Origin of the sequence: Halomonas salipaludis (assembly GCF_002286975.1) — a bacterium.
GTDB lineage: Bacteria > Pseudomonadota > Gammaproteobacteria > Pseudomonadales > Halomonadaceae > Franzmannia > Franzmannia salipaludis.
In genome coordinates this window covers 281,038-394,862 of sequence record NZ_NSKB01000003.1, presented here as the reverse complement: position 1 = coordinate 394,862, position 113,825 = coordinate 281,038, and the positions used below count along the sequence as shown (strand labels likewise).

Annotated in this window: 110 protein-coding genes and 1 other RNA gene (1 of these 111 running past the window's edge); 47 read left to right on the top strand and 64 right to left on the bottom strand. The window is 63.7% G+C overall.

Annotated features, from left to right (window positions below; genetic code table 11):
* The 3 genes from CK498_RS09440 to CK498_RS09430 all read right to left on the bottom strand — a co-directional run.
* Window positions 1-793, bottom strand: partial view of a tripartite tricarboxylate transporter permease gene (locus tag CK498_RS09440; protein WP_095620607.1) — the 5' portion only. 713 nt of this gene lie to the left of the window's left edge; 793 of the gene's 1,506 nt are visible here — the first part of the coding sequence; the start codon lies at window positions 791-793; its stop codon lies off the left edge, out of view.
* A gap of 12 nt (window positions 794-805) precedes the next feature.
* Entirely contained in the window at window positions 806-1,309 is a 504-nt protein-coding gene (locus CK498_RS09435) for a tripartite tricarboxylate transporter TctB family protein (RefSeq protein ID WP_095620606.1), read from the bottom strand.
* Window positions 1,310-1,386: 77 nt separating this feature from the next.
* On the bottom strand, window positions 1,387-2,418 hold the full coding sequence (locus CK498_RS09430; protein ID WP_095620605.1) for a Bug family tripartite tricarboxylate transporter substrate binding protein: 1,032 nt from the start codon (window positions 2,416-2,418) through the stop codon (window positions 1,387-1,389).
* A 229-nt stretch (window positions 2,419-2,647) separates the two neighbouring features.
* Between CK498_RS09430 and CK498_RS09425 the strand changes: the two genes are divergently transcribed.
* The 4 genes from CK498_RS09425 to tatC all read left to right on the top strand — a co-directional run bounded on the left by CK498_RS09425 (window position 2,648) and on the right by tatC (window position 5,612).
* Window positions 2,648-3,994 carry an amidase gene (locus tag CK498_RS09425; protein ID WP_176475757.1) on the top strand — a complete coding sequence of 449 codons (1,347 nt, stop codon included), beginning with the start codon at window positions 2,648-2,650 and terminating at the stop codon, window positions 3,992-3,994.
* Window positions 3,995-4,104: 110 nt separating this feature from the next.
* On the top strand, window positions 4,105-4,353 hold the full coding sequence (gene tatA, locus CK498_RS09420) for a twin-arginine translocase TatA/TatE family subunit (RefSeq protein ID WP_095620603.1): 249 nt from the start codon (window positions 4,105-4,107) through the stop codon (window positions 4,351-4,353).
* 6 nt (window positions 4,354-4,359) lie between these two features.
* Complete coding sequence (gene tatB / locus CK498_RS09415; protein ID WP_095620602.1) at window positions 4,360-4,803, top strand: Sec-independent protein translocase protein TatB; 444 nt, start codon at window positions 4,360-4,362, stop codon at window positions 4,801-4,803.
* Entirely contained in the window at window positions 4,800-5,612 is an 813-nt protein-coding gene (gene tatC / locus CK498_RS09410) for a twin-arginine translocase subunit TatC (RefSeq protein WP_095620601.1), read from the top strand. Before tatB ends, tatC begins: the two co-directional genes overlap by 4 nt.
* Window positions 5,613-5,694: 82 nt before the next feature.
* Here tatC and CK498_RS09405 read toward each other — a convergent pair whose 3' ends face one another.
* The 8 genes from CK498_RS09405 to CK498_RS09370 all read right to left on the bottom strand — a co-directional run bounded on the left by CK498_RS09405 (window position 5,695) and on the right by CK498_RS09370 (window position 15,635).
* Window positions 5,695-6,903: an amino acid deaminase gene (locus CK498_RS09405; protein ID WP_095620600.1), complete on the bottom strand. Its 1,209-nt coding sequence runs from the start codon at window positions 6,901-6,903 to the stop codon at window positions 5,695-5,697.
* 59 nt (window positions 6,904-6,962) lie between these two features.
* Window positions 6,963-8,417 carry a pyruvate kinase gene (pyk, locus tag CK498_RS09400; RefSeq protein WP_095620599.1) on the bottom strand — a complete coding sequence of 485 codons (1,455 nt, stop codon included), beginning with the start codon at window positions 8,415-8,417 and terminating at the stop codon, window positions 6,963-6,965.
* Window positions 8,414-9,736, bottom strand: a complete 1,323-nt coding sequence (locus tag CK498_RS09395; RefSeq protein ID WP_095620598.1) for a glycerate kinase type-2 family protein — start codon at window positions 9,734-9,736, stop codon at window positions 8,414-8,416. The genes pyk and CK498_RS09395 overlap by 4 nt, the downstream gene beginning before the upstream one ends.
* Window positions 9,737-9,958: 222 nt before the next feature.
* Window positions 9,959-10,846 carry a 2-hydroxy-3-oxopropionate reductase gene (locus CK498_RS09390; protein ID WP_095620597.1) on the bottom strand — a complete coding sequence of 296 codons (888 nt, stop codon included), beginning with the start codon at window positions 10,844-10,846 and terminating at the stop codon, window positions 9,959-9,961.
* Window positions 10,847-11,044: 198 nt separating this feature from the next.
* Window positions 11,045-11,824: a hydroxypyruvate isomerase gene (gene hyi / locus CK498_RS09385; protein ID WP_095620596.1), complete on the bottom strand. Its 780-nt coding sequence runs from the start codon at window positions 11,822-11,824 to the stop codon at window positions 11,045-11,047.
* 242 nt (window positions 11,825-12,066) lie between these two features.
* The gene (gene gcl, locus CK498_RS09380; protein WP_095620595.1) at window positions 12,067-13,842 is read right to left on the bottom strand and encodes a glyoxylate carboligase; all 1,776 of its coding nucleotides are present in this window, start codon (window positions 13,840-13,842) and stop codon (window positions 12,067-12,069) included.
* Between the two features lie 272 nt (window positions 13,843-14,114).
* On the bottom strand, window positions 14,115-14,603 hold the full coding sequence (locus tag CK498_RS09375; RefSeq protein WP_095620594.1) for an ureidoglycolate lyase: 489 nt from the start codon (window positions 14,601-14,603) through the stop codon (window positions 14,115-14,117).
* 198 nt (window positions 14,604-14,801) lie between these two features.
* Window positions 14,802-15,635, bottom strand: coding sequence for a bifunctional allantoicase/(S)-ureidoglycine aminohydrolase (locus CK498_RS09370; RefSeq protein ID WP_095620593.1), 834 nt, complete (start codon window positions 15,633-15,635; stop codon window positions 14,802-14,804).
* Between the two features lie 178 nt (window positions 15,636-15,813).
* Between CK498_RS09370 and CK498_RS09365 the strand changes: the two genes are divergently transcribed.
* Complete coding sequence (locus CK498_RS09365) at window positions 15,814-17,250, top strand: YfcC family protein (protein ID WP_095620592.1); 1,437 nt, start codon at window positions 15,814-15,816, stop codon at window positions 17,248-17,250.
* A gap of 93 nt (window positions 17,251-17,343) precedes the next feature.
* Here CK498_RS09365 and puuE read toward each other — a convergent pair whose 3' ends face one another.
* Complete coding sequence (gene puuE, locus CK498_RS09360; protein WP_095620591.1) at window positions 17,344-18,270, bottom strand: allantoinase PuuE; 927 nt, start codon at window positions 18,268-18,270, stop codon at window positions 17,344-17,346.
* A gap of 95 nt (window positions 18,271-18,365) precedes the next feature.
* Entirely contained in the window at window positions 18,366-19,046 is a 681-nt protein-coding gene (locus CK498_RS09355) for an aspartate/glutamate racemase family protein (protein WP_141246932.1), read from the bottom strand.
* A 319-nt stretch (window positions 19,047-19,365) separates the two neighbouring features.
* Here CK498_RS09355 and CK498_RS09350 point away from each other — a divergent pair, with 319 nt between their 5' ends.
* Window positions 19,366-20,736, top strand: a complete 1,371-nt coding sequence (locus CK498_RS09350) for an NCS1 family transporter (protein WP_095620589.1) — start codon at window positions 19,366-19,368, stop codon at window positions 20,734-20,736.
* A 94-nt stretch (window positions 20,737-20,830) separates the two neighbouring features.
* Here the strand turns inward: CK498_RS09350 and CK498_RS09345 are convergent, their stop codons facing one another.
* The 9 genes from CK498_RS09345 to uraH form a co-directional block, all read right to left on the bottom strand.
* Window positions 20,831-21,553 carry a GntR family transcriptional regulator gene (locus tag CK498_RS09345; RefSeq protein WP_095620588.1) on the bottom strand — a complete coding sequence of 241 codons (723 nt, stop codon included), beginning with the start codon at window positions 21,551-21,553 and terminating at the stop codon, window positions 20,831-20,833.
* Window positions 21,553-22,560 (bottom strand): ABC transporter ATP-binding protein, encoded by a 1,008-nt coding sequence (locus tag CK498_RS09340; RefSeq protein WP_095620587.1) that lies wholly within the window; start codon window positions 22,558-22,560, stop codon window positions 21,553-21,555. The genes CK498_RS09345 and CK498_RS09340 overlap by 1 nt, the downstream gene beginning before the upstream one ends.
* Entirely contained in the window at window positions 22,557-23,630 is a 1,074-nt protein-coding gene (locus CK498_RS09335; protein ID WP_095620586.1) for an ABC transporter ATP-binding protein, read from the bottom strand. Before CK498_RS09335 ends, CK498_RS09340 begins: the two co-directional genes overlap by 4 nt.
* Entirely contained in the window at window positions 23,627-24,517 is an 891-nt protein-coding gene (locus CK498_RS09330; RefSeq protein WP_095620585.1) for an ABC transporter permease, read from the bottom strand. Before CK498_RS09330 ends, CK498_RS09335 begins: the two co-directional genes overlap by 4 nt.
* Window positions 24,518-24,535: 18 nt before the next feature.
* A complete protein-coding gene (locus CK498_RS09325) occupies window positions 24,536-25,489 on the bottom strand; it encodes an ABC transporter permease (protein WP_095620584.1) in 954 nt (317 codons plus the stop codon).
* Between the two features lie 60 nt (window positions 25,490-25,549).
* Entirely contained in the window at window positions 25,550-27,181 is a 1,632-nt protein-coding gene (locus CK498_RS09320; protein ID WP_095620583.1) for an ABC transporter substrate-binding protein, read from the bottom strand.
* Window positions 27,182-27,507: 326 nt separating this feature from the next.
* Window positions 27,508-28,254 (bottom strand): GntR family transcriptional regulator, encoded by a 747-nt coding sequence (locus CK498_RS09315; protein WP_095620820.1) that lies wholly within the window; start codon window positions 28,252-28,254, stop codon window positions 27,508-27,510.
* A gap of 151 nt (window positions 28,255-28,405) precedes the next feature.
* Window positions 28,406-29,608, bottom strand: a complete 1,203-nt coding sequence (locus CK498_RS09310; protein ID WP_095620582.1) for a urate hydroxylase PuuD — start codon at window positions 29,606-29,608, stop codon at window positions 28,406-28,408.
* A 53-nt stretch (window positions 29,609-29,661) separates the two neighbouring features.
* Complete coding sequence (gene uraH, locus CK498_RS09305) at window positions 29,662-30,015, bottom strand: hydroxyisourate hydrolase (protein ID WP_095620581.1); 354 nt, start codon at window positions 30,013-30,015, stop codon at window positions 29,662-29,664.
* A gap of 151 nt (window positions 30,016-30,166) precedes the next feature.
* On the opposite strand from uraH, the gene uraD reads away from it, so the two are divergent.
* The 4 genes from uraD (at window position 30,167) to CK498_RS09285 (ending at window position 33,485) form a co-directional block, all read left to right on the top strand.
* A complete protein-coding gene (gene uraD, locus CK498_RS09300) occupies window positions 30,167-30,691 on the top strand; it encodes a 2-oxo-4-hydroxy-4-carboxy-5-ureidoimidazoline decarboxylase (RefSeq protein WP_095620580.1) in 525 nt (174 codons plus the stop codon).
* Window positions 30,692-30,795: 104 nt separating this feature from the next.
* Window positions 30,796-31,629 carry an IclR family transcriptional regulator gene (locus tag CK498_RS09295; RefSeq protein WP_095620579.1) on the top strand — a complete coding sequence of 278 codons (834 nt, stop codon included), beginning with the start codon at window positions 30,796-30,798 and terminating at the stop codon, window positions 31,627-31,629.
* Window positions 31,630-31,706: 77 nt separating this feature from the next.
* Window positions 31,707-32,735, top strand: coding sequence for an aspartate carbamoyltransferase (pyrB, locus tag CK498_RS09290; RefSeq protein ID WP_095620578.1), 1,029 nt, complete (start codon window positions 31,707-31,709; stop codon window positions 32,733-32,735).
* A gap of 108 nt (window positions 32,736-32,843) precedes the next feature.
* The gene (locus CK498_RS09285; protein ID WP_095620577.1) at window positions 32,844-33,485 is read left to right on the top strand and encodes a hypothetical protein; all 642 of its coding nucleotides are present in this window, start codon (window positions 32,844-32,846) and stop codon (window positions 33,483-33,485) included.
* Here the strand turns inward: CK498_RS09285 and ruvX are convergent.
* From ruvX to CK498_RS09245, 8 genes are all read right to left on the bottom strand, one after another.
* On the bottom strand, window positions 33,482-33,922 hold the full coding sequence (gene ruvX, locus CK498_RS09280) for a Holliday junction resolvase RuvX (RefSeq protein ID WP_095620576.1): 441 nt from the start codon (window positions 33,920-33,922) through the stop codon (window positions 33,482-33,484). The genes CK498_RS09285 and ruvX overlap by 4 nt on opposite strands.
* Before the next feature lie 16 nt (window positions 33,923-33,938).
* Window positions 33,939-34,496, bottom strand: a complete 558-nt coding sequence (locus CK498_RS09275; RefSeq protein WP_095620575.1) for a YqgE/AlgH family protein — start codon at window positions 34,494-34,496, stop codon at window positions 33,939-33,941.
* 30 nt (window positions 34,497-34,526) lie between these two features.
* Window positions 34,527-35,414: an energy transducer TonB gene (locus CK498_RS09270; protein WP_095620574.1), complete on the bottom strand. Its 888-nt coding sequence runs from the start codon at window positions 35,412-35,414 to the stop codon at window positions 34,527-34,529.
* A gap of 10 nt (window positions 35,415-35,424) precedes the next feature.
* Complete coding sequence (gene gshB, locus CK498_RS09265) at window positions 35,425-36,381, bottom strand: glutathione synthase (protein WP_095620819.1); 957 nt, start codon at window positions 36,379-36,381, stop codon at window positions 35,425-35,427.
* An 83-nt stretch (window positions 36,382-36,464) separates the two neighbouring features.
* Complete coding sequence (locus CK498_RS09260) at window positions 36,465-37,148, bottom strand: CvfB family protein (RefSeq protein ID WP_095620573.1); 684 nt, start codon at window positions 37,146-37,148, stop codon at window positions 36,465-36,467.
* Window positions 37,138-37,887 carry a 16S rRNA (uracil(1498)-N(3))-methyltransferase gene (locus tag CK498_RS09255; RefSeq protein WP_095620572.1) on the bottom strand — a complete coding sequence of 250 codons (750 nt, stop codon included), beginning with the start codon at window positions 37,885-37,887 and terminating at the stop codon, window positions 37,138-37,140. Before CK498_RS09255 ends, CK498_RS09260 begins: the two co-directional genes overlap by 11 nt.
* Before the next feature lie 37 nt (window positions 37,888-37,924).
* On the bottom strand, window positions 37,925-38,440 hold the full coding sequence (secB, locus tag CK498_RS09250; protein ID WP_095620571.1) for a protein-export chaperone SecB: 516 nt from the start codon (window positions 38,438-38,440) through the stop codon (window positions 37,925-37,927).
* 48 nt (window positions 38,441-38,488) lie between these two features.
* Window positions 38,489-38,911 carry a rhodanese-like domain-containing protein gene (locus CK498_RS09245; protein WP_089658057.1) on the bottom strand — a complete coding sequence of 141 codons (423 nt, stop codon included), beginning with the start codon at window positions 38,909-38,911 and terminating at the stop codon, window positions 38,489-38,491.
* 396 nt (window positions 38,912-39,307) lie between these two features.
* Between CK498_RS09245 and gpmI the strand changes: the two genes are divergently transcribed.
* The 3 genes from gpmI to CK498_RS09230 all read left to right on the top strand — a co-directional run bounded on the left by gpmI (window position 39,308) and on the right by CK498_RS09230 (window position 43,433).
* A complete protein-coding gene (gpmI, locus tag CK498_RS09240; RefSeq protein WP_095620570.1) occupies window positions 39,308-40,873 on the top strand; it encodes a 2,3-bisphosphoglycerate-independent phosphoglycerate mutase in 1,566 nt (521 codons plus the stop codon).
* Window positions 40,870-42,036, top strand: coding sequence for a murein hydrolase activator EnvC family protein (locus CK498_RS09235; RefSeq protein WP_095620569.1), 1,167 nt, complete (start codon window positions 40,870-40,872; stop codon window positions 42,034-42,036). Before gpmI ends, CK498_RS09235 begins: the two co-directional genes overlap by 4 nt.
* Window positions 42,037-42,146: 110 nt before the next feature.
* Entirely contained in the window at window positions 42,147-43,433 is a 1,287-nt protein-coding gene (locus CK498_RS09230) for a S41 family peptidase (protein WP_095620568.1), read from the top strand.
* Between the two features lie 83 nt (window positions 43,434-43,516).
* Here the strand turns inward: CK498_RS09230 and CK498_RS09225 are convergent, their stop codons facing one another.
* From CK498_RS09225 to CK498_RS09210, 4 genes are all read right to left on the bottom strand, one after another.
* Complete coding sequence (locus CK498_RS09225) at window positions 43,517-44,254, bottom strand: MBL fold metallo-hydrolase (protein WP_095620567.1); 738 nt, start codon at window positions 44,252-44,254, stop codon at window positions 43,517-43,519.
* On the bottom strand, window positions 44,251-44,448 hold the full coding sequence (locus CK498_RS09220) for a TOBE domain-containing protein (RefSeq protein ID WP_095620566.1): 198 nt from the start codon (window positions 44,446-44,448) through the stop codon (window positions 44,251-44,253). Before CK498_RS09220 ends, CK498_RS09225 begins: the two co-directional genes overlap by 4 nt.
* Window positions 44,423-44,581, bottom strand: a complete 159-nt coding sequence (locus tag CK498_RS09215; RefSeq protein ID WP_217987738.1) for a hypothetical protein — start codon at window positions 44,579-44,581, stop codon at window positions 44,423-44,425. The genes CK498_RS09220 and CK498_RS09215 overlap by 26 nt, the downstream gene beginning before the upstream one ends.
* Window positions 44,582-44,743: 162 nt before the next feature.
* Window positions 44,744-45,958: a UbiH/UbiF/VisC/COQ6 family ubiquinone biosynthesis hydroxylase gene (locus CK498_RS09210; RefSeq protein WP_095620565.1), complete on the bottom strand. Its 1,215-nt coding sequence runs from the start codon at window positions 45,956-45,958 to the stop codon at window positions 44,744-44,746.
* A gap of 199 nt (window positions 45,959-46,157) precedes the next feature.
* Here CK498_RS09210 and CK498_RS09205 point away from each other — a divergent pair, with 199 nt between their 5' ends.
* On the top strand, window positions 46,158-47,537 hold the full coding sequence (locus CK498_RS09205; protein ID WP_095620564.1) for a uracil-xanthine permease family protein: 1,380 nt from the start codon (window positions 46,158-46,160) through the stop codon (window positions 47,535-47,537).
* Between the two features lie 72 nt (window positions 47,538-47,609).
* Here the strand turns inward: CK498_RS09205 and ubiH are convergent, their stop codons facing one another.
* The 3 genes from ubiH to CK498_RS09190 form a co-directional block, all read right to left on the bottom strand.
* Window positions 47,610-48,824 carry a 2-octaprenyl-6-methoxyphenyl hydroxylase gene (gene ubiH / locus CK498_RS09200; protein ID WP_095620563.1) on the bottom strand — a complete coding sequence of 405 codons (1,215 nt, stop codon included), beginning with the start codon at window positions 48,822-48,824 and terminating at the stop codon, window positions 47,610-47,612.
* 67 nt (window positions 48,825-48,891) lie between these two features.
* Window positions 48,892-50,247: a Xaa-Pro aminopeptidase gene (gene pepP, locus CK498_RS09195; RefSeq protein ID WP_229359022.1), complete on the bottom strand. Its 1,356-nt coding sequence runs from the start codon at window positions 50,245-50,247 to the stop codon at window positions 48,892-48,894.
* Window positions 50,248-50,820 (bottom strand): UPF0149 family protein, encoded by a 573-nt coding sequence (locus CK498_RS09190; protein WP_095620562.1) that lies wholly within the window; start codon window positions 50,818-50,820, stop codon window positions 50,248-50,250. It lies immediately after the preceding gene.
* 142 nt (window positions 50,821-50,962) lie between these two features.
* Here CK498_RS09190 and CK498_RS09185 point away from each other — a divergent pair, with 142 nt between their 5' ends.
* From CK498_RS09185 to CK498_RS09175, 3 genes are all read left to right on the top strand, one after another.
* Window positions 50,963-51,262, top strand: a complete 300-nt coding sequence (locus CK498_RS09185; RefSeq protein ID WP_076745904.1) for a cell division protein ZapA — start codon at window positions 50,963-50,965, stop codon at window positions 51,260-51,262.
* 62 nt (window positions 51,263-51,324) lie between these two features.
* Window positions 51,325-51,509: non-coding RNA, 6S RNA (ssrS, locus tag CK498_RS09180), on the top strand.
* 26 nt (window positions 51,510-51,535) lie between these two features.
* Complete coding sequence (locus tag CK498_RS09175; protein ID WP_095620561.1) at window positions 51,536-52,162, top strand: 5-formyltetrahydrofolate cyclo-ligase; 627 nt, start codon at window positions 51,536-51,538, stop codon at window positions 52,160-52,162.
* A gap of 362 nt (window positions 52,163-52,524) precedes the next feature.
* On the opposite strand, the gene ilvA is transcribed toward CK498_RS09175, so the two are convergent.
* Window positions 52,525-54,066, bottom strand: a complete 1,542-nt coding sequence (gene ilvA, locus CK498_RS09170; RefSeq protein ID WP_267873748.1) for a threonine ammonia-lyase, biosynthetic — start codon at window positions 54,064-54,066, stop codon at window positions 52,525-52,527.
* 142 nt (window positions 54,067-54,208) lie between these two features.
* On the opposite strand from ilvA, the gene rpiA reads away from it, so the two are divergent.
* Complete coding sequence (rpiA, locus tag CK498_RS09165) at window positions 54,209-54,886, top strand: ribose-5-phosphate isomerase RpiA (protein ID WP_095620559.1); 678 nt, start codon at window positions 54,209-54,211, stop codon at window positions 54,884-54,886.
* An 8-nt stretch (window positions 54,887-54,894) separates the two neighbouring features.
* Here rpiA and waaA read toward each other — a convergent pair whose 3' ends face one another.
* Genes waaA through CK498_RS09150 form a run of 3 tightly spaced genes read right to left on the bottom strand, consistent with a single transcriptional unit; the run spans window position 54,895 to window position 58,680 of the window.
* Entirely contained in the window at window positions 54,895-56,184 is a 1,290-nt protein-coding gene (gene waaA / locus CK498_RS09160) for a lipid IV(A) 3-deoxy-D-manno-octulosonic acid transferase (protein WP_095620558.1), read from the bottom strand.
* Window positions 56,184-57,614 (bottom strand): bifunctional D-glycero-beta-D-manno-heptose-7-phosphate kinase/D-glycero-beta-D-manno-heptose 1-phosphate adenylyltransferase HldE, encoded by a 1,431-nt coding sequence (hldE, locus tag CK498_RS09155; RefSeq protein WP_095620557.1) that lies wholly within the window; start codon window positions 57,612-57,614, stop codon window positions 56,184-56,186. The genes waaA and hldE overlap by 1 nt, the downstream gene beginning before the upstream one ends.
* Window positions 57,604-58,680 carry a glycosyltransferase family 9 protein gene (locus CK498_RS09150; RefSeq protein WP_095620556.1) on the bottom strand — a complete coding sequence of 359 codons (1,077 nt, stop codon included), beginning with the start codon at window positions 58,678-58,680 and terminating at the stop codon, window positions 57,604-57,606. The genes hldE and CK498_RS09150 overlap by 11 nt, the downstream gene beginning before the upstream one ends.
* Between CK498_RS09150 and CK498_RS09145 the strand changes: the two genes are divergently transcribed.
* Window positions 58,679-59,398 carry a 3-deoxy-D-manno-octulosonic acid kinase gene (locus CK498_RS09145; protein WP_095620555.1) on the top strand — a complete coding sequence of 240 codons (720 nt, stop codon included), beginning with the start codon at window positions 58,679-58,681 and terminating at the stop codon, window positions 59,396-59,398. The two genes, CK498_RS09150 and CK498_RS09145, sit on opposite strands and share 2 nt — an antisense overlap.
* Here the strand turns inward: CK498_RS09145 and CK498_RS09140 are convergent.
* Together CK498_RS09140 and CK498_RS09135 are read right to left on the bottom strand one after the other, a co-directional pair.
* Window positions 59,368-60,396 carry a glycosyltransferase family 9 protein gene (locus tag CK498_RS09140; RefSeq protein WP_095620554.1) on the bottom strand — a complete coding sequence of 343 codons (1,029 nt, stop codon included), beginning with the start codon at window positions 60,394-60,396 and terminating at the stop codon, window positions 59,368-59,370. The two genes, CK498_RS09145 and CK498_RS09140, sit on opposite strands and share 31 nt — an antisense overlap.
* Window positions 60,393-61,529, bottom strand: a complete 1,137-nt coding sequence (locus tag CK498_RS09135; RefSeq protein ID WP_229359021.1) for a glycosyltransferase family 4 protein — start codon at window positions 61,527-61,529, stop codon at window positions 60,393-60,395. Before CK498_RS09135 ends, CK498_RS09140 begins: the two co-directional genes overlap by 4 nt.
* A gap of 12 nt (window positions 61,530-61,541) precedes the next feature.
* On the opposite strand from CK498_RS09135, the gene CK498_RS09130 reads away from it, so the two are divergent.
* A complete protein-coding gene (locus tag CK498_RS09130; protein ID WP_095620553.1) occupies window positions 61,542-62,615 on the top strand; it encodes a glycosyltransferase family 9 protein in 1,074 nt (357 codons plus the stop codon).
* Here CK498_RS09130 and CK498_RS09125 read toward each other — a convergent pair.
* The gene (locus CK498_RS09125; RefSeq protein ID WP_095620552.1) at window positions 62,572-63,357 is read right to left on the bottom strand and encodes a glycosyltransferase family 2 protein; all 786 of its coding nucleotides are present in this window, start codon (window positions 63,355-63,357) and stop codon (window positions 62,572-62,574) included. The genes CK498_RS09130 and CK498_RS09125 overlap by 44 nt on opposite strands.
* A gap of 136 nt (window positions 63,358-63,493) precedes the next feature.
* Between CK498_RS09125 and CK498_RS09120 the strand changes: the two genes are divergently transcribed.
* Window positions 63,494-65,140: a sulfatase-like hydrolase/transferase gene (locus CK498_RS09120; protein WP_095620551.1), complete on the top strand. Its 1,647-nt coding sequence runs from the start codon at window positions 63,494-63,496 to the stop codon at window positions 65,138-65,140.
* On the opposite strand, the gene waaF is transcribed toward CK498_RS09120, so the two are convergent.
* Both waaF and rfaD read right to left on the bottom strand, forming a co-directional pair.
* Window positions 65,137-66,171, bottom strand: coding sequence for a lipopolysaccharide heptosyltransferase II (waaF, locus tag CK498_RS09115; protein ID WP_095620550.1), 1,035 nt, complete (start codon window positions 66,169-66,171; stop codon window positions 65,137-65,139). The two genes, CK498_RS09120 and waaF, sit on opposite strands and share 4 nt — an antisense overlap.
* Window positions 66,164-67,120, bottom strand: coding sequence for an ADP-glyceromanno-heptose 6-epimerase (rfaD, locus tag CK498_RS09110; RefSeq protein WP_095620549.1), 957 nt, complete (start codon window positions 67,118-67,120; stop codon window positions 66,164-66,166). The genes waaF and rfaD overlap by 8 nt, the downstream gene beginning before the upstream one ends.
* A gap of 147 nt (window positions 67,121-67,267) precedes the next feature.
* On the opposite strand from rfaD, the gene glyQ reads away from it, so the two are divergent.
* From glyQ to gmhB, 3 genes are all read left to right on the top strand, one after another.
* Window positions 67,268-68,227, top strand: a complete 960-nt coding sequence (glyQ, locus tag CK498_RS09105; RefSeq protein ID WP_095620548.1) for a glycine--tRNA ligase subunit alpha — start codon at window positions 67,268-67,270, stop codon at window positions 68,225-68,227.
* Between the two features lie 2 nt (window positions 68,228-68,229).
* A complete protein-coding gene (gene glyS / locus CK498_RS09100) occupies window positions 68,230-70,296 on the top strand; it encodes a glycine--tRNA ligase subunit beta (RefSeq protein ID WP_095620547.1) in 2,067 nt (688 codons plus the stop codon).
* A 230-nt stretch (window positions 70,297-70,526) separates the two neighbouring features.
* Window positions 70,527-71,102, top strand: coding sequence for a D-glycero-beta-D-manno-heptose 1,7-bisphosphate 7-phosphatase (gene gmhB, locus CK498_RS09095; protein WP_095620816.1), 576 nt, complete (start codon window positions 70,527-70,529; stop codon window positions 71,100-71,102).
* A 100-nt stretch (window positions 71,103-71,202) separates the two neighbouring features.
* On the opposite strand, the gene gyrB is transcribed toward gmhB, so the two are convergent.
* From gyrB to dnaA, 4 genes are read right to left on the bottom strand one after another with little or no spacing between them, the layout of a single operon-like run.
* Window positions 71,203-73,623, bottom strand: a complete 2,421-nt coding sequence (gene gyrB, locus CK498_RS09090; RefSeq protein ID WP_095620546.1) for a DNA topoisomerase (ATP-hydrolyzing) subunit B — start codon at window positions 73,621-73,623, stop codon at window positions 71,203-71,205.
* A gap of 3 nt (window positions 73,624-73,626) precedes the next feature.
* Window positions 73,627-74,757: a DNA replication/repair protein RecF gene (gene recF / locus CK498_RS09085; protein WP_095620545.1), complete on the bottom strand. Its 1,131-nt coding sequence runs from the start codon at window positions 74,755-74,757 to the stop codon at window positions 73,627-73,629.
* 22 nt (window positions 74,758-74,779) lie between these two features.
* Window positions 74,780-75,883, bottom strand: a complete 1,104-nt coding sequence (gene dnaN, locus CK498_RS09080) for a DNA polymerase III subunit beta (RefSeq protein ID WP_095620544.1) — start codon at window positions 75,881-75,883, stop codon at window positions 74,780-74,782.
* A 48-nt stretch (window positions 75,884-75,931) separates the two neighbouring features.
* Complete coding sequence (gene dnaA, locus CK498_RS09075; RefSeq protein ID WP_095620543.1) at window positions 75,932-77,419, bottom strand: chromosomal replication initiator protein DnaA; 1,488 nt, start codon at window positions 77,417-77,419, stop codon at window positions 75,932-75,934.
* 501 nt (window positions 77,420-77,920) lie between these two features.
* On the opposite strand from dnaA, the gene rpmH reads away from it, so the two are divergent.
* The 4 genes from rpmH to mnmE all read left to right on the top strand — a co-directional run bounded on the left by rpmH (window position 77,921) and on the right by mnmE (window position 81,735).
* Entirely contained in the window at window positions 77,921-78,055 is a 135-nt protein-coding gene (rpmH, locus tag CK498_RS09070) for a 50S ribosomal protein L34 (protein ID WP_010626003.1), read from the top strand.
* A 13-nt stretch (window positions 78,056-78,068) separates the two neighbouring features.
* The gene (gene rnpA / locus CK498_RS09065; RefSeq protein WP_095620815.1) at window positions 78,069-78,476 is read left to right on the top strand and encodes a ribonuclease P protein component; all 408 of its coding nucleotides are present in this window, start codon (window positions 78,069-78,071) and stop codon (window positions 78,474-78,476) included.
* A gap of 97 nt (window positions 78,477-78,573) precedes the next feature.
* Window positions 78,574-80,262 (top strand): membrane protein insertase YidC, encoded by a 1,689-nt coding sequence (gene yidC, locus CK498_RS09060; protein ID WP_095620542.1) that lies wholly within the window; start codon window positions 78,574-78,576, stop codon window positions 80,260-80,262.
* A 102-nt stretch (window positions 80,263-80,364) separates the two neighbouring features.
* A complete protein-coding gene (gene mnmE, locus CK498_RS09055; RefSeq protein ID WP_095620541.1) occupies window positions 80,365-81,735 on the top strand; it encodes a tRNA uridine-5-carboxymethylaminomethyl(34) synthesis GTPase MnmE in 1,371 nt (456 codons plus the stop codon).
* 16 nt (window positions 81,736-81,751) lie between these two features.
* Here the strand turns inward: mnmE and CK498_RS09050 are convergent, their stop codons facing one another.
* From CK498_RS09050 to CK498_RS09035, 4 genes are read right to left on the bottom strand one after another with little or no spacing between them, the layout of a single operon-like run.
* Window positions 81,752-82,603 (bottom strand): 23S rRNA (adenine(2030)-N(6))-methyltransferase RlmJ, encoded by an 852-nt coding sequence (locus tag CK498_RS09050; RefSeq protein WP_095620540.1) that lies wholly within the window; start codon window positions 82,601-82,603, stop codon window positions 81,752-81,754.
* 58 nt (window positions 82,604-82,661) lie between these two features.
* Entirely contained in the window at window positions 82,662-83,336 is a 675-nt protein-coding gene (locus tag CK498_RS09045) for an OmpA family protein (RefSeq protein WP_095620539.1), read from the bottom strand.
* Window positions 83,337-83,376: 40 nt separating this feature from the next.
* On the bottom strand, window positions 83,377-84,540 hold the full coding sequence (hemW, locus tag CK498_RS09040; RefSeq protein ID WP_095620538.1) for a radical SAM family heme chaperone HemW: 1,164 nt from the start codon (window positions 84,538-84,540) through the stop codon (window positions 83,377-83,379).
* Window positions 84,540-85,142: an XTP/dITP diphosphatase gene (locus CK498_RS09035; protein WP_095620537.1), complete on the bottom strand. Its 603-nt coding sequence runs from the start codon at window positions 85,140-85,142 to the stop codon at window positions 84,540-84,542. The genes hemW and CK498_RS09035 overlap by 1 nt, the downstream gene beginning before the upstream one ends.
* Before the next feature lie 370 nt (window positions 85,143-85,512).
* On the opposite strand from CK498_RS09035, the gene CK498_RS09030 reads away from it, so the two are divergent.
* The 4 genes from CK498_RS09030 (at window position 85,513) to CK498_RS09015 (ending at window position 90,367) form a co-directional block, all read left to right on the top strand.
* Window positions 85,513-86,208, top strand: a complete 696-nt coding sequence (locus CK498_RS09030) for a LuxR C-terminal-related transcriptional regulator (RefSeq protein ID WP_095620536.1) — start codon at window positions 85,513-85,515, stop codon at window positions 86,206-86,208.
* A gap of 29 nt (window positions 86,209-86,237) precedes the next feature.
* Window positions 86,238-87,611 carry a sigma-54 interaction domain-containing protein gene (locus CK498_RS09025; protein ID WP_176475756.1) on the top strand — a complete coding sequence of 458 codons (1,374 nt, stop codon included), beginning with the start codon at window positions 86,238-86,240 and terminating at the stop codon, window positions 87,609-87,611.
* Window positions 87,612-87,907: 296 nt separating this feature from the next.
* A complete protein-coding gene (locus CK498_RS09020) occupies window positions 87,908-89,230 on the top strand; it encodes a sigma-54 interaction domain-containing protein (RefSeq protein WP_217987737.1) in 1,323 nt (440 codons plus the stop codon).
* A gap of 63 nt (window positions 89,231-89,293) precedes the next feature.
* Window positions 89,294-90,367, top strand: coding sequence for a transporter (locus tag CK498_RS09015; RefSeq protein ID WP_229359020.1), 1,074 nt, complete (start codon window positions 89,294-89,296; stop codon window positions 90,365-90,367).
* 54 nt (window positions 90,368-90,421) lie between these two features.
* Here CK498_RS09015 and CK498_RS09010 read toward each other — a convergent pair whose 3' ends face one another.
* The 10 genes from CK498_RS09010 to CK498_RS08965 all read right to left on the bottom strand — a co-directional run bounded on the left by CK498_RS09010 (window position 90,422) and on the right by CK498_RS08965 (window position 100,550).
* On the bottom strand, window positions 90,422-91,108 hold the full coding sequence (locus tag CK498_RS09010; protein WP_095620533.1) for a hypothetical protein: 687 nt from the start codon (window positions 91,106-91,108) through the stop codon (window positions 90,422-90,424).
* Window positions 91,105-91,806: a C39 family peptidase gene (locus CK498_RS09005; RefSeq protein ID WP_229359019.1), complete on the bottom strand. Its 702-nt coding sequence runs from the start codon at window positions 91,804-91,806 to the stop codon at window positions 91,105-91,107. Before CK498_RS09005 ends, CK498_RS09010 begins: the two co-directional genes overlap by 4 nt.
* 22 nt (window positions 91,807-91,828) lie before the next feature.
* A complete protein-coding gene (locus tag CK498_RS09000; RefSeq protein ID WP_095620532.1) occupies window positions 91,829-92,215 on the bottom strand; it encodes a hypothetical protein in 387 nt (128 codons plus the stop codon).
* Between the two features lie 68 nt (window positions 92,216-92,283).
* Window positions 92,284-93,450 carry a hypothetical protein gene (locus CK498_RS26155; RefSeq protein WP_176475755.1) on the bottom strand — a complete coding sequence of 389 codons (1,167 nt, stop codon included), beginning with the start codon at window positions 93,448-93,450 and terminating at the stop codon, window positions 92,284-92,286.
* A gap of 388 nt (window positions 93,451-93,838) precedes the next feature.
* Entirely contained in the window at window positions 93,839-95,410 is a 1,572-nt protein-coding gene (locus CK498_RS08990) for a bifunctional aminoglycoside phosphotransferase/ATP-binding protein (protein ID WP_095620531.1), read from the bottom strand.
* A 31-nt stretch (window positions 95,411-95,441) separates the two neighbouring features.
* On the bottom strand, window positions 95,442-96,734 hold the full coding sequence (gene hemL, locus CK498_RS08985; protein WP_095620530.1) for a glutamate-1-semialdehyde 2,1-aminomutase: 1,293 nt from the start codon (window positions 96,732-96,734) through the stop codon (window positions 95,442-95,444).
* 84 nt (window positions 96,735-96,818) lie between these two features.
* Window positions 96,819-97,481 (bottom strand): thiamine phosphate synthase, encoded by a 663-nt coding sequence (thiE, locus tag CK498_RS08980; RefSeq protein ID WP_229359018.1) that lies wholly within the window; start codon window positions 97,479-97,481, stop codon window positions 96,819-96,821.
* Window positions 97,471-98,331, bottom strand: a complete 861-nt coding sequence (gene thiD / locus CK498_RS08975) for a bifunctional hydroxymethylpyrimidine kinase/phosphomethylpyrimidine kinase (RefSeq protein WP_095620529.1) — start codon at window positions 98,329-98,331, stop codon at window positions 97,471-97,473. Before thiD ends, thiE begins: the two co-directional genes overlap by 11 nt.
* A complete protein-coding gene (hemJ, locus tag CK498_RS08970; RefSeq protein WP_095620528.1) occupies window positions 98,331-98,762 on the bottom strand; it encodes a protoporphyrinogen oxidase HemJ in 432 nt (143 codons plus the stop codon). The genes thiD and hemJ overlap by 1 nt, the downstream gene beginning before the upstream one ends.
* Before the next feature lie 36 nt (window positions 98,763-98,798).
* The gene (locus tag CK498_RS08965; RefSeq protein ID WP_229359017.1) at window positions 98,799-100,550 is read right to left on the bottom strand and encodes a chloride channel protein; all 1,752 of its coding nucleotides are present in this window, start codon (window positions 100,548-100,550) and stop codon (window positions 98,799-98,801) included.
* 270 nt (window positions 100,551-100,820) lie between these two features.
* Here CK498_RS08965 and erpA point away from each other — a divergent pair, with 270 nt between their 5' ends.
* The 15 genes from erpA (at window position 100,821) to atpG (ending at window position 113,813) form a co-directional block, all read left to right on the top strand.
* Window positions 100,821-101,174 (top strand): iron-sulfur cluster insertion protein ErpA, encoded by a 354-nt coding sequence (gene erpA, locus CK498_RS08960; RefSeq protein WP_095620526.1) that lies wholly within the window; start codon window positions 100,821-100,823, stop codon window positions 101,172-101,174.
* Between the two features lie 103 nt (window positions 101,175-101,277).
* Window positions 101,278-102,063 (top strand): transporter substrate-binding domain-containing protein, encoded by a 786-nt coding sequence (locus CK498_RS08955; RefSeq protein WP_095620525.1) that lies wholly within the window; start codon window positions 101,278-101,280, stop codon window positions 102,061-102,063.
* 80 nt (window positions 102,064-102,143) lie between these two features.
* Window positions 102,144-102,815, top strand: coding sequence for an amino acid ABC transporter permease (locus CK498_RS08950; protein ID WP_076749901.1), 672 nt, complete (start codon window positions 102,144-102,146; stop codon window positions 102,813-102,815).
* Window positions 102,816-102,825: 10 nt separating this feature from the next.
* Window positions 102,826-103,593 carry an amino acid ABC transporter ATP-binding protein gene (locus CK498_RS08945; RefSeq protein WP_095620524.1) on the top strand — a complete coding sequence of 256 codons (768 nt, stop codon included), beginning with the start codon at window positions 102,826-102,828 and terminating at the stop codon, window positions 103,591-103,593.
* A gap of 544 nt (window positions 103,594-104,137) precedes the next feature.
* On the top strand, window positions 104,138-106,042 hold the full coding sequence (gene mnmG, locus CK498_RS08940) for a tRNA uridine-5-carboxymethylaminomethyl(34) synthesis enzyme MnmG (protein WP_095620523.1): 1,905 nt from the start codon (window positions 104,138-104,140) through the stop codon (window positions 106,040-106,042).
* A complete protein-coding gene (gene rsmG / locus CK498_RS08935; protein WP_095620522.1) occupies window positions 106,039-106,677 on the top strand; it encodes a 16S rRNA (guanine(527)-N(7))-methyltransferase RsmG in 639 nt (212 codons plus the stop codon). The genes mnmG and rsmG overlap by 4 nt, the downstream gene beginning before the upstream one ends.
* A gap of 40 nt (window positions 106,678-106,717) precedes the next feature.
* Window positions 106,718-107,488: a ParA family protein gene (locus CK498_RS08930; RefSeq protein ID WP_095620521.1), complete on the top strand. Its 771-nt coding sequence runs from the start codon at window positions 106,718-106,720 to the stop codon at window positions 107,486-107,488.
* Between the two features lie 33 nt (window positions 107,489-107,521).
* Window positions 107,522-108,436 carry a ParB/RepB/Spo0J family partition protein gene (locus CK498_RS08925; RefSeq protein WP_095620520.1) on the top strand — a complete coding sequence of 305 codons (915 nt, stop codon included), beginning with the start codon at window positions 107,522-107,524 and terminating at the stop codon, window positions 108,434-108,436.
* Between the two features lie 225 nt (window positions 108,437-108,661).
* Window positions 108,662-109,054, top strand: coding sequence for an ATP synthase subunit I (locus CK498_RS08920; RefSeq protein WP_095620519.1), 393 nt, complete (start codon window positions 108,662-108,664; stop codon window positions 109,052-109,054).
* Window positions 109,055-109,071: 17 nt separating this feature from the next.
* Entirely contained in the window at window positions 109,072-109,899 is an 828-nt protein-coding gene (atpB, locus tag CK498_RS08915) for a F0F1 ATP synthase subunit A (protein WP_095620518.1), read from the top strand.
* 75 nt (window positions 109,900-109,974) lie between these two features.
* On the top strand, window positions 109,975-110,202 hold the full coding sequence (atpE, locus tag CK498_RS08910) for a F0F1 ATP synthase subunit C (RefSeq protein WP_010625958.1): 228 nt from the start codon (window positions 109,975-109,977) through the stop codon (window positions 110,200-110,202).
* Window positions 110,203-110,280: 78 nt separating this feature from the next.
* Window positions 110,281-110,751, top strand: a complete 471-nt coding sequence (locus tag CK498_RS08905) for a F0F1 ATP synthase subunit B (RefSeq protein ID WP_095620517.1) — start codon at window positions 110,281-110,283, stop codon at window positions 110,749-110,751.
* A gap of 11 nt (window positions 110,752-110,762) precedes the next feature.
* Window positions 110,763-111,299, top strand: a complete 537-nt coding sequence (locus CK498_RS08900) for a F0F1 ATP synthase subunit delta (protein WP_095620516.1) — start codon at window positions 110,763-110,765, stop codon at window positions 111,297-111,299.
* Window positions 111,300-111,315: 16 nt separating this feature from the next.
* Complete coding sequence (gene atpA, locus CK498_RS08895; protein WP_095620515.1) at window positions 111,316-112,860, top strand: F0F1 ATP synthase subunit alpha; 1,545 nt, start codon at window positions 111,316-111,318, stop codon at window positions 112,858-112,860.
* Between the two features lie 68 nt (window positions 112,861-112,928).
* Window positions 112,929-113,813, top strand: coding sequence for a F0F1 ATP synthase subunit gamma (gene atpG, locus CK498_RS08890; RefSeq protein WP_095620514.1), 885 nt, complete (start codon window positions 112,929-112,931; stop codon window positions 113,811-113,813).
* Window positions 113,814-113,825: the final 12 nt, after the last annotated feature.

Below are 113,825 nucleotides of genomic sequence, written 5' to 3'. Positions count from 1 at the left end.
AGAAGCCTAGTACAGAAGAGCGAACAAGGTTGATCCTTTGCTTGATAGCGTCCTTCGCACCAAGAATGATCTCAGACCAGCCCTGTGCTTGGCTGCCATCCTGACTAGAAATACTCTTCTTACCAAGCAAAAGTAGTAACTCTGAGAAGCCAAAGAGGCCTAGCAGAACGGGGATCAAAGGCATGCCGTCATAAAGGAACGAAATACCATAAGTACCTCGCGGAAAAGCCGTCATGGAATCTGCACCGATTAGCGAGACCAGAATTCCAAAGCCAACCACAAGGAGTCCCTTGCTCATGTTCTCTGCAGACAGCGTACTGACGACCGTCAGCCCCAATACTGCCACCATGAACATTTCGGCTGGACCAAAGCGCAAGGCGAACATACCAAGAACTGGAGCAAAGATGAGGGCGAGGATCGCGCCCAGCATGGCTCCAATAGAAGATCCGGCCAGAGAGATACCAAGAGCATAACCCGAGCGACCAGCCTTAGACATAGGGTAGCCTTCCAAGGTGGTCGCAGCGTTGCCAGGCGTCCCGGGAATATTCATCAGAATAGCAGGTATCGATCCTGCGGCTTGGGCACCAGCATAGATAGCTGCCATGCATACGATAGCAACCACTGGTTCCATCAGAAGTGTGAAAGGCAGTAAAATCGCCATAATATTGGCGTCGTTGAATCCAGGTATAGCACCAACGAAGAAGCCGAGAAAGAAGCCTAGCAAAAGGAAAGTCAGAGTGTGAGCTTGAAACAGGGCAAATAAACCCATCAAGATGGCATCGATATCATACATGGGTGGTACCCTTTAGAAGCCGAGTGGGGATATCGGGACATTGAAGTCCATTACTTGAGCCAGCAAATGGAAGACCAGCGTAGCGAACAAGGAAATGCTCAGGCTTAAGCCAATGCGTAGCCCCATTGATCGTTCCCCACCCAGACCAGATAGAGGCAGGGCTAAGGCAAGAAACAAGAAATTTGCAACATTAAAGCCAAGTGACAAGAAAACAGGGAAGTATGCCAAGCTAATTACGGTGAAGACAATTCTCTTCCGATGTGCTCTTTCCCAGCGACGGAGGCTATCCATTAACGCGCCCTCGTCCGGCGCAGGTCGCTTTTTGCTATCTCTTGCTCCCATCATAAAATCGCGTACAACTACTACCATAGACATGATCATTATGAAGATCATGACCACGTCAGGTACGCGCCTTGCACCACTTGCAGCATCCTGAATGCTGTACCAGTAGAGCGCAGTGGCCAGCAGAATTAATGCCGGTACCAACAGCACTCGCAAAATAGCTTGGGTGGACATTCTGCCTCTTCTCTTTCCATAGCGTGTGGCGCATTATGGCAGCCGCGGCTGCCATAATGCGCTGTTGGAAAATCTTATTACATCTCTTCTAGGTCCTGCTCCATGGCCGGACGAAATTCGTCAAGCAGAGCAATATATTCTTCGATGAATTGGTTCATCCTGTCCGGGCCCCAGGCCTGAGCAAAGAAGTGGATGTCCTGATCTTCTGCGGCTTCACGAAACTCATCGGACTCAAGGGCTTTCATGAAAGTTGAAGAAAGCCGCTCGAAAGTATCGGGATGATCATCCCTGACCTGCGCCGATACCATGGCGCCATAGGGCTCATAAAGATTAGGCATCTCAAAATCGAGCTCTTCTTTAGCCGGGGGTGCATCCCACAGGCCAGTGGAGGGGTCTTCATCGGCAAAGATGCACAGGGCACGAGTAAGTTCGAGAACGTTGATGGCCGACCAATAAGGAGCCATACACAAATCAACGTGGCCGCCCGCAACGGCGTTGCGTGCCTCCCCCCCGCCATCGAACGGAACGATGCGAATATTAATACCAGCTCTCTCCCGCAGCACTACAGTTGCAGCGTGCGCAGCTGACATGGGGCTTGACACCGAGGCAGTAAGGGTTCTACCAGTCTCACGCGCATCATCGATAAGTTCTTGCGCAGTCTGATAAGGTGAATCTGAGGGCACCAGTAGGACGTTGGGATCCTGGAAGTAAGAGCCAAGCCAGGCGACCTGCCCTAGAGAAAATTCATCGGACTGCAATACGCTTAGCCAGGCCACGTGTGGTGCAGGCGTGAACAATACGGTGTGACCATCGTGTGAGGCGTCTTTCAATGCATTCTGTGCGATAAGAGTCCCTGCACCGGGAGAGTGATTGAGGCGGAAGGGGTCACTCATACCCAGGGTGGTTTGCCACGCAGGCGTCACAAGTCGTACCGAGCGGTCGGTACCTCCACCTGGCGAAAAGGGAACCAGCACTTCAATGCGACCGCTGGGAAATTCGTTGGCAAATACGGGCTTGGTAAGCAGGCTGCCACCGAATGCTACGCCAGCAACTGTCGCAACCGAGCCCTGTAGGAAACGGCGGCGGCTAGTGTTTAACTTATCAGACATTATTAGCCCCTGTAGTTGAAATTATTGATAATTCAATAGGATAAACATACTGCATAATATGTCTATCGGCATGAGATAGCCTGTTGAAGTGGCCCACAGGAGAGTTATGTGACCACAGATCATGTGCTATGCACCCTACCAAAGGCTAGACCAAAAATGAAGATTGTCAACAGATGACATGCAGGCTAAGCTCGGGGCAGTACATCCAACAACAGGAAAAGGAGCGCTCATGGCGTCACCTCTGCTTGCTACACAGCCTGCGTTTAGCGACCTTGCAAAAGATTTTCGCGACGGATCCCGCTCGCCGAGGGATTACTTGGAGCTCTGCATTGAGGCCATCGAGAACCGCGAAGGGTTAGTAAAAGCTTTCACCTATTACGACTTCGAGCAGGCTCGCGAGAGGGCCGATGCGTCTTCCCGGCGTTACGCCGAAGGACGCCCCCTTTCTCCCATCGACGGGATGCCAGTCGGTATCAAGGACATCATCGACACGCGCGATATGCCTACAGAAATGAACAGCAGTATCTTCATTGGGCACCGCCCCTTGACCGATGCCGCTTGCGTCCGCGCCATCAATGAGGGTGGCGCCTTTGCCATCGGCAAGACCGTGACCACCGAGTTCGCTATTGGTCGCTCAGGCCCAACGACAAATCCTCACAACCCTGAACACACGCCAGGTGGGTCATCGTCGGGGACAGCGGCAGGGGTCGCCGCAGGGATGTTTCCGGCTGGTTTCGGCACCCAAACACAGGGCTCGATCATTCGGCCGGCATCGTTCTGTGGCGTGGTGGGTTTCAAGCCGACACTGAACTCCCTGTCGCTGAATGGGGTACATCCTTTGTCGAAGTCGCACGACCATTTAGGTGTTATAGCCGACAGCGTGGACGATGCTTGGTGGCTGGCCAGATGGGTATCAGAGTACGCTCCGGAACAGTGTCACCCAGGACTATCAGGGCCCTTGCAGGGTCCAGTAGCGCCAGGAAAACCTGCCAACCTGGCCGTGCTGCGCACCAATGGTTTCGAGGATCTGGATGCCACCAGCCTGAGTGCCTTCGAGCAGCAACTCGACGCCTTGCGCCTCGACGGCATCACCCTCGTCGAGCCGGAAAATGACCCGCTGCTGCAGGCACTGGTAGACGCCCTACATGATGCCCCAGAGCGCTCACTGGAGCTGCTGGCCTATGAAATGCGCTGGCCCTTCCAAGACTATGTGGAAAAGCATCCTAACATGGTCGGCGAACGCATACACGGCTTGATGGAGAGCGCTTCCCGTATGACGCGCGCCCAGTACCGTCAGCTACTCATCGACCAGTACCAGTTAAAGGAACGGCTGCAGGCACTCGCTGGCGATTATGATGCCTTTATCCTGCCCGCGGCATCTGGGCCGGCGCCACATGGCTTCGAATTTACCGGCTCTCGTCGCCTTCTGGTGTACAGCACCCTCCTGGGAGCGCCAGCCTTCTCTGTCCCACGAATGACCGCCGCCGGTATGCCCTTCGGGCTCCAGCTCGTGGGTTTCCCTGGGCAAGATTATCATCTCGCACGACAGGCAAGATGGATGACCCAACGCAATTGACAAGTCACGGTCTTTAGAGGGCGCCATGCACTTTTTTCAGCGTATGGCCCTTTATAGCCAATGTCATGTCATTGGCCAAGTCCACTATTATACTCCGGCGGAGAATCACCATGTTAGGCGGAATCAGTATCTGGCAGCTGTTAATCGTACTCGGCATCATCATCCTGATCTTCGGTACCAAAAAGCTGCGCAATGTGGGCGGCGACTTAGGCGGTGCCGTGAAGGGTTTCAAACAGGCCATGAGCGCTGATGGCAAAGATACCAGCACACCTTCTCCCCTTACGCAGGTCGGCCACGAAGAATTGGGCATGGACGCATCCTATGACACCCAGGCCAAGGGACAAGGCGAGAACAAGTAGATCATTATGCTTGATATCGGCTTTCTCGAACTGCTGATCATCAGCGTGGTTGGCCTGCTGGTGCTGGGCCCCGAGCGCCTGCCCAAGGCGGCACGCACCGCCGGCCTGTGGATCGGCAAGATCAAGCGCACCGTGTCGGGCATGCAGCGCGAGATCAACGCCCAGCTAGAGGCGGAGGAGCTGCGCCAGAAACTCGACGAGCAGCAGAAGAAGCTCGACGAGAGCCTGGGTAGGGTCAAGCGCGACGTCGAACGCTACGCCGAGCCCGATGACGCCACGCCGCCCGAGGGTAACGACCAGCACGGCGCCACTGAGGCCGGCAACGATGAGCCGCCGGCCAGCGAGCGCCTCGACAAGGCCCTGGCGAGCAAGGCGCGGCGCGATGCGACGACCGCCGAGCAGGCCTCCACATCATCGCCCCCCAGTGACAAGGATTCGCCCTCACGATGAGCGACGACGGCTCTCGCGATACTCAGCGCGACAAGCAGCGCAGCCAGCAGAACGAAGCGTCCCAGGCACCGCTGATCGAGCACCTCATCGAGCTGCGCTCGCGGCTGATGCGCTCGGTACTGGTGATCGTGGTGATCTTCCTCGGCCTCTACGCCTTCGCCAACGATATCTACATTTTCGTGTCGCAGCCGCTGGTGGACATGCTGCCGGAAGGCTCGCAGATGATCGCCACCGAGGTCGCCTCGCCGTTCCTGGCGCCCTTCAAGCTGACGCTGGTGGTGGCGGTGTTCATCGCCGTGCCGTTCGTGCTGCACCAGGCCTGGGCCTTTATCGCGCCGGGGCTGTACGACAACGAGAAGAGCCTGGCGATTCCGATCCTGGCCTCCAGCGTGGCGCTGTTCTATGCCGGCGCGGCCTTCGCCTACTACGTGGTGTTCCCGCTGCTGTTCCAGTTCTTCACCCAGACCGGGCCGGAGAACGTGGCGGTGATGACCGATATCAACGCCTACCTGAATTTCGTGCTCAAGCTGTTCTTCGCCTTCGGCGTGGCCTTCGAGATTCCCATCGCCACCTTCCTGCTGATCTTCTCCGGCGCGACCAGCGTCGAGAGCCTGTCGCAGAAGCGTCCCTATATCTTCCTCGGCTGCTTCGTGATCGGCATGCTGCTGACCCCGCCGGACATCATCTCCCAGAGCTTGCTGGCGATGCCTATGTATTTACTTTATGAAATAGGCCTGCTGTTCGGGAAACTCATGAAGCGAAAACAAGTTTCCGGAAAAGCTTGTGGCGTTGGCAAACAAAGTATCTGAATCGCCCTAGTGGCATTTGGCTATACATTAGTCGAGCAAGGTGCGCCAGCAGAGGGCTAAAGCGGGATCGCAGAAGCGCGATTCAAAACAGGGTTACCAGAGACTCACGCACGCGCAGTCGCTCGTCGACCAGCAGCAGCTGACGCCACTTGTCGAAGGTTAGACAGGGATGGGAGGCACCAAAGGCGACGATATCGCCGATGCGGATGTCGTCGTCGATCTCATCGGGCAGATGAATGAAGGCGTGCTGGTCCATCAGCTTGGTCACCCGCCAGCCCTCCACCGAGAGCACTTGGTCTGGGCTGCCGCCCTCGCGATAGCGACGCAGCGGCAGCGGCAGCTGGTCGGCGGCGATATCGCGCTTGCCGAGGGTGGCGATGGCCAGCCCGGGCTCGGGTAACGACTGTATCTGGGCGAACACCTCCAGCGCCGGCTCGAGGCCCTGCTGCAGCTCGGGGCGCCGCGCCAGCACGCCGCGCTGCGCCTCGCGGTAGAGGCCGTGGTCGTGCACCACGTAGCAGCCGGGCCGCAGCACTGCGACAATCCGCCCGTCGAGGCGTGCATCGCGGAAGGCTTCAGCGATCAGGTCATACCAGGCCGAGCCGGAAGCCGTAATGAGCGGCGTTTCGGCTTCGATCAAGCCATCCTGATCGAGCGCTCGTGCGGCCTCCACCAGCTGCCAGGCGTAGTCGCGCACGGCACTTTCCGGGTCGTCGCCATGCACCACGCCTTCGTAGCCCTCCAGGCCAGCAAGCACCAGCGCCGGCTCGACATCGATCGCCTCGCCCAGCGCCAGCACCTGGTCGTGATCGCGGCAGCCGCAGCGGCCGCCCTCTATGCCGAGTTCGATCAGCACCTTGAGCCGCAGGCCGCGGGCGGCGAAGTAGCGCCCCAGATGGCGGACATTAGCGCCGCTATCGACCACGCAGTAGACGTCTGCGCCGGCCTCGAGCAGGTCGCCGATGATCGCCATATTGGCCTCGCCCACCAGCTGATTGGCCATCAGCAGACGTCTGGTGCCGTGGACGAAGGCCGCCCGGCACTGCGCCGCCGTGGCCAGTGTAATGCCCCAGGCACCGGCGGCGACCTGACGTCGGAACAGCGCCGGTGCCATGCTGGTTTTGCCATGCGGCGCCAGTCGCGCACCGTGGGCGTCGGCAAAGCGCTGCATCCAGGCCAGGTTGTGCGCCAGCGGCGCCTCGTGGATCACCGCCGCCGGTAGGCTGACATCCATCAGTAGCGCATCGCCGCCCTCCGGCGTGCCCTTGTCACAGCACCCTGCTCGCGCCATGCATGACTCCCGTTGCAGGTGGGTTACTCACGCTAGTGTGACGCCAGATGCCGCGCCTGTCAGCGCACCTCGAGGATCTTCAGGGTATTGGTGCCGCCGTGGGCGTTCATGTGGTCGCCGCGGGTGAGGATCATCAGCTGGCCGGTCTCGGCAATGCCGTGGTCCTTGAGGATCGTCATGGCCTGGCGATTGAGCTCGGTGGGATCCATGTCGGCAGTATCGAAGGGCAGCGATACCACGCCGCGATACAGTGCCATGCGCCGCTGGGCGGTGGCGCTGTGGGCCAGGCCGACGATCGGCAGCCCCGAGCGAATGCGCGAGGCGATCAGCGGCGTGTAGCCGGTGGCAGTCATGCAGGCGATGGCGGCCACGCCCTCGAGGTGGTTGGCGGCGTACATCGCCGACAGCGCGATGGTCTCGTCGACCTGGGTGAAGCCCTCGTGGATGCGGTGGCCGGACTCCTGGGCGGTGCGCTCGCGCTCGGCGCCCAGGCACAGCCGGTGCATCGCCTCGACGGTCTCCACCGGGTAGTCGCCGGCGGCGGTCTCGGCGGAGAGCATCACCGCGTCGGTGCCGTCGAGCACCGCGTTGGCGACGTCGAACACCTCGGCGCGGGTCGGCAGCGGCGAGTCGATCATCGACTCCATCATCTGGGTGGCGGTAATTACCGCGCGGTTGAGGCTGCGGGCGCGCTTGATCATGCGCTTCTGCACGCCGATCAGCTGGGCGTCGCCGATCTCCACGCCGAGATCGCCGCGCGCCACCATCACCGCCTCGGAGGCGAGGATGATGCCGTCGAGGGTCTCGGGGTCGGCCACCGCCTCGGCGCGCTCGACCTTGGCCACCAGGCCGATCTCGCGGCCGGCGTCGCCGAGCAGGCGGCGCGCTTCCTGCATGTCGGCGGCGGAGCGCGGGAAGGAGACCGCCAGGTAGTCGACGCCGATGTCGATGGCGGTGGCGAGATCGGCCTTGTCCTTGTCGGTGAGCGCCGCGGCGGAGAGGCCGCCGCCCTGCTTGTTGATGCCCTTGTTGTTGGACAGCTTGCCGCCGACGATCACCGTGGTATGGACCTCGTCGCCCTGGATCGCGCTGACCTCGAGCACCAGGCGGCCGTCGTCGAGCAGCAGGCGGTCGCCGACGGTGACGTCGGCGGCCAGGGTCTTGTAGTCGCAGCCGACCCGGGTGGCGTCGCCGGCGTCGCTGTCCAGCGCCATGTCGAGGATGAAGGGAGCGCCCTCATCGAGCGTGACGGGGCCGTTGGCAAAGCGGGCGATACGGATCTTGGGGCCCTGCAGGTCGCCGAGGGCGGCAACGCTCTTGCCGAGGCGTGCGGCGATCTCGCGGACCCGGGCCAGGCGCTGGCGGTGGTCGTCGGCGGAGCCGTGGGAGAAGTTGAGGCGGACCACGTCGACGCCGGCCTCGAGCATGGCCTCGAGGACGCCGTCGCGGTCGCTGGCCGGGCCCAGGGTAGCGACGATCTTGGTGCGGCGGATGGTAGACGGGTCGTTGCTCATGAGGCCCTCGGCAGCACCAGGATGGCGCGCAGGTCATTGACATTGGTGCGGGTCGGCCCGGTGATGATCAGGTCGTCCAGCGCGGCGAAGAAGCTGTAGGCGTCGTTGCGCGCGAGGTGGTCGGCCACCGACAGCCGCACGGCCCGGGCGCGGTCCCAGCAATCGGGACCGAACAGCGCCCCGGCGTTGTCCTCGGAGCCGTCGATGCCGTCGGTATCGATGGCCAGGGCGTAGATGCCCTCGGTGCCCTTGAGCGTCTCGAACAGCCCCAGCAGGTACTCGACGTTGCGCCCACCGCGGCCGTCGCCCTGCACGGTGACGCTGGTTTCACCGCCGGAGAGGATCAGCAGCGGCGCTGTGATCTCACCCTGGGCGGTAAGCGCCATGCGCCCCTGGGCACGCCCCAGATCGCGGGCCTCACCCTCGAGGTCGTCGCCGAGCAGGCGCACCTGCAAGCCGCTACGCTCGGCGCGCCCCTGGGCGGCACGCAGGGCATCGCTGGCCTTGGCCAGCACGTGCGAAGCGTCGCGGGCAAAGCCCGGCGCGCCGACCTGGGGCGCCGAGACATCACTGACCAGGTGGCGGCGCACGCTATCGGGAATCTCGATGGCGTGGCGCTCGAGAATCGCCAGCGCATCGCGCGGGGTCGTGGCATCCGGCAGCGTTGGCCCCGAGGCGATCAGGGTCGGGTCGTCGCCGGGCACGTCGGAGATCAGGTAGGTCACCACACGGGCCGGATGCGCCGCGGCGGCCAGGCGGCCGCCCTTGATCGCCGACAGGTGGCGGCGCACGGTGTTGATCTCGCGGATCGGCGCTCCGCAGCGCAGCAACTCGCGGTTGATGGCTTGCTTCTGGCGCAGCGCCAGGCCCGGCGCCGGCAGCGTCATCAACGCCGAGCCGCCGCCCGAGACCAGCGCGATCACCAGGTCCTCCTCACCGAGCCCAGTGACGCTATCGAGCATGCGTCGGGCCGCCTGTTCGCCGAGGTCGTCGGGCATGGGGTGCGACGCTTCCAGCACCTCGATGCGCCGCGTGCGGCCCTGTGACGGTACCCCATGGCCATAGCGGGTCACCACTACACCGTCGAGAGCGGCATCCGGGTAGCGCTTTAGCCAGGCATCCTCAAGCGCCTGGGCCATGGCCGCCGCGGCCTTGCCGGCCCCTACCACCACGGTGCGGCCGGCGGGCGGCGCCGGCAGATTATCCGGTAGCAGGCTGTCGGGATGGACGGCAGCAACGGCGCCCTGTGCAAGACGCAATAGCCACTGGCGTGTCGCCTCCGAACTGGTAAAAGGGGCAGGGGGGGTAAAGGCATTCATCGGTCAACTCCTCACAGCACGCAGCGCGCGTCGCAAGTGAAAGCGGGATCGCGTATCGGGGAAGCAAAAAAACCGGTGACAAGCCACATGTCGCAGGGGGGCACCTGTCACCGGTGGAAGGCCACATGCCGTGGCGATGGCAGACGACGACCCGACGCCTGCCAACTCATGCGGAGCGCTTGCGCACTCCCTGTTCTAGCGCCCCTCGGCGAGGCGCGAGGCTCAGCTACCGATTTCGTGATCGGCGAGCTGCTCGAGGGCGCGCAGAATACCGGCATGATCCCAGTCGTCACCGCCGTGGGCGGCACAGGCCTGGAACAGCTGCTGGGCGTTGGCGGTCCCCGGTAGCGACAGCTTGAGACTGCGCGCGCCCTCCAGCGCCAGGTTAAGATCCTTCTGGTGCAGCTTGATCTTGAAGCCGGGGTCGAAGGTGCGCTTGATCATGCGCTCGCCGTGCACGTCGAGGATCTTCGACTGGGCCAGGCCACCGAGCAGCGACTCGCGCACCTTGGCCACGTCGGCACCGGCCTTGGAGGCGAACAGCAAGCCCTCGGCCACCGCCTCGATGGTCAGCGCGACGACGATCTGGTTGGCGACCTTGCAGGTCTGGCCGGCGCCGTGGTCGCCGATATGGGTAATGGTCTTGCCCATCACCTCGAGGATGGGCAGAGCGCGCTCGAAGCCTTCCGCCGTGGCCCCCACCATGATGGTCAAGGCAGCGTTGATGGCGCCGCCCTCGCCGCCGGAAACCGGGGCATCGACGTATTCGCCGCCGGCGTCATGGATGCGTTTGGCGAAGTCCTGGGTGGCGATCGGTGCAATCGAGCTCATGTCGATCACCAGGGTGCCGGGCTTGAGGCCTTCGATCACGCCGCCCTCGCCGAACAGCACCAGCTCGACGTCCGGGGTGTCCGGCACCATGGTGATGATCACCTCGGCCTGCTCGGCGACCGCCTTGGGGTTGGCAGCGACCGTCGCCCCCTTGTCGGCCAGCTCCTGGGGAATCGGCTTGCCGTGTTCGACGCTGACGATCTGGTGGCCGGCATCCAGCAGGTGGCCGGCCATGGGGCGGCCCATGATACCCAGGCCAATAAATCCGATCTTGCTCATACTATGTCTCCATCTGAACTGTCGTTGTCATCTCGGGCAGAAGACTTTGGCAGATAACGTCACCGCACGGGGCTGATCCGGCAGCAAGGCCTTCGAGGAGGCGCTGTAAACCCCTCCCTGGGCGCTACCGACGCCATCCATGGCGTCGAACCTCCTCTTCGGCCTTGCTCCCGGCGCCCCTCGCTTCGCGCGGCGTCTTCAGCCGCGCACGCTATCCAGCCAGCCCAGGCCCTCACGGGTGGTGGTGGCCGGCTTGTACTCGCAGCCGATCCAGCCGTCGTAGCCGAGCCGGTCGAGATGTGCGAACAGAAACGGGTAGTTGATTTCGCCCGTTCCCGGCTCATGGCGCCCGGGGTTGTCGGCCAGTTGCACGTGAGCGATCTGCGCCAGATGAGCCTCGATGGTCGGGGCCAGATCGCCCTCCATGATCTGCATGTGGTAGATATCGTACTGCAGCTTGAGATTAGCGCTTCCTACCGATTCGAACAGCGCCAATGCCTGCTCGGTGCGGTTGAGGAAGAAGCCCGGGATGTCGCGGGTGTTGATTGGCTCGGCGAGTAGCAGGATGCCTGCCGCCTCGAGCTTGTCGGCGGCATAGCGCAGGTTGTCGATCAGCGTCTGGCGCGCCTGCTCCTGGCTGACGCCCTGGGGCTGAATACCGGCCAGACAGTTGACCTGCTTGCAGCCCAGCGTCGTGGCGTAGTCGATGGCCTGCTCGACCCCGGCGCGAAACTCCTCGACGCGATCCGGATGGCAGGCGATGCCGCGCTCGCCGGCGGCCCAGTCGCCGGCCGGCAGGTTGTGCAGCACCTGGGTCAGGCCATTGGCATCGAGTTTGGCCTTGATCTCGCTGGCCGGGTAGTCGTAGGGAAACAGGTACTCGACGCCCTTGAAGCCGGCCTGGGCGGCGGCCTCGAAGCGGTCGAGGAACTCCTCCTCGGTAAATAGCATGCTGAGGTTGGCGGCAAACTTGGGCATATCGAATCTCCGTTGGGTCGTACGTCATTGCTCGGGGCTTGTCTTGTGACAGGCCTGCGAGGAGGCGCTGTGAATACATCCCTGTACGCTACCGATTCCCTGCGGCGCTCTCGCATCCTGCTCCGCTTGCAGGGCCGGTGCTGGCCATCCATGGCCAGCCCGTTCGGAGCAGTGCTCCTCACCCCTGGAATCGGACCTCCTCTGCGGCCTGTCCCAAGCGCCCCTTGGTCAGTGTGCAGGTTTCATGTCAGGGCGCTGATCGAGGTCGGCGCATCCGTCTGGTTCTCGGCCAGGTCTTCGAACTCGTTGACGCCATCCAGATCGGTGCCCATGGCGATGTTGGTGACCCGCTCGAGGATCACCTCGACCACCACCGGCACACGGTGCTCGCGCATCAGTTTACGGGCCTGCTCCAGCGCCGGGGCGATCTGCTCGGGCTCGGTCACACGCAGCGCCTTGCAGCCCAGGCCCTCCACTACCGAGACGTGATCGACACCGTAGTCGTTGATCTCCGGGCAGTTGATGTTCTCGAACGACAGCTGCACGCAGTAATCCATATCGAAGCCACGCTGGGCCTGGCGAATCAGCCCCAGGTAGGAGTTGTTCACCAGCACGTGGATGTAGGGCAGCTTGAACTGGGCCCCAGCGGCGAGCTCCTCGACCATGAACTGGAAATCGTAGTCGCCGGAGAGCGCCACCACTTCGGCGCTCGGATCGGCGCGGCACACCCCCAGCGCGGCGGGAATCGTCCAGCCCAGCGACCCGGCCTGGCCACAGTTGATCCAGTGGCGCGGCTTGTAGACGTGCAGGAACTGCGCGCCGGCGATCTGCGACAGACCGATGGTGCTGACATAGCGGGTATCACGGCCGAAGACCTTGTTCATCTCCTCGTAGACCCGCTGCGGCTTGACCGGCACGTTGTCGAAGTGTGTCTTGCGCAGCAGGCTGCGCTTGCGCGCCTGGCACGCCTCGGCCCAGGCGCTGCGGTCCTTGAGCGTGCCCGCCGCCTGCCACTCCTTGGCGATCTCGACGAACAGCTCGAGCGCCGCCTTGGCGTCGGAAACGATGCCGTAGTCGGGGCCGAAGATGCGTCCGATCTGGGTCGGTTCGATATCTACGTGAACGAAGGTGCGCCCCTTGGTGTAGGTCTCGAGGCTACCGGTGTGGCGATTGGCCCAGCGGTTGCCGATGCCCATCACGAAGTCGGACTCAAGCAGGGTGGCGTTGCCGTAACGGTGCGAAGTCTGCAGCCCCACCATGCCAGCCATCAGCGGATGGTCGTCGGGGATGGTGCCCCAACCCATCAGGGTCGGGATCACCGGCACCCCGGTGATCTCGGCCAGCTCGGTCAGCAGCTCGCTGGCATCGGCGTTGACGATGCCCCCCCCGGCCACCAGCAGCGGCCGCTCGGCGGCATTGAGCATCGCCATGGCCTTCTCGGCCTGGGCCCGCGAGGCGCTGGGCTTATAGGCCGGCAGCGGCTCGTAGGTGTCCGGATCAAACTCGATCTCGCTCATCTGCACATCGATCGGCAGATCGATCAGCACCGGGCCGGGGCGCGAGCTGCGCATCAGCTGGAAGGCCTGCTGGAAAGCCCGCGGCACCTGGGCCGGCTCGAGCACGGTAACCGCCCACTTGGTCACCGGTCCGGCAATGGCCTGGATATCCACCGCCTGGAAGTCCTCCTTGTGCAGCTTGGCACGCGGCGCCTGGCCGGTGATGCACAGGATCGGGATCGAGTCGGCGCTGGCCGAGTAGAGCCCGGTGATCATGTCGGTGCCGGCGGGGCCGGAGGTGCCGATGCACACGCCGATATTGCCGGCCTGGGTGCGCGTATAGCCCTCGGCCATGTGCGAGGCACCCTCGACGTGGCGCGCCAGCACGTGATCGACGCCACCGACCTTGCGCATGGCGGCGTAGAACGGATTGATGGCGGCGCCGGGCACGCCGAATGCCATCTCGATGCCTTCCTTCTTCAACACGTGGATAGCGGCTTCTGCTGCGGTCATCTTGGCCACGACGATTCTCCTCAGTGACGTGAGCAACGGTTGTTGCATACCAAGCTAGACCGCCGCCGAACGGGCGTCAATATTTTATGGAAAATATTTCCACTAAAACTCTTATAGCGGTTATTTGGCTTTTTTATTCAAGCATATCGCCATGAAACAACAGGCAAAAACGCTTCATGGCCGCCCCTCAGACGGGCACGCCAAAGGGGTGGGAGGCAAGCCCCCCACCCGCTAGAGCAGTTGCTGATCGACACCGCCATGCTCGGCGGCGACCTGATGCGTCAGTCGAGGCTGACGCGCAGCGCCAGCGGATACTCGTCGCAGTTATTGCCGGCGCCGCCGCGATCGACGACCAGGAACTCGCCCTCGCGCTCGAGCACCGACTGGATGGCGTGCCAGGTGCCGGCACGGTAATTGACGCCCTGGCGACCGTCGGTGACGAAGGCGCGCACGTCGCCAGGGTCAATGCTATCCCCCGGCGGAGCGACCACGATGATAAAGCGCTCCTGGTGCAGCGGCATAAAGGCCTGGCTGCCCTGGGGGTGGCGCTCGAGGAAGTCGAGCTCGAGCGGCACGTCCACCGGCTGGCTGACGAAGATGCTGATCAGCGCATGCGCCTGCTCACCCAGGGTCTCGACCTTGGCCAGGTCGTGATAGCGGCGGGTGCGCCCGGCGTTGATATGGAAGTAGTCCGCGGTGCGCGTATCGATGACATCACCGTAAGGCGCAAAGGCCTCCGGCGTCAGCGGTGCGGCGTTGAGTTCCAGCATGTAGACTCCATTTCCCAGGCCTTTAATGTGCATGGCAACGCAATGGCGAGTATCGCCACTCGAGGCTGATCCGGCGACAGGCCTACGAGGGGGCGCTATAAACCCGTCCTTGGGCGCTACCTTGCGCCATCCATGGCGCAAACCCCCTCTACGACCTGTCCCCGGCGCCTCTCGCTATCCAAAGCGCTCTGCTCGGTCTCAGCGACTACCCAGTCGCAGCGCCGGATGGCGGTTGACGTCCTTGTAGAGCAAATAGCGGAACGGCCCCGGCCCGCCGGCATAGCAGGCCTGCGGGCAGAAGGCGCGCAGCCACATGAAGTCGCCGGCCTCGACCTCCACCCAGTCCTGATTGAGGTGATAGACCGCCTTGCCCTCAAGCACGTAGAGGCCGTGCTCCATCACATGGGTCTCATCGAAAGGGATCACGCCACCCGGCTGGAAGGTGACGATATTGACGTGCATGTCATGGCGCACGTCCGCAGGGTCGACGAAACGCGTGGTAGCCCAGCGCCCCTCGGTATCCGGCATCTCGACCGGCGCGATATCGTTCTCGTTGGTGACGAAGGCCTTCGGCACCTCGAGGCCGTCGACGAACTCGAACGCCTTGCGCACCCAGTGGAAGCGCACCGGCGCCGCGGACTCGTTGCGCAGTTGCCAGTCGCTGCCGGGTGGGATAAAGGCATAGCCGCCCGGCATCATGTGGTGACGCTCGCCCGCCAGGGTCAGGGTCATCTCGCCCTCGACCACGAACAGCACGCCCTCGGCGGCCGGGTCCAGCTCGGGCCGCTCGCTGCCGCCGCCCGGGGCCACCTCCATGATGTACTGCGAGAAGGTCTCGGCAAAGCCGGACAGCGGCCGTGCCAGCACCCACAGCCGAGTGTCATGCCAGAACGGCAGGTTGCTGGTGACGATATCGCCGAACACGCCCTTGGGGATCACCGCATAGGCCTCGGTGAATACCGCGCGGTCGCTGAGCAGTTGGGTCTGGGGCGGGTGTCCGCCGTGGGGCGCGTAGTAGGAACGGTGCTTCACAAGCAGTCTCCTAGAAAATATTGGAAATAATTTCCATAATAGTCTTCACTCAAGCATGCAACAAGTGAGACGCGTCATCGTATACAGGCGCCAGCTCATCCAGAGTAACAATGCCGGCATCAGATCGGCACGCAACCTGCATCAGCAACGGCACCACTCTCAACACGTCGAGGTACCCATGCCTTCACACTCAAACAGCAACAGCAGCAACCCACACGCGGGATCCTTCAGAATCCCTCACATCTACGTGATCCTGTTCGTCTTCATCGCCATCGCCGCGGTGGCGACCCACTTCGTTCCGGCCGGTGAATTCGAACGTATCCCCGGCCCGGAGGGACGCATCACTATCGACCCAGCGTCGTTCCAGCACGTCGAGCCTTCGCCGGTGGGGGTGGTCGACTTCATGCTGGCCATCCCCAATGGCCTGATGAGCGCCGGTGAGGTGGTGTTCTTTACCTTCATGATCGGCGGCATGTTCATGGTTCTGCGGCGCACCGGTATCATCGAGATTGGCGTCGACAAGCTGACCCGGCGTTTCGCCAACCAGAGCCTGCTGATGATACCGGTGCTGATGACGGTATTCGCACTGGTCGCCACCGTCATCGGCACCCAGGAGTTGGCGCTGGTCTATGTCCCGGTCATCCTGCCACTGATGATCGCGCTGCGCTTCGACTCGGTGACCGCCGCGGCCGTCGCGCTGTGTGCCACCACCGCCGGCTTTGCCACCGGCGTGCTCAACCCGATCAATACCGGGCTCGGCCAGCAGCTCTCGGACCTGCCGCTCTATTCCGGCTTCGGCCTGCGCGCCGTTGCCTTCGCCATCGTGCTCGGCGCGGGCATCTATTTTGTGATGCGCTATGCGCGCAAGGTCCGCGACAATCCGGAACTGAGCTTGATGGCCGGTGACGCCGTCGAGGCGGAAAAGCGTGCCACCTACCAGCATGCCGGCGACGAAGGCGCACTGGTCGCTAATACACGCCAGAAACTGGCGGCCCTGGCCACGTTCGCCTTCTTCGGCATTCTGGTCTACGGCGTACTGCAGCAAGGCTGGTTCATGATGGAGATGGCCGGCCTGTTCATCCTCATGGGCATCGTCGTCGGGCTGATCGCCGGCCTGACTACCGAGAGTATCTGCGAGGCCTTCAACAAGGGCTTTCGCGACGTGCTGGTCGGCGCCATGATTGCCGGTGTCGCCCGCGGCGTGGCCGTGGTCCTCGAGGACGGCCAGATCATGGACACCATGGTCATGGGGCTGGGTAACCTGGTAGGTGAACTGCCGACCCTGCTCTCGGCAATCGGCATGTACTTCGCCCAGTTGGCCTTCAACTTCGTGGTGCCCTCCGGCAGCGGCCAGGCGCTGGTGACCATGCCGATCATGGCGCCGCTCTCCGACCTCATCGGGGTCACTCGCCAGACCGCCGTGCTTGCCTTCCAGCTCGGCGACGGCATGGGCAACATCCTCTACCCGACCTCCGGCTACTTCATGGCCACCCTGGCCATTGCCGGCGTACCCTGGCAAAAGTGGGTCAAGTTCTTCTTCCCACTGTTCTGCGTCTGGGTACTGATCGCTCTGGCCCTTCTGGCCTTCGCCCAAGCAACCCAATGGGTAGGCTGAGCGGCTAGCCGTCGCCCCTAGGCGATTGCCCCCCAGCCACATCAGGCGGGGGGCAAGCCTGGGCGATGCGATCATCGTCCCCGGCATGCCCGCTCAGCGTGCCGGTGCCGGATGCTGCTCGGCCCAGTGGCGAGCGATGTCCACCCGCCGCGTCACCCAGACCCGATCATGCGACTCGATATGGTCGAGGAATCGCTGCAGGGCGCGGAAGCGTCCAGGGCGGCCGATCAAGCGACAGTGCAGGCCGATCGACATCATCTTCGGCGCGTCCTCACCCTCGGCGTAGAGCACATCGAAGGCGTCACGCAGGTACGCGAAGAAGTGATCACCGGTGTTGAAGCCCTGGGGCGTGGCGAAGCGCATATCATTGGTATCCAGGGTGTAGGGCACCACCAAGTGGTCATGGGTCTCGCCCTGGCTGTCCTGCTCGCGGGTCCAGAACGGCAGGTCGTCGCCGTAGTAGTCGCTGTCGTAAAGAAAGGAGCCCTCGTCGATCACCAGCCGCCGGGTATTGACGCTGTCGCGGCCGGTGTACCAGCCCAGCGGTTTCTCGCCATAGAGGGTCTGGAAGATCTCGATGGCACGCTGCATGTGCTCGCGCTCGAGACTCTCGGGCATGCCCTGGTAGTGCAGCCAGCGGTAGCCGTGGCAGGCGATCTCGTGGCCCAGCTCCTGGAAGGCATGGGCCACCTCGGGGTGACGCTCCAGCGCCATGGCCACACCGAACACGGTCAGCGGCAGGCCACGCTTGTCGAATTCGTTGAGCACCCGCCAAACCCCGACTCGAGAGCCGTATTCGTAGATCGACTCCATGCTCAGGTGACGCTCAGGATAGGCCTCGGCGCCGACAATCTCGGAGAGGAACTTCTCGGAGTGACTGTCGCCATGTAGCACACAGCTCTCGCCCCCCTCTTCGTAGTTGAGCACGAACTGCACCGCAATTTTGGCCTTGCCCGGCCAGTTGGCCTGGGGCGGGGTACGGCTATAGCCGATCAGGTCACGTGGGTAGTCCTGGGGCATGGTCGAGCCTCTCTTTGTCTATTCTGGGCGCTATGCTGGCAACACTTTATGTATACAATACAAAGATAGAGTGTACTCACCAGCCTTGCAAGCCTCTAGCCCTTACCGTGCGCAGTGGCAAGTAGCATCATGGCTTGCACTTGAACCAGCGCAGCATCCAGGCAGTCGATCACCCGACACCCTTGCGCCTGGGTCAGCTGCGCGGCCAGGCCTGCAAACGCCGCGCCCCCGACGATGACCACGTCCGGCGCCAGGCGTGAGCGCTGCGCCTCAAGGGTCGCCGCCAGCCGTTGCCTGGCCAGATCGCGCTGGGCCGGCAGGTCCAGGTCGTCGATGGCGATGGCGTCGATCCCCAGGCAGTGTCGCGCCACACCGAGATCGTTGAGCTGGTCCTCGATCATCCGCGGCCAGCGCTGCCCCGGGGTAATCACCGAGAAGCGCCCGCCCAGCTGCAGCGCGCTCAGCACCGACGCCTCGAGCATTCCCACCACCGGTACCGAACTGATCTCACGCACCGCACTGATGCCCGGCTCACCGAAGCAGGCCAGCAGAATGGCATCGAACCCCTCGGCATCGTTGCCCAGATGATCCTCGGCCAAGCCCACCACCGCAGCCGCAGACAGCGCACAGTCACGCCGCGATGCAATGTAAGCAACGCTATCGACGGCGGTCTCTGCGACCACATCGACGTCTGCCCCAAGCAACCCACGGGCCTTGGCAGCCATTTGCTCGGTCATGGCGAGATTGGCATTGCCATTAAGTAGCAGTAAACGCATGAGCGCCTCCTCAAGCACGTCGCCGAGCGGGTTGCCCGGCCAGATCAATTGTATACATTCATCAAATAAAAATGGCGACACCACTGCCGCTCAAGTCGCTAAACGCATTGCCATCACTCTCTTCCACTATGAAAACTCTCCAGGCGATAGGTGTAACTAACTGTTTTATATTAGATATAAATTTTCACCTGGGCAGCATTCAGCACTTGCAATTCAGCATAGCCTTGCCTATTTTTGTATACAAATAAAAATTATATTGTCCACGAAGCACGTAGCGCAGGTCGAAGCACAACAACCCTACCCTTGCGAGGACCGCGATATGACCAACAGCGATCAATCAGCGGCACAGGCCCCGCCCAGCGGCCCCACCACCGGTTCCCCCACCAAGGCACCGGGACAGGAAAGCCTGGCCCCCCAGCAGACCCGCATCATGGGTCGCCCATCCTATTTCCTGGCCTGGTTCGGCGGCTGCGTGTCGATCGGCACCTTCGCCATGGGCTCCAGCGTGGTCGGCACGCTCAACCTGATCCAGGCGACCCTGGCCATCGCCATCGGCTGCTTCGTGATCGGCATCGCCCTGGCCATCAATGGCGCTCCCGGCTATAAGTACGGCATTCCCTTCATGGTCCAGGCACGCAGCGCCTTCGGCTTTGCCGGCACGCGCATCCCGGGCCTCGTGCGCGCCGTGCCTGCCATTGTCTGGTACGGCTTCCAGAGCTGGATCGGCGCCGGTGCGCTGAACATGGTCTCGGCGACCCTGTTCGGCTTCGATAACCTGATCTTCTACTTCATCACCTTCCAGTTCCTGCAGATCGGACTTTCGGTGATGGGCTTCCAGGGCATCAAGTGGCTGGAGAACATTGGCAGCGCCTTCATACTCGCCTCCCTGACCTATATGTTCTATGCCACGGTGCAGCGCTACGGCGATGTGCTCTCGGCCAACCTGCTGACCATGGAAGGCTCCTGGGGCATGCCTTTCTGGGGCGCCACCATGCTGTTCCTGGGCATCTACAGCACCATGATGCTCAACGTCAGCGATTACTCCCGCGAGCACAAGAAAGGCACCGGGCCGGGCCTGCTGACCACCATCTATGCCATGTCGATCCTGCCCTGCACGATGTTCATGGGCCTGATCGGCTATATGGTCTCCGAGGCCACCGGCACCGCCGACCCCATCCAGGTGTTCGCCAACGCCGTGGACAACACCCCGCTGCTGATGACCACCCTGCTCTTTATCGCCTTTGCCCAGGTCACCACCAACGTGCTCAACAACGTGGTGCCGCCGACCTATGTGCTGATGGACGTATTCAAGCTTAAATTCCCGGTCGCCACGGTGATCGTCGGCCTGCTGGCCTTCGCCACCTTCCCCTGGAAGCTGGTCCAGCCCGAATCCGCCGCCGGCCTGCAGCTGTTCGTGCAGACCTACTCGGCATTCCTCGGCCCGATCTTCGCCATCCTGGTGGTCGACTACTACGTGATCCGTCGCCGCACGCTGGATATTGCCAAGCTGTATGACGAGGCAGGCCCCTACCGAGGCGTCAACGTCGCCGCGCTGATCGCCACCGCGGTGGGCATCGCCGCCGCACTGACGTTCTCGGCGGTCTCCTGGTACGCCAGCCTGATACCCGCCGGTATCACCTACTACCTGCTGATGCAGCACTGGGCGCCCTGCCAGCGCTTCCGCCAATAACCCGACAACCCTCAACCAAACGCCAGCGTCCTGGACTCAGGCCCGAGGCGCTGGCGTTTTTGGTGATCGGCCAAAGGACAGCCGCAAGGCGTCTTCAGGCACCGAAAATAGTGTGCAGGTCCGGTGCGTCCTCCAGCTCCTCGACCACCGACAGCGAGGCCTCGATGGCCTTGAGGTGGCGGCGCATGAAAATCGCGGCGCGCTCGCCGTTGCCTGCTTCGAGCAGCCGAAGCAGCTCGCTGTGGTCATGGGATTCGCAGCCCAGGTGCCCGGGGTGGCCGTAGACGGCGAGGATCAGCGACGAGCGCGAGCACAGCCCGGCCACGAATTCGGCCAGGGTGGCATTGCCGGCAAGCTGGGCCAGCCGCTCGTGGAACATCGCCGAGAGCTTGATCGCGGTACTCTGCTTACCGGACCGCAGCGCTTCATGCTCGCGGCGGGCCAGGTCGCGCAGGGCGCCGGCTTCGGCAGGACTGATATTGGCAGCGGCACATGGCATCAAGCCGCACTCGACCAGCCGACGCGCCGCGAAGACCTCTCTGGCTTCCTCCACGGTAGGCCGGGTCACGCTGGCCCCGCGGCGCGGTGTTAGCGTGACCATGCGCTCCAGCGCCAGACGCTGCAGGATCTTGCGGATCCCGGTACGGCTGACGCCGAACACTTCGGCCAGGGCGTCCTCGCGCAGCCGTGCACCGGGCTTGAGGCGCTGCTCGATGATCGCCTCGCTGATCGCTCGATGTATCGCCTCGTGGCGCGCGGCACCGTCACCATCCTTGCCGCGCCCCCCGGCGGATGCCCCTCGACGCGATTCGTCCATCAGGCGCCCAGCCGGCAGCAGGCCGCCCAGTGGGTGTCACTCAACCCTCGTGAGGCAGGCACCGCCGCCAGGCACTCGTCGCCGGCCTTTGGGCAGCGCGGTGCGAAGGCGCAGCCTCGCGGCAGTTCAGCGAGATCGGGCGGCGCCCCGGGAATCGCCTGCAGCCGTTGACCACGCTGCGCTCCCGAGGCGCGCGATGCCATCAGGCCCTGGGTATAGGGGTGCTGCGGATCGCCAATCAGCTCCTCGACCCGGCCCGACTCGACGATGCGTCCGGCATACATCACCGCGATGCGATCGGAGATCTCATTGGCGACCCCCATGTCGTGGGTGACGAAGATCACCGACATCCCCAGCTCGCGCTGCAGGTCGCGCAGCAGCAGCAGAATCTGGATCTGCACCGTGGCGTCCAGCGCCGTGGTCGGCTCGTCGGCGAGCAGCAGCTTGGGCCGGCAGGAGAGCGCCAGCGCGATCATCGCCCGCTGACTCATGCCCCCGGAAAGTTCATGGGGGTAGTTGGCCAGGCGGCGCTGAGGCGAGGGGATACGTACCAGCTCGAACAGCTCCAGTGCCCGCGCCATGCCCTCGCGGTGGCTGACTCCCTCATGGCGGCACACCGTCTCGGCGATCTGCTCGCCGATGCGGTAGACCGGGTCGAAGGCCAGCATCGGCTCCTGGAAGATCATCGACGCCGTGCGCCCGCGAAAGCGGGTCAGCTGGCGCTGCGACATGGCCAGCACGTCCTGGCCGTCGACGCTGACACGCCCCGAGAGCTGGGTGCGACGCTCCGGCAGCAGGCGCATCAGGGTGCGCAGGGTGACGCTCTTGCCGGAGCCACTCTCGCCGAGGATGGTCAGCACCTCGCCGCGCTCGAGGGTCAGGTCGACGCCGTTGACGGCGTGTACCTGGCGGGTCGGGGTGCGAAAGCGCACCGTCAGGTCGCTGATCTCGACCAGCGGGGCCGGGTTGGTGTCCGTAGCGGCGGACTTCGCAGCAGCTAGGGTCATGTCGGGCTCTCCTCTGACAGGCGCTTGACGGGCACCGCGCCGGCCATCACCTCATCGGCGCGCCGGCAGGCGACCTGGTGCGCGGTACCGCAGTCTTCGAGCGCCGGCTCTGCGGCGCGGCAGGCATCCTCGACCATCGGGCAGCGTGGGCAGAAGCGACAGCCCGGCGGCAGGTCGATGGGGTTGGGCGGGTCGCCGGCGAGCGGCGCCTGCTGGGTGCGCTGGTCGGGATTCATCGACGGCATCGCCGTCAGCAGCGCCCGGGTATAGGGGTGCGCCGGGGCGCGGTAGAGCGTCTCCACCTCACCCATCTCGGCGACCTTGCCGAGATACATCACCATTACCCGGTCGCTGATATAGCGCACCACGTTGAGATCGTGGGAGATGAACAGGTAGGTCAGGCCATACTCCTGCTTGAGATCCATCAGCAGGTTGAGCACCTGGGCCTCCACCGACTTGTCGAGCGCCGAGACCGCTTCGTCGAGGATCAGCAGCCGCGGCTCCAGCGCCAGTGCGCGGGCGATATTGACCCGCTGGCGCTGGCCGCCGGACAGCTCGTGGGGGTAGCGGTGAGCGAACAGGTTGGGCGACAACCCCACCTGATCGAGCAGGCGGCGGGCCCGCTGGCGCGATTCGCGGCGACTCACGCCGTGTACCTGGGGGCCGAAGGCGATCGAATCCTCGACGCTCATGCGTGGATTGAGCGAGGCGTAGGAGTTCTGGAACACCATCTGCACCTGACGGCGCATCTCACGTACCGAGATGCCGCCGCGCTGGCCGATGGCGTCGCCGTCGAAGACCATCTCGCCGTGATCCGCGGCCAGCAGCTGCATGAGCAGCCGCGCGGTGGTCGACTTGCCGCAGCCGGACTCGCCGACGATGCCGAGTGTCTCGCCCTTGTAGACCTCGAAGTCGACGCCGTCCACGGCGTGCACCCGTTTCGCCTGGCGGCCCATCCCGCCGCGGGAGATGGTGAAGTGTTTCTGGAGGCCGCGCACCCGCAGCAGCGGCTGCGCCTTGCCGCCGCGGTCGAGTGCATCGTGCCGGGAAAGCGGTAGCGAGTTGGTCATAGCTTGACGTCCATGGCCGAGCGCAGCCCGTCGCTGAGCATGTTGAAGCAGATCGACACCGTGAAGATCATCATTCCCGGCAGCACCGCTACCCAGGGATTGACGTAGATGGCGTCGCGCATGGTGTTGAGCATCAGCCCCCACTCGGGCATCGGCGGCCTGGCGCCCAGCCCCAGGAAGGAGAGCCCCGAGGCGAGGATCATGCTGACGCTGATCAACGAGGTGGCGTAGACGAAGATCAGCCCCAGCACATTGCCCAGCACATGGCGGCGGATGATGGTCAGGCTGCGCGCGCCGCTGGCGCGGGCCGCCTCGATGTAGTCGACGCTGCGCACCTGGGTGGTGACGCTCTCCGCGACCCGGGCAATCGGCGGGATAAAGACGATGGTCAGCGACAGCAGCGAGTTGACCAGCCCGGCCCCCAGCGCCCCGGCCAGCGCCACCGCTAGCAGCACCGCGGGAAAGGCGTAGAAGACGTCGATCACGCGCATGATCACGCTGTTGGTCTTGCCGCCGACGAAGCCGGCGACGATGCCGATGGCGCTGCCAATCACGAAGGCGTTGATCACCGGCATCACGCCGATCAGCAGCGATAGCCGGGCACCGTGTATCAGCCGCGACAGCACGTCGCGCCCCAGCTCGTCGCTGCCCAGCGGATAGCCCGGCGAACCGATCGGCTGCAGGCGATTGAGCATGCTGGTCTGGAACGGATTGGCCGGGGCCAGCCACGGCGCAAACAGCGCCGCCAGCACGATCAGTAGCAGTACGATGCCGGAGACCAGTGCGACCGGGTCGCGGCGCAGGCGGCCGAACACCGCCCCCCAGTAGCCCTGTACCGCGGCGGGCACTGGCGCGACCGTCTGGCCGCCATCGAGCGTCAGTGACATAGCGTACTCCTCGGCCGGTCAGCCGCGCTGGATCCGGGGATCCAGGCGCGCCTGGGCCAGATCGACAATAAGGTTGAGCATCACGAAAAACAGCGCCAGCACCAGGATGGTGCCCTGCAGAATCGGCAGGTCGCGCTGGAAGATGGCGTTGTTGAGCAGCAGCCCGGTGCCCGGCCACGAGAACACCGTCTCGACCAGGATCGACCCGCCGAGCAGGTAGCCCAGCTGCAGGCCCATCACCGCCAGTGCGGTGGGCGCCACGTTCTTGACCACATGGCGAAACACCTGGCGCTCCGCCATGCCCTTGGCGCGCAGCGCCTCGACGAACTCGTGGGCCAGGATATCGGCGACCATGGCGCGTACGGTGCGCGTGACCACGCCCATGGGAATCACCGACAGGGTCACCGCGGGCAGGATCAGGTGGCGCAGATAGGCCCACTCGAAGGCCCAGTCGCTGGAGCTGCCGGGCCCGGCCCCGGAGGAGGGCAGCCAGTTGAGCTCCACCGAGAAGATGATCACCAGCAGCATACCCAGCCAGTAGTGCGGCACGCTGACGCCGCCCACCGCTAGACCAGTGACCAGCCTATCCAGCAGCGAACCCTGGAAGTAGCCGGCCAGGGTGCCGAACACACAGCCCAGGGTGAAACCGATCAGCGAGGCGGCAAAGGCCAGCAACAGGGTGTTCTTCAGGGCACTGAAGACCTCGGCGGTGACCGCGCGGCCGTTGGCCGCCGACAGCCCCAGGTCGCCCTGCACCGCGCGCAGCACCCAGCGACCGTACTGTTCGGGTAGCGGACGGTCGAAGCCGTAGGCGCGCTGCACCATCGCCACCACCTCCGACGGGGCGTCGGGGGAGACCACCGCGTCCATCGGGTCGCCCGGGGAGAGGTGGACCAGCGAGAAGCAGAAGAAACTCACCGCCAAGGTAATCGGGATGACGTAGAGCACGCGCTTGAGGAAATAGATAGGCATGCGATCTCCAGGCGGGCAGCAACACGGCGGCAGTGCTCAGCCGCCGTGGCGCTGCGCGGCTCACTCTTCGATGTAAACCGGGGTCAGGTCCTGGAACCAGTTCTGGGCCTGCACGAAGCCCTGCACGCGGGGATTCATGGCCCGCGGCCCGACGTCGTGGGCCACCCACAGCCAGGCGGCATCGTCGACCATGCGCGCATGGAACTCGGCCAGCAGCGCATCCTGGGCCTCCTGATCGAAGGTCACCTTGGCCTCGTCGAGCAGCCGGTCATACTCGGGGTCGTCCATATAGCCCCAGTTGAAGCCGTTGGGCGGCGCCATGCTGGAGTGCATGAAGCGGTAGAAGGCGGCGAAGGGGTCGAGCCAGCCGAAGGTGATGTTGGTGGCATGCGCCTCGAGGCTGGTCTCGTGATCGGCGCCGCGCCGCCAGTTGGGGAACAGCGACTCCCAGTCGAGCACTTCGAACTCCAGCTCGATGCCGACTTCGGCGAAGGTCTGCTGGATGTACTCGTTCATCGCCAGCGGCTGCATCTGGCCGGAGCCCGAGGTGGAGATCAGTACCTTGATCTCGACCGGGTTGTCCGGACCATAGCCGCTCTCCGCCAACAGGCGGCGCGCCTCGTCGGGGTCGTAGCCGATCTCGAACTCGGGCTCACCGAACCAGGGGTGATCCGGGGTCACCGTGCCTACCGCCGGCACCATCATGCCACCCAGCAGCGACTCGAGGCCTTCACGGTCCACCGCCAGGTTGGCCGCCTTGCGGACGTTGATATCGCGCCACGGGCTGCCCTCGAGCATCGAGAACTGGTAGGGCCAGGTGTGCGGATAGGGGTTGCTGGTAATGACCATGCCCTGGGACTCCATGCGCGCGATGGCGTCCGCCGCCGGCGACTCGATCCAGTCGACCTGATCGGAGAGCAGCGCCGAGGTACGGCTGCTCGACTCCGGCATCGGCAGTAGCTCGACGCGGTCGACCTGGGGTACGCGATCGGCGTCCCAGTAGTCGGCAAAGGGCTCGAGCACGGCGCGCTCGCGGGGTACCAGGCGCGTCAGCTTGAAGGGGCCGGTACCGGAGGGCTGACGAGCGAACTCATCCCAGTCGCCGTCCAGCGCTTCCCACTGCGCGGGGCTGGAGAACAGCAGGAAGGTCAGCTGATAGGGGAACCAGGCGTCCGGCTCGCTGGTGGTGAAGCTGATGGTGTAGTCGTCGACCTTCTCGTAGCCATCCATCGAAGGAATACGGCCGCGCACGTTGCCGGCCTGGCGAGCATCGAACTGCGGCGAATCCTCGTCATAGACCTTGTCGAGGTTCCAGATCGCAGCGTCGGCGTTCCAGTCGCTGCCATCATGGAAGGTAACGCCCTCGCGCAGGTGGAAGTACCACACCTGCTGGTCGTCCTCGTCGATCTCCCAGGACTCGGCCAGCCCCGGGGTCAGGCCGCTGATGTCATCGGCGGACGACATGTCCCAGTTGATCAGCGCATCGTAGATGGTGTAGCCAACGAAGCGGTAGCCTTCGAAGCCGCTATCCGGCTGGCCGGTGGTCAGCGGAATGTCCGACGCCGTCATGGCGATGCGTAGGGTCTGCTCGGCCTGGACGGTGGTCGGCGACGCCAGCACGGCGAGGCCGAGACTCAGGGCGGCGACAGGCACCACCCGGCGCCAGGTTTGCGCACTTTTTTTGTATACCATTGTTGCACTCTCCCCTCGTGGGTTTACCAGCCAGGCGACGCGGCATCGCCTGTACTGCTTGAGGGGTTAATGCAAAAGAGGGGCCAGTTTTTGCCAGACTCAGCGCTTGCATCCGGCAACATCGCATAAGTCTAAAATACAAAAAGAGCACAATCTCGTATACAACAATAGCTTGGCGGCGTCTGGTCATCCAAGCAGCGGGCTTATTCTTCGTCAATCGCGCGGTGGTAGTCGCGGCGGCAAATAGAGCGCCCACCCCTGCCAATGCACCAATATGCGGCATTTATGCCACGCCGGGCACCTTACTTGGGCACTGTAGGCTGGGCTCAACCGCCGAAGATGCGCTGCAGGTCAGGCACCTCTTCGACTTCCTCGACGATCGACAGCGAGGCCTCGATGGCCTTGAGATGGCGGCCCATAAAGGCCGCGGCGCGCTCCCCATCGCCCGCCTCGAGGAAGCGGATCAGCTCGTCGTGGTCGTGGGACTCGCAGCCCAGGTGGCCGGGGTTGCCGTAGACGGCGAGGATCAGCGACGAGCGCGAGCACAGCCTGCCCACGAACTCGGCCAGGGTGGCATTACCCGAGAGCCGGGCCAGACGCTCGTGGAAGGCCGCCGAGAGCTTGATCGCGGTGCTCTGTTGACCAGCGCGCAACGCCTCGCGCTCGCGGCGCGCCATATCGCGCAGCGCAGTAGCGTCCTCTGGGGTCATGTGCTGCGCCGTGGCCGGCATCAGGCCGCATTCGACCATCTGGCGGGCATCGAAGACGTCCTTGGCCTCCTCTGCGGTGGGCCGCGTTACGCTGGCCCCGCGGCGCGGGGTCAGGGTGACCAGTTGCTCCAGCGCCAGGCGCTGTAGAATCTTGCGGATGCCGGTACGGCTGACCCCGAACACCTCGGCAAGGGCATCCTCACGCAGCCGCGCACCGGGTTTCAGGCGATGCTCGATGATGGCATCGCTGATCGAGCGGTAGATGGCATCGTGACGCTCGGCGCCGTCGCCGTTCTTGCCCAGGCGCTTGCGTGGCTTGTCATCGCTGGGCGCCGCCGTGGAGGCAGGCTGTCGCTGGGTCATGATGGGCATCTCTCCTCGTCGTTGACGCAGGGCAGTGAATCGAAGGCCGCTGCATGTGTCATGCGTTCATTGTATACACATCGCGACAGCCGATACGACTGCGGCCCGCCGAGGTGGCGGGCCGCAGGCCTGAGGGACGGAGCTTGGCCGATCATTCGCGCCAGGCGGCGATCGCCTCACGCTCCTCGTCGGTCATATTGGTCATGTTGCCGAGCGGCATGTAGCCGCTCTCGACCACCTGCTGGATCTGACTCTTCTGGCGACGAATCTCATCCTCGGAGTCGTAGGTGACACCAGCCGGCGCCGAGGAGAAGCTGGCGTGGCTGGGGCTCCGCGCATGGCACTGCACGCAGTGCTGCTCGATGATGGTGGTGACCTCCTCCATCGAAGTGCCCTCGTCATCGTCGGCGGCCGGCGCGCAGGGGCCGGCCGGCATGGCCACCCACATCGCCAAGGCGATCAGCGCGGTACCCACCGCCGGATAGGCCGGCTGGATCTTGCCCGAGTGCATCAGCACGAAGAACTGACGGATCAGCGCCCCGGCGAAGATGAACAGCGACATGATCACCCAGGCGTGGTCATGGTTATAGGCGAACGAGTAGTGGTTGCTGATCATCAGCAGCACCACCGGCAGGGTGAAGTAGGTGTTGTGCACCGAGCGCTGCTTGCCGCGCTTGCCGTCCAGCGGGTTGGGGGTCTCGCCGGCCTTCATCGCCGCGACCATGCGCCGCTGGCCGGGGATGATCCAGAAGAACACGTTGGCCGACATCGCCGTGGCCATCACCGCGCCGGTGAGCAGGAAGGCGGCGCGGCCGGAGAACATCTGCGTGCTGAGGTAGGCCACCGCCACCATCAGCACCGCCACGGCCAGGCTCAGCAGGCCATCGCGCTCCATGTTGGGGCTGATGCGCTTGCACATCTCGTTGTAGACCACCCAGCCGCCGAGCAGGAAGGCCAGCGCCAGGATATTGGCTTGCGTACCGCTTAGGTTGGCGGCCCACTCCCAACTGCTGCCGGGATTGACCAGATAGAAACTGGGGTTGGCCATGTATAGCAGCACGAACAGCGCAAAACCCGACAGCCAGGTGGTATAGGACTTCCAGAACGACCAGTGCAGGTCATCGGGCAGTTTGGCCGGTGCCGTGGCGTACTTCTGGTTGTGATAGAAACCGCCGCCGTGGACCGCCCACATCTCGCCGAACACACCCTTGTCGCGGTCCTCGGCGGCCTTGGGCTTCTTCAGGCCGTTGTCCAGCATCACGAAGTAGATCGATTCGCCGATCCAGGCAATCGCGGCGATGACGTGCAGCCATCGCAGCAGCAAGTTGGCGAATTCCAGGAGAAAGGATTGCATACGCTAGCTCTCGCTGTGGTTGTTGTGTCGTCTCTCGGTCAGGGTATCGCCGCTCAGCTGCCGCGATAGGTCGAGTAGCTATAAGGCGACAGCAGCAGCGGCACATGATAGTGCTCGCTGGCATCGGCGACGCCGAAGCGCAGCGGGATGCGATCGAGGAACCGCGGTTCGCGGCCGGCTACGCCCTGACGTGCCAGGTACTCGCCAGCGTGGAACAGCAGTTCATATTCGCCCACGCTGAAGGCGTCGCCTTCGAGGATCGGCGCATCGCAACGGCCGTCGTCGTTGGTCACCACCTCGCCGAGGCGAGTGCGCTGCTCGCCCTCGAGGCGAAACACCTCGATGCGAATGCCGTGCCCAGGGCGACCCAGAGAGGTGTCCAATACATGCGTCGTCAAGCGTCCCATGGGGATCTCCTGTTGTTGGTGAGGTAGCTAGACCCTATCCTATGAAGACAGTTTTAGCTGTTAATAGAGTACATTTCAAAGTTTTTTTGTATACAGTAAGTGTATTGCATTATCCCTGACCCCGACGAGCATGCCCAAGGAGGCCGCCATCATGAGCATTACCCTGCTGACCCCTCGCCCCAGTCAACTCGACCGCGATGCCTTCGTGGCCAGCTTCGGTGACATCTACGAGCACTCGCCGTGGGTCGCCGAGCTGGCTTGGGAGGCCGGTCTCAGCGACGCCCAGGACAGCCCCGCCGGCCTCGCCGCGGCAATGGGCGAGGTACTGCGCAGCGCCAGCGCCGAGCGTCAACTCGAGGTGATTCGCGCTCACCCCGACCTGGCCGGCAAGGCGGCGCTAGCCGGCCAACTGACCGACGACTCGACCCGCGAGCAGGCCGGCGCCGGGCTCGACCAGTGCAGCCCGGAGGAACTGGCACGCTTCGAGCGTCTCAACGCCGCCTACAAGGACAAGTTCGGCTTCCCCTTCGTGATGGCGGTCAAGGGCAACGACCGCCACGCTATCCTGGCCGCCTTCGAGACCCGTCTCGACAACGACCCCGCCGAGGAGCGCCGTACCGCCGTCGAACAGATCAATCGCATTGCCCTGCTGAGACTCGAGAGCCGCGTCGCCTAGTCGCCGAGGCGGAATGGAATCGATTTCCGCCAGCACGACAGTCCAACGACGAGCGTGTATCCTATGCGCAGCGATCACTGATGCACGGGGATGGAGAGCGAGGCGTGAGCGAGACCAAACGCAAGGCGGTAGGCCGGCCGGCCGGGTCGGGCAAGAGCAGCGGCGGGCACAGTCAGTCGCTGGTGCGCGGGCTGAACATCCTCGAGGGGCTGGCCGCGGCGCCGGTGGGGTTGGCGTTGTCCGATATCGCCCAGATCGTTGGCCTGGCGCCCTCCACCACGCACCGCCTGCTGCAGGCGCTGCACAAGCAGGGCTTCATCACCCAGGACGCCGAGCTAGGGCTGTGGAAGATCGGCGTCAAGACCTTTCAGATCGGCAACACCTTCCTCGAGTCCCGCGACTTCGTCGCCACCGCCCGCCCCTACCTGCGTCGGCTCACCGACGAGAGCGGCGAGTCGGCCAACCTCGGCATTCGCGACGACGGCATGGCGGTATTCCTGGCCCAGAGCGAATCGCCGCAGATGATGCGCATGATCACGCGCCTCGGTTCGCGAGCGCCGCTGCACGCCTCGGGCGTCGGCAAGGCGCTGCTGGCCTGGCTGCCAGAGAAGGAGGTCGAGCGCATTCTGCAGGCCCGCGGCTTGCCCAAGGTCACCGATAACACCATCGACACTCCCGCGCGGCTGCGCCAGGGCATGGCCGAGATTCGCCGCCAGGGCTACGCCTGCGACCGCGAGGAGCACGCCGTCGGCCTGCACTGCGTGGCCGCCTCGATCCACGACGAGCAGGGCAATCCGCTGGGCGCCATTTCGGTCTCCGGACCGGTGGCGCGGATTCCCGAATCGCGGCTTGCCGAGCTCGGCGGCCTGGTCAGCCGTGCCGCCCGTGAGATCACCACCCAACTCGGTGGCAGACTACCCAGCGCCGAGGAGTATTGATCACCGCGGGCCCGTGCCGTACCGCGCGTTCGCGGGTACACTGAGCGCCAGTTTTCCGCCGCACTGCGAGGCCCGCGATGAGTCCCCACCTGCTGTCCGTCGATTCCCTCTCCCGTGACCGCGTCGATCACCTGCTGCGCGTCGCCGCACGCATGGAACCCATTGCCCAGCGCCGCCAGGTCACCCGGGTGCTGGAGGGCGCTGTGCTCGGCAACCTGTTCTTCGAGGCCAGCACCCGCACCCGGGTCAGCTTCCACGCCGCCTTTTGCCGCCTCGGCGGCAGCGTCTGCGACACCACCGGCTTCACCTTCTCGTCGATGGCCAAGGGCGAGTCGCTCTACGACACCAGCCGGGTAATGAGCGGCTACTGCGACGCCATCGTCATGCGCCACCCCGACCAGGGCTCGGTGGCCGAGTTCGCCGCCGCCACCCATGTGCCGGTGATCAACGGCGGCGACGGCCCCGGCGAGCACCCCAGCCAGGCGCTGCTCGACTTCTATACCATCGACAAGGAGTTCACCCGCCTGGGCAAGCCACTGGCCGGCGCCCATGTGCTGCTGACCGGCGACCTCAAGTACGGCCGCACCGTGCACTCGCTGATCAAGCTGCTGTCGCTCTACGATCCCATGCACATCACCCTGGTGGCGCCGCCGGGGCTGGAGATGCCGAGCCATTTGATCGACCTGGTCGCGTCCCGTGGGCATCGGGTCGAGCAGCGCGAGAGCCTGGCCGACGACTACGCCGACGTGGACGTGGTCTACACCACGCGCATCCAGAAGGAGCGCTTCACCGCCGAGATGAGCGAGGGCTTCAGCCTGTCGCGGGACTTCAGCGTCGACCGCGCCTTCATGGACAAGCGCTGCGGCCGCGACACCATCGTCATGCATCCCCTGCCCCGCGACAGCCGTGCCGAGGCCAACGACCTCGACGTCGATCTCAACGGCGACCCACGGCTGGCGATCTTCCGCCAGACCGACAACGGCATTCCGGTGCGCATGGCAATCTTCGCCACCCTGCTGCAGGTCGAGGATCTGATCGAGAAAGACCTGCGCCCGGTGCGCTGGTTCGTGCCCGAGCGGGTGGGGGTAGACGACGCCGTATCCTAGCCGATGGGATAGGCTGCCGAACGTCGTGGAATGTGCGAGACTGCGAATATCGGCCTGGCATCGTCCACCAACAACAATCATGCGTACTGTCAAGGAGTCATATCGCCAATGAACATGCACACCGCCTACCTCTCGCTGGGAGCCTTCTATAGCCTGCTGATCGCCATCGGCGCCTTGGCGCTGCTGATGGGCGGCGGCTCGGCCGTGTCGATCGTACAGCTTGGCATTGGCGCACTGGCCGTGGTCGGCCTGTGGGGCTATACCCTAGGACGCGGCTTCATGAACCCGCGGATCTGGCGGCCGCTGGCGGCTATCCTGGCGGTTGCCGTGGTGCTGCAGGTGGTCATGGTACTGACGGCGGGCCTGTCGAAGACCGATATCACCTGGATGCTGATCAGCGCGGTGTTCTCGGCGCTGCTGGTGGTGATCCTGTTCCACTACGGCAACCGGGACCAGGCGCTGTGGGCCTCCGAGGAGGACGTCGAGGGCGGCAAGACGCTCGAGGCGCTACTCAAGCGCCAGTCACCGCTGAGCGCCGAAAACGTCAACGACAAACGCAAGGCCAGCGTTACCGTGGGCCGTGAGGGCAACCACTACAGCGTGCGAGTGCGCCGCGAGCATGGCGGCGAGATCGAGCAGTTCGAGGAGCGCTTCAGCCATCCGGCGACCCTGGCGTTCTTCATCGAGAAGTACACCTGCATCACTGCCGACGATATCGCCAAGCAGAACACCGCCGTCGGCGGCGACTAGCCGAGCAATCCTTCCTGGCGGGCGAACCAGCCCTCCAGGATCAGCACCGCGGCAATCCCGTCGACGCTGTCGTCACGATAGTTGCCGCGGTGCCCTGCCTCACGGGCAATGGCCTTGGCCTCACGGGTCGAGCCGCGCTCGTCGACCATCTCACAGGGAACCCCGTAGCGACCAAACAGGCGCTTGCCGAACTTGCGCGCCCGCACGCTCATCTCCTGCTCCTCGCCGTCACGGGTCAGCGGCAGGCCGACCACGAACAGGTCAGGCCGCCACTCGTCGACCAGCCGGGTGATCACCGACCAGTCGGGAATGCCGTCGCGGGCACTCAGCGGCTCGAGCTGGCGCGCACTGGCCAGCAGCTCGTTACCCACCGCCACGCCGATCCGCCGAGTGCCGAAGTCGAAGGCCAGGATCAAGCGTTCGCCGGCCCTACCCATCAGCCGCGCTCCTGCCTCATGAGTGGCCCGCCTCGCGGCTCATCAGGTTGAGATCCACGCCGAGGCTACCGGCGGCGGCCTGCAGGCGCTGCTCGGGCGGGGTGTCGAAGAGAATCTGGGCGCTGCCCTCCACGGTCAGCCAGGCGTTCTCCATGAGTTCTCCCTCGAGCTGGCCCGCCTCCCAGCCGGCGCACCCCAGGCAAACCAGGAACTGCTCGGGGCCGCGGCCGTCGGCCAGCGCCTGGAGCATGTCCATGGAGGTAGTCAGGGCGATATCCTCGGCGACCTGAATGCTGGAGTCCCAGGCGCTGGCAGTGCCGCGATGCAGGATGAAGCCGCGATCCTTGTGCACCGGGCCGCCATAGTAGACCGGGGCATCGCAGTGTGGGCTATCATCGCCGCCCAGGTCGAGCTGCTCGAACAGCGCGTCGAGGGTCAGGTCGAGGGGGCGATTGACGATCACCCCCATGGTGCCGTTGTCGTCGTGATCGCACAGGTAACTCAGGCTACCGGCGAAGTTGGCGTCCTCGAGATGAGGCATCGCCAGCAAAAAATGGTGTTTCAAGCTTTGCATGGGCCTCCCGGGCGCGGGGCGGTCCTGCCCTTATTGCACGCCGATATGATTGCCTTTCCCGAAGCGCCAGACGCGAGTGATCGACAGGCTATCGAGCTCCCCCAGCGCCTCGTCGAAGGGCGGGTAGGGGGCCGCACCGTACACGGTGGCCAGCGCCACCCGGTCGAGTTCGGGATGTGACGATGATTGTACCACCTCTGCCTGGCGGAGCTGACCGTCGCGGCCGATCACCACGCGGATGCGCAGCTCACCGTCGAGGTGCGGCGGGGCCGGATAGTCACGGTTGCCGTAGGTCTCGATACGCCGCGTCCAGGCCTCGATATAGCGCGCCTCGGCGGCCGCGCGGGCAGCCTGGCGTGCCTCTCCGGGCTGCTCGCCGGCCAGCGTGGCGGCCTCGCCCTGCTGACGCAGGCTCAGCGCCGACTGGCCGAGCGGGTCGCGGCTGTCGCGCGCGCCGGCTTGCGCCGCAGGGCGCGGATCGGCCAGGGCCGGTACTTGCGCCAGCGCCGGATCGATGCGAGTCGGGCTCGGCTCGCCCTGGTTGGCACTGACCACCGCCGCCAACGGCGCCGTCGGCGCGGCAGACAGGTCGGGAGTCAGCTCGCCGGCCTCGGCGGCGGGGGCGGTCAGCGCCTGGTCGGCGGCAGACAGGCGGGCCGCGGCAGCATTGGCCTCGCTATCGCCACGCGCCTGCTGGTCGGCCTCGGCGATGCTGTCGCTGTCCACCGCCTGCTGCGCAGGCTGGCTGACCAGCACCACGTCGATGCTTGTACGTTCCGCCACCTCGGGGCTCAACGTCCAGCTCGCCACCACCCCCAGGATCGCCAGGTGCAGCACGATCGCCAGCGCCCAGGCCAGCCAACGCCGATAGGCGCGGGTGACCGGGGCATAGTCGATGGCATCGCCGACGCTGGCCACGAGGGTCGCCTCAGCCTAGCCGCCGCAGGATGGCGTCCATCAGCAGTCCGGCGATATCAGTGCCGCGCTGGTCGTCGATCTCGCGCACGCAGGTGGGGCTGGTGACGTTGATCTCGGTGATGTAGTCGCCGATCACGTCGAGGCCGACGAACAGCAGCCCCTTGTCGCGGATCATCGGCTGAACCTGTTCGATCAGCCAGTGATCACGGGCGGTCAGCTCGCGGCTGACGCCGGTGCCGCCGGCGGCCAGGTTGCCGCGGGTCTCGCCGGCCATCGGCACCCGCGCCAGGCCGTACGGGACCGGCTCGCCGTCGACCAGCAGGATGCGGGTGTCACCGTCACGGATCTCGGGGATATAGCGCTGGGCCATGATCTGGCGCTGGCCACGTTCGGTGAGGGTCTCGATGATGGCGCCGAGGTTGCGGCCGTCGGGCTGGACATGGAAGATGCCGCTGCCGCCCATGCCGTCGAGGGGCTTGAAGATCACGTCGCCATGCGCGGCGTGGAAGGCACGCAGCACCGGCTCACTGCAAGACACCAGAGTCGGCGTGCAGCACTGCGGAAACTGCTGGGCAAACAGCTTCTCGTTGCACTCCAGCAGCGCGCGGGTCGGATTGACCACCAGCACACCCTCACGCTCGGCGAAACCCAGCAGATGCACGGCATTGAGGAAATGGGCATCCACCGGCGGATCCTTGCGCATCAGGATCACATCGAGCTCGGCCAGCGGGCGCGCGGCTGGCTCGCCCAGGTCGTACCAGTGCTGGGGATCGCGATGCACCTCGAGCTCGGACTGCCGGGCATAGGCACGACCATCCTGCAGGAACAGATCCTCCTGCTCCATGTAAGACAGCGACCAGCCGCGGTCCTGGATCGCCCACAGCATGGCCATGGTGGTGTCTTTCTTGTAGGCGATATCGGCGATGGGGTCCATCACCACGCCAATCCGGAGTGCGCGTTTGCTCATCGAGACGGTATCCATCGGTTCGACTATCGATGCGCGCAGTATGACCCAGCCCATCGCCAATGGCCACGCCATGGCGGTCGCCGTCAGTGGCCTTCGCGGCTTCCCGGCACCAGGCGAATGCCGCCGTCCTCGATGACGATCAGGCGACGCTTGTAGAGCCGCCCGATGGCCTGCTTGAAGGCGCTCTTGCTGACCCCTAGGCGCGCCTTGATCTCCGCCGCCGGGCTCTTGTCGGCCAGCGCCAGGTAGCCACCGCTCTCGCGCAGCGCCTTGAGCACCGACTCGCCGACCACGTCGAGCTTGGCTGCGCCAGGCGGCAGCAGCGACAGGTCGAGGCGGCCATCGTCGCGCACCCGCTTGACATAGCCGGTCAGGCGCTGGCCGCGGCGCAGCGCACGCGGCAGATCGTCGTGGTAGAGCAGCCCCCAGTAGCGGTGGTTGACCACCGCCTTGACGCCCAGGTCGGTGCGGTCCTCGGTGATCAGCGTAACCTCGTCCCCCGCGGCGAGACCCTCGGCGACGTCGACGATAAAGCGATCGAGGCGCTGCGAGGCCACCGGCCGGCCCTGCTGGTCCTGGTAGATCATCACCAGCACCCGCTTGCCGACATCTGGGCGGAAGCGCTGCTCGCCGAACGGCAGCAGCAGATCCTTGGGCTGGCCCCAGGCCAGGAAGGCGCCGGTGGCATTGACCGTGACCACCTCCAGGTAGGCCACCTCGCCGATGCGAGCCAGGGGCGTGGGGCAGTGGGACGCATCAGTGGTCATGGTCTGGCTCCTGGACGAGATCCCCGAACCGATACTGCAGCAGCGAGAGCGCCACCACCGGGGCGGTCTCGGTGCGCAGGATACGCGGCCCGAGGGTGAGGGGAGAGAAATCGGCGTGCCGGGCGGCGTCGACCTCGCCCGGGGAGAAGCCGCCTTCGGGGCCGATCAGCAGGGCGACCGAGGCGGCAGTCTCGGCGCGCTCGAAGGTGCCGTCGGTGGCCGGGTGAAGCACCAGGCGCAGCGCTTCGTCACGCGCCGCGAGCCAGTCGCCGAGCGACTGCGGCGGGTGCACCGGCGGCAGGGTGGCCCGGCCGCACTGCTCGCAGGCGCTGGCCGCCACGGCCTGCCAGTGGGCAAGCTTCTTGGCTTCGCGTTCGCCCTTGAGGCGCACGTCACCGTGCTCGGTGTAGAGCGGCGTGATGGCGGCCACCCCCAGCTCCACGGCCTTCTGGATGGCGTAGTCCATGCGGTCGCCCTTGGAGATCGCCTGGCCCAGATGCACCGCCAGCGGTGACTCACCGCACCCCGCGGCGATGGCCTCGACGCGCGCCACCACGCGCTTGCGCTCTACCTCGACGAGCACCGCGTCGGCTTCCTGGCCGCTGCCGTCGAACAGCGTCAGGCGCTCGCCGGGGCGCATGCGCAGCACCCGGCCGACGTGGCGCGCCGGCCCCTCGGGCAGAACGACGTCGCCGCCGACGCTGAAGTCGGCGGCGACGTGGATGCGCGGGCCGCTCATCGAGCCGCTCCGCGAGTCACGCGCAGGTGCATGGCCCTTACTGCGTGGTTTCGCTGGCCTGCTGGGCCTCGCGCTTCTTCTTCTGGGCGTAGATCGCCTCGAAGTTGACCGGCGCCAGCATCAGCGGCGGGAAGCCACCGCGGTTGACCAGGTTGTCGATGCACTCGCGGGCGTAGGGAAACAGCACGTTGGGGCAGAAGGCGCCCAGGGTGTGCTCGAGCTGCTGCCCTTCGATACCGGCGATACGGAACAGGCCGGCCTGCTCGATTTCGGCCAGGAACGAGGTGTTGCCGGTCTCGCTGTGCTTGACCTCGGCGGTGACCTTGACCACCACCTCATACAGGTCCTCGCCGATCTGGCTGCTCGAGGTGTTGAGATCGAGACCGACCTTGGGCTTGAACGGCTGCTGGAACACCGCCGGCGCATTGGGCGACTCGAAGGAGATGTCCTTGACGTAGATGCGCTGCAGGGAGAATTTCAGCTGCGGCTTTTCCTGGTCACCGGCAGCGCCCTGAGGATTGCTGGCTGCAGGCTGATTGTTGTCTTCCGCCATGAGAAGGGTCCTTGACGTCTGTTGCGTGTGATAAGTGAGTAGCGCTGGTTACTTCTTGACCACCGGCATGCCGTCGGCCTGCCACTGGGTCATGCCACCCTTGAGCTTGAAGGCGCGCTCGAAGCCGGCCTTCTCCAGTTTGGCCTGGGCGGCACCGGATGACTGGCCGTGCTTGCAGACCACGATGATCGGCTTATCCTTCGACTTTTCCAACTCGCTGATGCGATTGTCGAGCTTGCTCTGGGGGATGTTGCGCGCTCCGGCAATGTGGCCGGCCTTGAAGTCATTGGCCTCGCGAATATCGACCACCACGGCGTCCTCGCGGTTGATCAACTGGGTCGCCTCGCTGGCCGAGACACCGCTCTTGCTGCTGCCTCTCACCTCATAGGCGATCCAGGCGGTCAGCACCAACAGGAACGCCCCCACCAGCAGCGGGTGGTTCTGCACGAATTCGAAGAGCTGGTCGATCATGGGTCCGGATAACTCTTGTTGGGTAACGGTTGCGCCGAGCGGCGCCCAGTATACACAAGCTGCAAGATAACGTCTGCGCAGGGCGGCGCCGGCACTTGGGCGATCGCAGAAAGTGGCACCGCTCGGGGTGGTCGCAGTTGCACCGAAGCGCAGGACGCCGGGGACAGGCCGAAGAGGAGGTGTCGATGCCATGGATGGCATCGGTAGCGCCCAGGGACGGGTTACAGCGCCTCCTCGCAGGCCTGTCGACGGATCAGTCCGAGCGCTGCAGCCTCTTGCGATCACCCCGCCACCAGGCTGACGCCCGACGCGGCTGTGCGATATGATGCCCCAAGGAGCCGTGAGTCGCGACCCCGGGATGCCCCGGGCACGACGCTTATCAATGAGGCCAATTGCATGTCTGATGCCACACCGCGCCCCGTGGCGCTGATCATCCTCGATGGCTACGGTCACAACGAGGCCCTCGAGGCCAACGCCGTCGCCGCCGCCGACACCCCGGTGATGGACCGCCTGCAGCGCGACTGCCCCCGCAGCCTGATCCACACCGACGGCAAGTATGTCGGCCTGCCCGACGGCCAGATGGGCAACTCCGAGGTCGGCCACATGAACCTCGGCGCCGGACGCATCGTCTACCAGGACTTCACTCGCATCACCAAGGCCATCGAAGACGGTGATCTCGACCATAACGCCGTGCTTACCCGGCCCATCGACGACGCCGTTGAGTCCCAGCGCGCGGTACACCTGCTCGGCCTGCTGTCGCCGGGTGGCGTGCACAGCCACGAAGACCACATCATCGCCATGGCCGAGCTGGCGGCACGTCGCGGCGCCCAGCGCATCTACGTGCACGCCTTCCTCGACGGCCGCGACATGCCGCCCAAGAGCGCCCTGGCTTCCATCGAGCGCGTCAACGAGCGGCTCTCCGAGCTGGTCGGCGCCGACAACGGCTTCATCGCCTCGGTGATCGGCCGCTACTACGCCATGGACCGCGATAACCGCTGGGATCGCGTCGAGAAGGCCTACCGGCTGATCACCGAGGGCGTCGGCGACTTCGACGCGGTCAGCGCCGAGGTCGCGCTGCGCGAGGCCTATCAGCGCGACGAGACCGACGAGTTCGTCAGCGCCACCAGCGTGCGGCCCGACAATGCCGCGGTGGTCATCGAGGACGGCGACGCCGCGATCTTCATGAACTTCCGCGCCGACCGCGCCCGCGAGCTGACCCGCGCCTTCGTCGAGGACGGCTTCGATGGTTTCAGCCGCCGCACTCGGCCACGGCTCGCCGGCGACGGCCTGGTGATGCTGACCCAGTACGCCGCCGACATCCCGGCGCCGGCGGCCTTCCCGCCCGTGGCGCTGACCAACACCCTGGGCGAGGTGGTGGCCGCGCGCGGCCTGACCCAGCTGCGCATCGCCGAGACCGAGAAGTACCCCCACGTGACCTTCTTCTTCTCCGGCGGCCAGGAGGCCGAGTACCCCGGCGAGACCCGCATCCTGGTGCCCTCGCCGCGGGACGTGAAGACCTACGACGAAAAGCCCGAGATGAGCGCCTACGAGCTCACCGACAAGCTGGTGGCGGCCATTGAGTCCGGCGCCCATGACCTGATCATCTGCAACTACGCCAACGGCGACATGGTCGGCCACACCGGCGACTTCGGCGCCGCGGTCAAGGCCATCGAGACGGTAGACGTCTGCGTGGGGAGGGTGGTGGAGGCGATCCAGCAAGCCGGCGGCGCCTGCCTGGTCACCGCCGACCACGGCAACGCCGAGCAGATGGTCGACCCCGAGACCGGTAACCCGCATACCGCCCACACCACCTTCGAGGTGCCGCTGGTCTACGTCGGCGAGCGCCAGGTCACCCTGCAGGACGGCGGTAGCCTGTGCGACCTGGCCCCGACGCTGCTGGCGATGATGGACCAAGAAGTCCCCGAGGAGATGAGCGGACGCGTGTTGATTGCTCCTGCATGAGGCCTGAGGCAGGACGCAGCCTGCGCTGTAGCCTGGTGGCAATCGCCGCCGGGCTGCTGCTGGCCCTGTCGCTTGTGGCACACGCCGACGAGGGCCGTGAACGCCGCGCCCAGGAGCGGCTCGACGCCATCGGCAGCGAGATACAGGCGGTATCGCGGCGCCTCGAGTCGACCCGCGAAGACCGCGACGACGCCGACCGCGCGCTGCGTGAGGTGGAGACCGCACTGGCCGACACCCACCGCCGCCTGGATGCGCTGCAGGCCGAGCGCCGCGAGGTGGCCGACGACATCGACGAGCTCGAGCGCCAGCGCGGCGTGCTCGAGGCCGAGCGCGATGCCCAGTTGGAGGCGCTGGCCACCCAGCTCGAGGCGCTCTATCGCCTGGGCCATACCCCGCAGCTCAAGCTGCTGCTCAACCAGGACGACCCGGCGCGCCTCGACCGCCTGCAGACTTACCTCAATCACTTGAGCCGTGCGCGCAACGAGCGTCTCGACGCCATCGCCGCCCTCGATGAGCACCTGGCCGATAACCAGGCTTCGCTGGACCGTCGCGATGCCGAGCTGGCGGCACTGGGCGATGAACTGGCCGCGCGCAGCGCCGATCTGGCCGCACAGATGCAGGAGCGCGAAGCGCTGGTGGCCTCTCTGGACGCTCGCTATGCCAGCGAGCAGGAGCGCCTCGACGGTCTCGACCGCGACCGCGATGACGCCGAGCGGGTGCTGCAGCAGGTGCGCGAGGAGATGGCGCGCCTCTCCGAGCCGCCGCCCTCCACCGCCATCGCCGAGACCCAGGGCGACCTGCCGTGGCCGGTACAGGGCTCGGTGACCTCGAGCTTCGGCCGCGGTGACGGCATCAGCCGCAATGGCATGCTGATCCAGGCCAGCGAGGGCACGCCGGTCACCGCGGTGCACAGCGGCCGTGTGGTCTTCGCCGACTGGATGCGTGGCTTCGGTAATCTGCTGATCGTCGACCACGGCGACCAGGTCATGACCCTGCATGCCCACCTGCAGCACTTCTCCGCCGAGGTCGGCAGCGCCGTGTCGCGGGGTGACGTACTGGGTGCTGTAGGCAACAGCGGCGGCCAGGGCCGCAGCGCGCTCTACTTCGAGGTACGCCGCAACGGCGAGCCGATCGATCCGCAAGGCTGGATCGCACAACGCTGAGAAAATGTGGTCATAAGGCCACTATGGATTCACCGACGGCGCAGCGGCTATGCTGGAACTCTCCAGCGGCCTGCGCTGGTGCCGTCTCTTACCTGCGGATCGGAGTCATCATGCTCGACACTGCTTGCAAATCCCTGATCGCCGGGGTCGCCGCGCTGGCGCTGCTGGCGATGCCCCTGCACGCCACGGCGGCCAACAGCACACCGGGTAACGAGCTGCCGGTCGAGGACGTCCAGACCTTCGCCGAGATCTTCGAGCGCATCAAGCGCGCCTATGTCGATGAGGTCGACGACAGCACCCTGCTGCGCAACGCCATGCGCGGCATGCTCAGCGAGCTCGACCCGCACTCCGCCTACCTCGACCAGGATGAGTTCCGCACCCTGCGCGAGTCGACCCAGGGCGAGTTCGGCGGCATCGGCATCGAAGTCGGCATGGAAGACGGCCAGCTGACGGTGATCACGCCCATCGACGACACCCCGGCGTCGCGTGCCGGCCTGCAGTCTCGCGACCTGATCATCAGCGTCGAGGGGCAATCCACTGACCGCATGTCGCTGCAGGAGGCGGTCAACCTGATGCGCGGCGAGCCCGGCACCGATCTCGAGATCACCATCCAGCGCCGCGGCGAAGACAGCCCCCGCGAGATCACCCTGACCCGCGAGGTGATTCGCAGCGAGAGCGTGCGCAGCGAGCTACTCGAGCCCGGCTACGGCTACCTGCGGGTCAGCCAGTTCCAGAACCGTACCGGCGAGCAGGTACGCCAGGCGCTGGCACGCATGGAGGCCGACGCGCCCCTCGACGGCCTGGTGCTCGACCTGCGCAACAACCCCGGCGGCGTGCTGCAGGCCGCGGTGGCGGTCTCCGACGCCTTCCTCGACAGCGGCTTGATCGTCTACACCGAAGGGCGCCTGGCAGACAGCGAGCTGAGCTTCTCCGCCAACCGCGACACCGCCGCCCCCGACGTACCGCTGGTGGTGCTGATCAACGGTGGCAGCGCCTCGGCGGCGGAGATCGTCGCCGGTGCGCTGCAGGATCAACGCCGCGCCGTAGTGATGGGCACCGAGAGTTTCGGCAAGGGCTCGGTGCAGCAGGTCATGCCGCTGGGCAACGGCGACGGCCTCAAGCTGACCACCGCGCTCTATTACACCCCCAACGGGCGCTCGATCCAGGCCCAGGGCATCGTGCCCGACGTGGAAGTGGTGCGCGGCCGCCTGGAAGTCACCGAGAGCAGCCGCCAGCTGCGCGAATCCGACCTCGAGGGCCACCTGCGTTCGCGGGAAGAGACCCGCGAGCGCAGCGCCGGCAGCGAACGGCTACGCGACGACTACCAGCTCAACGAGGCGCTCAACCTGCTCAAGGCGCTCAATGTGGTTGGCCAGCGCCGCTCCGCGGCGGGCTGACTCCCCCAGCATCACGCTCCCTCAATGCGGCCGGGGCTTGGCGGTCGAACGCCAAGCCCCGTTGCGTTGCGGGGGGTGGCCCCTCAGCTATCGCGGTCCTTACCATCCAGCCACCCTCGAATGATCTGGCGATGCCGCTCGCGACCATAGCTGGGAAAATGGCCGCCGTGGACCACCCTCAACGGCAGCTCGAGAAGGCGGCGCATGGAGCGCTCGTAGTCGGCGGCGTTGGCGTGGTAGGTGTCCTCGATCAGCGGCCCGTCGTAGACGATATCGCCGGAGAACAGGATACCGCTGCGTACCTCCCAAAGCGCGATGCCGCCGGGCGAGTGCCCCGGAGTATGGATCACCTCGAAGACGCGGTCGCCGAGGTCGATGACGTCGCCGTCCTCCACCAGCCGGGTGGCGGGGGCCGCCTTGACGGCATAGGTGGTGGCGGCGAAGGGCTCGGGGGGCAGCCGCTCGAAGATATCATCGCTGACATAGGGGTCGGCCAGGGTCGCGCGCCGCCCGGGAGCGGCGAGGATATCGGCCTCGGCGCGATGCACCACCCTGTCCTCGAACTCATGGTGGCAACCGATATGGTCGAAGTGGGTATGGCTGGCCACCGCGGTCAAGGGCCGCTCGGTGACCAGCGGCACCCACTCGCGTAGCGACACCACGCCCATCCCGCTATCCACCAGCATGTCGCGATCGCGGCCGCGCACGTGCCAGATATTGCAGCGGTAGAAGGCCTGGATGAAGGGCTCTTCGATGTGCGTGACGCCGTCGCCCACGCTGCGCGTGGCATACCACTCCTGGGGGCGGGCACGCTCGCTCATGGGGTCACCTCCTCGGCGGCGAAGATGCTCAACTGGGCGGGATCCACCGATAGCGCCATACGCGCCCCGGGCTGCGGCTGCAGCTCGGACGGCAGGTGGGCGATCAGCGTGGTGGCGGCCACGTCCTCGCAGTGTAGATGACAGCGAAAGTGGGTGCCGAAAAAGGCGCTATCGCCGACCCGCGCGCGGCACATCGATGGTATCGATCACCAGCACGTCCCAGTCGCCGGGTCGCGACTGCTCGAGCATGGCGAAGGCCGCGCCGGTGCCCTCGTACTCGCGCAGATTGACGGTGACCCCGTGGGCCTCCTCGAAAGGTTCGATCAACGAGGCATTGGTATGCTCACACCACACCAGGGCATTGAGGCTATCGGCCTGGGCTGGGCAGAGAGTGCTGCCAGGCCGAGTAGGGCGCGGGCGGGCAGGCCCCGCGACAACTCGACGCCATGACGCCCCCCGCCATGGCCTAGCGGGCCGTGCCCGGGCGACTCAGCGGCAGGCCGCGGGCAGGCGGCCGCGCTCGCCGATGGCCTGGCGCATCAGCAGTCGCTTGAGCGGGGTCAGCCGGTCGACGCCGGAGAGGCCAACGTTGCGCGCCAGGGTCAGCGCCGGATGGCGTGCGCCGAACAGCACCCGGAAGCCGTCCATCAGCGCCAGCATGGCGCCGTTGTCGCCGCGCCGCCGCCGTGCATAGCGCGACAGGATGCGCGGGTCGCCGAGCGCAGCCCCGCGCCGCCGTGCCTCGAGCAGCTCCTCGGCCAGCACCGCGGCATCCATCAGGCCCAGGTTGACGCCCTGGCCGGCGAGCGGGTGGATGCTGTGTGCTGCGTCGCCCACCAGTGCCAGGCCGGGTTTGACGTAGTCGCGGGCATGGCGCTGCACCAGCGCAATATCGATGGCGTCATCGACCACCTCGACCTCCCCCAGCCGCCCCTCGAAGGCCTCGAACAGCGCTGACGCCAATGCCTCGCGGGGCAGGCCGGCCAACCGCTCGGCCTCCGCCGGTGTCGTCGACCAGACGATCGAGCAGTAGTGGGGCTCGCCTTCGAGCGTCAACGGTAGAAACGCCAACGGCCCGCTGGGCAGAAACACCTGGCGCGCGACGCCGGTGTGACTGCGCGCCACGCGCACCGTGGTCACCAGGGCACGCTGACCGGTGTCGGCCTCGTGGGTCTCGATGGCGGCCAGCTCCCGCAGCCGCGAGCGCGCGCCGTCGGCGGCCACCACCAGCGGTGCACTCAATTCGCTGCCGTCATCGAGGGTCAGCGTGTGGCCGGCCGCGCCCTCGCGCCAGCCTGTGACCCGCGCGGCAAAACGCTGGGTGACACTCGGCAATTCGGCCAGGCGCGCCTCGAGTGCTGCCAGCACCACCTCGTTCTCGACGATATGGCCCAGCTGCGGCACGCCGGCCTGATCGGCGCTGAAGTGAATCTCGCCGCTGCCTTCGCTATCCCAAACCTGCATGCCGTCGTAGGGCGTGATACGCGCCAGCCGTGACCAGACCCCAAGCCCCTCCAGCAGACGCTGCGACACCGGCGTCAGGGCGCTGACCCGCGGCGATGGCGTAGCGCTCGGCAGGTAAGGCTGCGGCAGCGGGGCCGGCCGCCCGTCGACCACCGTCACCGCCAGCCCCGCCTGGCCCAGCAGCGCCGCCAGGCAGGCGCCCACCATTCCGCCACCGACGATGATCACTTGCGCCTGCATGGGCGACTCCTCCACGACTGACCATGAGCATCGAGTATCTCACGCCGGCGCAGCGCACTCGAGTCAGCGCTGTGCGATACACAAAACGGGTGGAAATGTTTTTCACAGAAGTCTATTTTGTGTACACAATAACCGAGCAATATGTGTCGAAAGAGCCAAGTATTAGTATACAAAAACAGTGCACAGTAGAGGCTATCTCATGAGTCAACTCGAACAGGGCCAGCGCCCCTCACGCACCATCAATCAGGATCCCGACGCCATGCCGCCACTCGGCAAGGCGATCCCCCTGGGCATTCAGCACATCATGGCGATGTTCGCCGGCAACGTGACGCCGCCGATCATCATCGCCGGCGTGATCGGGGCTACCACCGGCGAACAGATCTTCCTGATTCAGGTCGCCCTGTTCGTCGCCGGTATCGCCACCCTGGTCCAGACCATCGGCATGGGACCCATCGGCGCCCGCCTGCCCATCGTCCAGGGCACCAGCTTCGGCTTCCTGCCGGTGGCCCTGCCGCTGGCCGGCACCTTCGGCCTGCCCGCGGTGCTGGGCGCCTCGCTGGTGGCCGGGATGCTGCAGGTGGGCCTCGGGGCCTTCCTCAAGAAGATTCGCCACTGGTTCTCGCCGGTGGTCACCGGCATCGTGGTGCTGTTGATCGGCATCACCCTGATGCCGGTAGGCCTCAACTACGCCGCCGGCGGCGTGGGAGCGGAAGATTTTGCCTCCCCCACCAACCTGGGCCTGGCCTTCTTCGTGCTGGTGGTGACCGTCGGCGTGCACCAGTTCGGTCGCGGCTTCCTCAAGGCGGCCTCTATTCTGGTGGGCCTGGCCAGCGGCTATCTGCTGGCGATCCTGCTCGGCATGGTGGACTTCTCAAGCGTCGCCGACGCCGCCTGGTTCTCCATTCCCCGGCCGCTGCAGTACGGGCTGGAATTCCAGCTGACCGCCATCATCGGCATGACCCTGATCATGTTCGTGGTGGGGCTGGAGACCATCGGCAATATCTCCGCCATCACCATCGGCGGCGCCGGCCGCCAGGCCAAGGATCGAGAGCTTTCCGGCGGCGTCATGGCCGACGGTGTGGCGACCTCCTTCGCGGCAATCTTCAATACCTTGCCCAACACCGCCTATGCCCAGAACGTCGGCCTGATCACCCTGACCGGCGTGGTCAGCCGCCATGTGGTGACCATCGGTGGCATCCTGCTGATCTGCATGGGCCTGTTCCCCAAGCTCGGCGGCCTGGTAGCAGCCATGCCCCATGCGGTGCTGGGCGGCGCCGGCGTGGTGATGTTCGGCATGATCGCCTCGGCGGGACTGAAGATCATCCAGGAGTGCGAGCTCAATCAGCGCGCGATGCTGATCATCGCCGTGTCGCTGAGTCTGGGCATCGGGCTGCCGGCGGTGGAAGCCATCTCCGAGACCATGCCCGGCCAGGCCGGCCTGCTGCTCAAGTCGGGCCTGGTGCCGGCGGCGGTCGCGGCGCTGCTGCTCGACGCCATTCTACCGGGCAAGCCAACGCGTGAGCCCATCGAGGCGGACGAAACCGCGGCCGCGGCCGACACGGTCACGCCCAAGCAGTAAACGACGCTAAACGTCCAGGGCTCGGCAATGTACTGCCGGACCCTGGGCGTTGGTGCTGAACCAAACGGCGTTTCAGCGCTCCAGTCCCATCGCACGCCGCGCCAGGCCGCGGCGCAGCGGTCCCAACAGGTTGAGACCCACCAGGCCCGCGGCGCGGGCGTGGGAGAGCCAGCCGTTGTCGATGCCAAATAGCCGGATCAGGCCATCGCTGAAACGGATCACGTTATGTCGGTCGACGCCGCGGCGGCGCTCGAGGTCAGCCAGCACCTCGTGACTGCCCGGCCCCAGGCCGCGCTGCCGGGCGTCCTCGAGTGCCGCGACCAGGTCCATCACCCCGCGCAGCGCCAGGTTGAAGCCCTGGCCCGCCACCGGATGCAGCGCATGGGCGGCATTGCCCAGCACCACCAGTCCTGGACGCGTGGGTTCCTCGGCGGTAACCAGCGATAGCGGGTAACAGTGGCGCGTGCCGACGCGGCGGAAGCGGCCAGCGCGATCGCCGAACGCCGCTTGCAGCCGGGCCAGGAAGTCGCTGTCGGAAAGCGCCAGGGTCTGCGACTCGCTGCCGGCGCGATGGGTCCAGATCAACTCCATGCGCTGCCCGGCGAGCGGCAGCAGCGCCAGCGGGCCATCCGCCGTGAAGCGCTCGAAGGCCACGCCGCAGTGTGGCTTGCTGACCTCGAGGTTGGCGATCAGCGCTACCTGGTCATAGGGTGCCGCCTGGCTGGCAATGCCCAGCTGCTCCTTCAACCCCGAACGACCGCCGTCGGCCAGCACCGTCAGCTGTGCCTCCAGCGCTGTACCGTCCGACAGTGCCAGGCGATGCCCTCCGGCCTGGGGTGCGATCGTCTCGACCCGCGCCGGACAGTGCCAGTCGAGGGGCAGTGTCGCCAGCCGCTGGTGTAGCACCCGCCCCAGCCAGGCATTGGGTATTACATGGCCCAGCGCCGTCACGCCCAGCTCCTCGGCACTCAGCCGGGTCACACCCAGGCGGCCTCGCTCGCTGACGTGGATGGTGCGGATCGGCTCGGCCTGCTCGGCCAGCCGCGACCATAGCCCGAGCCGCGCGAAGTGCTCGCAGGAGCCCTGGGCGATGGCGCTGGCGCGCGCGTCGAAACTGGGTTGCGCTTGTGGCTCGACGTCTATACTCGAGGGTAGGGCGCTCGGCTCGATGACCGCCACCTCGAGGCCATGCCGCTCGATCAACGGCGCCAGCGCCGCCGCCAGACTGGCACCGACCAGCCCGCCGCCGACGATGGCGATATCCACCCGTGAGACTGCTTGTTTCATGCGTAGTGAACCTCGCCACTATTACGTAATTTACGTAATGAAAACGCCCGTGCGCGTCACCTGGTCATTACTTGACCATCAGCGCCTCGATATCCGCGACCCGCTTGGGCACCGCCGCGGTCAGCACCTCGTGGCCGCTTGGCGTTACCGCAACATCGTCCTCGATACGGATGCCAATGCCGCGGAAATCGGCGGGGATGTCGTCGGCGTCGGGAATATATAGCCCCGGCTCGACGGTCAGCACCATGCCCGGCACCAGCGGCCGCGGCTCGCCGTCGAGGCGATAGTCGCCGACGTCGTGGACGTCCAGCCCCAGCCAGTGCGAGGTGGAGTGCAGGTAGAAGCGGCGGTAGGCCTCGCTGTCGATATTGTCGTCCAGCTCGCCCTCGAGCAGGCCCAGCGACAGCAACCCCTGGGTCAGGTCACGCACCACGCCGTCGTGGATCGCCTTGAGCGTCACCCCCGGTGCCACCGCGGCCACGGCGCGCTCCTGGGCCGCCAGGACCACCTCGTAGAGCGCGCGCTGGGCGGCGCTGAAACGGCCGCTGACCGGGAAGGTGCGGGTGATATCGCCGGCGTAGAGGTCGAACTCGGCACCGGCATCGATCAGCACCAGCTCGCCGTCGCGCAGCGCCGCGCGGTTGCTGATGTAGTGCAGCACGCAGGCGTTGTCGCCGCCGCCGACGATGCTGGCATAGGCTGGGCCGCTGGCGCCGTGCCATACGAATTCGTGCTCCAGCTCGGCCTGCAGCTGGTACTCATGCAAGCCCGGCGCTGCAGTGCGCATGGCGCGCAGGTGGGCACGCGCCGAGATCTCGCCGGCATGGCGCAGCAGCGCAATCTCTGACTCGCTCTTGATCAGGCGCTGCTCGTGAATCAGTGCCGCCACGTCGCTGAAGCGACTCGGCGCCACAGCGCCTTGCCGACGTCGCCCCTGCAGCTCGCCGCGCACGCTCTCGGCCAGGGCCATGGCCTCGGCGTCATCGAGGGGCAGATACAGCGTCTCGCGGCCATCGAGCAGTTCGGCCAGCCGCGGCTCGCGCTCGGCATTCTCGAACGCCTGGTCGATGCCGAACTCGGCCTCGGCGCCAGCAGCGCCGAGGCGAATGCCGGTCCAGGCTTCGAGGGTGGCGTCCTTGTCCTGGCAGAACAGCACGCACTCGCCGGCCTCGCGGCCGGGCAGCAGCAGCAGCAGGGCATCCGGTTCGGGAAAACCGCAGAGGTAGTGAAAGTCGCTGTTCTGGCGGAACGCGAACTCGCTGTCCCGCGAGCGGGTCACCAGGTCCGCGGAGGGCAGCAGCACGGCGCTATCGGGCGCCAGCGAGGCCATCAGGGTGTCACGGCGGCGGCGATATTCGGCCAGGCCAATCGGCGCCGGTCGCGGCAGGGCAGGGGGCAGCAGCATGGTATCTCGAGACGACATTCAGTGGGGCTCCTCGACCTGTTCGACCTGGGGCTTGCCGGGGTGCTGCTCGGTATACAGCAGCATCGCCGCCATGCGCACGTGCTCGGTGAGCGCAAACAGGTCATTCTCGTTTTCGCTGCTCTCCTCGAGCTCGGTGTCAATGGCGGCCAGTCCCTCGAGGTCGTCCAGCGCTTCGCGCAGCGGCGCCGACCAGCCCTGGCGGCGCGCGGGATCGAGGTCGTTGAGCACCTCGAGAAAGCCCAGCGTCCACTCCTGAAGGCCGCGGGCGCGCTCGGCCAGCGAGAACATCTCATCGGGCAGCAGCGGCTCGTAGTTGAGCGCCTCGCCGGCCAGCGCCTCGAGGCTCTGGCGACGCCAGGCCAGCAGCACCTCGGCGCTCTCGGGGTCACGCGGCTGGTCGACGCCCAGCGCATCACAGAGCTCATTGAGCCAGGCCTCGGCGGCCAGGTCGTGGAGGGCCAGGCCGGCGGCCAGGCGACCGTCGAGGAAGGCTGGCGACTGCAGGCTACCGTGTATCAAAAAGGCGTCGGCGACGTCGGAAAAGCTGAGCTGTTGATTGATCAGAGACATGACTAGACTTCCGAAGGAGAAGGGCGAGCCGCCGCGGCGCGTTGACCGTCTGCAAGCGGCTCTCTTATGATGACCGAATCGTCATAGCCTAACGCATCTGCCCCATTCTTGGCCCACCCTCATCCCTGCCCGGGAGCGCACCATGACCGATGACAGCCGGCCGACCACTGAGATCACGCTGCTGGGGCGTGGCTACGTCATTGCGTGCCCCCCGGAGGAGCAGGAGCAGCTCAATCGCTCTGCCCGCTACCTCGATCGCGCCATGCACGGCATTCATGCCCGCGGCAAGGTCCTCGGCGCCGAGAAGATCGCCATCATGGCGGCGCTCAACATTACCCACGAGCTGCTGCAGGCCCTCGACGAGCGCAAGGACAGCGATGCTGCCCTGGAGCGGCTCGGCGAGCGCCTCGAGCGGGCACTGGCCGACGTCACACCGCGCTGAGACGCCACGATATATTCCCGGCGACGGCTTTGGCGCACCCGCCGCCTCTGATAGGATGAAGATGTTCTCTGGGGTGTGCGCCAGTCGTTATAGTCCCTCGAGCCTATGCGCAGTACCCAGGGGGCCAAATGCTAGACAGACCCGTGTGCATGTCCGTGCGACGGAAAGCCTGACGGTCTGTCTGCGGCCACCCACCTTGAACCAATGGGTTCAAGGGCCAGAACGACAGCGGCACTCTGGAGAACTCTTCACCCCCTTTGCGACCGTCGCCCTGTGACCCATACCGCCTCACCCCTTACCGAACAGCGCCGAGAACTGCGCCGAGAGCTGCGCCAGCGACGACGCGCCCTGAGCGCCCGCCAGCAGCGCGAGGCCTCACGCCGCCTGTGCCGCCAACTGCGCCAGTTGCCGGAGCTGCAGCGCGCTCGCCGGATTGCCCTGTACCTGCCCAACGATGGCGAAATCGACCCCACCCCACTGGTCGACTGGCTACGCCGGCGTGGCGCCCGCGTCTATCTACCGGTACTCATGCCGCTGTCAGACAACCGCCTGTGGTTCGTCCACTATCACACCACCACGCCGATGGTGCGCAATCGCTACGGCATCCTCGAACCCAGCACTCGTCACGCCGCGCATCGTGCTCGGCGTCTGCCAGCCTGGGGGCTGGATTTGGTGGTGCTACCGCTGGTGGGCTTCGACGCACACGGCCAGCGCATGGGCATGGGCGGTGGCTTCTATGACCGCAGTTTCGCCTTTACCCGCCGCGGTGGGCCGCGCCCGCGGCTATTGGGTATCGCCCACGCCTGCCAGCAGGTCGCGGCGCTGCCCAGCGCCAGCTGGGATATCCCGCTGGATGCCATCGTCAGCGACACCGGGGTGATACGCCCCCCGCGCACCTAGTCGTGCGCAAAAAAAAGCCGATACGGGTTACCCCGTATCGGCTCGGTCGTTCTCTGGTCATGGCACTGTCGTACCAGGGTTGTCTGCTCAGCTGCCGGCGAGTGCCTGGGCGTAGCCGGTCGCCACCACCCCGATGACAAACAGCAGCGCCAATGCCATGACCAGATCGGGCTTGCGCTTCATGTGTAGCTCCGTGGAATTGTTACATTCGGAAACGTTAATGTCGCCCCTGACGACAGGCTGACTATAGGCCTCAAGGACGACAAAAACAACCGTCACAATGCCACGATATGACCCCCAAACCCTTGCCATATCATAAGCTCAAGGTAAGTTGGCGCTCACTACGCTAGATGCATGGTCGATCAGGCCATGAATAGCCGATAGGCGGCGTTGTCGGTCTCCTTCCAATAGCGATAGCCGATCTCGTCGAAGTGCTCCTCGACGTGGCTGCGGTCGCCGTTGGGGATCTGCATACCCACCAGTACCCGCCCATAGGCGGCACCGTGGTTACGATAGTGAAACAGTGAAATGTTCCAGTCGTGGGGCAGGTGGGTCAGGAAGTTCATCAGCGCGCCGGGGCGCTCGGGAAACTCGAAGCGATAGACCTCCTCCTCGAAATGCTGCTTGGGCCGGCCGCCACCGAGGTGGCGGATGTGCAGCTTGGCGAGCTCGTTGTCGGTGAGGTCCTCCACCGGGTAGCCCGCCTCACGCAACCGGTCGATCACCGCCTGGCGGTCCTCACCACCCGGCTTGACCTGCACACCGACGAAGATATGCGCGTTCTCCGGGTCCGCGTAGCGATAGTTGAACTCGGTGACCATGCGCTTGCCGATGGTCTTGCAGAATTTCTTGAAGCTGCCCGGCCGTTCGGGAATGGTGACCGCCAGGATCGCTTCGCGCTGCTCGCCGAGCTCGGTGCGCTCGGCGATATGCTGCAGGCGATCGAAGTTGGTGTTGGCCCCGGAGTTGATGCACAGCAGGGTCTGGCCCTCGACCCCGGTCTGCTGGACGTATTTCTTGAGCCCCGCCAGCGACAGCGCCCCGGAGGTTTCCGCCACCGCCCGGGTATCGTCGAAGATATCCTTTACCGCGGCGCACATCTCGTCGGTATTGACGGTGATCACCTCGTCGACCAGGTCGCGCATGATCTTGAACGGCATCTCGCCGATCTGCGCCACCGCCACACCCTCGGCGAACACGCCGACCTGGTCCAGGGTCACCCGCTTGCCGGCGTCCAGCGCCGCCTTGAGGCAGGCGCTGTCCTCGGCCTCGACGCCAATCACCTTGATATCGGGACGCAGGTACTTGAGGTAGGCCGCCACCCCGGCAATCAGGCCGCCTCCGCCTACCGGCACGAATACCGCGTCGAGGCGACCGCTATGCTGACGCAGGATCTCCACGCCGATGGTGCCCTGGCCGGCGATCACGTCGATATCATCGAACGGTGGAATGTAGGTGTAGCCGTGCTCGGCGACCAGCTCGCGGGCATGCTCGGCGGCGGCCGAGAAGGCGTCGCCCTTGAGGATCACTTTGGCGCCGCGGGCACGCACGGCCTGCACCTTGATATCGGGAGTGATCCGCGGCATCACGATCACCGCCTTGACCCCCATCAGCTTTGCGGCCATGGCCAGGCCCTGGGCGTGGTTACCCGCCGAGGCGGCGATCACGCCCTTGTCTTTCTGGGTTTCGCTGAGCTGCGCCATCTTGTTGTAGGCGCCACGGATCTTGAACGAGTAGACCGGCTGTAGGTCCTCGCGCTTGATCAGGATCTGATTGTTGAAGCGGCGGGAGAGAAAGGGGGCCGGGGAGATCGGCGTTTCCCGGGCGGCATCGTAGACCCGGGCCTGGAGAATTTTCTTGACGGTAGCTTCGAGCATCCTGGTGTCCTGATGGGAATAACGCAGCGCGGCAGCGCAAACCGCAAACGGCGGAGAAAACCCCTATTGGTAGCATTCCCGCCGCCCCGGCGTCCAGCGCGCCATCCACAGTGGCAGGTGGCTGACGTATACTGGCGGCGCCTACATTCACCAGCCGCGACCAACTCCCATGACCCAAGACGAACTCAAGGACGCCGTGGCCGCCGCCGCCATCGATGAAATCCGTCCGCATCTCGCCCGCAGCACCGTACTCGGCATCGGCACCGGCTCCACCGCCAACCTTTTCATCGACCGCCTGGCCGAACTACGCGACGAGTTCAAGGGTGCCGTGGCCAGCTCCGAGGCCAGCGCCGAGCGCCTGCGGGGCCATGATATCGAGGTCTTCGAGCTCAACGAGGTCGGCAGCGTGCCTTTCTATATCGATGGTGCAGACGAAGTGAACGCTCACCTACACATGATCAAGGGCGGCGGCGCGGCGCTGACCCGCGAGAAGATCGTCGCCGCCTGCAGCGAGCGCTTCATCTGCATCGCCGACGCTTCCAAACGGGTGGCCCGCCTCGGCGCCTTCCCTCTACCGGTGGAGGTGATCCCCATGGCGCGCTCCTACGTGGCCCGCGAGCTGGTCAAGCTCGGCGCAGACCCGGTGTATCGCCAGGGGGTGGTCACCGACAACGGCAACCAGATCATCGACTGCTTCGACTTCATGATCGATGACCCGCTGGCCATGGAGGCGCGCCTCAACGCCATCGTCGGGGTGGTCACCAACGGCCTGTTCGCCGCCCGCGGTGCCGACGTGCTGCTGCTGGGCGATACGCATGGCGTCGAGCGGCTGACGCCCATCGAGTAAGCGAACACTTACTGACTATCCAGCAGCCGCGCCAAGCCCTGCCGGGTGCTCGCCAAGGCGCCACGGTTGGCCGCTACGACCCGCTGGCCGGCCTCGCCCAGCCGCAGCCGCTCGGCGTCATCCTTGAACAGTGCGGCCAGCGTGGTGGCCAGCGCCTTGGCGTCGGCCACCCGCACCAGCGCCCCAGCGTCATCGAGTACCTCGGCCACATCCGTGAAGTTGGCCAACTGTTCGCCGCTCAGCACCGGGATACCCATCGCCGCCGGCTCGAGCAGGTTGTGGCCGCCCACCGGCACCAGGCTGCCGCCGACGAAGGCCAGGTCGGCCGCACCGTAGAGCAGGGTGAGCTCACCCAGGGTATCGCCCAGATAGACGGCGTCATCCTGGCTCGGCAACTGCCCCTGCGAGCGGCGCGGCACCGACATGCCCTGCGCCGCGCACAGCGCTGCCACCGCCGCGAAGCGCTGCGGATGACGGGGCACCAGGATCAGCAGGGCGTCGGGGTGAGCACGGCGCAGCAGTGCATGAGCCTCGAGCAGCTGCTCGTCCTCTCCCGGGTGGGTGGAGCCGGCGATCCATACCGGCCGGTTGCCGAACTGCGTGCGCAGCGCCTGTGCCGCGCTGCGCAGCTCAGGCGCCACGCTGATATCGAACTTCAGCGAGCCTACCGCCTGGCTGCGTTCGGCGGCCATGCCCAGCGCCCGGAAGCGGGCAAGATCCTCCGCCGACTTGGCGGCCAGCCAGTCGACCCCGCACAGTGCGTCCTGCATCAGCGGCCGGATTCGCCGGTAGCGCGCAAAGGCCTGCGGCGAGAGCCGGCCGTTGACCACCGCCAGCGGTACGCCCTGTCGGCGGCAGGCGGCCAGCAGGTTGGGCCACAGCTCGGTTTCGAAGATGATCGCCATCTGCGGCACCAGCCGCGCCAGAAAGCGCCGCGTCGCCCCGGGGTAGTCCAGGGGCAGGAAGCGGTGGTGAAGCCGCGCCGCCAGGCCCGCGTCACGGCGCAGCGCCTCGACGCGTTCGGCGCCGGTGGCGGTCATGGTGGTAACCGTGAGGTGATGGCCGGGGTAGTCGTCGAGCAGCGCCTCGATCAGCGGCCGGGCGGCGATCACCTCGCCCAGCGAGGCGCAGTGCAGCCACAGGCCGGGGCCGGGCGGCGCCTCGATCAGCCCCAGCCGCTCGCGGCGCGGCCGAGCGGGGCGCTGCTCGCGCCACACCCGGCGCCACACCAGCGGCGTCAGCAGCGCCAGTGCCAGCGAATAGAGCCACCGCGCCCAGGGCTTGCCCGCCGCCGCCATCAGCGCTCGCGATCGAGAATGGTGGAGATCATGGCGGTGGTCGAGACGCCATCCTCGAAGCCCAGCACGCGCACCTCGCCGCCGGCGTCACGCACCGCCTGGCCGCCGGCGATATCCTCGGGCCGGTAGTCGCCGCCCTTGACCAGGATATCCGGCAATACTGCCTCGATCAGGCGCTGCGGGGTGTCTTCGCCGAAGGGCACCACCCAGTCCACGGCGCCGAGGCCGGAGAGTACCTGCATGCGCCGCACCAGCGGGTTGATGGGGCGCTTGGGGCCCTTGAGGCGCCCGATGGAGGCGTCGTCGTTGACCGCCACGATCAGGCGGTCGCCGAGCTGGCGGGCGTGCTCCAGGTAGGCAACGTGGCCGGCGTGGAGGATGTCGAAGCAGCCGTTGGTCATCACCACCCGCTCGCCACGGGCCTGGGCGGCGCGCACCGCCTCGACCAGCGGTGTTTCGTCGATCACCCCGAACTCGGCGAGCTTGTCGCCATGCACGGCGGTGTAAAGCTCGGCGATCGACAGTGTCGCGGTACCCGGCTTGGCCACCACCAGGCCGGCGGCCAGGTTGGCCAGGGTCATGGCCTCGGCGAAGCCGTGGTCGGCGGCCAGCGCCAGGCCGAGCACGCCGATCACGGTATCGCCGGCGCCGGTGACGTCGAACACTTCGCGGGCGCGGGTCGGCAGGTGCAGCGGCGCGTGATCGCCACGAATCAGCGTCATGCCTTTTTCGCTGCGGGTGATCAACAGCGCCTCCAGCTCGAGCTCGGCGCGTAGCGCTTCGCCCTTGGCCGCCAGCTCTTCATCGCTGCGGCAGGCGCCAACCACTGCCTCGAACTCGGTGAGATTGGGGGTGATGACGCTGGCGCCGCGGTAGCGGCGAAAATCGTTGCCCTTGGGGTCGACCAGCACGCGCTTGCCGGCACCGCGCACCAGCGCGATCAGTTCCTCGATGCGATTGAGCGTGCCCTTGCCGTAGTCGGAGAGGATCACCAGGTCGACGTCGTCCAGCACCGCCTCGACCTGGGCCAGCAAGGCCGAGGTATCCACCTCACCGAGCCCCTGCTCGAAATCGAGACGAATCAGCTGCTGGTTGCGGCTCATCACGCGCAGCTTGGTGATTGTGGGTATTTCAGCGCTGCGCTGGAAGTGAGTACTCACTCCGGCATCTTCGAGGCGGGCAGTGAGCAGGTCGGCGTTGGCGTCGTCGCCGACCAGGCCGGCGAGGCCGGCATGGCCACCCAGCGAGGCGATATTGAGCGCCACGTTGGCGGCGCCACCGGGGCGGTCGTCGGCCTCGTCGACGCGCACCACCGGCACCGGCGCCTCGGGGGAGATCCGCGAGGTGCCACCGTGCCAATAGCGGTCGAGCATGGCATCGCCGACCACCAGCACGCGGGCATGTTCCAGGGCGGTGAGGTCAAGTTTCATCACGGGGCTCCGAGAGCAGGGTGTCCAAACGGTCGATGACGTCGTCGGCGGCGATCAGTGACATGGCGTCGGGGTGGCGCACGCGCTCGCCCCAGCCGAGCGTCTCGACGTCCTTGTGCAGAAACTGCGCGACTGCCTGTGGGTAACGGTCCACCGCCAGATGGCGCCAGCAATAGGGCCCGGTACGCTGCAGGTTGGAGGTGGCGTAGAGGCCGATCACCGGCGTATTCAAGGCATTGGCCATATGCACCGGGCCAGAGTCCGGGGCGATCACCGCCTGGGCCTCGTCGATCAGCGCCAGCAGCCCCTTCAGCGACAGCTGGCCGACAGCGTCGACCAGCGCCTCGCGGTCCGGCACCAGGGCGGCGATACGCTCGCACATCTCGCGCTCCTTGGCGGTGCCGCTGCCGGTGAGCAGAGTAACCAGGCCATACTGCTGCCAGGCGTGCTCGATCACTGCGGCAAAGCCCGCCGCCGACCAGTTACGGAAGTTGCGCACCCTCACGCTGCTGCATGGGCTTACCACCAGGTAGTGGCGCCCGGCACTCAGCCGTCGGGCTTCTTCGAAGGCGGCATCCGGCACGCTGAGCCGCCACTCGAGGCGGGTATCCTCGACGCCGAGCAGGCACGCGAAGTCCATGAACGATTCGACCACGTGGGCGCGCGGGTGCGGCGGCAGCTGACGATGGGTGAACCAGTGCTGGGCGTCCTTGGCACGAGCCCTGTCGTAGCCCACCCGCACTGCGGCCTTGAGCCCAAGCGACAGCAGGCTGGCGCGGATCGCCTGCTGCATGTGCAGCAGCACGTCGAAGCGCGTCTCGGCGAGCTCGCGCCACAGCGCGCGCATGCCGGCCAGGCCAGAGGCCTTGTCGTAGACCACGAACTCGACCCCGGACAGGCCCGCCAGTAGACTGTGCTCGCCCTTGCCGATGATCCAGGTGATGCGCGCCTCGGGCCACTGGCGCTGCAAGGCACGCACGGTGGGTACCAGATTACACACATCGCCCAGCGCCGACAGGCGCAGGATGCCGATATGGCGGGGCTGGGCGGGTAGAGGACGCTTCATGCAGTTGGCAAGGTTCCAGGCGGCGAAAACGTTCATTCTATATGATGCGCACAGTGTATGTGACGCCTTGCCTGCCTCACAAATCGACCCCGCGCTGTTCTCCCCCGCCTATTGGCGCCAGCACGGCGGCGTGGTCGGCGAGGCACCCGGACGCGGCACCAGCCTGTTCGTGCAGGCCGGCTCACAGCAGTGGGTGCTGCGTCACTATCGCCGCGGCGGCCTGGTCGGCCGCGTCATCCGCGATCGCTACCTGTGGACCGGCCTGGAACGAACCCGCGCCTTCCGCGAGCTGCGCCTCACCGCCGAACTCCACGCCCGCGGTCTGCCGGTGCCACCGCCGGTGGCGGCCTGTGTCTGGCGGCACGGCCTGAGCTACCGGGCAGCGCTGATCACCGTGCGGCTGGCCGGCACACGGGCGCTGGCCGAGCGGCTGGCTGATGCCGACGCCACACTGCTGGAGCGGGTCGGCGCCAGCGTTGCACGCTTCCATGCCGCCGGCCTCGACCATGTCGACCTCAACGCCCGCAACCTGCTGGTCGACGCGGCAGACCAGGTATGGTTGATCGATCTCGATCGCTGCCGGCTGCGCCAGCCCGGCGCCTGGCGGGCCGCCAATCTCGACCGCCTGGCGCGCTCGCTGGCCAAGTTCGACGCCCCACCAGCAGCCATGGAGGCGATTCGCCGCGGCTATCGTTCCTCGATCTCCTTCGGTGGATAGAGTCGCGCCAGCAATCCTTCCAGGCCAGCGATGATATCCATCCGCCCCGGCACCTGGCCATCGCGGTGGAACACCGCCTCGTGGCAATCCTCGTAGCGCGGCCAGTAGCGAAACGGCACCGTCATGAAGAAAATTCCCAGCGTCGGCGTATGCGTAGCCAACGCCAGGTTACGTACGCCGGTATCCCCGGAGACCAGCACACTGGACTCGGCCATGAAGTGCCCAAGCGCCTCGAGATCGAGCCGCGGCTGGACGCTAACATGAGCATGTCGGGCCACCACCTCGGCCAGAAAGGCACCGCCCTCTTCCGCCTTGTGACCCTCGAGCAGTACGTGCTCGAACTGCGGCAAGCGCTGTGCGGCCTGTTCGATCACCTCGCACCACGAGTCCGGCGATAGCGACTTTTCGGCCACTGCAGCGAACGGAAAGTAGACGATCCGTCGACACGCCGACTCGCGACAATGGCGAGGCATGGCGAATTCGAGCGGATACTGAGGCTTGTGGCCCATGATCTTGAGAAAGTCGAGCAGCACCTCTGCCTCGTAGTGAAAGTCCGAACGCAGAATGCCGATATCGAACAGCAGGCGGTTGAAGCTACGCCGATAGGGAAAACCAAGCTTGACGCGAGCCGGGGTCAGCAGCGTCAACAGCCGCGAGCGGGCGGTATCGGCGAGATCGAACAGCACGTCGGGCTCACCAAGCGCCTTTAGCTGCGACCACTTGCCGCTCACACTCCGCTCTTCGGTATCGAGCACATGTATCGCATCGACCAGGTCGGTCGGCAGCGCATACTGATAGCGGCTGATGGTGCTCAGCGTGATGTGCGCACCGGGAAAGAATCGCCGCAGCTCGACCAGAAAGGGCCGCGTGGCCATCATGTCACCGAAGGCGCACTGACGGATCACGACGATGCGCCGCACGTTATCGACATGCAGACACGACAACCAGCGGCGCCCGGTATGATTAAGATAGCCGCCTTTTTCCACCCAGGCCTTCATGCTGCCTCCTTGCTGGTGTCGGCTGCCACATAGGCGTTACATAGCGCCGCGACATGGGCGCTCAACGAGAAGTCCCGGCGTACCCGCTCCTCCGCCGCCACGCCCAGCCGCTGGCGCAGCACGGGGTCGTCGGCCAGGGCCTCCAACTGCTGCGCCCAGGCGTCGGGGTCGTCGGGGGCGGCCAGGCGCCCAACCGCGTCGTCTAGCAGTTCGGGAATCGCGCCGCTGTCGGCGCCGATGACCGGACGGCCGGCGGCCATCGCCTCGATCACCGTCAGCCCGAAGGCTTCGTTGGTGGAGGGAATGCAGACGATATCCAGCGCCCTCAGCAAGCGCGGCAGGTCGCCGCGAAAGCCGCTGAAGCCAACCCGCTCAGCGAGCCCCAGCGCCGCCACCTTGGCCTCGAGCTCGGCGACATAGGGCTCGTCGCTGCCTTCGCTGGCATGCAAACCGCCGATCATCACGGCGTGCCAGTGCAGGGCCGGTGCGCGTACGGCGAGTCGCGCCAGCGCCTCCAGCCAGATATCCTGGCCCTTGCCCGGCGTCAGCCGCCCGGGCAGGCCGATCAGCAGGGCCTCGGGCGGCGCGCCAAGCTCGCTACGCAGCGTGTCAATGTCGCCGTGGGCGGCATAGGGCGCCGGATCGATGCCCAGGTAGAGCCGCTGAATGCGCTCCGGGGGTAGCGCGAAGGCCTTGAGGTTGCGCGCCCGGGTGGCCTCGCTGATCGAGAATAGCCGGCTAAGTTTGCCGTAGGCCCAGCGATGGTAGAGTCCCTTCTTGGGGCGGGTCACGCCCATGTGCTCGGTGAAGAACAGCCGCAGGCTGGGCCGCAACGTCTTGAGCAGGGCGGCCAGGCGCAGGTCCGAGGACTTGTGGCAGTGCAGCACCTGGATGCGATGGCGCTGCAGATAGCCCAGGATGCGCGCCACGGCCAGCAGTGCGCCGCCGCGTGACGCCACCGACAGCGGCGCCACACCTGCTACCGTGAGGCTATCGGCGACCCGTGAGCCGGCCAGCGCCAGGCCGTGGACCTCCCAGCCCTGGCGCTGCAGCTCGGGTATAATCCGCGCGGGATACATTTCCAGACCACCCCAGCCGCTCGAGAGGCAGATGTGCATGACCTTGTGCGACAAGACGACTCTCCCATGACCGCCCCTCAGGCAACGCCGCGGCGCGTACTGGTGGTGCGTAACGATAAACTCGGCGACTTCATGCTCGCCTGGCCGGCACTCGCCTGCCTCAAGCAGGCCGATGCCGCGCTGCATGTCACCGCCCTGGTGCCAGCCTACACCGCACCGCTGGCCGATGCCTGCCCATGGATCGATGCGGTACTCCTCGACCCCGGCGACGGCGCCCCGCGCCAGGCCCAGCGCGAGCTGCTCGAGCAGCTGCGCGCGGCACGCTTCGACGCCCTGCTGACGCTATTCTCGACGCCGCGCATCGCCTGGCTGGGCTTTCGCGCTGGCATCCCCCTACGGCTGGCGCCGGCCACCAAGTGGGCGCAGCTATTCTACAATCATCGCCTGGCGCAGCGCAGGTCACGCTCGCTCAGGCCCGAGTACGCCTACAACCTCGAGCTCGCCGCAGCGCTGCTGACGCGACTGGGCATCACCCCACCCCAGGTGGCACCGCCCTATTGGCCGCTCGATGCGGCGACTCGTGACGCCGAGCGCAAACGTCTGGCCACCGCCCTCGACCTTGACCTCGCCCGCCCCTGGGTCTTCCTGCATCCGGGCAGCGGCGGCTCGGCGGTCAACCTGGACCTCGAGCAGTACGCCCACCTGGCCAGCGCTATCGCACGTCACGCCCAGGCCTCGCCGCACTGGCTGCTGACCTTCGGCCCCGGCGAGCAACCAGCCGCCGAGACGCTCCGCGCGGCGCTCGGTGAGCATGGCCTGGACGCCCAGCTGGTACCGTCGCGTGATTCGCTGCGCGACTTTGCCCAGGGCCTCGCCGCCGCCGACCTGCTGATTGCCGGCTCCACCGGCCCGCTTCACGTGGCCGGCTGTCTGAACCTGGCCACGGTCGGCTTCTACCCGGCCAAACGCTCATCGACGCCGCTGCGCTGGCAAACCTGCAACGATGCCGAACGGCGCCTGGCCTTCAGCCCACCGCCCGGTAAAGACAGCGAGAGCGACATGTCGCGCATCGACCTCAACGACGCCGCCCTGCGCATCAGCGCGCTGCTGGATCGTCAGGCGGCGCGGTCCGGGTCCTGACCCACAGGTCGGCGTACTTGGCGAAGGTCGAGTGCGCCGACAGCAGCGCCAGTAGCAGCCCGGCGCGACCGTCGAGAAACCCCGCCTTGAGCAGGTACATGCGCAGAAAGCAGCCCAGGCCATGGCCAATCCCCGCCGCCAGGCTGCCGCGCTTGCCCCGCGCGGCGCGCTGCTCGGCCCAGGCCTGGGCGTAGTGGGCCGACTTCTCCAGGTAGTGACGCAGGTCGCGGTAGGTGAAGTGCAGCAGGTCGCCCTCGAGGTCGCGCACCGTCAGCCCCTCGGGGTTGGTAAGCTTCTCGTGGACCAGGGCACTGTCGTAACCGGCGCGCCCGCGCGGGTAGAGCCGTGCGACCCGGTCGGGGTACCAACCGGCGTGACGAATGTAGGCGCCAAAGCACCACGACAGGCGCGCCACGCGATAGATCGCCGGCGCCCCAGCCAGCGCCTTCTCGATGCTGGCGCGCAATGCGGGGGTGACACGCTCGTCGGCATCGACCATCAGGATCCAGTCGCTCTCGACCAGCGCCTCGGCGCGCTGGCGCTGGACCCCGAAACCCTGCCAGTCGGCGTTGACCTCGACCTTGTCGGCATTCTTGTCGGCGTAGCGCCGGGCGATCTCGACGCTGCCATCCTGGCTGCCGGCATCCAGCACCACCAGTTCATCGACCCAACGCAGGGTCTCCAGACAGGCGGCCAGGTTGTCGGCTTCATTCTTGACGATCACTACCGCGGCCAGCGACATGGGGCATCCTCGTGGGTCGGCAAACCGCCAAGTGTAGAGCGGCTCGTCAAGCCCGGCAAACGCGCGGCCAGTGGCGTATGAGCGGGCCTCCAGCCTTGCTAAGCTAGAGGCACTCCAAACCTGCCGAGCGCTTGCCATGTTTCAAGCCATATTTCGTGACGCCAGGCTGCGCCAGCCACGCTGGTGGGCGCTGCTCTTCCTGGGTGGCTGCCTGGCCTATGCCACCGCTTCTCTGCTGCCGCTGGGCCCCTGGCCGTTCTTCCTGGTCGCCGCGCTGTGGCTGCTCGCCGCCTATCTGTTTCGCTGGGGCGCGCCGCGCCGGCCACGGCCACCCAAGGCGGTGATCCCCTGGTCGCTGGTTCCCCTGTTGCTATGGTGGCTGTATGTCTATCTGGCGGCCAGCTTCGGCATCGTCGACCTCGGCGCCATCTATTTTCACCTCCAGGCCGGCATGACCGACCACGGCGGCGCCAGCCGCGTGGTGGCCGCCATCCTCTCCACCCTATGTGCGGTGTTGATCATCGTGGCCTTCACCTGGCTGGTGCGTCACGACCATCGCTGGCGGCTGTTCGAACGCATCCTGGCGCTGCTGCTGCTGGCCAGCAACCCATTGCTCCACGGCATCACCCAGCGCAGTGCCGCCATCGTCGCCGAGGATGGCGCCTGGCTCGATCGCCGCTACGTGGAGCCGGTGATCCATAGCGCACCGGACACGCCCCCCAATCTGCTGCTGATCTACCTGGAGAGTATCGAGCGGACCTACGCCGACCGCGAGCGCTTCGGCGACGCCTACGCCGATCTCGACGCCATCGGCGAGCGCGCTAAGGTCTTCGAGGGCGTACGCCAACTCGACAACACCGGCTGGACCATGGCCGGCATGATCGCCAGCCAGTGCGGCTCTCCGCTGATGCCCGCTGGACTGCTCCACGACCGTCAGTTCGAACCCCTCGACGAGGTGGTACCCGGGGTGACCTGCCTCGGCGACCTGCTCAGCGAGCAGGGCTACCGGCAAACCTACCTGGGCGGGGCCAGCAAGACCTTCGCCGGCAAGGGGCTGTTCTACTACGGCCACGGCTACGACAGCGTGCTGGGTCGTGAGGAGCTGACCCCACGTATGGAGGACCCGGAGTACCTCAACAACTGGGGACTCTACGACGACACCCTGTTCGATTTCGTCATCGAGGAGGTGCGTGAACTGGCCTCTGGCGACGCGCCCTGGAACCTCACCGCCCTGACCATCGGCGGCCATGCGCCCCACGGTCATCCGGCCCAGCCCTGCCTCGACCGTCAGGGCGAGTTCGACGGCGTCGACATTCTCTACTCGGTGGAGTGCAACGCCTGGCTGACTCGCGAACTACTCGACGACCTGGCCGCCGAGAGACTGCTCGATAACACCCTGGTGGTCATCGCCAGCGACCACCTGACCATGCGCGTATCGGCCTGGGACGAGCTGATCGCCGGCCCCCGTGACAACACCTTCATGCTGCTCGGCAACGACCTGGAGCCGCAGCGCATCGAGCGCGAGTCGTCGATGGTCGACGTCTTCCCGACCATCCTCGAGGCCATGGGGTTCGAGATTCATCAGCATCGCGCCGGCCTCGGCGCCTCGCTACTGTCACCAGTGCAGACGCTGCTCGAACGCCATCAGCTGGAATTGATCAACGCCAAGCTACGCGAGGAGCGCGAGCTGCAGCTGCGGCTATGGGACGGCCTCGCCCCGACGCAACGCGAGCAGAACGAAGGCCTGAGCGAGGAGGAGCAGCAGCTGCCGCCGGTGCTCTAAGCTGGCTCGCGCCCCTCGGGGGGGGCTGTCAGCGCAGCGAAGATGCGCTGCGGCGTCAATTGGTTGAGGCAGTTGGTATGCCCCAGCGGGCAGACCCGCGCAAAGCACGGTGAGCACGACAGGCCCAGGCGGTGGATATGCGCCCGAGCGGTCAGCGGCGGCGTGAAATCCGGCGACGACGAACCGTAGAGCGCATGCACGCGGGTGCCCACCGCGGCGGCGACGTGCATCAGCCCCGAGTCATTGGTCACCACCTGCTGGCAGTCGGCGAGTAGATCCACGGCATCGGCCAAGCGCGTCTTGCCGCACAGGTTGTGCACGTGCTCCAGGCCCGCGGCGATATGCTCGCCGTCCTCGACGTCCTTGGGGCCACCCAGCACCCGCACTTCGAAACCGGCCTCCACCAGCCAGATCGCCAGCTGCCGAAAGTACGCCGGAGGCCACTGCTTGGCCGGGCCATATTCGGCCCCCGGCATCATGCCGATCGCCGGACGCGACGATAATCCCAGGGCCAGCCGCAGCTCGACGAGGTTGTCTGGGTCCACCGCCAGTCGCGGGCGGGGAATCGCGAAGTCGCCGCTGGCCGCCTCCGCGACCGGCAAGCCCAGCGAGACGAAGCGCTTGACGGTCTGGTCGAGCACGCCCTTGTCGAGCACACGGCGTCGATTGAGCAGCACCAGCCGCTGTTCGCCGGTAAAGCCAAGGCGCACCGGCACCCGCGCCAGAAACGGAACTAGCGCCGACTTCCACGAACGCGGCAGCACGATGGCGCGATCGAAGCGTCCGCGCAGCAATGTCGCCACCTTGCGCCGCACTCGCCAGCCGAACTCGCCGTGGCCGACGTCCAGCGCAATGGCCTCATCCACCTCGGCCATGCGCGACAGCATCGGCAGCGACCACGCCGGCGCCACCACCCCGATGTGGCAACCGGGGTGGCGCGCCTTGAGGCTCATCAGCAGGCTCTGGGCCATCACCATGTCGCCGACCCAGGAGGGACCCACGACCAGGATCCGCTCGTCGGCATCAGCCATTCAACCACTCCAGATAATCCCGCACGCCCTCGGCAACGGTCTTGAACTCGTGGGGGTAGCCGGCTGCGCGCAGGCGTGAGATATCGGCGCGGGTATAGCTCTGGTAGCGCCCTTTGAGCTCATCGGGAAAGTCGATGAAATCGATCTGCCCGCGCCCGTAGTAGTCGATTACGCTCTCGGCGATGGCCTTGAACGGTTCGGCACGGCCGCTGCCGAGGTTGAAGATGCCCGACTGCTCGGGATGATCGAGGAACCAAAGGTTGACGTCGACCACGTCGCCGACATACACGAAGTCGCGGCTCTGCATGCCGGCGTCATAGCCGTCCCAGGCACCGAACAGTTTGGGGTTCTCGCCGGCCTGGACCTGGGTATGGTGGTGATAGGCAACGCTGGCCATCTTGCCCTTGTGCTGCTCGCGGGGGCCGTAGACATTGAAGTAGCGAAAGCCCACCACCTGGCTCGAGAACTGCTCCCAGCGCGCCCGCACGTACTGGTCGAAGAGCAGCTTGGAGTAGCCGTAGACGTTGAGCGGCCGCTCATGCTCCGGGGCCTCGACGAACACCTCGCTGCCGCCATAGGTGGCGGCCGAGGAAGCGTACAGGAAAGGGATGCCCTTGCGCTGGCAGTAGTTCAGCAGCACCTTGGAGTACTCGAAGTTGTTGTCGAGCATGAAGCGCCCATCCCACTCGGTGGTATCCGAACAGGCGCCCTCGTGGAAAATGGCCTCGATGCTGGGCAAGCCGGCATCCTCACCGCGCAGCTCGGCCTCGACGCGCATCAGGAAGTCGTCCTTGTCGAGGTAATCGCCCAGGGTGCAGTCCGCCAGGTTGACGAACTTGGTGCCATCGCTCAGGTCGTCGACCACCAGCACATCGTTGCGGCCGCGCGCGTTCAGCGCCTTGACCAGATTGGCGCCGATGAACCCGGCGCCGCCCGTCACTACGATCATGTGTCTATCCTCTTGGTTGCCGCGCCTGCCGGAGGCAGGCCTCGGACCGATGGCCAGGCCGACATTCCTGCAGCGTGCCTATAACCGATTCGCTGGTAATTGTATACTTGGCAGTTCTTGAATTCATGGGCCAACGGTGCATCAGCAATGACACAGTCGACGCCAGACGTGACAACCTTCCAGGGCCTGATCCTTGCCCTGCAGCAATACTGGGCCGAACACGGCTGCGTGATCATGCAGCCGCTGGACATGGAAGTCGGTGCCGGCACGTTTCACCCGGCCACCTTCCTGCGCGCCATTGGTCCCGAGACCTGGAACGCCGCCTACGTGCAGCCCTCACGCCGCCCCACCGATGGCCGCTACGGCGAGAACCCCAACCGCCTGCAGCACTACTACCAGTTCCAGGTGGTCATGAAGCCCTCTCCTTCCGCGCTTCAGGACCTCTACCTCGGCTCTCTTGAGCGCCTCGGCATCGACCCGTTGGTGCACGACATCCGCTTCGTCGAGGATAACTGGGAGTCGCCTACCCTCGGCGCCTGGGGCCTGGGCTGGGAGGTCTGGCTCAACGGCATGGAAGTCACCCAGTTCACCTACTTCCAGCAAGCCGGCGGCATCGAGTGCTATCCGGTCACCGGCGAACTGACCTACGGGCTGGAACGCATCGCCATGTACCTGCAGGACGTCGACAGCGTCTACGACCTGATCTGGACCCACGCCCCGGATGGCAGCCAGGTCACCTATGGCGACGTCTACCTGCAGAACGAGCGCGAGCAGTCGGCCTATAACTTCGAGCATGCCGACGTACCGGCACTGTTCGGCGCCTTCGACCATCAGGAGCGCGAGTGCAGCAAGCTGCTCGACGCCGGCCTGCCGCTGCCCGCCTACGAGATGGTGCTCAAGGCCTCGCACACCTTCAATCTGCTCGACGCGCGGCATGCCATCTCGGTGACCGAGCGCCAGCGCTTCATCCTGCGCGTACGCACCATGGCCCGCGACGTGGCCCACGCCTACTACGAATCACGCAAGGCCGCCGGCTTCCCCATGGCCCCGGAAGCCCTGCGCCGCGAGCTGCTCGAGGCAGCCGCCGATACACAGGGAGACGCATGAGTATGGCTTTTCACCCCCTTCTGGTCGAACTCGGCGTCGAAGAACTGCCCCCCGCGGCCATCGACCGCCTCTCCGATGCACTCGCCGAGGGCATCCGCCAGGGCTTGAACGAGGCCGAGGTAAGCTTCGCTAACGTCACCGCCTATGCCTCGCCGCGCCGCCTGGCGGTACACGTCAGCGAGCTTGCCGACAAGCAACCCGACCGCGAGATCGAGCGCCGCGGCCCGGCACTCGCCGCGGCCTTCAAGGATGGGCAGCCAACCAAAGCCGCCGAAGGCTTTGCCCGCTCCTGCAGCGTCGAGGTTAGTGAACTGATCCACCTCGAGACCGACAAGGGCACCTGGCTCGGCCATCGCGAGCGCCAGCAGGGCGAGAGCATCGAGCAGCTGCTGCCGGGTATCGTCGACAAGGCCGTGACTAGCCTGCCGGTGCCCAAGAACATGCGCTGGGGCGCATCCCGTATCGAGTTTTCGCGCCCGGTGCACTGGCTGGTGATGCTCTACGGCGAGCAGGTCATCGAGGCCGAGACCCTCGGCCTGAGCGCCGACCGCCTCACCTACGGGCATCGCTTCCATGCCCCCGGGGCGATCACCCTGGCTCACGCCGATGACTACCTCGAGGTACTGGAAAACGCCTTCGTGCTGGCCGACCGCCAGCGCCGCCGCGAGCGCATTCGCGAGCAGGTGCTCGCCGAGGCCGAGGTGCAGGATGCCCAGGCGGTCATCGACGAAACCCTTCTCACCGAGGTCAGCGGCCTGGTGGAGTGGCCGGTAGCGCTAACCGGCAGCTTCGACGAGCGCTTCCTCGAGGTGCCGCCGGAGTGCCTGATATCGTCGATGAAGGCCAACCAGAAATACTTCCACCTGCTCGATGAGCACGGCAAGCTCAAGCCACTGTTCATCACCATCGCCAATATCGAGAGCCACGCGCCGGAGCGGGTAATCGACGGCAACGAGAAGGTGATCCGCCCGCGTCTGGCCGACGCCGCCTTCTTCTACGACGTCGACCGCAAGACGCCGCTGGCCGAGCGCCAGGCCGGCCTCACCAGCGTGGTGTTCCAGCAGCAGCTCGGCTCGCTGGCCGACAAGGCCCGGCGCAGTGCCGTAGTCGCCCGTGCCATTGCCGAACGCATCGATGGCGACGGCGCCCACGCCGAGCGCGCCGCCCTGCTCGCCAAGTGCGACCTGGTGACCGAGATGGTGCTCGAGTTCCCGGAACTGCAGGGCATCATGGGCTGCTATTACGCGCGTCAGGACGGCGAAGCCGAGGAGGTCGCCCAGGCACTTCATGAGCAGTACCTACCGCGTTTCGCCACTGACGAGATCCCCCAGACACGCACCGGCTTGGCGCTAGCGCTGGCCGACCGCCTCGATACCTTGACCGGCATCTTCGGTATCGGCCAACGGCCCACCGGTGCCAAGGATCCCTTCGCCCTGCGTCGCGCTGCCATCGGCGTCCTCAATATCATGGTCAAGGCCGAACTCGATCTCGACCTGCGCGAGCTACTGTCCCTGGCGGTAGCGCAACACCAGCCACTACCCAAGGCCGAGGGGCTGGTGGATGAGGTGCTCGACTACATGCTGGATCGCTTCCGTGCCTGGGCCCAGGATGAAGGCATGGCAGTTGAGAGCTATCTGGCAGTCCGTGCTCGCCCGGTCACCAAACCCCTCGACTTCGCCCGCCGCATGCGTGCTGTCCATGCCTTCGCCGCTCGCGATGAGGCTGCGGCCCTGGCAGCCGCCAATAAGCGAGTCTCGAATATTCTCGCCAAACAGGACCATGACGGCAGTACTACCGTGAACCCCCAACTGCTGCACGAGGGCGCCGAAAAGGCCCTACATCAAGCGCTGGTAGCGCGTCGCGATGAGGTCGCCCCACTGTTCCAGGCCGGTGACTACAGCGCCGCCCTCGATCGCCTGGCTGCCCTGCGTGAGCCGGTAGACGCCTTCTTCGATGAGGTGATGGTGATGGCCGAGGAGCCAGCGGTACGCAATAACCGCCTGGCACTGCTGGCCAATCTTCAGGCGCTGTTTCTGGAAGTGGCGGATATCGCCGAACTCCAGCAGTAGCCATCTTCTCCTTCAAACCCCAAGGGCCGGCGAGATTCACTCGCCGGCCCTTTTTCTATCTCCATCCGTTCTATCTCGCCTGATGTTTCACGTGGAACATGCACTGCCCTGCTCGACACGCCGGCCTGGGCGATTAACTCATGCCAAGGGCAAATGTTCCGTGGGCTTGGCAGGTGATGTTCCACGTGAAACACTCTGCATTCTCCCTAGCCATGCACAGCAGATCCCTAATGCCGAGAGCAGACCGCCTGATAATTCTTGATCGCGACGGCGTGATCAACCAGGACTCCGACGACTATGTGAAATCTCTACAGGAGTTCCACCCCTACCCCAGCGCTATCCATGCGATCGGCCGGCTTTGTCAGGCCGGCTGGACCGTCGCGGTCGCCACCAACCAGTCGGGTATCGCGCGTGGCTACTATGATGAAGCCACGCTGGCCAGTATGCACGAGCACTTGCAAGCCATGGTGGCCGACGCTGGAGGTAAGCTGGCGCATATCGCCTACTGCCCCCACGCCCCCGAGGATGACTGCGACTGCCGCAAGCCTCGACCGGGCTTACTCGATCAGATTGGTCGCGCGCTCGGTATGCCGACCCTTCAAGGTAGCTGGATGGTTGGCGATAAGAACGTCGATCTTCAAGTTGGCGAAGCAAGGGGATGTCGACCAGTGCTGGTACGCAGTGGCAAAGGCGAGCGAACCTTGACCAAACACCCTGAGCTGGCAGCCCCGGAGAGTCGGGCACGAATCTTCGATGACCTGGCCAGCTTCGTTGATTGGCTGCTCGACGAACAACAAGCGCCATAGAAGAATAGTGCGGTACAAAAAAGCAAAAGCCCCGAGATACAGTATCTCGGGGCTTCTTCTTACTGGCGCTTAACCCGCGTGTTCCACGTGAAACATCGCCCTAGACGTCGAGGTTAGCCACCAGCGCGAAGCGTTCGATAAAGTCACGACGCGGCTCGACCTCATCCCCCATCAGGGTGTTGAACATCATGTCGGCCGCCACCGCATCTTCAATCGACACCCGCAGCATGCGTCGCGTCTCCGGATTCATGGTGGTATCCCACAGCTGATCGGGGTTCATCTCACCCAACCCCTTGTAGCGCTGGATGGAGAAGCCACGCTGCGCCTCTTTCATCAGCCACTCGAGCGCCTCATAGAAGGTTTCTACGGGTTGCTGGCGCTCGCCGCGTGCCACGTAGGACCCTTCATCGAGCAAGCCATTCAAGGTTTCACCCAGCTTGGCCAAGGCACGATAGTCGGCGCTACGGAAGAAATCCACGCCCCAGACATAGTCGGTGGTTACGCCGTGAGCCGCCAGAGAGACTGCAGGTAAAAAGAAACCACGCTCGGGGTCTTCCTGCAGCTCGAAGGTGTAGCGCGGTCCGCCCTGGTAGGCCACCACGTTATCCATCTCTTGCTGAAGAAAATCGATCCAGTGCTGCATGGTGACGCGATCCTTGAGGCTATCTTCGGCCTCCAGGGTTGCAGCATGAACGATCTTGCGTAGCACTTCGCTGGGATAGACCCGCGACAAACGATCGATGCGCTTCATCACGTCGCGATACTGATTGACCAGCGTCTCGAGCTGCTCACCGGCGATACCCGGCGCATCGGGATTGACGTAGAGGCGAGCTCCATCCAGCGCGGTCGTGGTTAGATAGTCGATCAGCGCCTGCTCGTCCTTGAGGTAGCTCTCCTGCTTGCCACGCTTGATCTTGTAGAGCGGCGGCTGGGCAATGAAGACGTGGCCACGCTCGATCAACTGCGACATCTGACGGAAGAAGAACGTCAGCAGCAGGGTACGAATATGCGAGCCGTCGACATCGGCATCGGTCATGATGATGATCGAGTGATAGCGCAGCTTGTCAGGATTGAACTCCTCACGCCCGATGCCGCAGCCGAGCGCGGTGATCAAGGTACCGACTTCAGCCGACGACAGCATCTTGTCGAAGCGCGCCTTTTCGACGTTGAGAATCTTGCCCTTGAGCGGCAGGATCGCTTGGGTGCGTCGATCTCGGCCCTGCTTGGCACTACCGCCCGCCGAGTCACCCTCGACCAGGTAGAGCTCCGAGAGACTCGGATCCTTCTCCTGGCAGTCGGCAAGCTTGCCCGGCAAACCAGCAATATCCAGCGCACCCTTGCGGCGCGTCATGTCACGCGCCTTGCGCGCCGCTTCGCGAGCACGCGCCGCCTCGAGCATCTTGTTGACGATCGCCTTAGCCTCATTGGGCTTTTCGACCAGGTATTCGGAAAACAGCCGTCCCATCTCCTGCTCAACCGCGGTCTTCACCTCGGAAGAAACCAGCTTTTCCTTGGTTTGCGAAGAGAACTTCGGGTCGGGCACCTTGACCGAAATGATCGCCGTCAGGCCCTCGCGGGCATCGTCACCGGAGGTATTGACCTTGGCCTTCTTGAGCAGCCCCTCGGCTTCGATATAGTTGTTCAGCGTACGCGTCAGGGAGGCGCGGAAGCCTGCCAGGTGCGTACCACCGTCGCGCTGAGGAATATTATTGGTGTAGCAAAAGATATTCTCGGCGAAGGTGTCGTTCCACTGCATCGCCACCTCGATACCCACGCCATCTTCACGCTCGGCGTTAAAATGGAACACCGGATTGAGCGTAGTCTTATTGGTGTTGAGGTGGTTGACGAAGGCGCGCAACCCGCCCTCGTAGTGGAACAACTCCTCCTTGCCGCTGCGCTCATCCAACAGCCGGATAGCCACGCCAGAGTTCAGAAAAGAGAGCTCTCTCAACCGTTTGGCGAGAATGTCGTAGTGAAACTCGATATTTCCAAAGGTTTCCGGAGAGGGCCGGAAATGCACTCGCGTTCCCGATTTCTCCGTCTTGCCGACGACATCCAGTGGCGCCTCGGGAACGCCATGATGATAAATCTGCTCGAATACCTGCCCCGCCCGCCAGATCGTCAACTTGAGCTCTTCTGACAAAGCATTGACCACCGACACCCCGACGCCGTGCAGGCCACCGGAAACCTTGTAGGAGTTGTCATCGAACTTGCCGCCAGCGTGGAGCACCGTCATGATGACCTCAGCGGCCGAAACCCCCTCCTCCTCGTGGATATCGGTCGGTACGCCACGCCCGTTATCGCTGACGGTAATCGATTCGTCAGGGTGAATGACGACTCGGATTTCGCTGCAGTGCCCCGCTAGAGCTTCATCGATGGAGTTGTCCACCAGCTCAAACACCATGTGGTGCAGTCCCGTGCCATCATCGGTGTCACCGATATACATGCCGGGACGCTTGCGTACTGCATCCAGGCCCTTGAGGACCTTTATGCTCGATGAGTCGTAAGCTTGTTCGCTCATTGACTACTCCGTCGTGAAATCTTTCGTTCCGTGAGTCAGTGCCACCGAATCGTCCGGGGCGACCTCGCCATGTTTCACGTGAAACACGCTGAACTGGGTGTTCGGCTGCCAGGTGTCGCGAAGCGCCTGCGGCTCGACGCTGGTAATAAATGCCTGACAGCGCATCGTTTCCAACCATTGGCAAAACACTTGCTGATGCCGCGCATCGAGTTCCGCGGGGAGGTCATCGATCAGGTACAGGCAGCGCCGCCCTGTCTGACGCTCGAGCAAGCGCCCTTGAGCAAGCTTGAGCGCACTGACAACCAACTTCTGCTGGCCACGTGAAAGCACCTCCACTGCTGGCCTGCGTTCGATGCGAAGGCGTAGATCAGCTCGCTGAGGTCCCTGCTGGGTAAAACCCATCTGCCGGTCGGTGTCTCTGCCCTGCTTGAGCACCTCTATCAGCGAGCGTTGCCTGTCCCACCCCCGCGAGTAGCGCAGCGTCAGATCAGGCAACGGCAGCAGGGCCGCCAGGGTCTCTTCGAATACGGGAACGAAGGCGGTCATGTAGTCGCTGCGCAGGACGTCTAGACGCTCGCCCCATTGTGCCAATTCGTACTCCCAAACAGCCAGGGAGCGATCATCCATTCTACCATGCCTTAATAACGCGTTCCGATGTTTCAATGCCCGCCGCACCCCCTTCCATACTTCAAAGAAGTCGTGTTTCACGTGAAACACGCCCCAGTCGAGAAACTCTCGACGCGATGAAGGTGAGCCCTCCAGCAGGCGGAAAGCGTCAGGATTGATCAGCTGCAGAGGCAATGCCTCGACCAGCTGCGCGACTCTGGCGACACGCTCTCCTGCCATGCGCATCTCGAGCTCACTGCCACTGCGCTGACGACGAACGCCAATCGGCAGCGGCGGATCACCGCCAATACGCGCGTGCAGAGAAAGCGCATCCGCGTCGTGGGAAATGGCATGCTTGAGCTGTTGGGTACGGAAGGAGCGGCCCATGGCAAGGATATGGATACCTTCGAGCAAGCTGGTCTTGCCGCTGCCGTTGGCACCGAGAAGTAGATTGATACCCGGCTGAAGGCGCAGGTCCAGGGGTGCCAGGTTACGCAGCCCCTGGAAGGCGAGACGCTCTATTGGCATGCGATCAGCATCAATGCCTGGCTTAGAGGCGCATGGGCATGACAACGTACATGGCATCGCCGCCGCCCGGCTCCTCCATCAGCGCACTGCTGTTAGGGTCGGCTAGCGTCATCTGCACGCGATCCTCGTCAAGCACGCCAAGTACGTCGATCAGATAGCCAACGTTGAAACCGATCTCCATGGCCGCACCGCTGTATTCGACGGCCACGTTCTCCTCGGCCTCTTCCTGCTCCGGGTTGTTGGCCATCACCCGCAGGTTGCCCTCTTCCAGGTGGAGCCTGACCCCACGATACTTCTCGTTGGAGAGGATCGAGGTACGTGAAAACACCTGGCGAAGCTGGGCTCGCTCGGCGATAAACACCTTGTCGCCACCACGAGGCACCACTCGCTCATAGTCAGGGAACTTGCCGTCGACCAGCTTGGAGGTGAAGGTAAAGTCACCGGTGTGGGCGCGCACATGGCTGGCCCCCAGCGTCAGACTCACGGGCTCATCGCTGTCATCCAGCAGGCGCACGAGTTCGAGTATCCCCTTGCGCGGCACGATCAGCTTCTGGGCCGGTTCCACGCTGATATCCACCGGACGCGAGCACACCGCCAGGCGATGGCCATCGGTGGCCACGGTACGCACCAGGTTGGAGCGCAGCTCTAGCAGCATGCCATTCAGGTAGTAGCGCACGTCCTGCTGCGCCATGGCAAAGGAGGTGGCATCGATCAAGTGCTTGAGCGTTCCACGCGGCAGGCTGAGTTCGACGCTACCCTGGCCCTCTTCGATATTGGGGAATTCCGCTACCGGCAGGGTCGACAGGGTGAAACGCGAACGACCGCTGCGCAGCACCGCACGCCCCTCTTCGAGGGCAAGGTTGATCTCGGCCTGCTCCGGCAGTGACTTGCAGATATCCATCAGCTTGCGGGCCGGCACGGTGGCCGATCCGGGCTGCTCGACCTGGCTCGGCGCCGTGCGACCGATCAGTTCGACTTCGAGGTCGGTGCCCGTCAGCGACAGCTCATCGGCACTGACCTGGATCAATACGTTGGAAAGTACCGGCAGCGTCTGGCGCCGTTCGACCACGCCGGCGACCAGCGTCAAAGGGCGCAGCAAGGCTTCGCGGGAGATGGAAAATTTCATGGAGGCTCCACTCTTGTCCTGAGTTTCGATGGCTTTGCATTGCCGCGATCAGCTGGTCAGCAACCGCAGCAGGTTCTTGTAGTCCTCGCGGATATCCGCGCTCTCTTCCTTGAGCGATTGCACCTTGCGACAGGCGTGCAATACGGTGGTGTGATCGCGTCCGCCGAAAGCGTCACCGATTTCCGGCAGGCTGTGGTTGGTCAGCTCCTTTGCCAGCGCCATGGCCACTTGGCGCGGTCGCGCCACCGAGCGCGAACGACGCTTGGAGAGCAGATCGGACAGCTTGATCTTGTAGTACTCGGCCACCGTGCGCTGAATATTGTCGACGCCGACCTGCTTGTCCTGCAGTGCCAGCAGATCCTTCAGCGACTCGCGAATGAAATCCTGGGTGATCGTCTTGCCCATGAAGTGGGAGTCGGCGATCACCTTCTTCAACGCACCTTCCAGCTCGCGCACGTTGGAGCGAATCTTCTGGGCGATGAAGAAGGCAGCATCGTGAGGCAGGTCAACCTTGGCCTGATCTGCCTTCTTCATCAGAATCGCCACTCGCGTCTCAAGCTCCGGTGGCTCGATGGCAACGGTTAGCCCCCATCCGAAGCGAGACTTGAGCCTCTCTTCTACACCATTGATTTCTTTTGGATATCTGTCGGACGTCAGGATCATCTGCTGACCGCCCTCGAGCAACGCATTGAAGGTGTGGAAGAACTCTTCCTGGGAACGCTCCTTGCCGGCGAAGAACTGGATATCGTCGATCAGCAGGGCGTCGACGCTGCGATAGAAACGCTTGAAGTCGTTGATGGCATTTAGCTGCAGCGCCTTGACCATGTCGGCCACGAAACGCTCGGAGTGCAGGTACACCACCGTGGCATTCTCGCGGCGAGTGGCGAGTGCATTACCGACCGCATGCATCAAGTGAGTCTTACCCAGACCCACTCCACCGTAAAGAAACAGCGGATTATAGGCGCCACCGGGGTTTTCCGATACCTGGCGGGAAGCAGCACGAGCCAGCTGGTTCGATTTGCCCTCGACGAAGGTTTCGAAGGTGAAATTGGGGTTGAGGCCACTCTGGTGCTTGAGGCTGCCCTCCACCTGTACCTGCCGTTCGCCCCCCCCCCGTGATGATGCACGGGACCCACCACGTGGCGACGGTGGATCGATGGGCGCCTCGATCTCGCGTTCGTCGGCGAGGTCGCCACGCGGCGGCGTGTGTACCGCCGGCGATGCAGGCTGGCGCGGCGCAGCAGACACAGGATTGCCCAGGTCGCGTGGCTGCGGGCTTGGTACGGCCCGGCGGCTGCCGACTGCCAGCGTCACCTTGGGTGGCTTGGTTGGCGCCAGTTCACGCAGCAATTCGTTGATTCGCTTGATGTACTTGTCGCTTACCCAGTCACGCACGAAGCGATTGGGCGCCAACAGGCAGAGTTCGTTGGACTCCCCCTGTTCCGCCTGGAGGGGGCGAATCCAGGTGTTGTACTGCTGCGAGCTGAGCTCGTCCTGCAGGAAATCCAGACATTGTTGCCAAAGAGCGACCGACACTCGACCTCACCATCCCGTTGATGCATGACCGGCCATTGTATCGCCCAAGCAGCGAGTTATCCACACGCACCGGTCGTGCCTCGCCGCTGTGGAAAACTCGCCGACGCCGCGCTCGTCGAGCGCCCGCCGAAGCGTTACCCAGGCGCGGTTGCGTAACCGGCCAGGCGTCAGGTCATAGCCGGTTATCAAAGTGTTTCCCACACCCATGAGATAGAGCTATCCAACTGTAATACATGATGAAAAAATACTTATCCACATTTATCATCCCCAATTTTAATAACAAGATGTTCTAATCACCGGCAAGCGTTCCCACGCCGATATCTAGAACGGTTGCTGGGCAGCGGCCGAGTCCCATGCGATGACGGTGAGGAAAAATTGCACCCGTGGCCCGAATTCACTAAAATGCCCGGTCTTGAGCCGAATTACCCCGGGTTCCCCGCCGGAGCCAGGGCGCCTCACCATTGACGTTACGTCCAATTAACCACGTGGGAATCGATAGTTATGAAACGCACTTTTCAACCCAGCGTTCTCAAGCGCAAGCGCGTGCACGGTTTTCGTGCCCGTATGGCTACCAAGAATGGCCGCGCCGTGCTGGCGCGTCGACGCGCCAAGGGCCGCAAGCGTCTGAGCGCCTGAACTCGGCTTGCGTGTGTCCTGTCAGGGTTTCCCCCGGCATCTGCGACTGCTGAATGCCGGGGAGTACCGACACGTCTTCGATCACGCGGCGTTCAAGATTCACGGCAAAGGATTGCTGGCACTGGCAAGCCCCAACGCACTGGGTCATCCCCGCGTCGGCTTGGTCTTCAGCAAGAAGAACGTGCGCCGGGCCGTGGATCGCAATCGTTTGAAACGACTGGTTCGCGAATCCATCCGCCTTCAGCAGCACCAACTTCCCGCTGTCGACATCGTGGTACTCTCCCGGCGAGGCGTACACGAGCTGGACAACGACACCCTGCACCGCCAGCTTTACGGCATGTGGCGGCGTCTGGAGAAGGATGTGCGCAAGCAGTCGACGGCCGCTGTCAGCCAGGACACTTCCTCGCCGTCTTCGCGGTGACGCTTCGAGCCTGCCCCTGGCAGGCTTTCGTGCGTATCGGCACTGCTGATGTCGATGTTGCCGCCAGAATGTTCATTACCCATCGGGCAGGACCCTCATGGACGTAAAACGACTACTTCTGCTGGTTCCGCTGGCCGTGCTGGCATATCTGCTGGTCGTGCAGTGGAACCAGGACTACGGCCAGGCAGCCCCTGCGCCGGACGCCCCCTCCTTCACCAACGGCGGTGCCCCGCAGGTCGAAAGCGGTGAGCCCGACGACGATGGCGGCCTGAGCGTTCCCCACGCTCCCCAGGAGACGGTGGAGGGCGAGCTTCCGCAGGCCACCGAAAGCGAGCCCCGCAGCCGTGACCTGATCGCGGTGGTCACCGATGTTCTCGACGTGCGCATCGACCCTCAGGGCGGCGATATCGTCTATGCCGCCCTGCCCCAGCACAAGCTGACGCTGGACTCCGAGCGCCCCTTCGTGCTGCTTTCCGACAGCGAGACACGCAGCTATGTGGCCAAGTCGGGTCTGCAGCTCGATGGACACTCGGGTCGCATCGGTTTCGACGCCGAGCAGACCGAGTACCGGCTCGCCGAGAGCGAGAACAGCTTGACCGTTGACCTAACGGCAGAGGTCAACGGCGTTGAGGTGATCAAGCGTTACACCTTCGAGCGCGACAACTACGCGGTCGATGTCGACTACTACCTGGCCAACAATACCCAGGATCCGGTAACCGCCCGCTTCATCGGTCAATTGGCACGCGACGACAGCCCCGACCCCACCAGCGGTGTGGCACTGGGCATGAGCTCCTATCTGGGGGCGGCGTTCTCGTCTCCTGACGATCGCTATCAGAAGGTCGATTTCGACGATATCCGCAGAGGCAACTTCGACAATCGTGACGTCGAAGGCGGCTGGGTAGCAATCATCCAGCACTACTTCACCAGTGCCTGGGCGCCGGCACAGAACCAGCAGAACCTCTATTACGGCACCACCGATAGCCGTAATCGCACCGTCGCGGCTTTCGCCGGCCCGTCTACGCAGATCGCCGCCGAGGGAGAGAGTCGCCTGGGTGCAACCCTGTACATGGGGCCCAAGGTCCAGGAACGCCTCGAGCAGGTAGCGCCCAACCTGCGGCTGACCGTCGACTTCGGCTGGCTGTGGTTCATCGCCAACCCGCTATTCTGGCTGCTCGATCAGATTCATAGCCTGCTCGGCAACTGGGGTTGGTCGATCGTCTTCCTGACCATCCTGGTCAAGCTGGCGATGTGGCCACTGTCGGCCAAGGCCTACAAGTCGATGGCGCGCATGCGCAAGCTGGGCCCTGAGATGCAGCGCCTCAAGGAGCAGTACGGCGACGATCGCCAGAAAATGTCCCAGGAGATGATGAAGTTCTACCAGAAGGAGAAGATCAATCCTCTGGGTGGCTGTCTGCCGATCCTGGTGCAGATGCCGGTGTTCATTGCGCTGTACTGGATGCTGCTCGAGTCGGTGGAACTGCGCCATGCACCGTTCATGTTCTGGATTCAGGATCTCTCGGTGAAAGATCCGTTCTTCATCCTGCCGATCCTGATGGGTGCCTCGATGTTCGTCCAGCAGTTGCTCAACCCGACACCGCCGGACCCCATGCAGGCGAAGATCATGAAGATGCTGCCGATCGTCTTCACTTTCTTCTTCCTGTGGTTCCCGGCAGGCCTGGTGATCTACTGGGTCGTCAACAACTGCATATCGATCGCCCAGCAGTACGCGATCACACGCAAGATCGAGAACGACCCCAGCATTGGCAAGGGCATGAAGACCAAGTAACCCAACGCCCACGCCGCTTTCAGACCCCCGCCACGTGCGGGGGTCTGGCGTTTATGGGCCACGCCCGAGACAATGCCCGCACGCCACGACGAGGAATTCCCGATGCCCGAGCGCCTCTATACTCAGGACACCATTGCCGCCCTGGCCACGCCCCCCGGACGCGGCGGCGTGGGCATCATCCGCATATCGGGGCCGCTGAGCAGCGCCATCGCCGACGCCATGGTAGGCCACTGCCCTGACCCGCGCCGCGCTCACTACGGCCCCTTCCGGGGCGCTGAAGGCAACATCGACGAGGGCATCGCGCTCTATTTTGCCGGCCCTCACTCTTTCACCGGCGAAGACGTGTTGGAACTCCAGGGCCACGGTGGCCCGGTGATCATGGACCTGCTGCTCGAGCGCTGCGTTGACTTGGGAGCCCGCCTGGCGAAGCCCGGCGAATTCTCCGAACGCGCCTTTCTCAACGACAAGCTCGACCTGGCACAGGCCGAGGCCATCGCCGATCTGATCGAAGCAAGCTCCCGGGCCGCCGCCGAGAACGCACTGCGCTCGCTGCAGGGGGCCTTCTCGCAGCGGGTCGAGGCGCTGGTCCAACGGCTGATCGAGCTTCGCATGTACGTCGAGGCGGCGATCGACTTTCCCGAGGAGGAGATCGACTTCCTGGCCGATGGCAAGGTCGCGACGATGCTGGCAGGGGTCAAGGACGAGCTCGCCGAGGTGCGCGCCGCCGCCAATCAGGGTGCCCTGATGCGCGAAGGCATGAGCGTCGTGATCGCCGGGCGTCCCAATGCCGGCAAGTCGAGCCTGCTCAACGCCTTGACCGAGCAGGACACGGCGATCGTCACCGAGATAGAGGGCACCACCCGCGACGTGCTACGCGAGCATATCCACCTCGACGGCATGCCGCTGCATATCATCGATACGGCGGGACTGCGTGACACCCCCGATGCGGTGGAGAAGATCGGCGTGGCTCGTGCCTGGGAGGAGATTGCCAAGGCCGACCGGGTGCTGCTGCTGGTCGACGCCACTACCACCTCCGCCACCGACCCGATGGAGATCTGGCCTGAGTTCGTCGCCCGCTTGGCCGATCCCAGCCGCTTGACGCTGGTGCGTAACAAGGTCGACACCAGCGATGAGCCGGCCGGACTCGACGACTCCGCCGCCACCCCGGTGCTGCGCCTGTCGGCCAAGACCGGTGCGGGCATCACGCCGCTCAAGGAGCATCTCAAAGCGGTGATGGGTTTCAATGCCACCACTGAGGGGCGCTTTTCGGCGCGACGTCGCCATCTCGACGCCCTGGATCGCGCCAAGCAGGCGCTGACCAACGGCGAAACCCAGTTGGCCGGCTACGGCGCCGGCGAACTGCTCGCCGAGGACCTGCGCGACGCCCAGCAGTCGCTAGGCGAGATCACCGGTGAATTCAGCGCCGACGATCTGCTCGGCGAGATCTTCGGCAGCTTCTGTATCGGCAAGTAAGAGGGCGCCTAGCGCATCACTCCTCGACCCACCACTCACCGTGGTGTCGGGCCTGCTCGCCAAGCAGCGGCAGTGCCGCGTCGAGGGCCTCGCCAAGCGCAGCATCGAGCCCCCACGGGGGGTTGAGCAACAGCATGCCGCTGCCGTACATGCCGTGGCGGCTATCGCCAGGAGCGTGGCGCACCAGCTCGCTGCGCCACAGCTTGCGCAGCCCCGCCTCACGCAGCCTGTCGAGCATCGTCTGATGGCGTCCCGCCGGTAGCAGCGGATACCACACCATGACCAGCGCATGACGCGCCTTGCGTGCCACCTCGATCAGCGTAGCGGCCACCTCGAGATACTCCGACTTGCGCTCATAGCTGGGGTCGATCAGTACACACAGCCGCGGGGTCGTCACCGGCAGCCGCTTGAGCAGCCCCGCCAGGCCATCGCCATAGGTGCGGCTGGCATTGGCCGGCAGCGTCTGTTGCTCGAGCTCGGCATGCTCCCCGGGGTGCAGTTCGAACAGCTGCAGACGGTCGTGAGCACGCAGACCTCGGGCCAGCCACCATGGTGACCCGGGATAGCGATCGAGATGCTGCTTGCTTTGCTGCACCTCAACCAAGGCGTCAAGCCAGGCATCGAGCAGAGGACTTGCGCCCTGCAGACGCATTCGGGCCTGCCAAAGCGGCGCCACGCCGTGGCGGTACTCCTGCAGCTTGCGCGTCTCGGCGGCGTCCAGCGAGTACACTCCTCGTCCGGCGTGGGTATCGATATACGTAATAGGCGAGGCTTTACGTAATAAATGCCGAGTCACCGCATGCAGCGTCAGATGCTTGTGAACGTCGGCGAAATTACCTGCATGGTAGGCGTGCTGGTAGGCGAGCATGGGGGATCCATGAAAAAGCCCGCAGACAACGCCTGCGGGCCATTGTGAAACGTCAAGGTCAGATCTGCTGCTGGATCGGCGTCAGGGTGATTTCCACGCGCCGGTTCTGCGCCCGGCCGGACTCGGTGTCGTTGCTCGCCACGGGCTGCGTCAGGCCATAGCCACGCATGCTAAGACGCGAACGATCGACGCCGCTCTGACCAAGGTAGTTGCCTACCGACTCTGCACGGCGCTCTGAGAGGCGCTGGTTGTAATCGGCAGAGCCGGTGCTGTCGGTATGGCCGGCGATATTGATGCGCGTCTCCGGGTACTCGCGCAGCACGTTGGAGACATCATTGAGGGCATTGCGCGCCGAGCTGGTCAGCTCGCTCGAATCAAACCCGAAGGTCACGCTGCTCGGCATATTGAGCACGATATCGTCGCCTTGGCGATCGACCTCGATTCCAGTGCCCTGCATGCTTTCGCGCAGCTGCGCTTCCTGGCGATCCATATAGGCGCCGATACCACCGCCGGCGGCGGCCCCAACCGCAGCACCGATCAGCGCACGGTCACGGCGGCTGGTGCTGCCACTGCCGCTGAGCGCCCCGGCGGCGGCACCCACGGCGGCACCAATACCGGCACCGGTGACGGTACTACTGCGCTGGGTCTGTCCACCGTAGGGATCGTTGGTCGCACAGCCAACCACCAGCAGGGCAGCAGCCAAAGAGGGAGCGAGACGAAGTGTCTTGCGCATGGCGTAGTGACTCCTTGTACGTCGAGGTAAGAACCGCTGATCAGATCTCAATCGAGGCCAGCAGTTCATTCAAGAATAATAGACCCTGGGTGGAAGCTTGCAGGCGCTGGCCATCTTCCACAACAAGTCCTTTTTTGCGCGCCGCGGCTAGCCGCGACGACAACATCGACAGCGGTTGGCCGGTACGCTCCCGCCATAGCGGCAGCGGCACGCCATCGACCAGTCGCAGAGCATTCATGCTGAACTCGAGCGGCAGCTCGTCAATCGTCAGCAAGCGCTGCCCGGCAACGAAGCCGCGCGGGTCATGGCGCCTGCGCAGATAGGCCTCAGGCTGACGCGATTTCCAGCGCCGCTGAATTGCCCAGCCACCGCTATCGTCGATTCGGCTCAGCTTGCCATGGGCGCCAGCCCCGATCCCAAGATAGTCGCCAAACCGCCAGTAGTTGAGATTATGCTGGGAACGCAGGCTGGGGCGCGCGTAGGCCGATATCTCGTACTGCTGGAACCCGGCGTCGACGAGCCGCGCATGGCCGGCATCCTGAATATCCCAAAGCTGCTCTTCCTCAGGCAGCGGCGGCGGATGGGAGTAAAACTCGGTATTGGGTTCCAGCGTGAGCTGGTACCAGGAGAGATGGCTGGGTGCTAGCGACAATGCCGTGTCCAGATCGGCCAGGGCCCCGGCGGTATCCTGGCCGGGCAAGCCATGCATCAAGTCTATATTCAAGTTATCGAAGCCCGCCGCGCGAGCGCTGCGCACGGCGTGGCTGGCATCTTCACCGCTATGGATACGCCCCAGCGCCGCCAGCTGCGCCGGTTGAAAACTCTGTACTCCAAGCGACAGGCGGTTGATGCCGGCCTCACGATAGCCGGCGAATCGCGCCTGCTCGAAGGTGCCGGGATTGGCCTCCAGCGTTATCTCACAGCTCTCAGCCAGCGTCAGTCTAGCGCGTAGCGCGGTAAACAAATGGTGATAGAAACGCGACGACATCAGGCTCGGCGTGCCCCCGCCGATGAATACGCTGACCAGTTGCCGACCCGCCACCAGCGGTAGCTCGGCATCGAGATCCTCGAGCAGGGCAGCCAGGTAAGCCTCTTCCGGTAACTCGGCATCATGCCCGACGCCATGGGAATTGAAATCACAGTAGGGGCACTTGCGCACGCACCAGGGCACATGCACATAGAGTGATAGCGGTGGAAGCGGCATCAGCGACTCGACAGCTGGGCTAACAGTGCCTGCATCGCGCGGCCGCGATGACTGAGGCGGTTCTTTTCCTCGGCGGACAGCTCGGCAACGCTCATCCCTACCTCGGGGATCCAGAACAGAGGATCATAGCCAAACCCTCCCTCTCCGCGTGGATGCGCCAGAATTTCACCTTGCCAGTGTTGCTGTACGATCAGCGGCACCGGGTCATCTGCATGGCGTAGATAGACCAGCACGCACCAGTATCGCGCCGAACGTTCGCCTTCAGGAACCTCGAGCAGTTGTTCTAGCAACTTACGGTTATTTGCCTCGTCACTCTTGGGCTCCCCGGCATAGCGCGCCGAATAGATCCCCGGCGCCCCCTGCAACGCATCCACCTCAAGGCCCGAATCATCCGCCAGTGCCGGCAAGCCACTGACGCGACTGGCTTCGCGAGCCTTGAGCAGTGCATTCTCGACAAAGGTCAGCCCCGTCTCTTCGACCTCGGCGACACCATAATCCGCCTGGGCCTTCACCTCATGGCCGAGCGGCGACAGTAACTGATTGAATTCCCTTATTTTTCCAGCATTTCCGCTGGCCAGGACAATGTCGAATGCTCGCGACATGCGGATCTCCTCGATAGTACGGCGGAGATCATTCTACGCCGTCGCGCCAGGCAGGCGAACCGTACATTGATGAGAAATGAGCAGAGGATGAGGGACCTCAGCTGCCCGGGATCAAGGAAAACAAAAAGAAACACGTAAAAAGATCATTTTTATCAGTCTCAGCAAGAGGGAAAAATGAGAAAGGCATGTATCTTGTTGATATACAACATAATTCATTTTCTCTAAAAAAGCGCAACTAGAACTAAAAAACCTAAAACATTGCTAAAGTTACCATAGTTTACAAAACTGGTGGAATGAAGCATACTACAAGCTCTACTGCAGCCTGTACGAGCACCCGCGTAACGACGTATTTTTTTCAGGGGAAGGTATCATGGATTCCGAACACACCATGGTAATACTTATCACCGACGCCAACCCACAGTCGCAACTGTTCGTCGACTATATCAATAATGAAGTGGAGTGTAGTGTCAGCACACTACCGCCCGATGCACATCATCAAGAACTGCCTGATGATAGAGCTGTATTATTGATTGATGCAGATCACGTCCATGAGAGTGATATGCATGAATGGCACCTAGCTTGCATGGAAAGTCCAACCAAAATCATGTCGGTCTTCAACCTCAAGGACGAAGAACATGCCATGGATATCATGCGCATGTTGCATATTCATGGCGTTTTCTACCGCAGCGATCCAATCACCCTGATCTGCAAAGGTATAGGCGCCTTGATTGCCGGTGACTTCTGGATGTCACGCTCATTGATGACACGTCTTATCGACTTTTATCGACATCAACAGCTCAGCATTTTCCGTCCAGCATGTGGCCTGACCCAACGTGAAATGGAAATTATCAGCTTACTGGCATCGGGGGACTCCAACCTTGAGATTGCCGAGAAGCTGTTCGTCAGCGAACACACCGTAAAATCGCATATTTACAATATATTCAGAAAGATCAAGGTTCATAACAGAATACAAGCCATGAACTGGGCGAAAAAGAACCTGATCACAACACCTAGACTGCCGATATCGAGCAATAAGGGGGGAGATAGCCGGCGAAACCATCATTGAACCGTCGATACCATATGGAGAAGACGACAATGGTGAACAATAAATCACTTGCCACTCTTGGGCAGGGCGTAGGCTTTACTGAGATCATAGAAAAATTATCCTTCAATTACGGCTGGGTGCCATATCCATACAGTGCTTTTGAAAAAACGAAAAGTGTCGAAAACGAACCTCTACGAGTCGGTCTAGTCCTGATCGATCAGCAGGCTTCTTTAAAGCAACAAAAAGCCTTAGAATTAAGGCATATACTATCTGGATCATCTCTATACTGGATGGCGGTATTAGATAATGTAGAGCTAAAGACCAATACCACCATCAACTGTATGCTGGATCAATTTTGCCACGGCTATACCACCTTGCCGTGCTCCATCGCAGAAGTTCACAACCTGCTTTTCAATCTCGACAAGCTGTATGAATGGCAAGGCAACAAGCCGCTCAGGGTAGATGAGGACAGGGTTAAAATGATCGGCAGCCCGCGGACGACCGGAAACCTCTTCGAAAGGATAGCACGCTTTGCCAATGTCGACGCACCAGTGCTAATTCATGGTGAAACAGGGACTGGTAAGGAACTGGCGGCAAGAGCGATACACGAATCCTCGGCGCGATCTCATGCTCCCTTCGTGGCGGTAAACTGCGGTGCCATGCCCGAGGGACTTGCACAGTCAGAGCTATATGGCTGTGAAAAGGGCGCCTTCACGGGTGCCCACCAGCAGCGCAAGGGATATATCGAAGCAGCGTCAGACGGCACACTGTTCCTCGATGAAATCGGGGACCTTCCACTTGCCATACAAGCCAATCTGTTGCGCTTCCTCGAAAATCAGCGAATGATGCGAGTGGGGGGCCGTAAAGATTTTTTCGTAGACGTGAGAATCATCGCAGCTACCCATGTCGACTTGCGTCAAGCCGTTGCTGCCAAGACGTTTCGCAATGACCTCTACCATCGCCTCAACGTGCTTGAAATTTCCCTACCTCCGCTTCGCGAACGAATATCGGATATCGGACCATTGGCGGAATTCTTTTTTAACAAATACCGCGAGGAAGGTTCTTGTAAACTTAAAGGAATTAGTCAAGAAACTTTCGATATCATGCGCTCTCACACTTGGCCCGGCAATATACGTGAACTTAGCAACCGTATACGACAAGCCATGCTATACAGCGACTCCCCGTTGCTGATGCCTGCCGACATGGGACTCGATAGACGTCATCACGGGCGGTATATCACCTCATTGGAGCTGGTCAGAAATCAAGCGGAATTCCTGGCTCTGCGAGAGTCCCTGGATAATCACTCTTATGACTTAGTCAGCGTTGCCAGTGAACTTATGATATCCAAAGGTACACTATATCGCCTAATGGAAAAGCATGGTTTGAAATACTCCCGACTCCCATACATACATTATTTTAAATAAGCATTTTTCCTAGCCAAAGACAGGCTTCATTAGAATTTTTTTATCGCCAAGTAATGCATACTATACGAGGAATCTAATCCCTATGCAGCGAGATATCATATGAAATAATGCTGATTATACTCCCTAGCCCATTATCGTGGTAAAAACCATTACCCACATAGCATCACATAACTTTACAAAAACAGGGCCGGCATCCAGTCTAACAGGGGTTGAGCCTCTCAGCGTTAGCGTCCTTTCATCCATACGCATAGTAACGATCAAAGGAGTTCTGGATGCCACTCCCCAGGCGTGTGGTAGTGATAACCGATGATATGGCACAGCGGGCCATATTAGTCGATAGCATACGATCGCAAGGCTGGTCGGCCGAGTGCTATGACTCCATCTATGCCGCCGATAATGTCATGCTATTCTCGAGTCTCGACAGTATCGGTATTCTTTGTATCCAAGAGCTGCAGAGTATCCCACTCAAGGATCTTGAAAATTTTATCTGTAGTAAGAGCATAATATGGCTAGGCGTAGTACTTGATGTACAGGCAGAATGGCCAAGCACCGCACATATCGCCAGGCTGCTCGATGGTGTATTTTCACTACCTATAGACAGCTCATTGCTAGGGGAATTGCTTGCCAACGCTTACCGAAAGGCTTCAATAAAAAAGACTATCCACAACATTGATTCAATTCATGTAGACGGCATCACACTCAAGAGCTGCATGCCGGAATTCAAGCGCATTTTTCGTCTTGTTCATAGAGTGTCCAATAGCAAGGCCCCCGTCATGATATTGGGTGAGTCAGGCACTGGCAAGGAGCTGATTGCTCGAGCGATACATGATCAATCGAGTCGCTGCATGGGGCCATTCATCGCCGTGAACTGTGGTGGATTTTCCAACGACCTGATTCAATCAGAACTTTTTGGGCACGAAAAAGGGGCATTTACTGGGGCGACGAGCCAGCAAGTCGGCCATATCGAGGCTGCATCTGGTGGAACGCTATTCCTTGATGAAATAGGCGACTTGAACGTTAATCTCCAAGTCAATCTTCTGCGCTTTCTAGAATCGAATAGTATTCAGCGACTAAGTAGCAGTCAGGAAATAGCCGTCGATGTCCGAATAGTTTCTGCCACCCACATTGATCTTGACGCAGCAATCGAGCGCGGATCTTTCCGTCTCGATCTGTTGCACCGCCTCAACACCGTTGTCATTCACCTTCCGCCCCTGAGACATCGCAAGGCCGACATTGAGTTGCTAGCCAATCAAGTATTCGAAAATTTGTCATCACGCTATCCATGCCGGGCTAGAGGTTTCCATCGCGATACTATTGCACTGATGAAATCCTATCATTGGCCGGGTAATGTTAGAGAGATGTTGAATAGGATAAAGAGCGCCATCGTTCTTTCAGACAGTGATCTTATAATGCCTGATGCTTTGGGTATATGCAATACATTAGAAAACAGCACACCACCATCCCTTAATGAAGCTAGAGGTGCTGCTGAACGACAACTGATCATCAACACACTCATCAAGAATGATAATAATATAGCGCGTTCTGCCAAGGAGATGGGAGTTTCAAGAGTGACATTCTATCGCCTGGCGAAAAAACACAACATAATTAAAGGAGAGTAAAAACAGAATAATAAGCCTCAACCACATGCTATGCCTGGCCATCTCAATATGGGGAACTCGATAATGAACAAAAGCGTATTGAAGTTCATCGCTCCGCTACCTTTGACGGTGTCGATGCTAACCGCACAGCTGGTTCACGCCCAGCAGGAGCCGGTGGGACAAGCGCCTCCCGATGCCATCAACCAGCCTGATGTACAGGCCATCACCGAGTACGCGGGTGTACTCACCCCGCGTGGGCAGTTGGTCATAGAGCCATCGCTGCAATACTCGCATGCCGGGGTCAATCGCCTGACCTTTCAGGGCATCGAAATTCTCAGCACGCTGCTGATCGGCGTGTTCACGGCCGAGGAGGCAAATCGCGATACCTGGACTGCAGCCGTGACCGGTCGATTGGGAGTGACGGATCGCCTGGAGCTGGAAGCCAAGGTGCCCTACGTCTATCGAAGCGATACCCTGTTCGCCACCGTACCAACGGTGGAGGGGAGTGAAGCCGGCCAGTTCGACATCGACCGGGACTTATCGGGCAACGGACTAGGCGATATCGAGCTGGCGGCACGCTATCAGCTCAACCGCGGACAAAACAACTGGCCATACCTGATTGCCAATCTACGCTACAAGACGACCACCGGCGAAGGCCCCTTCGATATTCGCCGTGATAGTGATGGGATAGAAAGAGAATTGGCGACTGGCTCAGGATTCCACTCGCTGGAGCCAAGCATTACAGCTCTCTATCCTTCCGACCCAGCCGTATTCTTTGCCAACCTCGGCTATATGTACACAAAAAAAGAGAGCATCAACAAGCGAATCAATGACGATATCACTATCGGCGACGTGGACCCTGGTGATGCGATTAGAGTCAGCTTCGGCATGGGGTACGCCATCAATGAGCGCGCATCATTCAGTCTTGGCTATAAGCATGACTTTATTGACAAGACCAAAACGGAATTCCTCGGCGCCAATGGCAACTCCAGCACCCAGAGTTCACGTAGCCTCAATATTGGATCGCTGCTCCTGGGCTGGTCGTACCAACTCAAGCCAGACGTATCCGTCAACCTGGGGCTCGAGCTCGGTGTGACAGACGATGCACCGGATACCGTGATAACGCTGCGCGTGCCATTCAGGATGGGAATGTATTGATTAAAGCTGGGATAACGAGAGGTTAGCGATGACTACGCTAACCTCTCGTCAGCATCAACGTGCCAGCGAGTTGAGTATCGCCTGGCGCTGCGATGCCGCTTGAAGCGCCGGCATATTCTTAACGTTGATATTGATATCGATGGTCTGTTGGACGTTACGCTGCGAGGCATCGCTGACCACGGCGCTGACGATAGCCTGCTTAGTAATATTGTGAAGGGCGGCGGTAAACCCCTGGGTGTCATGCAACGCCAGTCCCGAGTACTCCTTCAGACCGGTCAGGTTGAGCGAGCTAGGCGCCATGTCGTTGATCGCACCACCGCCATTGACCACCATTGCCTGAAACTCAGCCGGCAAGGCAGCCACCTCCATGCCATTCAGTCGCTGAGAGGTCAGCTGCGCACCGAGTCGATCGATCCTGACCGTTGATTCGAGCTGCATGCTGTCGATCCGTGTCTTGAGTGTGGCACCGAAGTTGAGATCCATCCCCGACACGGTAAAACCACCGCGCAACATATCCAGGCTTTCGTCATCGATCACTGCGGTCTCGGCGAAGAACCGGGAATCTCCAGTCATCGCTGCTTCTCGCGACATCGACACATTAGTGCCAACATCGATGGCAGCATAGAAACCCGCCGACTGCACAGCGCCTGCCGGAAACAGCCAGCACCCCATCAGTAGCATCTTCAACCAGCGGCAATGTGTGGTGCGATACATGGGCAGAGTGGCATCAATCATGGTCATCGCCCCATCTCATTGTGGGCTGGAAGATTGAGGATCAGGCTGGACATCGGCATGCGCCTGATAGCCTGCTCCTTGGGTGCCCTGGCTCGGAGCCGCCAGTCACGGTCATGGTTGAAGTTCTGCTGGGCCAGCAGCATGTCGGCGCGTGCCCCGAGCACAGTACCGCTCCACAGCTTGGCGAAGTGCGCGGTAGGCACGATTACCGTGCCTACTGCGGGATCCGCCACGACGATGTTGTTTTCGTCAATGCCCTTGACCACCACGAAGTGGCGATAGCCACCGGTGTTGATCAAGGTGATCGCCGGCACGCCGATTCGCGCCAGATCTTCGAGCGATACCCTGAATCCATCCGCGTTAAGGCCCTGGCCATCGAGGTAGCGCTTCATGTCGAGCATGGAGAAACCCTGAGCCTGGATCTGCTCGACGTCACCCGTGGCGATCATCTGCTCGAACACCTCGGCCTCCGTCGTCGGGCGCTCATAATGAAAGGTCAGCAGGGTGGCCACGGCGGCGGCGCCGCAGCTGTAGTCGTACTGCTGGGGAATCACACGATCCCAGCGCATTGCCTCCAGGCTGCGGGCGGGCACATTGACGCTGCCGAAAGGACCCTGAATATGTACGCTGCCGGCCACGGCCATCATCCCAGGCCACACGCACAGCAGCAGCAGGGCAAACTGACGTAGCATGGTTCGCTGCATGACGTACTCCCCGCTCTGCGAGTTACTGTGTCGGGGCGTAGACGCTGATATTGACGCCCGTGCTCACGGCGTTGCTGTGGCCGGTCATGATATTGAATAGCCCGATACCGGAAAAATTGTCCAGCGCCCGGTTTTCGATCACGACATTGCCGCTAACGATGGTGCCGGCGGTAAACGAAGCCCCGGTCACCGCCGCATCAAGATGCTGAATGCTCTGTACATTAACCAGATTGAAGCCGCCTTCACGCCCATAGAGGTGGTCCAGCTCCTGCTCCTCGAGGGTTTCGAAGGCCGCAAAGCCGTCGCTTGACGGTGCGATGGCTGGCGTACCATCCGCCAGTGCCCAGACCCCTGTCACAAGCAGGGCAGCCCCCAGGCAAGGTGCTAACAGTGAGCGGTAGTATTTCATGACACCCCTCCAATGCATGGCAACGAGAAGGGGCTGGCGACGGATAGCCGCCAGCCCATCGGACGCACTCAGTTGCCGATATTCACGTTGCTGTGGGCTGCAACGTTGGTGGCTGCCAGCTGGGAGTTGTAGATCCCGGTCGACAGGTTCATGTTGGCGATCCCGCCAAAGGTGCCGGCGCCTGCTGCCATGCTCGCAGTACCGGTAACCAGGCTGGCTGCACCGCCATTGCCGCCGTTGCCGCCGTTGCCACCGCTGCCGGCCTGGGCCATGGCATCGCCGCTGGTGGAGGTTGCACCACCACCGCCGCCACCGTTGCCATTACCACCCGCACCGCCCTGGGCCAAGGCATCGCCACCGCTGCCCCCTGCACCACCGGTACCGCTGCCGGTGCCGCTGCCGGTGCCACTACCTGATCCTGCGCCACCGGTGCCGCCATTAACCGCAGCACTGGCCATGGCGTCACCATTACTGGTGTCTCCATTGGTTGCAGTGTTGGTATTGTCGTCCTCGAAGTCGTCGGCAATATTGGCCGCGAGTCCCAGCGCGGTGCCACCGGCTGCCGAGGTGTCGTCATTCTTGGCGTTGCCGTTTCCACCCTGCCCGGCGCCGAGACCGAGGCCGAGACCGAGGCCGAGACCATCACCGCCATCATCGCCGTTACCGGCATTGGCATCGGCTTCGCCACCGTCACCGCCGTAGCCACTGCCGCCATTGCCGCCTTGACCCAGTGCAGCGGTTACCGCAAGGGCATCGCCGCCGTCACCACCTACCGCACCCACTGCACCATCACCCGCATTGATATAAATACGTGAGCCGGTAACGGTCGACTGCAGTTCCTGCAAAGCGATCACGCTGGTCGAGGTGTTGTAGGATTCGCTCATCGCCCAGGCATCGCCACCGGCGCCAGAGGTACCACCCGCGCCACCCATGCCGCCCGCACCGCCGGTACCCGCACCGCTGGTAGCCGAGCTATTGGCGCTAAAGCCGTTGTCGTCGTCATCAATCTTCTCGAAAGCATTGAACGCACCGGAGTTGGCGGTGCTACTGCCACTACCACCGGCACCACCGTCTCCACCGTTAGCATTACCGCTATTTCCCCCCACAGCCATCGCCGTGGACTTGACCTCTTGATCCACTTTGTCAGCCACACCGGCGCTAGGGTTGGCATGTGCAGTGGAAATTGCCATCGCCAATGCCAGCATTGATGTTCCCGCAATCACGTAATATTTCATGATCCTTCTCCATACCATGCATGATTTATTGTTTCCTGTGATCACGCGGCCGGGTGGATAGGAGCCTCACAGGACATGCCATCGCACGCCGAACCTGGCGATCGATAAACAAACTGCACGATATGTGCCACATAACTTTACAATTTGAAATATACTTTGATATCAAGGCCATGGGGAGACAGCCAAGGCGAGTCATGAGGGTGATATAGGAACTTTGGGGGCTATAATCGGCGGCAAAACACTCAATAGGTTTACACTTCACCGCCGAACATAGAGGATAAGAGTAAAAGCTCTTTTTCCACAGAGAGTTAGCACAGTTGACAACGTATCAGAGTCGATACACTTCGACATAATTGCCACAAATCAGGCGATTAACGATGCAACATCGTCAGCCTTCCAGCACGCCAACCTTGGCCTGGATCAAGCTCACCAGGGTCTCGGTAGCATCGTCGGCGGTGGTATCGAGATGAATCAGGTGGCGACGCTCGTCATCACCAAACGGCTCCAGACTGGCCAGCTGGCGCTCGAGCACGGCAAGGCTCGCTTCCGACGGATCGCCACCGCGTCGAGCACGCTTTTCAATACGTCGCCGCAGTGTCGCTTCGTCGGCCTCGAAGCTCACCGTCAATAGCGGCAGGCCGCGGCCTTCCGCTTCCCAGCCGAGCATGTCGCGCTGCCAACGTCTCAGGCAGGTGGCATCGATGCACACCGGAAGCCCCGACTCCAGCAATAGGCCGACGAGCTTGGCAAGTCGCCGGTAGGTGCGCTGTGTGGCTGCTGGAGTATAGATATCCACACCCTGTTGCCGACTATCCGCCTGTGGATGAAATCCGAACAGTCGCTTGCGCTCGACGTCGGATCGCAGCCGTACACCACCCAGCCAGCGAATGACCTCGCCGGTGAAGCGGCTCTTGCCGCTCCCCGATACCCCGACGCCAATCAGCAGATAAGGAAAGCGAAAGCGGGCATAGCCGTCAGCCAGACGCAGATAGCGGCGACACTCCATCAGTGCCTGCTGCTGCTCATCCGGGTCGCCTGACTGGCGATAGCGAATCGCCGACACCTTAGCCATGACCAGCGCACGGTAGAGCTTGTAGTAGGCGAGCACCCGTGCCAGCCCATAGTCGCCGGAGAGTTCCAGGTAGCGGTTCAGCGCATGCCGGGCGAGGGGCTCTTCACCGCGCGCCTCGAGATCCATCAGCAGGAATGCCAGGTCGCAGGCCACGTCGTTCCAGCGCAGCTCGTCGTTGAACTCGATGCCGTCAAACAGCAGCGCGCGGCCCTCGTGATGGACCGCATTGCCGAGGTGGATATCGCCATGGGTCTCGCGCACGAAGCCGTCGCGGTGGCGTGCCGTGAATACCTCCTGCAGCCGGCCGAAAGCCTCATTGGCCAACGTCTCGAGAGACGCCAGAGACGCCAGGTCGTCACCATCGTCGAGGCGCTCGCGAATCAGCTCGAACTCCCGCGTCATGATCGACGCGGTCGACGCGGCGCTGCCAAGCAGGCTATCCGCCGCCACCGGGGCGGCCCGTTCGTGAAAGACGACCAGTTGATCGATCAGGTCGTCGATCAGCTCCTGGGAGAGCTCACCGCTGGCCTGCAGATGGCTGAACAGCAGACGATTGCTGAACTGGCGCATCTTCACGGCGTACTCGAAGGGCGCGCTGGGGTCATTGATGCGTGGGGCCTCGGGAGACCCGGAAATCGGCACCGCGGCAACGTAGAGGTTGGGCGCCAGACGACGATTGAGACGCACCTCCTGTTCACACAGCGCGCGCCGCTTGGCCAGCGTGGAGAAGTCCAGGAAGCTGCCGAAATCGAGCGGCTTCTTGATCTTGTAGGCAAACTCGCCGGTCAGCAGAATCCACGAGATATGCGTCTCGTGGACCTCCACCGCAGCCACGGGGTGGTCATAACCACTCGGCGACCTGAGCGCCTCGATCAGCGTTTCACTCACCCTGGATCCTCTCGATACAAGACCTCAAGGGTCAGGAGGTCCGTGCCATGAGCGCAAATGCACGCTCGGCGGCATCCAGCGTCGCCTGGATGTCCTCCGCGGTATGCGCACTCGACATGAAACCGGCTTCGTAAGCGGATGGCGCCAGATAGACGCCCTCATCGAGCATCGCCGAGAAGAAGCGGCGGAAGGCATCGGCATCGCAGGCCGTCGCCTGGGCGAAGTTATCGACCCGCGACTGGCCGGTGAAGAAGACCCCGAACATGCCTCCGGCACGCTGGGTGATCATCGCTACACCAGCGGCCTCGGCGCGAGCCTCGAGCCCGCTGCACAGGGTCTCGACACGCTGCGCCAGGGCGTCGTGAAACCCCGGTTCGCGCAGCTTGGTGAGTAGCGCGATGCCGGCGGCCATGGCCAGCGGATTGCCAGCCAGGGTACCGGCCTGATAGACCGGTCCCAGCGGTGAAATGTGCGACATGATCTCGCGCTTGCCGCCGAAGGCACCCACCGGCATGCCACCGCCGACGATCTTGCCCAGGCAGGTCAGGTCGGGGGTCACCCCGTAGTGGGCCTGGGCACCGCCCAGCGCCACGCGAAACCCGGTCATCACTTCATCGAAGATCAGTACGCTAGCGTGCTGGTCGCAGACCCGACGCAGCCCCTCGAGGAACCCCGGCTGCGGCGGTATGCAGTTCATGTTGCCGGCCACCGGCTCGACGATGATGCAGGCCACCTGGTCGCCGATCTCCTCGAAGCAGGCCTCCAGCGCATCGAGGTCGTTGTGGGGCAGGGTCACGGTGTGTTCGGCCAGCGCCGCCGGTACCCCGGGGGAGCTCGGCTCGCCGTGGGTCAACGCGCCGGAGCCGGCCTTGACCAGCAGCGAATCGGAGTGACCGTGATAGTTACCCTCGAACTTGACGATCTTGTCGCGGCCGGTGAAGCCGCGCGCCAGGCGAATCGCCGACATGGTGGCCTCGGTCCCCGAGTTGACCATGCGTACCAGCTCGATGCTGGGAATGATCTCGCAGATCAGCTCTGCCATGCTGGTTTCGATGGCGGTAGGCGTGCCGAAGGAGAGGCCGTGGTCGAGCTTGTCACGCACCGCGCCCAGCACTTCTGGGTCGGCATGGCCGGTGATCATCGGCCCCCAGGAGCCGACATAGTCGACGTAGCGCTGGCCTTCGACGTCGAACAGGTAGGCGCCCTGAGCGCGCTCGATGAACACCGGCGGCCGATGCAGTCCCTTGAAGGCGCGCACCGGTGAATTGACGCCACCGGGGATGTGGCGACAGGCCCGTTCGAAGAGCTCGGCAGAAGTGGTCATGGCAATCTCTCGGCAGTCAAAAGTGTCTGTGGATAACTCTCTGGACAGTGCGGATAACTCTCTCTGCACTACCTGTGGATAATCTTACGGCGATAACGCGGCGAGCTGCCGGTTCAGCCGACGCACCCTGGCCTCGACGTCGCTGCCACCGAACACCGCCTCGACGCTGGCGAGCAGATCGGCGCCGGCGCGCCGCGCGCTGGCAGCGGAGTGTTCGTCGATGCCACCGATCGCCACCCGCGGCAGCCCCAGATCGGCAGCCTGGGCCAGCAGTGCCAGCGGTGCTGGCGGCGCATCGGGCTTGGTGCGCGAGGTAAAAAAGCGCCCGAAGGCGACATAGCTGGCCCCCTCGCCCCTGGCCCGCTCGGCAAGCTCAAGGCTCGCGTGGCAGGTGGCGCCGATCAGCGCTTCGCCTCCCAGCCGCTGCCTGGCCTCAGCCAGTTCACCGTCGCTCTGTCCCAGGTGCAAACCCACGCCCGCGAAGCCAGCATCGCGCAGCCTCAGGGCCAAGCCAGTGTCATCGTTGATGATCAACGGCACCGCATGTGCCTGGCACAGGCTGGCCAGCGCCGCAGCCTGGCGCCAGCGACGCGCATCATCGCTGGACTTGTCTCGATACTGCAACAGCGCCAGCCCACCGCGCAAGGCGGCATCGCAGGCGTTCAGCAGGGTGCGATCATCGGGCAGCAGGGCAGCATCGGTGATCGCGTAGAGGCCGCGCTGCCAGGCCATCGAATCAGTCGTCATATCGATCACTCCAGGCCGGATGGCGCCATAGCCGACGCGGCAGCGCCTGGCCCTCAGGGCGTTGTGGGGCAGGCAACCAAGCGTGTTCGAGGCTCTCCCAAGTATAGCGCTGGGCCTGCTCGCAGGCCGGCATCAGCCGCTCGCCGCAGGCCAGTCGCGCCGCCAGCGCCGCAGCCAGGGTACAGCCGGAACCGTGGAAGCGTCCCGGCAATCGCGGCCAGTGCCACTGGCGCCCCTCGTCCGGGGTATGCAGGGTGTGGATAACCTGGCGCCGGTCGCTGCCAGGCAGCGGATCGTCGGTGGCGGTGACCAGCACCGCCTGGCAGCCCAGCGACAGCAGCTCGATGGCACGGTCGGTATCGCTGAGCAAGTCGTCACTGGCCAGGCGCGCGAGTTCGGAGCGATTGGGGGTAATGATATCCACCAGCGGCAGTAGCCGCTCGCGGAACGCATCGCGCAGTTCCAGGCTGGAAAGCTCGCGACCACCGCCGGCCTTGAGTACCGGGTCCATGACCAGCGGCACGCCAGGGTAGCGGCGCACGATATCCACCACTGCATCGAGGCTCTCGAGGCTCGCCACCAGGCCAACCTTGATCGCCGCCACCGAGAATTCATCGAGTGCTGCGGCCATGTTGCGCATGGCATCCGGGTCGCAGGGCATCACCGTCGTAACGTCGGCGCTGCTCTGCACCGTCAACGCGGTGGCAATCGTCAGCGGCCAGGCGCCACAGGCGCTGATCGCTTCGGCATCGGCAACCAGCCCGGCACCACCGGTAGGATCGTGACCGGCCATTACCAGCACTGCCGGCAGTTGGCGGTTGGCTACTCGCGGCGCATGAGTCGTATCCATTAAAACGGCTTGACCACGGCCAACACCACGATGATCAGCAGCGCGATCACCGGCGCCTCATTGAACCAGCGAAAGAACACATGGGACTTTTCGCAGCGCGCCGCGGCAAGCTGCTTCATATATATAAGGCACACATGGTGATAGCCGACCAGCAGTACCACCAGCAGCAGCTTGACGTGCATCCACCCCTGGCCCATCCACGCCGGTACCAGGGCCAGCAACCAGATGCCGAAGCCCAGCACGGCGATCATCGACGGCAGCATGATGCCACGGTAGAGCTTGCGCTCCATGATCAGGAAATAGTCGATGGCCTGCTGGTCGCCCTTGTCCCGTGCCACGGCGTGATAGACGAACAGTCGCGGCAGATAGAACATCGCCGCAAACCAAGTGACGATGGCGATCAGGTGCAGTGCCTTGATCCACAGATACATGCCGGCTCCTTGGACAGGAACGCCTCGCCGCAGCGCTCAGCGACGATAGCGATAGTAGGTTTCGATGGCGTCGCGAGTGATGATACCGGAAATTCGCGGCCCCTTCGGCCGTCGGTTGCTCTCGACGTAGAGGGCATCCACCGAGTGGTCGTTGAGCAGGTCGAAGGCCTCGCTGAGCGTGGCCTGGAGATGAATCGCTGCCATTTCCAGGCGCTGGCCCGGTACTTCCAGCAGATCGAGCCGCTGCTCGGCGTTCCACAGCGTATCGTCGTTCATCGCCCGGGCCAGGTCGGCAGCCTTGAGTGCCAGGGTCGGCTTGTCGTCGCTGGAGCGCCGGATCACCAGCCATAGCGGCTTGCCGGCGAGTAGCATGCGTGCCTCGTCGCGCCCGACCCAGCGCAGCGTGGTGGCCACGTTGCGCTCCATCACCGCCGGCACCGAGACCCGCGACAGCGCCTGCATCAGCGGCTGCTGCAGCGGATGCAAGCCGTGGCGAGTCACGGCGATGAAGAAGCCGTCGCAGCGACACAGCTGGCGGGCGGTCAGCCCCGAGACCACCACCGCCAGCATCCCCGGCAGGATGATATTGGGGTTGTGGGTCAGCTCGAGTAGGGCCATCAGCGCCGCCAGCGGCGCCTGCAGCACGGCACCCATCATTGCCGCCATGCCCAGCATGGCATATAGCGCCGGGTCGGCGGAGGTCCCTGGCCACAGCCAGTGGCCGAGCATACCGCTCAAGGCGCCGGCGGCAGCGCCCACCACCAGCACTGGTCCGATGATGCCAATCGGCACGCCGCAGGCCACGGTGAAAGCCGTCAATATCAGCTTGGCCAGTACCAGCGCCAGCAGCACGTCCACCGCCAGGTTGCCGTTGAGTGCGGCCTCGAGGCTGTCATAGCCGATACCCTGCACCTCCGGGTACCACATCGCTACACCGCCGGTCATCACCCCCACCGCCGTCAGTCGCTGCCACCAGGGCCACCGTGCGAGAAACTCTCCGCTGCGCGCGACGTGGATGAACAACCCGGCCAGCAGTCCGATGCCCACCGCCGTGACTACGATCCAGGGCAGATTGAACAGCGAATCCAGGGTTACGCTTGGCACCTGGAAGGCTGGCTCCGAGCCATACACCAACTGCGCAATCAGCGCGCCCATGGTCGAGGCCAGGATCACCGGCATGAAGCCGGCAATGGTGTACTCCATCATCACCACCTCCATGGCGAAGATGACCCCGGCAATCGGCGTATTGAACGACGCCGAGATGCCCGCCGCGGTGCCGCAGGCGACCAGCACCCGCAGGCTGTTATGCGGCAGACGCAGCTGCTGGCCGATACCACTGGAGGCCGCCGCGCCGAGATGAATGGCCGGGCCTTCACGGCCGGCGGAGAGCCCGCCGAGCACCGCGACGATTCCCACCCACCACTGGTTCAGCCAATTGCGCAGCGGAAAGCGTCCCTGGTGGTAGGTGAGGCGCTCGATCACATGGCCGACGCCGAGCTTGCGCGCCGTCAGTGGCTGACGGCCCAGCCACAGGCCGATCAACGTCACCGCCAGCAGCGGCAGTAGCCCCCGCGCCCAGGGCGGCAGCGCCTCGAAGGCTTCATGGTCGCCGCCGGGCATCAAGACCAGCCCACCCAGGTCGAGCAGCAAGCGAAAGCCGACCATCAGCGCACCGGTGACCACCCCCGCAACCAGCCCCAGCACGCACAACTGGGGCAGCGCGTCGACATTGGCCAATTGACGTCGGAAACGCTCGAGGCTCAGATCGGGCAAACGCAGGCGCGGCAAAGGCTGACTCCTGTCGGCGGGTCGAGTAGCCCATCGCTGCGGCCACTGACATCTGGTGGATGTCTTCAGCATACAATAGCCGAGCGCAACGCCAAGCCTCCACCACGCCAAGGCGATCGCAGTTACCCCTATGCGAAGGACGCCGGGAGCAAGCCAAAGAGCTGCGATAGCCTGCCCGCCACGCGTGAGAAGTTGACCCTTTTGCTAGGGATTGCCGATAATGGGTGGCTGTCTGGTAATTTTATCCACCCATGGCTCAGGAGCTCATCCATGAGCAGTGCCGAATCCTTCGTTCCGCGCCCGATGTTTCTCAGCGACAGCGCCCAGGCACGCCTGCGTGAGCTGATTCGCGAAGAGGGCAACCCGACGCTCAAGCTGCGCGTCTACGTGACGGGCGGCGGCTGCTCGGGTTTCCAGTACGGCTTCGATTTCGCCGATAGCGTTGCCGACGACGACACCCTGATCGACTACGACGACGTGGCAATGATCGTCGACCCACTCTCCTATCAGTACCTGGTCGGCTCCACCATCGACTTCGAACGCGGCCTGGCCGGTGCCCGCTTCGTGATCCAGAATCCCAATGCCACCACGACCTGCGGCTGCGGCGCCTCCTTCATGGTCTGAGCCAGCCGCTCAGCACGATCTACCGTAGCTTGACGCTTCCCCATTATCTCGCCATGGTTTGACGGTGAGTTCCATAAATAATCGTTCTACAATGGGGAACCCTATGCACCGTAATTCGCTAGATCGCTACCTCTCCCGTACCGCGCTAAGCGCAGCTGTCGCCTTGGGACTCGGTGTTTCCGGCGCCGCCTTCGCCGACCTGCCAAGCGTCGACGTGGTCACCGACCCAAGCTTCGTGCCCTTCGAAATGATGGATCCGGATACCGGCGAGATGATCGGCTTCGACATGGACATCATCAACGAGGTTGCCGAGCGCGCCGGGTTCGAGATCAACCTCACCACCATGGAGTTTGCCGGCATCATCCCCGCCGTGCAGACCGGTAACCAGGAGATCGCCATTGCCGGGGTGACGATCACCGAAGAACGCGCCGAGATCGTCGATTTCTCCGACCCCTACTACGATAGCGGCCTGCAGATCATCGTCCGCGCCGACAACGATGACGTCGAGACCATCGAGGATCTCGAAGGCAAGAGCATCGCCACCCGGATCGGCTCCACCAGCTACGACTATCTGCAGGAAACCCTCGGCGACAGTGCCGATATCACGCCCTACCCAGGCAATAGCGACATGTACATGGCACTGCTCGGCGGCAACGTCGATGCCGCCTTCTACGATGCGCCCAACGTCGCCTACTTCTCCCAGACCCGCGGCGAAGGCCGTACCAAGGTGGTAGGACCGCTCTACGAAGGCCAGCAGTACGGCATCGTCTTCCACCAGGGCAGCGAGTGGGTCGAACCCGCCAATCAGGCGCTGGCCGAGATGCGCGAAGACGGCACCTACGACGCCATCTATCAAGAGTGGTTCGGCGAATCCCCCGACGCCGACTGATTCTCCCACCAGCCTGACGGGGCCGGGACCGCCCGGCCCCGTCGACGTTCTACTGCCTGTCCTCAACGGGAGACCCTGACGTGGACCTGACCTTTCAATTCAACTGGTCGGCGGCGTTCGCCTCGATTCCCTATCTGCTGCCGGGGATCCCCTATACGCTGCTGATCTCCTTCGGCGGACTGGCCATCGGCTTCTTCATCGGCATCTTCTTCGGCCTGCTGCGCATCAGCCCGCTGCGCTGGCTGCGCTGGCCAGCGATCTTCTATATCGAGGTGTTTCGCGGCACCCCGATCCTGGTGCAGGTGCTATTCATCTTCTACGGCCTGCCGCAGCTGCTCGGCGGGCCGATCAACGCGTTGGTCGCCGGCATTGCCGCCATCGCCATCAACTCCGGCGCCTATATATCGGAGATCGTGCGCGGCGGCGTACAGTCCATCGAACGCGGCCAGCGCGAGGCCTCGCTGTCGCTGGGCCTGTCGCGCACCCAGTCATTTCGCTACATCATCTGGCCCCAGGCGTTTCGGCGCATGATTCCCCCGCTGGGCAACCAGGGCATCATCAGCATCAAGGACACCTCGCTATTCTCGGTGATCGGCGTCGGTGAGCTGGTGCGCCAGGGACAGATCTACATCGCCACCACCTTCACCGCTCTGGAGGTCTACTTCATGGTCGCGCTGATGTACCTGGCGATTACCTGGACGCTATCGCTGATCCTGCGCCAGTTGGAGCGCCGCGGCCTGGTCGGACAATAAGGAGCTATCCATGACAACCCAATCCCCCGCCGCCCAGCCCATCGTCCATATGCAGCAGGTCAACAAGCACTTCGGCAGCCTGCACGTCCTCAAGGACATCGAGCTCAGCGTCGCCCCCGGTGAAGTGGTGGTAATCATCGGTGCCAGCGGCTCCGGCAAGTCGACGCTGATCCGCTGCATCAACGGCCTCGAAGAGTTTCAGGCCGGTCATATCGAGGTAGACGGCAACGCCTTGACCCCGCACGGCAAGAGCAGCAAAGCACTACAGACCATTCGTACCGAAGTCGGCATGGTTTTCCAGCAATTCAACCTGTTTCCGCACCTCAGCGTGCGCGACAACATCACCCTGGCACCACTCAAGGTTCGCGGCGTCAGCAGGCAGCAGGCAGCAAGCACCGCCGAGCGTCTGCTCGAGCGAGTCGGTATCAGCGACCAGGCCGACAAGTACCCCAGCCAGCTCTCCGGCGGCCAGCAGCAGCGCGTCGCCTTGGCCCGAGCATTGGCCATGGAGCCTCGGCTGATGCTGTTCGACGAGCCGACATCGGCGCTGGATCCGGAGATGATCGGTGAGGTCCTCGATGCCATGCGCGAGCTGGCCAGGGAAGGCATGACGATGATGATCGTCACCCACGAGATGGGCTTCGCCCGCGAAGTCGCCGATCGCGTGGTCTACATCCACAGCGGTGAAATCGTCGAACAGGGGCCTCCCGCAACGCTATTCGATAGCCCCCAGCATGATCGCACCCAAAACTTCCTGTCGCGGGTTCTCAAACACTGATATCGCGTCAACCAGGATACTGAGAGAGGCCAGTCGTGTATCGACTGGCTTTTTTTTGGCATTTTTTTGCCTGTGGACAAAAAAAATCCCACCGCCATCGAATCGCTCTACAGCCCCCACCACCATGGTGCTGGTGATTTTTTGACCGACTGTGGGCAGTCACGGTGACAAGCACCACCAAGCCCGGTGGATAAACGGTGGGCGATTGTGGCTGTGCACAAAACGCCTTTTCGTCCACAGGCTCACGGCCATCTGTCCGCAGCCGATACGCCTCTTGTCCGTCAATCCCTCAACACTACAATCCATTGATGTAAAAAAGGAAAATCTACTTACCCACAGAAAGTGTCCACACCAGTAGTTACCACAACAACAGAACTTCTTTCTTACTCTACTTATTTTTATTCTTGTCTTAGTCAGGTGAGGCAGGACTGACCAAGACGGTGTGGAAAACCCCTGACGCTTACCCACAGGAGGTTTATACTGGGCAGCCAATTTCCAGCATTGATCATTTTTTCGGCACCAGTGGTGCCATTCGAGGTGCAACGTGGATTACCCCGACCGCTTTGACGTGATCGTCATCGGCGGTGGCCATGCGGGAACCGAAGCCGCTCTGGCCTCCGCTCGCATGGGCTGTCAGACCCTGCTGCTGACCCATAACATCGAGACCCTGGGCCAAATGTCCTGCAATCCCGCCATCGGCGGGATCGGCAAGAGCCATTTGGTCAAGGAGATCGATGCATTGGGCGGTGCCATGGCGTTGGCCACCGACCGGGGAGGGATCCAGTTCCGGGTGCTCAATGCACGCAAGGGGCCGGCGGTACGGGCCACTCGCGCTCAGGCTGACCGGGTGCGCTACAAGGCTGCGATTCGCGGAATGCTCGAGCAGCAGCCCAACCTGACGCTGTTTCAGCAAGCCGCCGGCGACCTGATCGTCGATGGCGACAGCGTACGCGGCGTGGTCACTGAAACCGGCATCCGTTTTCACGCCGAGAGCGTGGTGCTGTGTACCGGAACCTTCCTCGGCGGGGTGATCCATATCGGCCTCGATCGCAGCCGCGGAGGCCGTGCCGGTGACCCGCCGTCCAACGCCCTCGCCGAGCGACTGCGAGCGCTGCCGTTCAACGTGGCACGGCTGAAAACCGGCACACCGCCGCGGTTGGACGCCAAGAGCGTCGATTTCAGCCAGCTCGAGGAGCAGCCCGGCGACAGTCCCACCCCGGTGATGTCCTACCTTGGTGAACGCGGGATGCACCCGCGCCAGGTCAGCTGTCATATCGCCCACACCAACGCGCGAACGCACGAGATCATCCTCGCCAATCTCGATCGCTCGCCAATGTACTCCGGCGTCATCGAAGGCGTGGGGCCGCGCTACTGCCCGTCGATCGAGGACAAGGTCCATCGCTTCGCCGACAAGGCCAGCCATCAGGTGTTCGTCGAACCCGAGGGCCTGGATACCCACGAGCTCTATCCCAACGGGATCTCCACCTCGCTGCCCTTCGATGTGCAGCTGCAGGTAGTGCGCTCGATCAAGGGACTGGAGAACGCCCATGTCACCCGGCCCGGCTACGCCATCGAGTACGATTTCTTCGATCCGCGTGATCTGAAGCACTCGCTGGAGACCAAATTTATCCACAACCTGTTCTTTGCCGGGCAGATCAATGGCACTACCGGCTATGAGGAGGCTGGCGCCCAGGGGCTGCTGGCGGGTCTCAACGCCGCGCGGCGTGCCAAGGGGCTAGACAGCTGGTCGCCGCGGCGTGACGAGGCCTACCTGGGAGTGCTGGTGGACGACCTGATCACCATGGGCACCCAGGAACCCTATCGGATGTTTACCTCACGCGCCGAGTATCGCCTGCTGCTGCGCGAAGACAACGCCGACCTGCGCTTGACCGAAATCGGCCGTGACTTGGGCCTGGTCGACGATGACCGCTGGACGGCTTTCTGCGCCAAGCGTGAAGCCGTCGAACGCGAGCAGGCACGGCTCAAGGCCAGCTGGGTACAACCGGGCACCGCCGCCGGCGATGCTATCGCCGACAAAACCGGCCAGCCGCTGGCCCATGAGTATTCACTGCTCGACCTGCTCAAACGACCCGAGCTCGAGTATCGCGACCTGGCTTCCCTGCCCGGCATCGAGGGGCAGCCGGTCGATGACGACGCCGTCGCCGAGCAGGTCCAGATTCAGGCCAAGTATCAGGGCTACATCGCTCGCCAGCAGCACGAGATCGACAAGCTCAAGCGCCACGAGGCCACGCCACTGCCCGCCGAACTCGACTTCGAGCAGGTCGAAGGGCTATCCCACGAAATCCGCCAGAAACTCAGCGCAGCGCGGCCGGAGACCCTGGCCCAGGCCGGGCGAATCGCCGGCGTCACCCCGGCGGCGGTATCGATCCTGCTGGTTCATCTCAAGAAACGCCGCCTGCTCGACGACACGCGGGTGGCCAACGGATGATCGATGCTGGCATTGCTGCTCGGCTGGACGAAGGGCTCCAACGACTCCAGATCATCCCCGACGACACCCAGCGTGAGCAGCTCCTCGGCCTGCTCAGCTTGTTGCACAAGTGGAACCGCGCCTATAACCTCACCGCGGTACGCTCGCTGGAGGAAATGGTGCCTCGTCACCTGCTCGACAGCGCCGCGGTACTACCCTTCGTCGGCGGCCCGAGGCTGCTCGACGTGGGCGCTGGCCCGGGGTTTCCCGGGCTGGTATTGGCGATCCTGGCGCCTCGGCTTCAGGTCAGCCTGCTCGACAGCAATGGCAAGAAAGTACGCTTTCAACGCCAGGCTGTGCTGGAATTGGGACTCGACAACGTGACGCCGATTCAGGCGCGGGTAGAAGCGCTCGAGGCACAGCCCTTCGACCAGGTGATTTCACGCGCCTTCGCCAGCCTCGAGGATTTCGTGGCGCTGAGCGATCATCTGCTTGCCCCTGCGGGGCAGTGGCTGGCGATGAAAGGGCCCGGTGCCGACGACGAACTGGCAGGACTGCCGTCGGGCGTCATACTGCGTCGTCGCCATGCGCTGCAGGTCCCCTTCGAGAGCGCTCAGCGACAGCTGCTGGTACTCGAACGCCACGCGCTCACCTAGGTCTGCCCCCGGCAGGCCGGCACAAGGAAGGAAGTCGCTCGTGACCAAGATCATCGCCTTGACCAATCAGAAGGGTGGCGTGGGCAAGACCACCACCGCCGTCAATCTTGCCGCCAGCCTGGCGGCGCTGGATCGACGCGTGCTGCTGATCGATCTCGATCCCCAGGGGCATGCCACCATGGGCAGCGGTATCGACAAGCATGAGCTCGACGGCAGCGTGCTCGACGTGCTGATGGGGGACAAGCGCGCCACCGAGGTGATTCTCGACTGCCCGCAGGCCGGCTATGCGCTGCTGCCCGGCAACGGCGACTTGACCGCTGCCGAGGTCGACCTGCTCGACCGCGACCAGGGGCGTGAGCGCTGCCTGCTCGACGCCATACGCGAGCTGGCCGCCGAGTACGACGTGGTGCTGATCGACTGCCCGCCATCGCTCAATATGCTCACCGTCAATGCGTTGACCGCGGCGGATGGGCTGTTGATTCCGCTGCAGTGCGAGTTTTACGCCCTTGAAGGGCTTTCGGCGCTGCTCGATACCGTCGAGCAGATCAAGGACAGCGTGAACCCCGATCTCGAGATCCTGGGCATCGTGCGCACCATGTTCGATTCGCGTAACAGCTTGACCCGCGATATCAGCAAGCAGCTGCGTGACTACTTCGGTGACACCCTGCTCAAGACCACCATTCCGCGCAATGTGCGGGTCGCTGAGGCGCCCAGCCACGGCCTGCCGGTCACCAAGTATGCGCGTTTTTCGCGTGGCAGCCAGGCCCACCGGGTGCTGGCCAAGGAACTGATTCGTCGACTGTCGCTGTAAGCGATATCGCCATCTGCCAGTGAGGAAGAGCCGATGACCCGTAAACGTGCCCTGGGACGTGGCCTGGATGCCCTGATCGGCGGTGGCGCCAGACGCCGCGACGGCGAGCCGCTGGTCGAGGTCGACCTCGTGGCCGGCAGCGATCCTGCCGAGGCCGTACCGGCGGCCGCGGAGGAGCGCCTCGAGCGCCTGCCGCTGGGACAGCTGAGTCGCGGCAAGTATCAGCCGCGCCGCGATATCCAGCCTGAAGCGCTGGAGGAACTCGCCGACTCGATCCGTGCTCAGGGCGTGATGCAGCCCATCGTGGTACGGCCGGTCGGCGAGGCACGCTATGAGATCATCGCCGGCGAACGGCGCTGGCGCGCCGCCCAGCTGGCCGAGCTGGACAGCATTCCGGCAGTGATCCGCGAGGTCAGCGATCAGGCTGCGCTGGCGCTGGCGCTGATCGAGAACATTCAGCGCGAAAACCTCAATCCGATGGAAGAGGCGATGGCGCTCAAGCGGCTGATGGAAGAGTTCGAGCTGACCCAGCAGCAGACCGCCGACGCGGTGGGCAAGTCGCGTGCCCAGGTAGCCAACCTGCTGCGCCTGATGGCCCTCGACCCGGAAGTGCAGACCCTGCTCGAGCGTGGCGACCTGGACATGGGCCACGCCCGGGCACTGCTGTCGTTGAGCGGCGCCAAGCAGCGCCGTGCCGCCCACGAGGTGGTCAACCGCGATCTTACGGTTCGCGATACCGAGGCCCTGGTCAAGCGTATCGCTGCCGGCGAGCCCAAGAAGGCCGATAAACCCGCTCCGAGTCCCGACGTGGCGCGTCTCGAAACGCGGCTTGGTGATCTGCTGGGGGCGCCGGTCAAGATTCAGCACGGCCGCGGCGGCAAGGGACGACTGACCATTCGCTACGCCAGCCTCGACGAGCTGGACGGCATTCTCGAGCATATCCGCTGAGCGCAAGGCACGCTTATCAAATTAGCACGCTAATGGGTTTTACCTGCTGAGTCTCCCCCATTGGTCCTAAGCCGGCGTCATATCGCGCAAAATCGCCGCGCTCTCGGTTGAAGGTGGTAGGGGGCTTCCCTATAATCCGCGGTTGTTTGCTTTAAGGATGGGCGTAACACGCTGCCGCGCTGGTTGGTCATTGTCACTGCGCCGAGCGTCGCAACGAGGTATCGAATGCACGTAAGCGCCCGTCGTAGAGGATTGTCATGGCAGCGTCTGCCGCTGGCGCAGCTGATGTCGGCGCTAGTGCTAGGCCTGCTGGCGCTGCTGAGTGCCGGGCCTGGCGCAATGTACAGCGTGCTGCTGGGTACAGGGGTTGCGCTGCTGCCGACGCTGTACTTTCTGTGGCGTGGGTTGCAGGTGCGCGGCGGACGCCGGCCTCGCATCAGCGTGGCCAATTTCTATCAAGCAGCGGTCGGCAAGTTCGGTTTGACGGTAGCACTGTTCGTGGTGGTGTTCGTGTCAGTGCCCCCTTCAAACCCGACTTTCTTCTTTATCGCCTATGTGGCGGCCCAGAGCGTGCACTGGCTGACTCCCTGGCTATTGCGTGACCGGCCGACCCCCTGACCTGAGGTAAGCAGCGTATGGCAGCAGATAACGAAATATCCGCCATCTATTACATACAGCACCACCTCCAGAATCTGACCTTCGGCAAGCACCCGGACAACGGCTGGTCATGGGCCAGCAATTCCACGGAAGCCACCGAAATGGGCTTCTGGGCCATTCACGTAGATACCATGGGCTGGTCGATCGCCATGGGCGCGCTGTTCATCTGGGTGTTCCGCAAGGCCGGGCGCATGGCGACCACCGGGGTGCCAGGCGGTCTGCAAAATGCTGCCGAGATGGTCATCGAGTTCATCGAGAATCTGACCCGCTCGACCTTCCACGGCAAGAACTCCCATATCGCGCCGCTGGCGCTGACGCTGTTCATGTGGATCCTGCTGATGAACAGCCTCAAACTGATTCCAGTCGACTATCTGCCCGAGATGTTCGGCCGCCTCGGCGTCGAATACATGAAGATCGTGCCCACCACCGACGTCAATGCCACCCTGGGAATGGCCTTCGGGGTGTTTTGCTTGATCATTTACTACAGCATCAAGGTCAAGGGCGCTGGTGGCTTCGCCAAGGAGCTGTCACTGACGCCGTTCAACCACTGGCTGCTGATCCCCTTCAATCTGGTTCTGGAAGTGGTTGGCTTGATAGTCAAGCCGATCAGCCTGGGGCTGCGTCTGTTCGGCAACATGTTCGCCGGTGAAGTGATCTTCATCCTTATCGCCCTGCTGCCGTTCTGGGCGATCTGGCTGCTGGACGTGCCGTGGGCCATTTTCCACATTCTGGTGGTATCGCTGCAGGCATTCATCTTCACGACCCTGTCGATCGTGTACCTGAGTGCGGCGCACGAGCATCATTAAGCATCATGAACCTAGCAACGATTGCAAACGCGGTAACTTTAAACCTGACCTCAACTTGAACTTAGGAGCACTACCATGGAAATCGTTTACCTTGCTGCGGCCATCATTATCAGCGTCAGCGCCCTGGCCACTGGCATTGGCTTCGCCATGCTGGGCGGCAAGCTGCTCGAATCGACCGCACGCCAGCCAGAGCTGGGCGACCAGCTGCAGACCCGTACCTTCATCATGGCCGGCCTGCTCGACGCCGTGCCGATGATCGGTGTGGGTATCGCGATGTACCTGATCTTCGTCGTTGCCGGGTAACGAGTCGTCGTGCCGAGCGCGTGATGCGCTCGGCGTGCTTGTTTCCGGTCGCCACGAAACCGTCAGAGGTATCATCCTGTGAATATCAACATGACGCTTATCGGGCAGACGATCGCCTTCGCGATCTTTGTCTGGTTTTGCATAAAGTATGTGTGGCCGCCGATCAGCCAGGCGCTCCACGAGCGCCAGAAGAAGATCGCCGACGGCCTCGATGCGGCCAGCCGCGCTTCGCGTGACCTGGAGCTTGCCCAGGAGCGTGCCGAGCAGACCCTCCGCGAGAGCAAGGAGCAGGCCTCCGAGATTCTCGAGCAGGCGCACAAGCGCTCCACGCAGATGGTGGAAGAAGCGCGCGAGCAGGCCCGCAGCGAAGGTGAACGCCTGGTTGCCAGCGCCCGCGCCGAAATCGATCAAGAGGTCAATCGCGTGAAGGATGAGCTGCGTGCTCAAGTCGCCACGCTGGCCCTGATCGGCGCCGAGCGTGTTCTGGAGTCCTCCATCGACGAGAAAGCGCACCGCGAGATGCTCGACAAGCTCGCTGCCGAACTGTGAGGAGGTGATCCATGGCGGAAACGTCTACCGTTGCCCGGCCCTATGCCAAGGCAGCGTTCGAGTACGCACGCGATCATCAGGCGCTGACGACCTGGTCCGAGTGGCTCAAAGTCCTTGGCCAGGTCGTTGCCCATAGCGAGCTCGAGAAGGTGCTGTCGAGCCCCAAGCTGACCGACGCACGCAAGGTCGAGCTGCTTATCGAGGTGGCCGACGCCGAACTCGACGACGCCGCGCGGCGATTCCTCGAGACCCTGGCCAGCCAGGATCGCTTGCTCGCACTGCCGTCCATCGCCGCTCAGTTCGAGGCCCTGCGGGCCGACCATGAACAGCGCGTCGACGTGACGGTAGTCTCGGCTTATACGCTCGAGGACAAGCAGCAGAAAAAGCTCGCCAGTGCGCTCAAGAAGCGCCTGAATCGCGAAATCTCCATTACCACTCAGGTAGACCCGGCGCTGCTGGGCGGTGTGATCCTGCGTGCCGGCGATACCGTCATCGACGGTTCGGTACGCGGTCGATTGAACCGTCTGCGCGAGTCGCTCTACGCCTGAGTTTGAGGGACATGGCATGCAGCAACTGAATCCTTCCGAGATCAGCGACATCATCAAGCAGCGTATCGAGAAGCTTGACGTCGCATCCGAGGCCCGCAACCAGGGCACCATCGTCAGCGTCTCCGACGGCATCGTACGTATTCACGGCCTGGCCGACGCGATGTTCGGCGAGATGATCGAATTTCCCGGCAGCATCTTCGGCATGGTGCTCAACCTCGAGCGCGACTCCGTCGGCGCCGTGGTGCTGGGCGATTACCTGCAGCTCGAAGAGGGCATGACCGCCAGCTGTACCGGTCGTATCCTCGAGGTGCCGGTGGGCCCCGAGCTGGTCGGCCGCGTGGTCGACCCGCTGGGCATCCCCATCGACGGCAAGGGCGACATCGACGCCAAGCTGACCGATGCGGTGGAAAAGGTCGCCCCCGGCGTCATCACCCGCCAGTCCGTCGATGAGCCGATCCAGACCGGTCTCAAGTCGATCGACGCCATGGTGCCGATCGGCCGTGGTCAGCGCGAGCTGATCATCGGCGACCGCCAGATCGGTAAGTCGGCGATCGCCATCGACGCCATCATCAACCAGAAGGGCAAGGGCGTCACCTGCGTCTACGTGGCCATCGGCCAGAAGCAGTCGACGATTGCCAACGTGGTGCGCAAGCTCGAAGAGCACGGCGCCATGGAGCACACCATCGTGGTTGCCGCCGGCGCTGCCGACCCGGCCCCGATGCAGTTCCTGGCCGCCTACTCCGGCTGCACCATGGGCGAGTACTTCCGCGACCGCGGCGAGGACTCGCTGATCGTCTATGATGATCTCTCCAAGCAGGCCGTGGCCTATCGTCAGGTATCGCTGCTGCTGCGTCGTCCGCCGGGCCGTGAAGCCTACCCGGGTGATGTCTTCTATCTCCACTCGCGTCTGCTCGAACGCGCCGCGCGGGTCAACGCCGACTACGTCGAGAAGTTCACCAACGGTGAAGTGAAGGGCAAGACCGGCTCGCTGACCGCGCTGCCGATCATCGAGACCCAGGGTGGCGACGTCTCGGCGTTCGTACCGACCAACGTCATCTCGATTACCGACGGTCAGATCTTCCTCGAGACCAACCTCTTCAACTCGGGCATCCGCCCGGCGATCAACGCCGGTCTCTCGGTGTCGCGGGTAGGTGGCTCGGCGCAGACCAAAATCATCAAGAAGCTCGGCGGCAGCGTACGCCTGGCGCTGGCTCAGTACCGCGAGCTGGCAGCGTTCTCGCAGTTTGCGTCGGACCTCGACGAGGCCACCCGCAAGCAGCTCGAGCACGGTCAGCGCGTCACCGAGCTGATGAAACAGAACCAGTATTCGCCGCTGTCCGTGGCCGACATGGCGCTGTCACTGTACGCCGCCAACGAAGGCCACCTGGATGACGTCGAGGTCAGCAAGGTGCTGGACTTCGAGCGTGCTCTGCACGAGTACATGAAGTCCGAGCACGGCGAGCTGCTCGACAAGATCAACCAGACCGGCGACTACAGCAGCGAGATCCAGGAAGGCTTGAAGGCGGGTCTCGAGAAGTTCAAGGCGACTCAGAGCTGGTAATGCCGAGGGCCCACTCTGGCGAGTGGGCCAGCATGCTTTCTGAGAGCCACGAACGAGGGTAGATCGCTATGGCAGCTGCAAAAGAGATACGCACCCAGATCGGGAGCATCAAGAATACGCAGAAAATCACCAGCGCCATGGAAATGGTGGCTGCGTCGAAGATGCGTAAAGCCCAGGACCTGATGAAGGCCAGCCACCCCTATGCGCGTCAGATCCGCAATGTCGTGAGTCACATCGCTGATGCGAATCCCGAATATCAGCACGATTACATGGTAGATCGTGAGGTGAAGCGGGTTGGCTATATCGTGGTCTCCACCGACCGCGGTCTGTGCGGTGGTTTGAACGTCAACCTGTTCAAATCCGTGCTCAGGGACGCCCGAGCTTGGCGCGATCAGGGCGCAGAGCTGGAGTTCTGTGCGCTGGGGGCCAAGGCCAGCACGTTCTTCCGCAACTACGGGGGCAACCTGGTGGCGGCCAAGAGCGGGCTCGGCGAATCGCCGCGGGTCCAGGACCTGATCGGTAGCGTCAAGGTCATGCTGGAAGCGTATGACGAGGGGCGTCTGGATCGGCTGTTCGTGGTGTACAACGAATTCGTCAACACCATGACCCAACAGCCGGTGGTCAGACAGCTATTACCCCTGTCGCCCGATATGGGCAACGAAGCGCATGACGATGAAGAACAGTCGCGTCCCGGAAGCTGGGACTACCTGTATGAGCCGGATGCCAAGATGCTGCTGGACCGGCTGCTCGAGCGCTTCATCGAGTCGCAGGTCTATCAGTCGGTGGTCGAGAATGCCGCCTGTGAACAGGCCGCGCGGATGATTGCGATGAAGAGCGCCACCGACAACGCCGGTGGCCTGATCGATGATCTGCAACTGGTGTACAACAAGGCCCGTCAGGCCGCGATTACCCAGGAAATCTCGGAGATCGTCGGTGGCGCAGCCGCCGTATAGCAGCTTGGGAAG

Coding starts and splice junctions, on each gene's coding strand:
- CK498_RS09435 (WP_095620606.1), bottom strand. CDS start 1,309: ATGTCCACCCAAGCTATTTTGCGAGTGCTGTTGGTACCGGCATTAATT.
- CK498_RS09430 (WP_095620605.1), bottom strand. CDS start 2,418: ATGTCTGATAAGTTAAACACTAGCCGCCGCCGTTTCCTACAGGGCTCG.
- CK498_RS09425 (WP_176475757.1), top strand. CDS start 2,648: ATGGCGTCACCTCTGCTTGCTACACAGCCTGCGTTTAGCGACCTTGCA.
- tatA (WP_095620603.1), top strand. CDS start 4,105: ATGTTAGGCGGAATCAGTATCTGGCAGCTGTTAATCGTACTCGGCATC.
- tatB (WP_095620602.1), top strand. CDS start 4,360: ATGCTTGATATCGGCTTTCTCGAACTGCTGATCATCAGCGTGGTTGGC.
- tatC (WP_095620601.1), top strand. CDS start 4,800: ATGAGCGACGACGGCTCTCGCGATACTCAGCGCGACAAGCAGCGCAGC.
- CK498_RS09405 (WP_095620600.1), bottom strand. CDS start 6,903: ATGGCGCGAGCAGGGTGCTGTGACAAGGGCACGCCGGAGGGCGGCGAT.
- pyk (WP_095620599.1), bottom strand. CDS start 8,417: ATGAGCAACGACCCGTCTACCATCCGCCGCACCAAGATCGTCGCTACC.
- CK498_RS09395 (WP_095620598.1), bottom strand. CDS start 9,736: ATGAATGCCTTTACCCCCCCTGCCCCTTTTACCAGTTCGGAGGCGACA.
- CK498_RS09390 (WP_095620597.1), bottom strand. CDS start 10,846: ATGAGCAAGATCGGATTTATTGGCCTGGGTATCATGGGCCGCCCCATG.
- hyi (WP_095620596.1), bottom strand. CDS start 11,824: ATGCCCAAGTTTGCCGCCAACCTCAGCATGCTATTTACCGAGGAGGAG.
- CK498_RS09375 (WP_095620594.1), bottom strand. CDS start 14,603: ATGCTGGAACTCAACGCCGCACCGCTGACGCCGGAGGCCTTTGCGCCT.
- CK498_RS09365 (WP_095620592.1), top strand. CDS start 15,814: ATGCCTTCACACTCAAACAGCAACAGCAGCAACCCACACGCGGGATCC.
- puuE (WP_095620591.1), bottom strand. CDS start 18,270: ATGCCCCAGGACTACCCACGTGACCTGATCGGCTATAGCCGTACCCCG.
- CK498_RS09355 (WP_141246932.1), bottom strand. CDS start 19,046: ATGCGTTTACTGCTACTTAATGGCAATGCCAATCTCGCCATGACCGAG.
- CK498_RS09350 (WP_095620589.1), top strand. CDS start 19,366: ATGACCAACAGCGATCAATCAGCGGCACAGGCCCCGCCCAGCGGCCCC.
- CK498_RS09345 (WP_095620588.1), bottom strand. CDS start 21,553: ATGGACGAATCGCGTCGAGGGGCATCCGCCGGGGGGCGCGGCAAGGAT.
- CK498_RS09340 (WP_095620587.1), bottom strand. CDS start 22,560: ATGACCCTAGCTGCTGCGAAGTCCGCCGCTACGGACACCAACCCGGCC.
- CK498_RS09335 (WP_095620586.1), bottom strand. CDS start 23,630: ATGACCAACTCGCTACCGCTTTCCCGGCACGATGCACTCGACCGCGGC.
- CK498_RS09330 (WP_095620585.1), bottom strand. CDS start 24,517: ATGTCACTGACGCTCGATGGCGGCCAGACGGTCGCGCCAGTGCCCGCC.
- CK498_RS09325 (WP_095620584.1), bottom strand. CDS start 25,489: ATGCCTATCTATTTCCTCAAGCGCGTGCTCTACGTCATCCCGATTACC.
- CK498_RS09320 (WP_095620583.1), bottom strand. CDS start 27,181: ATGGTATACAAAAAAAGTGCGCAAACCTGGCGCCGGGTGGTGCCTGTC.
- CK498_RS09315 (WP_095620820.1), bottom strand. CDS start 28,254: ATGACCCAGCGACAGCCTGCCTCCACGGCGGCGCCCAGCGATGACAAG.
- CK498_RS09310 (WP_095620582.1), bottom strand. CDS start 29,608: ATGCAATCCTTTCTCCTGGAATTCGCCAACTTGCTGCTGCGATGGCTG.
- uraH (WP_095620581.1), bottom strand. CDS start 30,015: ATGGGACGCTTGACGACGCATGTATTGGACACCTCTCTGGGTCGCCCT.
- uraD (WP_095620580.1), top strand. CDS start 30,167: ATGAGCATTACCCTGCTGACCCCTCGCCCCAGTCAACTCGACCGCGAT.
- pyrB (WP_095620578.1), top strand. CDS start 31,707: ATGAGTCCCCACCTGCTGTCCGTCGATTCCCTCTCCCGTGACCGCGTC.
- CK498_RS09285 (WP_095620577.1), top strand. CDS start 32,844: ATGAACATGCACACCGCCTACCTCTCGCTGGGAGCCTTCTATAGCCTG.
- ruvX (WP_095620576.1), bottom strand. CDS start 33,922: ATGGGTAGGGCCGGCGAACGCTTGATCCTGGCCTTCGACTTCGGCACT.
- CK498_RS09275 (WP_095620575.1), bottom strand. CDS start 34,496: ATGCAAAGCTTGAAACACCATTTTTTGCTGGCGATGCCTCATCTCGAG.
- gshB (WP_095620819.1), bottom strand. CDS start 36,381: ATGAGCAAACGCGCACTCCGGATTGGCGTGGTGATGGACCCCATCGCC.
- CK498_RS09260 (WP_095620573.1), bottom strand. CDS start 37,148: ATGACCACTGATGCGTCCCACTGCCCCACGCCCCTGGCTCGCATCGGC.
- CK498_RS09255 (WP_095620572.1), bottom strand. CDS start 37,887: ATGAGCGGCCCGCGCATCCACGTCGCCGCCGACTTCAGCGTCGGCGGC.
- secB (WP_095620571.1), bottom strand. CDS start 38,440: ATGGCGGAAGACAACAATCAGCCTGCAGCCAGCAATCCTCAGGGCGCT.
- CK498_RS09245 (WP_089658057.1), bottom strand. CDS start 38,911: ATGATCGACCAGCTCTTCGAATTCGTGCAGAACCACCCGCTGCTGGTG.
- gpmI (WP_095620570.1), top strand. CDS start 39,308: ATGTCTGATGCCACACCGCGCCCCGTGGCGCTGATCATCCTCGATGGC.
- CK498_RS09235 (WP_095620569.1), top strand. CDS start 40,870: ATGAGGCCTGAGGCAGGACGCAGCCTGCGCTGTAGCCTGGTGGCAATC.
- CK498_RS09230 (WP_095620568.1), top strand. CDS start 42,147: ATGCTCGACACTGCTTGCAAATCCCTGATCGCCGGGGTCGCCGCGCTG.
- CK498_RS09225 (WP_095620567.1), bottom strand. CDS start 44,254: ATGAGCGAGCGTGCCCGCCCCCAGGAGTGGTATGCCACGCGCAGCGTG.
- CK498_RS09220 (WP_095620566.1), bottom strand. CDS start 44,448: ATGTGCCGCGCGCGGGTCGGCGATAGCGCCTTTTTCGGCACCCACTTT.
- CK498_RS09210 (WP_095620565.1), bottom strand. CDS start 45,958: ATGCAGGCGCAAGTGATCATCGTCGGTGGCGGAATGGTGGGCGCCTGC.
- CK498_RS09205 (WP_095620564.1), top strand. CDS start 46,158: ATGAGTCAACTCGAACAGGGCCAGCGCCCCTCACGCACCATCAATCAG.
- ubiH (WP_095620563.1), bottom strand. CDS start 48,824: ATGAAACAAGCAGTCTCACGGGTGGATATCGCCATCGTCGGCGGCGGG.
- pepP (WP_229359022.1), bottom strand. CDS start 50,247: ATGTCGTCTCGAGATACCATGCTGCTGCCCCCTGCCCTGCCGCGACCG.
- CK498_RS09190 (WP_095620562.1), bottom strand. CDS start 50,820: ATGTCTCTGATCAATCAACAGCTCAGCTTTTCCGACGTCGCCGACGCC.
- CK498_RS09185 (WP_076745904.1), top strand. CDS start 50,963: ATGACCGATGACAGCCGGCCGACCACTGAGATCACGCTGCTGGGGCGT.
- rpiA (WP_095620559.1), top strand. CDS start 54,209: ATGACCCAAGACGAACTCAAGGACGCCGTGGCCGCCGCCGCCATCGAT.
- waaA (WP_095620558.1), bottom strand. CDS start 56,184: ATGGCGGCGGCGGGCAAGCCCTGGGCGCGGTGGCTCTATTCGCTGGCA.
- hldE (WP_095620557.1), bottom strand. CDS start 57,614: ATGAAACTTGACCTCACCGCCCTGGAACATGCCCGCGTGCTGGTGGTC.
- CK498_RS09145 (WP_095620555.1), top strand. CDS start 58,679: ATGCAGTTGGCAAGGTTCCAGGCGGCGAAAACGTTCATTCTATATGAT.
- CK498_RS09150 (WP_095620556.1), bottom strand. CDS start 58,680: ATGAAGCGTCCTCTACCCGCCCAGCCCCGCCATATCGGCATCCTGCGC.
- CK498_RS09140 (WP_095620554.1), bottom strand. CDS start 60,396: ATGAAGGCCTGGGTGGAAAAAGGCGGCTATCTTAATCATACCGGGCGC.
- CK498_RS09130 (WP_095620553.1), top strand. CDS start 61,542: ATGACCGCCCCTCAGGCAACGCCGCGGCGCGTACTGGTGGTGCGTAAC.
- CK498_RS09125 (WP_095620552.1), bottom strand. CDS start 63,357: ATGTCGCTGGCCGCGGTAGTGATCGTCAAGAATGAAGCCGACAACCTG.
- CK498_RS09120 (WP_095620551.1), top strand. CDS start 63,494: ATGTTTCAAGCCATATTTCGTGACGCCAGGCTGCGCCAGCCACGCTGG.
- waaF (WP_095620550.1), bottom strand. CDS start 66,171: ATGGCTGATGCCGACGAGCGGATCCTGGTCGTGGGTCCCTCCTGGGTC.
- rfaD (WP_095620549.1), bottom strand. CDS start 67,120: ATGATCGTAGTGACGGGCGGCGCCGGGTTCATCGGCGCCAATCTGGTC.
- glyQ (WP_095620548.1), top strand. CDS start 67,268: ATGACACAGTCGACGCCAGACGTGACAACCTTCCAGGGCCTGATCCTT.
- glyS (WP_095620547.1), top strand. CDS start 68,230: ATGGCTTTTCACCCCCTTCTGGTCGAACTCGGCGTCGAAGAACTGCCC.
- gmhB (WP_095620816.1), top strand. CDS start 70,527: ATGCCGAGAGCAGACCGCCTGATAATTCTTGATCGCGACGGCGTGATC.
- gyrB (WP_095620546.1), bottom strand. CDS start 73,623: ATGAGCGAACAAGCTTACGACTCATCGAGCATAAAGGTCCTCAAGGGC.
- recF (WP_095620545.1), bottom strand. CDS start 74,757: ATGCCAATAGAGCGTCTCGCCTTCCAGGGGCTGCGTAACCTGGCACCC.
- dnaN (WP_095620544.1), bottom strand. CDS start 75,883: ATGAAATTTTCCATCTCCCGCGAAGCCTTGCTGCGCCCTTTGACGCTG.
- rpmH (WP_010626003.1), top strand. CDS start 77,921: ATGAAACGCACTTTTCAACCCAGCGTTCTCAAGCGCAAGCGCGTGCAC.
- yidC (WP_095620542.1), top strand. CDS start 78,574: ATGGACGTAAAACGACTACTTCTGCTGGTTCCGCTGGCCGTGCTGGCA.
- mnmE (WP_095620541.1), top strand. CDS start 80,365: ATGCCCGAGCGCCTCTATACTCAGGACACCATTGCCGCCCTGGCCACG.
- CK498_RS09050 (WP_095620540.1), bottom strand. CDS start 82,603: ATGCTCGCCTACCAGCACGCCTACCATGCAGGTAATTTCGCCGACGTT.
- CK498_RS09045 (WP_095620539.1), bottom strand. CDS start 83,336: ATGCGCAAGACACTTCGTCTCGCTCCCTCTTTGGCTGCTGCCCTGCTG.
- hemW (WP_095620538.1), bottom strand. CDS start 84,540: ATGCCGCTTCCACCGCTATCACTCTATGTGCATGTGCCCTGGTGCGTG.
- CK498_RS09035 (WP_095620537.1), bottom strand. CDS start 85,142: ATGTCGCGAGCATTCGACATTGTCCTGGCCAGCGGAAATGCTGGAAAA.
- CK498_RS09030 (WP_095620536.1), top strand. CDS start 85,513: ATGGATTCCGAACACACCATGGTAATACTTATCACCGACGCCAACCCA.
- CK498_RS09025 (WP_176475756.1), top strand. CDS start 86,238: ATGGTGAACAATAAATCACTTGCCACTCTTGGGCAGGGCGTAGGCTTT.
- CK498_RS09015 (WP_229359020.1), top strand. CDS start 89,294: ATGAACAAAAGCGTATTGAAGTTCATCGCTCCGCTACCTTTGACGGTG.
- CK498_RS09010 (WP_095620533.1), bottom strand. CDS start 91,108: ATGACCATGATTGATGCCACTCTGCCCATGTATCGCACCACACATTGC.
- CK498_RS09005 (WP_229359019.1), bottom strand. CDS start 91,806: ATGCAGCGAACCATGCTACGTCAGTTTGCCCTGCTGCTGCTGTGCGTG.
- CK498_RS09000 (WP_095620532.1), bottom strand. CDS start 92,215: ATGAAATACTACCGCTCACTGTTAGCACCTTGCCTGGGGGCTGCCCTG.
- CK498_RS26155 (WP_176475755.1), bottom strand. CDS start 93,450: ATGAAATATTACGTGATTGCGGGAACATCAATGCTGGCATTGGCGATG.
- hemL (WP_095620530.1), bottom strand. CDS start 96,734: ATGACCACTTCTGCCGAGCTCTTCGAACGGGCCTGTCGCCACATCCCC.
- thiE (WP_229359018.1), bottom strand. CDS start 97,481: ATGACGACTGATTCGATGGCCTGGCAGCGCGGCCTCTACGCGATCACC.
- thiD (WP_095620529.1), bottom strand. CDS start 98,331: ATGGATACGACTCATGCGCCGCGAGTAGCCAACCGCCAACTGCCGGCA.
- hemJ (WP_095620528.1), bottom strand. CDS start 98,762: ATGTATCTGTGGATCAAGGCACTGCACCTGATCGCCATCGTCACTTGG.
- erpA (WP_095620526.1), top strand. CDS start 100,821: ATGAGCAGTGCCGAATCCTTCGTTCCGCGCCCGATGTTTCTCAGCGAC.
- CK498_RS08955 (WP_095620525.1), top strand. CDS start 101,278: ATGCACCGTAATTCGCTAGATCGCTACCTCTCCCGTACCGCGCTAAGC.
- CK498_RS08945 (WP_095620524.1), top strand. CDS start 102,826: ATGACAACCCAATCCCCCGCCGCCCAGCCCATCGTCCATATGCAGCAG.
- rsmG (WP_095620522.1), top strand. CDS start 106,039: ATGATCGATGCTGGCATTGCTGCTCGGCTGGACGAAGGGCTCCAACGA.
- CK498_RS08925 (WP_095620520.1), top strand. CDS start 107,522: ATGACCCGTAAACGTGCCCTGGGACGTGGCCTGGATGCCCTGATCGGC.
- CK498_RS08920 (WP_095620519.1), top strand. CDS start 108,662: ATGCACGTAAGCGCCCGTCGTAGAGGATTGTCATGGCAGCGTCTGCCG.
- atpB (WP_095620518.1), top strand. CDS start 109,072: ATGGCAGCAGATAACGAAATATCCGCCATCTATTACATACAGCACCAC.
- atpE (WP_010625958.1), top strand. CDS start 109,975: ATGGAAATCGTTTACCTTGCTGCGGCCATCATTATCAGCGTCAGCGCC.
- CK498_RS08900 (WP_095620516.1), top strand. CDS start 110,763: ATGGCGGAAACGTCTACCGTTGCCCGGCCCTATGCCAAGGCAGCGTTC.
- atpA (WP_095620515.1), top strand. CDS start 111,316: ATGCAGCAACTGAATCCTTCCGAGATCAGCGACATCATCAAGCAGCGT.
- atpG (WP_095620514.1), top strand. CDS start 112,929: ATGGCAGCTGCAAAAGAGATACGCACCCAGATCGGGAGCATCAAGAAT.